General features: G+C 74.8%; 111 protein-coding genes (1 of these 111 cut by a window edge). 59 read left to right on the forward strand and 52 right to left on the reverse strand.

All coding sequences use genetic code 11. The features are described from left to right. From DQ238_RS12965 to DQ238_RS12990, 4 genes are all read left to right on the forward strand, one after another. A partial coding sequence (locus tag DQ238_RS12965) for an IS630 family transposase (protein WP_233495930.1) occupies positions 1-547 on the forward strand: 547 nt, incomplete at its 5' end. A 334-nt stretch (positions 548-881) separates the two neighbouring features. After that, a complete protein-coding gene (locus tag DQ238_RS12970) occupies positions 882-1,394 on the forward strand; it encodes a DUF4396 domain-containing protein (RefSeq protein ID WP_113781694.1) in 513 nt (170 codons plus the stop codon). Between the two features lie 134 nt (positions 1,395-1,528). After that, complete coding sequence (locus DQ238_RS23290) at positions 1,529-1,855, forward strand: hypothetical protein (RefSeq protein ID WP_199506330.1); 327 nt, start codon at positions 1,529-1,531, stop codon at positions 1,853-1,855. 109 nt (positions 1,856-1,964) lie between these two features. Continuing rightward, positions 1,965-3,746 carry a DUF5635 domain-containing protein gene (locus DQ238_RS12990; RefSeq protein ID WP_199506331.1) on the forward strand — a complete coding sequence of 594 codons (1,782 nt, stop codon included), beginning with the start codon at positions 1,965-1,967 and terminating at the stop codon, positions 3,744-3,746. Between the two features lie 399 nt (positions 3,747-4,145). On the opposite strand, the gene DQ238_RS13000 is transcribed toward DQ238_RS12990, so the two are convergent. The 9 genes from DQ238_RS13000 to DQ238_RS13035 form a co-directional block, all read right to left on the reverse strand. Next, complete coding sequence (locus DQ238_RS13000; RefSeq protein WP_113781696.1) at positions 4,146-4,472, reverse strand: hypothetical protein; 327 nt, start codon at positions 4,470-4,472, stop codon at positions 4,146-4,148. Next, complete coding sequence (locus DQ238_RS13005) at positions 4,469-4,708, reverse strand: hypothetical protein (RefSeq protein ID WP_113781697.1); 240 nt, start codon at positions 4,706-4,708, stop codon at positions 4,469-4,471. Before DQ238_RS13005 ends, DQ238_RS13000 begins: the two co-directional genes overlap by 4 nt. A 362-nt stretch (positions 4,709-5,070) precedes the next feature. Then, entirely contained in the window at positions 5,071-5,559 is a 489-nt protein-coding gene (locus DQ238_RS13010; protein ID WP_158550777.1) for a DUF1707 domain-containing protein, read from the reverse strand. 115 nt (positions 5,560-5,674) lie between these two features. After that, a complete protein-coding gene (locus tag DQ238_RS13015; protein ID WP_199506332.1) occupies positions 5,675-6,469 on the reverse strand; it encodes an FAD:protein FMN transferase in 795 nt (264 codons plus the stop codon). A 5-nt stretch (positions 6,470-6,474) separates the two neighbouring features. Then, a complete protein-coding gene (locus DQ238_RS13020; protein ID WP_113781699.1) occupies positions 6,475-6,990 on the reverse strand; it encodes an FMN-binding protein in 516 nt (171 codons plus the stop codon). 4 nt (positions 6,991-6,994) lie between these two features. Then, a complete protein-coding gene (locus DQ238_RS22825) occupies positions 6,995-7,150 on the reverse strand; it encodes a hypothetical protein (protein WP_158550778.1) in 156 nt (51 codons plus the stop codon). 293 nt (positions 7,151-7,443) lie between these two features. Further along, positions 7,444-8,130: a response regulator transcription factor gene (locus DQ238_RS13025; RefSeq protein ID WP_113781700.1), complete on the reverse strand. Its 687-nt coding sequence runs from the start codon at positions 8,128-8,130 to the stop codon at positions 7,444-7,446. Beyond that, positions 8,127-9,320 (reverse strand): sensor histidine kinase, encoded by a 1,194-nt coding sequence (locus tag DQ238_RS13030; RefSeq protein WP_147263067.1) that lies wholly within the window; start codon positions 9,318-9,320, stop codon positions 8,127-8,129. The genes DQ238_RS13025 and DQ238_RS13030 overlap by 4 nt, the downstream gene beginning before the upstream one ends. A 38-nt stretch (positions 9,321-9,358) precedes the next feature. Next, positions 9,359-9,982 (reverse strand): DedA family protein, encoded by a 624-nt coding sequence (locus DQ238_RS13035; RefSeq protein ID WP_113781702.1) that lies wholly within the window; start codon positions 9,980-9,982, stop codon positions 9,359-9,361. A gap of 337 nt (positions 9,983-10,319) precedes the next feature. Between DQ238_RS13035 and asnB the strand changes: the two genes are divergently transcribed. Continuing rightward, the gene (gene asnB / locus DQ238_RS13040) at positions 10,320-12,995 is read left to right on the forward strand and encodes an asparagine synthase (glutamine-hydrolyzing) (RefSeq protein WP_113781703.1); all 2,676 of its coding nucleotides are present in this window, start codon (positions 10,320-10,322) and stop codon (positions 12,993-12,995) included. Here the strand turns inward: asnB and DQ238_RS22830 are convergent. Both DQ238_RS22830 and DQ238_RS13045 read right to left on the reverse strand, forming a co-directional pair. After that, positions 12,990-13,133, reverse strand: a complete 144-nt coding sequence (locus tag DQ238_RS22830) for a hypothetical protein (RefSeq protein WP_158550779.1) — start codon at positions 13,131-13,133, stop codon at positions 12,990-12,992. The two genes, asnB and DQ238_RS22830, sit on opposite strands and share 6 nt — an antisense overlap. Before the next feature lie 125 nt (positions 13,134-13,258). Beyond that, on the reverse strand, positions 13,259-14,797 hold the full coding sequence (locus DQ238_RS13045; RefSeq protein ID WP_113781704.1) for a PP2C family protein-serine/threonine phosphatase: 1,539 nt from the start codon (positions 14,795-14,797) through the stop codon (positions 13,259-13,261). Between the two features lie 197 nt (positions 14,798-14,994). Here DQ238_RS13045 and DQ238_RS13050 point away from each other — a divergent pair, with 197 nt between their 5' ends. From DQ238_RS13050 to DQ238_RS13085, 8 genes are all read left to right on the forward strand, one after another. Then, positions 14,995-16,434: a glycosyltransferase family 2 protein gene (locus tag DQ238_RS13050; protein ID WP_233495931.1), complete on the forward strand. Its 1,440-nt coding sequence runs from the start codon at positions 14,995-14,997 to the stop codon at positions 16,432-16,434. Beyond that, positions 16,434-17,615 carry an exosortase/archaeosortase family protein gene (locus DQ238_RS13055; protein WP_113781705.1) on the forward strand — a complete coding sequence of 394 codons (1,182 nt, stop codon included), beginning with the start codon at positions 16,434-16,436 and terminating at the stop codon, positions 17,613-17,615. Before DQ238_RS13050 ends, DQ238_RS13055 begins: the two co-directional genes overlap by 1 nt. Further along, on the forward strand, positions 17,612-18,682 hold the full coding sequence (locus DQ238_RS13060; RefSeq protein ID WP_113781706.1) for an ATP-grasp domain-containing protein: 1,071 nt from the start codon (positions 17,612-17,614) through the stop codon (positions 18,680-18,682). Before DQ238_RS13055 ends, DQ238_RS13060 begins: the two co-directional genes overlap by 4 nt. Further along, positions 18,679-19,860 carry a non-hydrolyzing UDP-N-acetylglucosamine 2-epimerase gene (wecB, locus tag DQ238_RS13065; protein WP_113781707.1) on the forward strand — a complete coding sequence of 394 codons (1,182 nt, stop codon included), beginning with the start codon at positions 18,679-18,681 and terminating at the stop codon, positions 19,858-19,860. Before DQ238_RS13060 ends, wecB begins: the two co-directional genes overlap by 4 nt. Next, a complete protein-coding gene (locus DQ238_RS13070) occupies positions 19,857-20,582 on the forward strand; it encodes an HAD family hydrolase (RefSeq protein ID WP_113781708.1) in 726 nt (241 codons plus the stop codon). Before wecB ends, DQ238_RS13070 begins: the two co-directional genes overlap by 4 nt. A gap of 114 nt (positions 20,583-20,696) precedes the next feature. Then, a complete protein-coding gene (locus DQ238_RS13075) occupies positions 20,697-21,281 on the forward strand; it encodes a hypothetical protein (RefSeq protein WP_113781709.1) in 585 nt (194 codons plus the stop codon). Next, complete coding sequence (locus DQ238_RS13080; protein ID WP_113781806.1) at positions 21,274-21,975, forward strand: PIG-L deacetylase family protein; 702 nt, start codon at positions 21,274-21,276, stop codon at positions 21,973-21,975. Before DQ238_RS13075 ends, DQ238_RS13080 begins: the two co-directional genes overlap by 8 nt. A 140-nt stretch (positions 21,976-22,115) precedes the next feature. Then, positions 22,116-22,385: a hypothetical protein gene (locus DQ238_RS13085; protein ID WP_113781710.1), complete on the forward strand. Its 270-nt coding sequence runs from the start codon at positions 22,116-22,118 to the stop codon at positions 22,383-22,385. Between the two features lie 63 nt (positions 22,386-22,448). Here the strand turns inward: DQ238_RS13085 and DQ238_RS13090 are convergent, their stop codons facing one another. Continuing rightward, positions 22,449-23,264: a DUF2382 domain-containing protein gene (locus DQ238_RS13090; protein ID WP_113781711.1), complete on the reverse strand. Its 816-nt coding sequence runs from the start codon at positions 23,262-23,264 to the stop codon at positions 22,449-22,451. A gap of 225 nt (positions 23,265-23,489) precedes the next feature. Between DQ238_RS13090 and DQ238_RS13095 the strand changes: the two genes are divergently transcribed. Further along, positions 23,490-24,275: a TetR/AcrR family transcriptional regulator C-terminal domain-containing protein gene (locus DQ238_RS13095; RefSeq protein ID WP_113781712.1), complete on the forward strand. Its 786-nt coding sequence runs from the start codon at positions 23,490-23,492 to the stop codon at positions 24,273-24,275. Positions 24,276-24,308: 33 nt separating this feature from the next. Here the strand turns inward: DQ238_RS13095 and DQ238_RS13100 are convergent, their stop codons facing one another. After that, positions 24,309-24,980 carry an HAD family hydrolase gene (locus DQ238_RS13100; protein WP_113781713.1) on the reverse strand — a complete coding sequence of 224 codons (672 nt, stop codon included), beginning with the start codon at positions 24,978-24,980 and terminating at the stop codon, positions 24,309-24,311. A gap of 342 nt (positions 24,981-25,322) precedes the next feature. On the opposite strand from DQ238_RS13100, the gene DQ238_RS13105 reads away from it, so the two are divergent. Next, a complete protein-coding gene (locus DQ238_RS13105) occupies positions 25,323-25,844 on the forward strand; it encodes an Hsp20/alpha crystallin family protein (protein ID WP_113781807.1) in 522 nt (173 codons plus the stop codon). A gap of 206 nt (positions 25,845-26,050) precedes the next feature. Continuing rightward, a complete protein-coding gene (locus tag DQ238_RS13110) occupies positions 26,051-27,196 on the forward strand; it encodes a hypothetical protein (protein WP_147263068.1) in 1,146 nt (381 codons plus the stop codon). Positions 27,197-27,328: 132 nt separating this feature from the next. Here the strand turns inward: DQ238_RS13110 and DQ238_RS13115 are convergent, their stop codons facing one another. The 6 genes from DQ238_RS13115 to DQ238_RS13140 form a co-directional block, all read right to left on the reverse strand. Beyond that, positions 27,329-28,348 (reverse strand): UDP-glucuronic acid decarboxylase family protein, encoded by a 1,020-nt coding sequence (locus tag DQ238_RS13115; protein WP_113781715.1) that lies wholly within the window; start codon positions 28,346-28,348, stop codon positions 27,329-27,331. Positions 28,349-28,734: 386 nt separating this feature from the next. Then, positions 28,735-29,601 (reverse strand): poly(3-hydroxyalkanoate) depolymerase, encoded by an 867-nt coding sequence (gene phaZ, locus DQ238_RS13120; protein ID WP_113781716.1) that lies wholly within the window; start codon positions 29,599-29,601, stop codon positions 28,735-28,737. Beyond that, positions 29,585-31,318 (reverse strand): alpha/beta hydrolase, encoded by a 1,734-nt coding sequence (locus tag DQ238_RS13125; protein WP_113781717.1) that lies wholly within the window; start codon positions 31,316-31,318, stop codon positions 29,585-29,587. The genes phaZ and DQ238_RS13125 overlap by 17 nt, the downstream gene beginning before the upstream one ends. Before the next feature lie 157 nt (positions 31,319-31,475). Next, positions 31,476-32,570: a YbhN family protein gene (locus DQ238_RS13130; protein ID WP_113781718.1), complete on the reverse strand. Its 1,095-nt coding sequence runs from the start codon at positions 32,568-32,570 to the stop codon at positions 31,476-31,478. Then, the gene (locus DQ238_RS13135) at positions 32,567-33,175 is read right to left on the reverse strand and encodes a hypothetical protein (RefSeq protein WP_233495932.1); all 609 of its coding nucleotides are present in this window, start codon (positions 33,173-33,175) and stop codon (positions 32,567-32,569) included. The genes DQ238_RS13130 and DQ238_RS13135 overlap by 4 nt, the downstream gene beginning before the upstream one ends. Beyond that, entirely contained in the window at positions 33,172-34,899 is a 1,728-nt protein-coding gene (locus tag DQ238_RS13140; protein ID WP_113781719.1) for a phosphatase PAP2 family protein, read from the reverse strand. The genes DQ238_RS13135 and DQ238_RS13140 overlap by 4 nt, the downstream gene beginning before the upstream one ends. Positions 34,900-35,006: 107 nt before the next feature. On the opposite strand from DQ238_RS13140, the gene DQ238_RS13145 reads away from it, so the two are divergent. Then, positions 35,007-35,909, forward strand: coding sequence for an ABC transporter substrate-binding protein (locus tag DQ238_RS13145; RefSeq protein ID WP_113781720.1), 903 nt, complete (start codon positions 35,007-35,009; stop codon positions 35,907-35,909). Positions 35,910-35,996: 87 nt separating this feature from the next. Here the strand turns inward: DQ238_RS13145 and DQ238_RS13150 are convergent, their stop codons facing one another. Continuing rightward, a complete protein-coding gene (locus DQ238_RS13150; protein WP_113781721.1) occupies positions 35,997-37,040 on the reverse strand; it encodes a YihY/virulence factor BrkB family protein in 1,044 nt (347 codons plus the stop codon). Between the two features lie 281 nt (positions 37,041-37,321). Here DQ238_RS13150 and DQ238_RS13155 point away from each other — a divergent pair, with 281 nt between their 5' ends. After that, positions 37,322-37,504, forward strand: a complete 183-nt coding sequence (locus DQ238_RS13155) for a hypothetical protein (RefSeq protein WP_113781722.1) — start codon at positions 37,322-37,324, stop codon at positions 37,502-37,504. 87 nt (positions 37,505-37,591) lie between these two features. On the opposite strand, the gene DQ238_RS13160 is transcribed toward DQ238_RS13155, so the two are convergent. Next, complete coding sequence (locus tag DQ238_RS13160) at positions 37,592-39,385, reverse strand: acyl-CoA dehydrogenase (protein WP_113781723.1); 1,794 nt, start codon at positions 39,383-39,385, stop codon at positions 37,592-37,594. 260 nt (positions 39,386-39,645) lie between these two features. Here DQ238_RS13160 and DQ238_RS13165 point away from each other — a divergent pair, with 260 nt between their 5' ends. Continuing rightward, positions 39,646-40,116, forward strand: coding sequence for a hypothetical protein (locus DQ238_RS13165; protein ID WP_233495933.1), 471 nt, complete (start codon positions 39,646-39,648; stop codon positions 40,114-40,116). After that, the gene (locus tag DQ238_RS13170; RefSeq protein WP_113781725.1) at positions 40,113-41,288 is read left to right on the forward strand and encodes a zinc-dependent alcohol dehydrogenase; all 1,176 of its coding nucleotides are present in this window, start codon (positions 40,113-40,115) and stop codon (positions 41,286-41,288) included. The genes DQ238_RS13165 and DQ238_RS13170 overlap by 4 nt, the downstream gene beginning before the upstream one ends. Here DQ238_RS13170 and DQ238_RS13175 read toward each other — a convergent pair. After that, positions 41,272-42,174: an alpha/beta fold hydrolase gene (locus tag DQ238_RS13175; RefSeq protein ID WP_113781726.1), complete on the reverse strand. Its 903-nt coding sequence runs from the start codon at positions 42,172-42,174 to the stop codon at positions 41,272-41,274. The genes DQ238_RS13170 and DQ238_RS13175 overlap by 17 nt on opposite strands. A 106-nt stretch (positions 42,175-42,280) precedes the next feature. Between DQ238_RS13175 and DQ238_RS13180 the strand changes: the two genes are divergently transcribed. From DQ238_RS13180 to DQ238_RS24115, 6 genes are all read left to right on the forward strand, one after another. Next, positions 42,281-45,040 (forward strand): DEAD/DEAH box helicase family protein, encoded by a 2,760-nt coding sequence (locus DQ238_RS13180; RefSeq protein ID WP_199506333.1) that lies wholly within the window; start codon positions 42,281-42,283, stop codon positions 45,038-45,040. Then, positions 45,037-46,317 (forward strand): restriction endonuclease subunit S, encoded by a 1,281-nt coding sequence (locus DQ238_RS13185; protein WP_113781727.1) that lies wholly within the window; start codon positions 45,037-45,039, stop codon positions 46,315-46,317. Before DQ238_RS13180 ends, DQ238_RS13185 begins: the two co-directional genes overlap by 4 nt. Next, positions 46,314-47,222 (forward strand): restriction endonuclease, encoded by a 909-nt coding sequence (locus DQ238_RS13190; RefSeq protein WP_113781728.1) that lies wholly within the window; start codon positions 46,314-46,316, stop codon positions 47,220-47,222. The genes DQ238_RS13185 and DQ238_RS13190 overlap by 4 nt, the downstream gene beginning before the upstream one ends. Positions 47,223-47,291: 69 nt before the next feature. After that, complete coding sequence (locus tag DQ238_RS22565; RefSeq protein WP_147263070.1) at positions 47,292-48,200, forward strand: hypothetical protein; 909 nt, start codon at positions 47,292-47,294, stop codon at positions 48,198-48,200. Then, entirely contained in the window at positions 48,197-48,643 is a 447-nt protein-coding gene (locus DQ238_RS13205; protein WP_158550781.1) for a PIN domain-containing protein, read from the forward strand. Before DQ238_RS22565 ends, DQ238_RS13205 begins: the two co-directional genes overlap by 4 nt. A 109-nt stretch (positions 48,644-48,752) precedes the next feature. Further along, positions 48,753-48,878: a hypothetical protein gene (locus DQ238_RS24115; RefSeq protein ID WP_255418052.1), complete on the forward strand. Its 126-nt coding sequence runs from the start codon at positions 48,753-48,755 to the stop codon at positions 48,876-48,878. 46 nt (positions 48,879-48,924) lie between these two features. On the opposite strand, the gene DQ238_RS13210 is transcribed toward DQ238_RS24115, so the two are convergent. After that, positions 48,925-49,848 carry an AEC family transporter gene (locus DQ238_RS13210; RefSeq protein WP_113781732.1) on the reverse strand — a complete coding sequence of 308 codons (924 nt, stop codon included), beginning with the start codon at positions 49,846-49,848 and terminating at the stop codon, positions 48,925-48,927. Positions 49,849-50,023: 175 nt separating this feature from the next. Between DQ238_RS13210 and DQ238_RS13215 the strand changes: the two genes are divergently transcribed. Then, positions 50,024-51,535, forward strand: a complete 1,512-nt coding sequence (locus tag DQ238_RS13215) for a class I SAM-dependent DNA methyltransferase (protein ID WP_113781733.1) — start codon at positions 50,024-50,026, stop codon at positions 51,533-51,535. Between the two features lie 64 nt (positions 51,536-51,599). On the opposite strand, the gene DQ238_RS13220 is transcribed toward DQ238_RS13215, so the two are convergent. Next, positions 51,600-53,582, reverse strand: coding sequence for an MDR family MFS transporter (locus DQ238_RS13220; RefSeq protein ID WP_113781734.1), 1,983 nt, complete (start codon positions 53,580-53,582; stop codon positions 51,600-51,602). Next, a complete protein-coding gene (locus tag DQ238_RS13225; protein ID WP_233495934.1) occupies positions 53,579-54,091 on the reverse strand; it encodes a MarR family winged helix-turn-helix transcriptional regulator in 513 nt (170 codons plus the stop codon). The genes DQ238_RS13220 and DQ238_RS13225 overlap by 4 nt, the downstream gene beginning before the upstream one ends. A 239-nt stretch (positions 54,092-54,330) precedes the next feature. On the opposite strand from DQ238_RS13225, the gene hrpA reads away from it, so the two are divergent. Then, entirely contained in the window at positions 54,331-58,305 is a 3,975-nt protein-coding gene (gene hrpA / locus DQ238_RS13230; protein WP_113781736.1) for an ATP-dependent RNA helicase HrpA, read from the forward strand. A 253-nt stretch (positions 58,306-58,558) separates the two neighbouring features. Here the strand turns inward: hrpA and DQ238_RS13235 are convergent, their stop codons facing one another. Further along, the gene (locus tag DQ238_RS13235; protein ID WP_113781737.1) at positions 58,559-58,939 is read right to left on the reverse strand and encodes a hypothetical protein; all 381 of its coding nucleotides are present in this window, start codon (positions 58,937-58,939) and stop codon (positions 58,559-58,561) included. A 210-nt stretch (positions 58,940-59,149) separates the two neighbouring features. On the opposite strand from DQ238_RS13235, the gene DQ238_RS23295 reads away from it, so the two are divergent. Next, the gene (locus tag DQ238_RS23295; protein WP_199506334.1) at positions 59,150-59,314 is read left to right on the forward strand and encodes a hypothetical protein; all 165 of its coding nucleotides are present in this window, start codon (positions 59,150-59,152) and stop codon (positions 59,312-59,314) included. A gap of 75 nt (positions 59,315-59,389) precedes the next feature. Continuing rightward, complete coding sequence (locus DQ238_RS13240; protein ID WP_233495935.1) at positions 59,390-60,766, forward strand: cytochrome P450; 1,377 nt, start codon at positions 59,390-59,392, stop codon at positions 60,764-60,766. 114 nt (positions 60,767-60,880) lie between these two features. Here DQ238_RS13240 and DQ238_RS13245 read toward each other — a convergent pair whose 3' ends face one another. The 8 genes from DQ238_RS13245 to DQ238_RS13280 all read right to left on the reverse strand — a co-directional run bounded on the left by DQ238_RS13245 (position 60,881) and on the right by DQ238_RS13280 (position 69,467). After that, a complete protein-coding gene (locus tag DQ238_RS13245; protein ID WP_147263071.1) occupies positions 60,881-62,107 on the reverse strand; it encodes an MFS transporter in 1,227 nt (408 codons plus the stop codon). A gap of 160 nt (positions 62,108-62,267) precedes the next feature. Then, entirely contained in the window at positions 62,268-63,557 is a 1,290-nt protein-coding gene (locus tag DQ238_RS13250) for a sulfate adenylyltransferase subunit 1 (RefSeq protein ID WP_113781810.1), read from the reverse strand. Between the two features lie 110 nt (positions 63,558-63,667). Next, positions 63,668-64,576, reverse strand: a complete 909-nt coding sequence (cysD, locus tag DQ238_RS13255; protein WP_113781739.1) for a sulfate adenylyltransferase subunit CysD — start codon at positions 64,574-64,576, stop codon at positions 63,668-63,670. Between the two features lie 93 nt (positions 64,577-64,669). Then, positions 64,670-65,419, reverse strand: a complete 750-nt coding sequence (locus tag DQ238_RS13260; RefSeq protein WP_113781740.1) for an inositol monophosphatase family protein — start codon at positions 65,417-65,419, stop codon at positions 64,670-64,672. After that, complete coding sequence (locus tag DQ238_RS13265) at positions 65,416-66,129, reverse strand: PaaI family thioesterase (RefSeq protein ID WP_113781741.1); 714 nt, start codon at positions 66,127-66,129, stop codon at positions 65,416-65,418. The genes DQ238_RS13260 and DQ238_RS13265 overlap by 4 nt, the downstream gene beginning before the upstream one ends. A 28-nt stretch (positions 66,130-66,157) precedes the next feature. Then, entirely contained in the window at positions 66,158-67,657 is a 1,500-nt protein-coding gene (locus tag DQ238_RS13270; protein WP_113781742.1) for a cell wall metabolism sensor histidine kinase WalK, read from the reverse strand. Positions 67,658-67,689: 32 nt separating this feature from the next. Then, on the reverse strand, positions 67,690-68,445 hold the full coding sequence (locus DQ238_RS13275) for a response regulator transcription factor (RefSeq protein WP_113781743.1): 756 nt from the start codon (positions 68,443-68,445) through the stop codon (positions 67,690-67,692). A 188-nt stretch (positions 68,446-68,633) separates the two neighbouring features. After that, positions 68,634-69,467 carry a siderophore-interacting protein gene (locus DQ238_RS13280; RefSeq protein WP_113781744.1) on the reverse strand — a complete coding sequence of 278 codons (834 nt, stop codon included), beginning with the start codon at positions 69,465-69,467 and terminating at the stop codon, positions 68,634-68,636. Between the two features lie 277 nt (positions 69,468-69,744). Between DQ238_RS13280 and DQ238_RS13285 the strand changes: the two genes are divergently transcribed. Both DQ238_RS13285 and DQ238_RS13290 read left to right on the forward strand, forming a co-directional pair. After that, a complete protein-coding gene (locus DQ238_RS13285) occupies positions 69,745-69,954 on the forward strand; it encodes a DUF2945 domain-containing protein (RefSeq protein ID WP_113781745.1) in 210 nt (69 codons plus the stop codon). Positions 69,955-69,976: 22 nt separating this feature from the next. Further along, complete coding sequence (locus DQ238_RS13290; RefSeq protein WP_113781746.1) at positions 69,977-70,408, forward strand: DUF2795 domain-containing protein; 432 nt, start codon at positions 69,977-69,979, stop codon at positions 70,406-70,408. 40 nt (positions 70,409-70,448) lie between these two features. On the opposite strand, the gene DQ238_RS13295 is transcribed toward DQ238_RS13290, so the two are convergent. Continuing rightward, on the reverse strand, positions 70,449-71,621 hold the full coding sequence (locus DQ238_RS13295; protein ID WP_233495938.1) for a hypothetical protein: 1,173 nt from the start codon (positions 71,619-71,621) through the stop codon (positions 70,449-70,451). Between the two features lie 518 nt (positions 71,622-72,139). Between DQ238_RS13295 and DQ238_RS13300 the strand changes: the two genes are divergently transcribed. Further along, a complete protein-coding gene (locus DQ238_RS13300) occupies positions 72,140-73,789 on the forward strand; it encodes an LCP family protein (protein ID WP_233495939.1) in 1,650 nt (549 codons plus the stop codon). Between the two features lie 130 nt (positions 73,790-73,919). On the opposite strand, the gene pstB is transcribed toward DQ238_RS13300, so the two are convergent. From pstB to DQ238_RS13330, 6 genes are all read right to left on the reverse strand, one after another. Then, a complete protein-coding gene (pstB, locus tag DQ238_RS13305; protein ID WP_113781748.1) occupies positions 73,920-74,699 on the reverse strand; it encodes a phosphate ABC transporter ATP-binding protein PstB in 780 nt (259 codons plus the stop codon). A 25-nt stretch (positions 74,700-74,724) separates the two neighbouring features. Next, positions 74,725-75,813 carry a phosphate ABC transporter permease PstA gene (gene pstA / locus DQ238_RS13310; RefSeq protein WP_113781749.1) on the reverse strand — a complete coding sequence of 363 codons (1,089 nt, stop codon included), beginning with the start codon at positions 75,811-75,813 and terminating at the stop codon, positions 74,725-74,727. Between the two features lie 4 nt (positions 75,814-75,817). Continuing rightward, complete coding sequence (gene pstC / locus DQ238_RS13315; RefSeq protein ID WP_113781750.1) at positions 75,818-76,765, reverse strand: phosphate ABC transporter permease subunit PstC; 948 nt, start codon at positions 76,763-76,765, stop codon at positions 75,818-75,820. A gap of 237 nt (positions 76,766-77,002) precedes the next feature. Continuing rightward, the gene (gene pstS / locus DQ238_RS13320; protein ID WP_113781751.1) at positions 77,003-78,106 is read right to left on the reverse strand and encodes a phosphate ABC transporter substrate-binding protein PstS; all 1,104 of its coding nucleotides are present in this window, start codon (positions 78,104-78,106) and stop codon (positions 77,003-77,005) included. 228 nt (positions 78,107-78,334) lie between these two features. Further along, on the reverse strand, positions 78,335-79,405 hold the full coding sequence (mshD, locus tag DQ238_RS13325; protein WP_370447518.1) for a mycothiol synthase: 1,071 nt from the start codon (positions 79,403-79,405) through the stop codon (positions 78,335-78,337). After that, positions 79,338-80,102, reverse strand: coding sequence for a response regulator transcription factor (locus tag DQ238_RS13330; protein ID WP_113781753.1), 765 nt, complete (start codon positions 80,100-80,102; stop codon positions 79,338-79,340). The genes mshD and DQ238_RS13330 overlap by 68 nt, the downstream gene beginning before the upstream one ends. Before the next feature lie 264 nt (positions 80,103-80,366). On the opposite strand from DQ238_RS13330, the gene DQ238_RS13335 reads away from it, so the two are divergent. The 5 genes from DQ238_RS13335 (at position 80,367) to DQ238_RS13355 (ending at position 83,746) form a co-directional block, all read left to right on the forward strand. Continuing rightward, complete coding sequence (locus DQ238_RS13335; RefSeq protein ID WP_113781754.1) at positions 80,367-81,200, forward strand: hypothetical protein; 834 nt, start codon at positions 80,367-80,369, stop codon at positions 81,198-81,200. Then, on the forward strand, positions 81,197-81,901 hold the full coding sequence (locus DQ238_RS13340) for a DUF2993 domain-containing protein (RefSeq protein ID WP_233495940.1): 705 nt from the start codon (positions 81,197-81,199) through the stop codon (positions 81,899-81,901). The genes DQ238_RS13335 and DQ238_RS13340 overlap by 4 nt, the downstream gene beginning before the upstream one ends. Positions 81,902-82,005: 104 nt before the next feature. After that, positions 82,006-82,359 (forward strand): thioredoxin family protein, encoded by a 354-nt coding sequence (locus tag DQ238_RS13345; RefSeq protein WP_113781756.1) that lies wholly within the window; start codon positions 82,006-82,008, stop codon positions 82,357-82,359. Positions 82,360-82,616: 257 nt separating this feature from the next. After that, positions 82,617-83,450, forward strand: a complete 834-nt coding sequence (locus tag DQ238_RS13350) for a sulfurtransferase (RefSeq protein WP_113781757.1) — start codon at positions 82,617-82,619, stop codon at positions 83,448-83,450. 2 nt (positions 83,451-83,452) lie between these two features. After that, positions 83,453-83,746 carry a DUF1416 domain-containing protein gene (locus DQ238_RS13355; protein ID WP_113781758.1) on the forward strand — a complete coding sequence of 98 codons (294 nt, stop codon included), beginning with the start codon at positions 83,453-83,455 and terminating at the stop codon, positions 83,744-83,746. A 123-nt stretch (positions 83,747-83,869) separates the two neighbouring features. Here DQ238_RS13355 and DQ238_RS13360 read toward each other — a convergent pair whose 3' ends face one another. Then, a complete protein-coding gene (locus DQ238_RS13360; RefSeq protein ID WP_113781812.1) occupies positions 83,870-84,562 on the reverse strand; it encodes a TetR/AcrR family transcriptional regulator in 693 nt (230 codons plus the stop codon). A 126-nt stretch (positions 84,563-84,688) separates the two neighbouring features. On the opposite strand from DQ238_RS13360, the gene DQ238_RS13365 reads away from it, so the two are divergent. The 3 genes from DQ238_RS13365 to DQ238_RS13375 all read left to right on the forward strand — a co-directional run bounded on the left by DQ238_RS13365 (position 84,689) and on the right by DQ238_RS13375 (position 88,097). Further along, entirely contained in the window at positions 84,689-85,633 is a 945-nt protein-coding gene (locus tag DQ238_RS13365; RefSeq protein WP_113781759.1) for an NAD-dependent epimerase/dehydratase family protein, read from the forward strand. A 182-nt stretch (positions 85,634-85,815) separates the two neighbouring features. After that, positions 85,816-86,349: an FABP family protein gene (locus DQ238_RS13370; protein ID WP_113781760.1), complete on the forward strand. Its 534-nt coding sequence runs from the start codon at positions 85,816-85,818 to the stop codon at positions 86,347-86,349. Further along, complete coding sequence (locus tag DQ238_RS13375; protein ID WP_113781761.1) at positions 86,346-88,097, forward strand: DUF885 domain-containing protein; 1,752 nt, start codon at positions 86,346-86,348, stop codon at positions 88,095-88,097. Before DQ238_RS13370 ends, DQ238_RS13375 begins: the two co-directional genes overlap by 4 nt. Positions 88,098-88,339: 242 nt before the next feature. Here DQ238_RS13375 and DQ238_RS13380 read toward each other — a convergent pair whose 3' ends face one another. Then, complete coding sequence (locus DQ238_RS13380; RefSeq protein ID WP_199506335.1) at positions 88,340-89,086, reverse strand: hypothetical protein; 747 nt, start codon at positions 89,084-89,086, stop codon at positions 88,340-88,342. A gap of 322 nt (positions 89,087-89,408) precedes the next feature. Continuing rightward, positions 89,409-90,797: a Na+/H+ antiporter NhaA gene (gene nhaA / locus DQ238_RS13385; RefSeq protein ID WP_113781762.1), complete on the reverse strand. Its 1,389-nt coding sequence runs from the start codon at positions 90,795-90,797 to the stop codon at positions 89,409-89,411. A 211-nt stretch (positions 90,798-91,008) separates the two neighbouring features. Here nhaA and murD point away from each other — a divergent pair, with 211 nt between their 5' ends. The 11 genes from murD to DQ238_RS13435 all read left to right on the forward strand — a co-directional run bounded on the left by murD (position 91,009) and on the right by DQ238_RS13435 (position 100,558). Further along, on the forward strand, positions 91,009-92,403 hold the full coding sequence (gene murD / locus DQ238_RS13390) for a UDP-N-acetylmuramoyl-L-alanine--D-glutamate ligase (protein ID WP_158550782.1): 1,395 nt from the start codon (positions 91,009-91,011) through the stop codon (positions 92,401-92,403). Continuing rightward, on the forward strand, positions 92,303-93,757 hold the full coding sequence (locus DQ238_RS22835) for a hypothetical protein (RefSeq protein ID WP_158550783.1): 1,455 nt from the start codon (positions 92,303-92,305) through the stop codon (positions 93,755-93,757). Before murD ends, DQ238_RS22835 begins: the two co-directional genes overlap by 101 nt. Then, positions 93,754-94,641 carry a glutamate cyclase domain-containing protein gene (locus DQ238_RS13395; RefSeq protein WP_158550784.1) on the forward strand — a complete coding sequence of 296 codons (888 nt, stop codon included), beginning with the start codon at positions 93,754-93,756 and terminating at the stop codon, positions 94,639-94,641. Before DQ238_RS22835 ends, DQ238_RS13395 begins: the two co-directional genes overlap by 4 nt. A 10-nt stretch (positions 94,642-94,651) precedes the next feature. Next, on the forward strand, positions 94,652-95,134 hold the full coding sequence (locus DQ238_RS13400) for a Fur family transcriptional regulator (RefSeq protein ID WP_233495941.1): 483 nt from the start codon (positions 94,652-94,654) through the stop codon (positions 95,132-95,134). Further along, positions 95,131-96,255 carry a folate-binding protein YgfZ gene (locus tag DQ238_RS13405; RefSeq protein WP_113781764.1) on the forward strand — a complete coding sequence of 375 codons (1,125 nt, stop codon included), beginning with the start codon at positions 95,131-95,133 and terminating at the stop codon, positions 96,253-96,255. Before DQ238_RS13400 ends, DQ238_RS13405 begins: the two co-directional genes overlap by 4 nt. Beyond that, positions 96,252-97,094: a 3-keto-5-aminohexanoate cleavage protein gene (locus tag DQ238_RS13410; protein WP_113781765.1), complete on the forward strand. Its 843-nt coding sequence runs from the start codon at positions 96,252-96,254 to the stop codon at positions 97,092-97,094. Before DQ238_RS13405 ends, DQ238_RS13410 begins: the two co-directional genes overlap by 4 nt. Further along, on the forward strand, positions 97,091-97,648 hold the full coding sequence (locus DQ238_RS13415; protein WP_113781766.1) for an aerial mycelium formation protein: 558 nt from the start codon (positions 97,091-97,093) through the stop codon (positions 97,646-97,648). The genes DQ238_RS13410 and DQ238_RS13415 overlap by 4 nt, the downstream gene beginning before the upstream one ends. Positions 97,649-97,817: 169 nt before the next feature. Continuing rightward, the gene (locus DQ238_RS13420; protein WP_113781767.1) at positions 97,818-98,762 is read left to right on the forward strand and encodes an asparaginase; all 945 of its coding nucleotides are present in this window, start codon (positions 97,818-97,820) and stop codon (positions 98,760-98,762) included. 87 nt (positions 98,763-98,849) lie between these two features. Next, complete coding sequence (locus DQ238_RS13425; RefSeq protein WP_113781768.1) at positions 98,850-99,347, forward strand: helix-turn-helix domain-containing protein; 498 nt, start codon at positions 98,850-98,852, stop codon at positions 99,345-99,347. Next, positions 99,344-100,027, forward strand: a complete 684-nt coding sequence (locus tag DQ238_RS13430) for a hypothetical protein (protein WP_113781769.1) — start codon at positions 99,344-99,346, stop codon at positions 100,025-100,027. The genes DQ238_RS13425 and DQ238_RS13430 overlap by 4 nt, the downstream gene beginning before the upstream one ends. A 243-nt stretch (positions 100,028-100,270) precedes the next feature. After that, complete coding sequence (locus DQ238_RS13435; protein ID WP_113781770.1) at positions 100,271-100,558, forward strand: DUF2516 family protein; 288 nt, start codon at positions 100,271-100,273, stop codon at positions 100,556-100,558. Positions 100,559-100,700: 142 nt separating this feature from the next. On the opposite strand, the gene DQ238_RS13440 is transcribed toward DQ238_RS13435, so the two are convergent. The 5 genes from DQ238_RS13440 to DQ238_RS13460 form a co-directional block, all read right to left on the reverse strand. Beyond that, a complete protein-coding gene (locus tag DQ238_RS13440; protein WP_113781771.1) occupies positions 100,701-100,904 on the reverse strand; it encodes a PspC domain-containing protein in 204 nt (67 codons plus the stop codon). 40 nt (positions 100,905-100,944) lie between these two features. Continuing rightward, a complete protein-coding gene (locus DQ238_RS13445) occupies positions 100,945-101,808 on the reverse strand; it encodes a spermidine synthase (protein ID WP_113781772.1) in 864 nt (287 codons plus the stop codon). A 99-nt stretch (positions 101,809-101,907) separates the two neighbouring features. Next, the gene (locus tag DQ238_RS13450; protein WP_113781816.1) at positions 101,908-102,084 is read right to left on the reverse strand and encodes a DUF1059 domain-containing protein; all 177 of its coding nucleotides are present in this window, start codon (positions 102,082-102,084) and stop codon (positions 101,908-101,910) included. Between the two features lie 179 nt (positions 102,085-102,263). Next, on the reverse strand, positions 102,264-103,430 hold the full coding sequence (locus tag DQ238_RS13455; protein WP_233495942.1) for an EAL domain-containing protein: 1,167 nt from the start codon (positions 103,428-103,430) through the stop codon (positions 102,264-102,266). Between the two features lie 474 nt (positions 103,431-103,904). Further along, the gene (locus DQ238_RS13460) at positions 103,905-104,870 is read right to left on the reverse strand and encodes a class I SAM-dependent methyltransferase (RefSeq protein ID WP_233495943.1); all 966 of its coding nucleotides are present in this window, start codon (positions 104,868-104,870) and stop codon (positions 103,905-103,907) included. 33 nt (positions 104,871-104,903) lie between these two features. On the opposite strand from DQ238_RS13460, the gene DQ238_RS13465 reads away from it, so the two are divergent. Next, on the forward strand, positions 104,904-105,914 hold the full coding sequence (locus DQ238_RS13465) for a UDP-N-acetylmuramate dehydrogenase (RefSeq protein WP_113781773.1): 1,011 nt from the start codon (positions 104,904-104,906) through the stop codon (positions 105,912-105,914). 90 nt (positions 105,915-106,004) lie between these two features. On the opposite strand, the gene DQ238_RS24120 is transcribed toward DQ238_RS13465, so the two are convergent. Continuing rightward, the gene (locus DQ238_RS24120) at positions 106,005-106,595 is read right to left on the reverse strand and encodes an SDR family NAD(P)-dependent oxidoreductase (RefSeq protein WP_255418054.1); all 591 of its coding nucleotides are present in this window, start codon (positions 106,593-106,595) and stop codon (positions 106,005-106,007) included. Between DQ238_RS24120 and mshA the strand changes: the two genes are divergently transcribed. The 4 genes from mshA (at position 106,533) to DQ238_RS13490 (ending at position 109,683) form a co-directional block, all read left to right on the forward strand. After that, positions 106,533-107,882 carry a D-inositol-3-phosphate glycosyltransferase gene (gene mshA, locus DQ238_RS13475; RefSeq protein ID WP_113781774.1) on the forward strand — a complete coding sequence of 450 codons (1,350 nt, stop codon included), beginning with the start codon at positions 106,533-106,535 and terminating at the stop codon, positions 107,880-107,882. The genes DQ238_RS24120 and mshA overlap by 63 nt on opposite strands. A 73-nt stretch (positions 107,883-107,955) precedes the next feature. Continuing rightward, positions 107,956-108,498, forward strand: a complete 543-nt coding sequence (locus DQ238_RS13480; protein WP_113781775.1) for a YbjN domain-containing protein — start codon at positions 107,956-107,958, stop codon at positions 108,496-108,498. 95 nt (positions 108,499-108,593) lie between these two features. Continuing rightward, positions 108,594-108,893, forward strand: coding sequence for a hypothetical protein (locus DQ238_RS13485; RefSeq protein WP_147263073.1), 300 nt, complete (start codon positions 108,594-108,596; stop codon positions 108,891-108,893). A gap of 25 nt (positions 108,894-108,918) precedes the next feature. After that, positions 108,919-109,683: a phosphoglyceromutase gene (locus DQ238_RS13490; protein ID WP_113781777.1), complete on the forward strand. Its 765-nt coding sequence runs from the start codon at positions 108,919-108,921 to the stop codon at positions 109,681-109,683. A 258-nt stretch (positions 109,684-109,941) separates the two neighbouring features. On the opposite strand, the gene phoU is transcribed toward DQ238_RS13490, so the two are convergent. Then, positions 109,942-110,601, reverse strand: coding sequence for a phosphate signaling complex protein PhoU (phoU, locus tag DQ238_RS13495; RefSeq protein ID WP_113781778.1), 660 nt, complete (start codon positions 110,599-110,601; stop codon positions 109,942-109,944). A gap of 292 nt (positions 110,602-110,893) precedes the next feature. Here phoU and DQ238_RS13500 point away from each other — a divergent pair, with 292 nt between their 5' ends. Together DQ238_RS13500 and DQ238_RS13505 are read left to right on the forward strand one after the other, a co-directional pair. Further along, complete coding sequence (locus tag DQ238_RS13500; protein ID WP_113781779.1) at positions 110,894-112,165, forward strand: cell wall metabolism sensor histidine kinase WalK; 1,272 nt, start codon at positions 110,894-110,896, stop codon at positions 112,163-112,165. Beyond that, complete coding sequence (locus DQ238_RS13505; RefSeq protein WP_113781780.1) at positions 112,162-112,842, forward strand: response regulator transcription factor; 681 nt, start codon at positions 112,162-112,164, stop codon at positions 112,840-112,842. Before DQ238_RS13500 ends, DQ238_RS13505 begins: the two co-directional genes overlap by 4 nt. Before the next feature lie 64 nt (positions 112,843-112,906). On the opposite strand, the gene DQ238_RS13510 is transcribed toward DQ238_RS13505, so the two are convergent. Continuing rightward, positions 112,907-113,623, reverse strand: the final stretch of a protein-coding gene (locus DQ238_RS13510; protein WP_199506336.1) for a dihydroxy-acid dehydratase. It continues 954 nt past the right edge of the window; only the last 717 of its 1,671 coding nucleotides appear in the window; its start codon lies beyond the right edge, outside the window; it ends in the stop codon at positions 112,907-112,909.

The raw sequence follows: 113,623 nt of genomic DNA on the forward strand, positions 1-113,623 counted from the left end.
CCGGCCTTCAGCACAGCGCCGCCCTCACCCGCCTGGTAACCGGAGCCCTCACGCCCTCGATCGGCGTGTCATCCCATCTGCCAGCACGTTCCCGTCACCAGGCCGACAGCTTGCTGCGGAAGTCAGGACCGAGGCGTGCACCGAACAGCACCGCCATCAGGAGTTCCTCGCCTTCCTCAAGCAGGTGGCCGCCGCCTATCCCCGCCGCGAGCTACACGTGGTCGTCGACAACCTGTCCACCCACAAGCACCCGACCGTGCGCGCCTGGCTCGAGCGCCATCCCCGGATGACCCTGCACTTCACGCCGACCTCCGGGTCCTGGCTGAACCTGGTCGAGGCGTTCTTCTCGATCATCACCCGCCAGGCGCTGCGCCGCGGCAACTTTCCGACCGTGGCCGACCTCATCGCCGCCATCGAACGGTTCATCACCGCCTGGAACGACCGCTGCCGGCCCTTCACCTGGACCAAAGACCCCGACACGGTCATCGCCAAGGCCACCGACCCGCGGCGCCACAAGACATCAACGACGTCGGATACGGAGCACTAGCAGCCTCAAAGTCTTCCCAGGTGGGAACCGGGCCAGTGTTGGCCAGCATGCCGAAGAGGTCGCGACGCCGCTCTTGGGGTGGGGTCGCCGCGTCGGGGAGGACCCTCAGGTGCGTACCTGGCTGTAGTCCCAGGCGAGCCAGCTGGGATGCATCGACGACGCCGGAGCCGTCAGCGTTGACGACGAGGTCCAAGGCCTCGGGATGCTGCTCGGCGCTGCTCATGATCAAAGTCTACTGGTCTGGGAAGCAACACCTGGGGGTGAAGCAGAACGTACGGTGTCCGCACGATACCCCCGGGGGGTATAGTGGTACTCGTTAGGGGAGGGAGTCGCGATGGACGCGCATCAGCACAACCAGTCGCTACACGCAGGGCACACCGGCCATGGCGGCCATGGGGGACACGCTGCCCGAGTCACCTGGGCGATGGCGGCTCAAGCGACGCTGCACTGTCTGACGGGCTGTGCGATCGGCGAAGTGTTGGGCATGGTCATCGGCACGTCGATCGGGCTGCACAACGCCGGAACCGTTGTGCTCTCGGTCGCCTTAGCCTTCGTGTTCGGCTACGCGCTGACGATGCGCGGCGTGCTCAAGGCCGGGCTGCCGTTCAGTCAGGCGCTCAAGGTGGCACTTGCGGCTGACACCGTCTCGATCCTCGTCATGGAGATCATCGACAACGCCATCATGGTCGCCGTGCCCGGGGCCATGGACGCCGGCATCTCGACGGTCCTGTTCTGGGCCTCGCTGGCCTTCTCCCTGGCGCTGGCCTTCATCCTCACCACTCCGGTCAACCGGTGGCTGATGGCCAAGGGCAAGGGCCACGCCGTCGTCCACGCCTACCACCACTGACACCCGCCGCGTCGGCGAGCCGCTCGACCTCGTCATGGGTGAGGAACCTCGGCTCCTGCCGCGTCACTCGGGGCAGGGGTACGCGCTCGGCCGGGTTGCGGGGGATGCGCCCGTCGCGGACGGCGAGGCCCAGGGTGACCGAGTGGAGCGAGCCACCGATCCATGACGAGAACACCCTCTACGACATCGTCGACGTACTGACCGACATCTCCGATGCACGCGGCGTCTCGGCCGCCCAGGTCACGCTCGCCTGGACGATCGGCCGCTGGCCACCCTCCGGTACCGGCGGCACCTGGGCAACGACCCGCGCAGCTTCCGCCTCGGCCGCCGCGTCCTCTATCGCCGCGACGACCTCCCAGCCCGGATCGACGCTCAGCGCGACGGCAGTGAATCGAACCGACGGTGATCCACGGGCTGCTCCTCGGCGGCTGCGGAGCAGGAGAGGCACTCCTTACGGGTGACGCTCCTCCGGTCCGACGGCCGCTGAATTCCCAACTGACCTCGCCGGTAGCGTTGAAGTTGCAGATTAGCAGCCTCGTAATCTTCAACAGCGACGGGGGAGCCCCTGCCATGTTGCCCTTCCAGCCCGAGGCAGACCTCCTGGAGGCGCGAGCGGGTCTGCGCAAGGCGGTGGACGGTGTGCTGGGACGACTGGCCGCTGGCGTACTGCCGGACGAGGCCGAGCGCGAGCGGGTGGACTTCAAGGAGGCCGGCCGTCGGGGGGCCGGAGGAGTGCTCCTGGCTGGCCAGCCGCAGAACCTGGCCGCCGCCCAGCAGCTGGCCGACAAGGTGGCCTGCTTCGCCAACACTCCTAGCGGTGGCGCACTGATCGTGGGCGTCGACAACGCGACCGGCGACCTGCTGGGCACGGCGCTGGAGCCCGAGTGGCTCCGGCACAGCATCTACCAGCGGGTCGACGTCGCGCCGAGCATCGAGGAGCGGCTCGTCGGCGGCGTGCGCCTGCTGGTCCTCTACGTCTCCGCCACCCGTGAACCCGTCGAGGACACGGGGAACCGGGTCCGCTGGCGCGTCGGCCCTGCGTGCGTGCCCGTCGACCGCACCGAGTGGTGGCGCCATCGACAGGATCAGGCCGGCTACGACAGCATGGCGACCTCCACCGGCCGCACCCTCGCCGACGTCTCACCCTCAGCGATCCTGGTGGCCAGGAGATACCTACGGGACGCCGACCCGTCCGGTGCCCAGGCGGCCGAGAGCGCGGCAGACCTGCTGCGCCGCCTGGGCGTACTCCTGCAGACCGACCGGTTGACCCAGGCCGGCGCTCTGGTCTTCTGCCCCTCCGATCACGCCCATCTCACCCTGACCGCGCTGGACGTGGAGAGCGGTGACGTCATCCTGCCGCCCGAGGACCTCTCCGGCTTGAGCCTCATCGAGCAGCTCGCCGCGGTGGAGGGGAGGCTCACCGCGCTCAACACGTCGCTCACCCTGAGGGCGTCATTCGCCGAGCAGACGGTGCGGCGGCTGCCCGCCGGCGCAGTCCGCGAGGCGATCCTCAACGGGCTGGTCCACCGGGACTGGTTGACGCCAGAACCGGTGACCGTCACCTGGGTCCAGGCCGACTCTGCGTTGCAGGTGCTCAACCCGGGGGGCTTCGCCGGAGGGGTGACCGCCCTCAACGTCCTGACCGGTCGGTATGCCCGCCACCCGGCCCTGGCCGACCTGTTCCGAGCGCTCGGCCTGGTGGAGAAGCAGGGCCTCGGGGTGGACCGGATGTACCGGGAGATGGTCACCCTCGGCCACCGGCCTCCGCTCATCGTCGAGGATGGCGGACCCCGGGTCCGCGTGCGCCTGGTCGGCGGCCACCCCGTTGTGCCGGTGATGGCCTTGGCCGGTCGCATCGAGCCGGCGATCCGCCGGCGGGACGTTCGTGTGGCGCTAGTGGTCGATGCGCTGCTGCGCGAGCCGTTCATCACCGCCGAACGGATCGCCGGTCTCCTCCAACGCACCGTGTCCGAGGCCGGTGAAGCGATCGACGCCACCGCCGAGTGCCGAGTCGACTCCCAGCCCCTGCTGTCCCGGTACAAGGACGTCTGGCTGCTGTCACCGGGAGCCGTCTCCGTCGTGGAGAACGCCGCACCTCCCCACGAGCGCAGAGCTCGAGGGATCCTTCCGTACCGACGTCCGGAGGAGCCGCTCACCGTCGTCCGCACCTGGCTGGAGGTGCACGAGCGGATCACCTCCGGGGACCAGGCCCGACTTGCCGGGATCACCCAGACCGGCGCGCTGACCCAGCTGGAGCGGCTGGTCACGGACGGCTACCTGGTGCGGGGAGAAGGGAAAGGCAGGAACGCCCACTTCCTCGCCGGCCCCCGCCTACCGGGACAGCGCCCGTAGCGCCCGCGCCGCGGCGACCGGCGGGGGCGGCGGCACACCGGCATGGGTGGAACTCCGAGAAGCGGATGGAACGGCCGGGACGGGTCGGCGCCCACACCGCGCCCACACGGCGCCCACAGAAGGGCCGTCTGCGGCTATCGCCAGCCGATCACAGCAAACGGCATCTGTGCTGGTAGAAGGTCAAGCCGGCGTAGAAGACGCTGGTCCAGCCGCACGTACTTGCCGAGCTCGACGTAGGCGATGCGACGCTGAGCGACCAAGCGGCGGACGAAGCGTTCTTCTGTGCCCAGGTACTCGCGGGCTCTTCTGCAGTGCCTCTGCAGTAGGGGACGGAGGCGAGCGGATCCCTCCTCGCCAGGGTCTGCAGATCGGTTCTTCCGCGGCGCCGTGCGGCCTGGGTCAGCCGGTCGCCTTGCGGAGGTCGTCGAGGTCGCGGGAGAGGTTGTCGACCAGTCGGGACAGCTGCCCTCGGTCCAGGGGAGGCCGTTCGTCGGCCAACGCGCAGCGGCGGATGTAGGTGGTCGGCTTGAGGCCGGCGGCTTCGGCTCGGGCGCGGATGGCGGCGATCTCGGCGGCGGTGAAGCGCACCGAGATGGTCACGTCCAGGCGGGCGGAGGTCCGGTCGGCGGGCAGCGGTGTCGGCTCGCCCCACTGCTCGTCGGCGTGGTGGGCCTCGTAGTACTCGGCGAGCTCGGCATCGGTGGCGTCGGTGCCTGGTTCGGTCATGGCTCCTCCCATGCGGTGATCGGCCGGATGCGACGGCGGCCGGCGTCGTACCGGGCCACGACGGTGGCGCGCTTCCCGCCGTGGGCGGAGTCGGTGAACAGGACGCGGTCCGGATACCGGCGGTGTCGGCGGTAGCTGGCGGCGTTGGAGATCACCTGCTCGATCTCGACCGCGGTGAGGCGTCGGCAGGCGTGGTCGAGGTTGTTCTCGTCCCACTCGATCACGTCGGAGATCACCGATCCACCTCCGACGCCTCGTGTTGCATCCTAGGCCAGCTGCAACACGATGACCAGGCTGGTGGCCGCTGCGACTCCGTGTCCCGGCTCGGCGAGCCGGCCGAAGGGCTAGCGGCCCGGGCGGTCGGCGTGCTGAGTCGCACAGCTGGCGCGCTGGCGCCGGGGACCCGCGGGAGGTCGGCTGTCGGCAGCCGGGTGGGTGGCGCAGCGACCGAGCACGTGCTCGGCCGCTTTCCGGCAGGCCTCGGGGTGACAGCCGGAGGAGGGCGGGTCGTGGGAAGCAGCCACCGGTGTGGTCGCAGCCGCCTGTGCGACCACGCCCGTGTGAGGAGCGGTTCGAGCCGGTGGTGTCGAGCCGGGGCTCAGCGGGGACCGAAGCCGCCGGGGCCGCCGTCGAACAGCTCGTGGACGGCCATGCCCCCGAGGAGCCCCACCAGCAGCAGGGCGACGACGACGGCCGCCAGCAACGCCACCGAACGGGGTGAGCGCAGGCCGGCGGCGCGCACGTCGCCGACCGTGGTGCGGGCGCGGGCCACGGCCATCGCGGCGAGCGGGCGCCACCCCGGCGCAGTGGTGGCTCCGCCCGCCGCCACGGCGGGCGGCAGGTCCGCGGTGAGTGGAGGGAGCTGGTGCACGTGCCGGGCCGCCCAAGCGGCTGCCATGCGCTCGCTGCCCTCCTCCGGGGTGAGCAGGCCGCGGGCGACCGCGTCCTGCAGGACCCGCACGGTCTCGGAGCGGTCGGCGTCGGAGGCGCGCAGCGAGGGCGGCTCGGAGGGGATGGGCCCCTCCTCGGGAGGGGGCACGTCCTCAGCGCGGCGGGCGTCGTCGTGCTCGGGGAGCTCCGGGGTCATCGTCGGCCTCCTGGTCGGCAGGGAGGGACGGCCGCCGGGGAAGCCGGCGACCACGGTCGGGATCCGGGGAAGGCGGAAGGGGCCCGTCCTCAGGTCGGTGGTGGTCGTCATCCCGTCACCGGGACACCGGGTGGACCGTCGTGGTCGTCCCGTCGGCCCACACGACGAGACCGCAGCGGCCGGGCCGGGTCTCCAGCCAGCGGGCCGCCTCGGGTCCGAGCGCGAAGGCGGCGGTGGCGTCGATGTCGGCCCAGGTGAGCGAGCCGGCGATGACGGTCACCGAGGCCACCGCGGCCGGCGGGCGCCCGGTGCGGGCGTCGACGACGTGCTCGCCGCGGTGCGCCCTGCCCGACGTGGCGACGGCGCCGCTGGACACGGGCACCACCGCGACCAGCCGCCGCGGGTCGGCGGGGTCCTCGATGCCGACCCGCCAGGGCTCGGCGTCCGGGTCGGCGGTGGAGCAGACCATGTCACCGCCGGCGGACAGGCAGAAGTCGGTGCCGTCCAGCGAGCGCAGCAGCGCCGCGGCCCGCTCGACCGCCCAGCCCTTGACCACGCCGGAGGGGTCCAGGACGACGTCGCCGTCCGGACCGGGCCGCCAGACGCTGAACGCGCCGGACGAGTCGCGCTCGGCCATGGCGCCGAGTGCCAGGACCTCGGCGACCTCGGGTGCGCAGTCCTCCAGGCCGCTCTCGCCGCGGGACAGCCGCGAGACGTCGGAGTCGGCGCGGTAGGTGCTGAACACCCGGTCGGCCTCGCGCAGCACGGCCAGGGCACCGGCCCAGGCCGTCCGCGCGGCGGTGTCGTCGGCGTGCCGCCCGCGCAGCGCCAGGCTGACCGGCATCCCCATCACGTGCTCGACGTACCGCGTCGGGGCCGGACGGGGACGTCGGGTGGGCGGGGTTCGCACGGCGGTCACAGTCCGGCCTGGTCGAGGGCGCTCTGCAGCGAGCTGGTGTAGCCCTCGCTGGTGTAGGTGGCGCCGCTGACCACGTCGATGTCCGCGCTCTGCGCGTCGAGGGTCTCCGAGACCAGGATCGGCAGGGCGCGGGCGTTGATCTGCCGGTCCCTGCCGTCGTCGTCCGGGTACTCGAGGACCTCGACGTCGGTGACCTGGCCGCCGGAGACGGTGATCTGCACCTGCACCGGCCCGTAGCGGGTCGAGGCGGCGGTGCCGGTGACCGTCGTCGACGTCGCGGAGGACGACGAGCCGGAGGACGACGAGCCGGAGGACGACGAGCCGGACGACGTCCCCGAGCCCGAGGACGACGGGCCCGACGTGCCGGAGGTCGACGAGCTGGCGCCGCCGGTCGGTGCGGCCACGGAGGAGTCACCGCCCTGCGCCGACACCGACGAGGTGGAGGTGTGGTAGCCGAAGAGGAGCACGAGCGCGGTCAGCGTGCTCATGAGCCAGAGGACGATGCGTCGCACCGGGTCACCACCCGAAGCTCTCGACGTGGAAACGGTCAGCGGGGAGGCCGGCGGCCTCGGTCGTGCGGCGGACGTCCTCGGCCCACGGCTCGGGGCCGCAGGCGTAGACGGGGTGCACGGTCGTCGGCACGGGCAGCGACGGGAGCAACGTGGTGCTCACCGGTCACCGCCGGGGCGGGGAGCTCGGCCACGGGGACCGGCGGGGCGGGGCGTGGTCACGGTGCACCTCGGAGGGGTCGGCACGGCCGGGACGCGCGGGTCTCGACGGCGCGTCCCGGGTACGGCGGTCAGGTGGGCGGGCTCGGCACCTCGCTGTGCTCTCCCGGTGGACCCCCGCGGCGGGGGCCCGTCGCCGTCGCAGGACAACGGTCCCGCGGGAGGTGCCGCGTCGTCGTCCTCCGGGCGCAGGTCCCGCGGACTACTGCAGGTGCGGTAGGCGGCGCAGCGGGGCGGTCAGCCGCGCGGGTCGGCGTCCCCGGCCCGGACCAGGCCGGTCTGGTAGGCGATGACCACCAGCTGGGCCCGGTCCCGCACGCCGAGCTTGGCCATGGCGCGGTTGACGTGCGTCTTGACCGTCAGCGGGGACAGGTAGAGGCGGCCGGCGACGTCCTGGTTGGACAGGCCGAGCGCGACCAGGGCGACGATCTCGCGCTCGCGGTCGGTCAGCTCGGCCAGCTGCTCGGGGACGACGTCGAGGCCGCCCTCCTGCGGCTGGCTGAGGAACCGCGCGATGAGGCTGCGGGTGGCACGGGGTGAGAGCAGCGCCTCGCCCCGCGCGACGACGCGGATCGCCTCGAGCAGGTCGTCGGGCTCGACGCTCTTGCCGAGGAACCCGCTGGCCCCCGAGCGCAGCGCGGCGAGCACGTACTCGTCGGCCTCGAAGGTGGTCAGCACGACGACCCGGACGTCGGCGAGCTCCGGCGCCTCGGTGATGGCGCGGGCGGCGGCCAGGCCGTCGGTGCCGGGCATGCGGATGTCCATGAGGACGACGTCCGGGCGCAGCGCGTGCGCCTGCCGGACCGCCTCGTCGCCGTCACCGGCCTCGCCCACGACCTCGAGCTCCGGGTCGCTGCCGATCAGCGCCGCGAACCCCGACCGGATGAGCACCTGGTCGTCGGCCAGGAGCACTCGCAGCGTCACGACCCGCTCCTCGGGATCTCGGCGTGCACGACGAAGACCCCGTCCGTCGCCGCGGCGCAGAAGGTACCGCCCAGCGACGTCACCCGCTCGCGCATGCCCAGCAGGCCGTGGCCGCTGCCGGCGGCGCCCGCCGGCTCCGGCGCGACGGGGTTGCGCACCTCGACGGCGACCGCGTCCGGCAGGTGCTCCACGGAGAGCTCGGCGCTGCCGGTGCCGTACTTCAGCGCGTTGGTCAGCGACTCCTGGACGACGCGGTAGGCGGCCAGGTCGGCGAGCTCGGGCAGCGGCCGCGGCTCGCCGGTGACCCGCAGGGCGGTCTGCAGGCCGGCGGCGCGCGTGGTCTGCACCAGCGCCGGCAGCTGGTCCAGGCCCGGCGCGGGCGGCGCGGTGGGGTTCTCGTCCTCGCCGGTGCGCAGCAGACCGAGCACGGTGGACATCTCGGCCAGCACCGTGCGGCTGGCCTCACGGACCAGGCCCAGCGCGGTGCCGGCCTGCTCGGGCGAGCGGGTGAGCAGGTGCCGGGCGACGCCCGCCTGCACGTTGATCACCGAGATGTGGTGCGCGACGACGTCGTGCAGCTCGCGGGCGATGCGCAGCCGCTCGTCGGTGACCCGCCGGACGGCCTCCTCCTCGCGGGTCACCTCCGCCTGCCGGGCGCGGGCCTCCGCGGCCTCGACCGCGGCGCGCTGGCTGCGCACGGCCACGCCGACCGCGGCCGCCGCGACGCAGAAGCCGGGCAGCGAGAGCGCGTGATCACGGATCTCACCCTGCGCCAGGGCCAGCGCGACCAGGTCGACGGCGGCGGTGACCACGGCGATCAGCGCAGTCGTCGCCACCGAGCAGCGCTCCCCCACGGTGTAGAGGGCGACGACGGAGACGACGAGGGCGGCGGTGGGCTGGCCACTGTGCAGCACCACCAGCACCGTGGCCGCCAGCCCGACCCCCCACACGAGCAGCGGGTTGCTGCGGCGGACCACCAGCGCGGCGGCGGCCACGGCCACCAGGGTGACGGTGACCGGCTCGAGCACGTCGCGGTCGGCGAACCGCCCACCGCCGCCGAAGCCGCCGCGCGGGCCGTCGTCGCCGAACAGTCCGGTCAGGGACGCCCCGAAGACGAGGACGGCGAGGCCGGCGTCGACCAGGCGCGGGTGCTGCGCCTGCCAGCGCGACAGCGCCCCGAGCCCCTGCACGACGGGCACCCTAGGCGCTCGCGCCCGGGCCGCCGCGGTCACCGCGCGGCTGCCAGCCGGCCGCGGCGGCGCACCCACAGCCGGGCTGCGGGCAGCACGACGGCGGCCGTGACCAGCAGCCCCGATGACGCCTCCGACACGACGGTGGAGACCTCGGTCCAGCGCCCGGCCAGTGTCTCGCCGAGCCACACCAGCCCGGCGTTCCAGCCCAGCGAGCCGAGCGCGGTCAGCGCGGTGAACCGGGCCAGCGGCATCCGGGCCAGGCCGGCCGGCACCGACACCAGGACGCGCAGCCCCGGCACCAACCGGCCGAACAGGACGACGGCGTCCCCGCGCCGGGCCGCCCAGGCCTCGACCCGGGCCAGGTGCTGCTCGTCCACGCGCAGCGGGCGGGGCAGGCGGGTCAGCAGCACCCGGCCACCGACCCGGCCGAGGGTGTGGAGCAGCCACGCGCCGACCACGGAGCCCGCGGTGGCGCCCAGCACGGCGGCCACGAAGGACAGCGACCCGGCGGCCACCTGCGTGCCGGCCAGCGGCAGCACCACCTCGGACGGCACGAAGGGGACGACGCCCTCGACGGCCATGACCGCGGCGAGGCCCGGCCAGCCGGCGCCGCCGACGAGCGCGGACACCGCCGTCGGCAGGCCGGCGAGCAGGCTCACCGGGCACCCGCGGCGGCGCGGCGCGGACAGCGGTCGGAGGTGGTCGGGGGCACGCCACCACGGTGCCGGCCGGGCGGGCGTCCGTCGTCGTCCCGCTGCAGGCTCGGCGGGGTACCGCGGTCGCAGTACGCCCGTCGACCCGGCGCGGCGCCGGCGCCCGAGGGCTCGCGGCGTCCGCGGCCGCGTTCGACCTCGGTCGTCGGAGGCCCGACCGTCCGACGGGACGTCCTGGCGAACCACCGCCGCGGTCGGTACCCCGCTCGGCGATCGAGGACCCTCCTGCACCCGCAGCGCTGCAGGACGACACGAGACCGTCCGGTTCACCTAGCCTCCCGCCATGGGCGGTGTTGCCGGTTGTTTCGGGCTGGTCGACGACCCGGGCCTGGTGCGGCGGATGAGGGCGGCTCAACGACACCGCGGGCCGGACGGCGAGGGCTGTTTCACCCACGGTCCGGTCGGCCTCGCCCACTCGCGGCTGGCCGTCCTCGACCGGGAGCACGGGGCCCAGCCGCTGACCGACGCGAGTGGCCGTTACGTCATCTGCTGCGACGGCGCGGTCCACAACCACGGCGAGCTGCGGGACGAGCTGCGCGGCCTGGGCCACACCTTCCGCAGCGGCTGCGACACCGAGGTGCTGGTCGAGGCGTTCGCGGAGTGGCGTGAGGCTGCCTTCGACCGGTTCGACGGGATGTTCGGCCTGGCGGTCTACGACACGGTCGAACAGCGGCTGTTCCTCGCTCGTGACCACTTCGGCATCAAGCCGTTGTACGTGGCCTGTCTCCCGGACGGGACCGGCTGCCCACGGGTGCTGTTCGCCAGCGAGATCAAGGCCCTGCTGGGATCGGGGGAGGTCGAGCCGGTCGTGGACGAGCGGGTCCTCTACCGCTACCTGCGTTTCGGTGTGCACGACGACGGGGCCGACACGTTCTTCGCCGGCGTGCAGCGGGTGCTCCCCGGCGAGGTGCTGACGATCGACGACCGCGGCGTCCGGCGGCGCACCTCCGATCTACCGGCGCGGCTCGGTAGCCTGCCACGGCGGCGCTACACGTCCCGGGACGGCGACGAGTACGCCGAGCAGCTGCGCCGTTCGGTGCGCGAGCGCCTGATCAGCGACGTCCCGGTGGGCACCCGCCTGTCCGGGAGCCTGGGCTCGTCGACCGTCGTCCTGCTCGTCGACGAGTTGCTGCGGCAGGATCCGGCGGCCCGGGCGGTGGGCGCCCGACAGCACACCGTCAGCGCCGTCCTCCCCGGTTCACGCTCCGACGAGGAGCGCTGCGTCGAGGCGGTCCTCACCCGCACGGAGGGGCGCGCCGTCGGGCACACGGTGCGGCCCAGCGCCGACGCCTTCGCCGAGGACCTGCGCGACTTCGTGCTCACGCAGGAGGAGCCGACGCTCAGCACCGGTCCCTACGTGCAGTACACGGTCGCGCAGGCGGCGGCCGAGCACGTGACCGTCCTGCTCGACGGCTCGGGTGCGGACGAGCTGCTGGCCGGCTCCCCGTCGTACCGCCTCGTCCACCTGCGCCAGCTGCTCCGTCAGCGGCGCCTGCTCAGGCTCGGCGTCGAGGCGGCGCGGTCCCGCCGACAGCTCTGGCAGCTGCTGCGTCCGCGGCTGTCCGCCCGGCTGCGCGGGCGGCACCGCGTCGACCCGGTGACGCTCCTGGACGACGGCTTCCTGGCCGCGCACGCGTCCGAGCGCTTCTCCCCGGTGTCGGACGACCTGCGCGCGCGGCTGCTGCAGGACCTGTTCGAGGCCAGCCTGCCGGCGCTGCTGCGCTGCTCCGACAAGAACACGGCGCGGTTCGGCCTCGAGGGGCGGACGCCCTTCCTCGACGTCGCCGCGGTCAGCCACCTCTTCTCCCTCGACGACGAGGCGGTCCTCGCCGACTCGGCGGGCAGCCGGGTGCTGCGCGACGCCACCGACGACCTGCTGCCGGACGTCGTCCGCACCCGCCCCGACCGGACCGGCTCCACGACGCGTGAGGAGCAGTGGTTCGAGCGGCTCAAGACCCGGTTCTACGAGGTGTTCTGCTCGGCGAGCTTCGGCCGCCGGCCGTACTTCGACCAGGCCGCCGTGCTCGCCGAGTTCGAGCGCTTCGTCCGAGGTCGAGGCGCCGCGGACACGGCGCTGTTCTGGCGACTGCTCAACACCGAGCTGTGGCTGCGCGCGTTCATCGACGAGGAGCCGGCCGATGTCGGCGCGGCCGTCGCGGAGGCCGAGGACAAGCCCGACCTGACGCCGAACGAGGGCAAGTCGCTCGACATCGAGGTCGGCGGCCACCGCCGTCGGCGCTATCCGGTGCAGACGCGGGCGATCACGGCCGACGACGACCTGGCCGCCCTCGCCCGGGAGCGGGTGGCCGAGTTCTTCGCGCGCCTGCGGGAGTCCCCCGAACACCGGGAGTGGCTCGGCTGCGAGTGGTCGCTGGTCGTGTGCGAGAAGGTCGTCGCGATCACGCAGGGGCGCTCGTTCTTCGTCTGGGACATCGCACCCGGCAGGTGGGCGCGGTTCCTGAGCCGCCGCGTGGCGCACACGCCGCACGGGATCGGGCTGGGCAGTCCGGAGACGATGCAGCTGGCCATCCAGGAGGCCGGGCTGCCCCGCATCCTGTTCGCCGCGCTCGTCGGCGCCGCGGCCAAGGCGCTCGGACGCCACGGCGACTTCTACCGCCTGGCCGGCTCCCACGTCGCGGCGATCGACGGCCCCACCGAGTACTCGGTGTATCCCAGCAACGTGTCGGCCAAGCTCCCGCCCGCCCGGCCGGACGAGGTGGCGGCGCGGCTCGCCGAGGCCGTGCGGACCGTTCTGCCTGCCGACGTCGCCAGCCGGTTCCGAGGAGTCGTGGTGATCGACGCCAACGACCTGGGCTGCCAGGTCCTGGGCAGCGACCGGCCCGACCAGGCGGCGAGGATGCCCGCGGTGTTCGCCGACAACCCGCTCGGTCAGGACCGGGAGCGCACACCCCTGTGCGTCGTCTTCGACGTGCCGGCCGGCGGACACTCCCGCTCATGACACCGGCGCCCCGACGAGTCGACCGAGCAGCGCCTGCCTGATCGCCGGGCGGGAACCGAAGACCAGCAGGAACAGCGCCTCCCGCGCCGTCCGCTCGGCGTCGCTGCCGGTCAGGACGGCGCGGCTGCCGGTGGCCACGTCGCGTCGACCGCGGCCGCCGCCGGCGCGAGCAGGTCGGCGGCCAGCTCGCGGGCCCGGGCGACGACGTCGGTCACCCCGCCATCCTCGCGTCCGGGCGGACGGGTCCGCGCCCGGCGGCGGGCTCAGGCCGCCGGAACGGCGGCCCGCGCGGTGCGGGTCGCGGCCAGCACGCAGACGTCGTCGTCCCGTTCGACGGCGGTGTGGCTGCCCTCGATGACGGTGTGGACGAGCGCACGTGCCCCTCCGCGGCGCCGGAGACCCCGGCGGGCGGCGGCGGTCAGCCGGGCCAGGCCCTCGTCGAGGCTCTCGCCCCGGCGCTCCACCAGCCCGTCGGTGTACAGCAGCACGGCGGCGCCGCCCGGGAGGGTCGTCCTCCCGGTGGGGTAGTCGAGGTCGGCCTCCACCCCGAGGATGAGCCCCTGTGCCCGGTCGAGCAGCGTCACCCCGCCGTCCGGTGCGCACAGCAGCCCGTAGGGGTGACCGGCGCTGGCGTACTCGAGGGCGCCGGTGGCCAGGTCGAGGTTGAGCACCGCGGCGCTGGCCATCGCCGGGCCCAGGGCGCCGACGAGGAGCCGGTTGAGGCAGGTGAGCACCTGCCCGGGGCCGTGGCCGTCGGTGACGTAGGCCCGCATGGCGCCGCTGAGCCGGGCCATCAGCCCGACGGCGGCCGGCCCGTGGCCCACGACGTCGCCGATGGCCAGGACCAGCCGTCCGTCCGGAGCGGGGAAGACGTCGAACCAGTCGCCGCCGAGACGGATCTCCTCGGACGCGCCGAGGTAGCGGGCGGCGAGATCCAGCCCGGGTACCTCGGGCAGCGCGGGCAGCAGGCTGGTCTGCAGCTCCTGCAGCACCTGCCGCTGGCGGCCCAGGGTGGCCTTCAGCTCCTGTTCCAGGCGGCGGACCTCGGTGACGTCGCGGGCGACCGCGGCCACCCCGACGGTGGGCCCGTGCGGTACGCGGACGGGGAAGAACGACTCCAGCCAGGTGTGGCTCCGCCCGGGGTCGGCCGGGGTGGTGCCGACGATCTCCACGTCCCGCAGGGGCCGCCCGGTCTCCAGCACCCCCCGCAGCAGCGGCTCGGCCTCGTCCCGCAGGTCGGGCAGCAGGTCGAACACGGGTGTGCCCTCGTGGTCGGCGACGCTGAAGCCGTTCATGGCGGCCAGCTCCTGGTTGATGCGGACGAAGCGCAGCTCCGGGTCGATCAGCGCGAACCCGATCGGCGCGTCCTGCAGCAGGGTGGACACGATCGCCGCCTCCGACTGGACGAGGCGGCGCAGGCGCTCCTCCCGGCTGAGGTCGATGACGACGGCGACCCACTCGTAGGGCTCCCAGCTGACCGCCGACACGGCCGCGAGCACCGGCACCCGGCTGCCGTCGGGCCGCAGGAAGTCCTTCTGCAGCACGGCCGACCCGGTGCGGCGGACGTCGTCCACCGCCGCCGCGTCGCGCTCGGCGTGGTCGGCCGGGGTGATCGCCGGCCAGGCGATGCCCTCCTCCAGCTCGCCGCGGCTGCGGCCGAGGATGCGCAGCAGTTCGTCGTTGGCCTCCGTGACGACCTCGTCGGTGCCCGACGCCATCCCCACCGCGTCGCCGGCGAACAGCGCCCGCAGCCGTTCGGCCTGCCGGACGACCTCGACCGGCCCAGGGCCCCCGTCTCCCACGGCGGGGGAGTCTGCCAGAGGGCCACGACGCTCCCGGCGCGCGCGGAGCGCTGCAGCGCGGACCGCCCGGCGACCGGGAGGGACGCCGTCCCGGGAGGCCGCTTCGGCTCAAGCCGGGACCGGTCGGTGCCGATGACCCCCGACGACGGAGGAGCGCGCCCGCCGGGGTCGGGTGGGCGTCGGCGGGAGGGGAGGCCGTGGTCAGCGCAGCGGCCGTGGTCACCGCAGCGGCCGGGACGCGCCCGGCGGACCCGCACGCCGCCCGGCCCGAGCAGCGGCGACTGGTGCTCCTGTCCTACGTCTGCGGCTTCGCCGTGGTGGCCGCGCTGTACGGGCTCGACCGCACGCTCGGCGTCGTCGCCGGCCTGCTGAACGTCGTCTTCGGCGTCTACTTCTGCCGGCACCTGGCGTTCGCGGTGGCCGCCGCCCGCTGGGCGGAGAAGGACCTCCTGGCCGCCGACGTCGGCCTGGGGACCTACACCCCGTCGGTCGCCGTCCTCGTCGGCTGCAAGAACGAGGAGCTCGTCGTCGACGGGATGGTCACCGCGCTCCTCTCGCTGGACTACCCGGCCGACCGGCTCACCCTCGTCGTCGTCGACGACGGGTCGGACGACGGCACCGGCGCCCGGCTGGACGGGTGGGCCGCCCGCGACCCCCGGCTGCGGGTGCTGCACCGCCCGCCGGGCTCCGGCGGCGGGAAGTCCGGCGCCCTCAACGACGCCCTCGACCTGCTGGACGCCGAGATCGCCGTGGTGTTCGACGCCGACCACGAGCCGGAGCCGACGGCGCTGCGCCGTCTCGTCCGCCACTTCCGCGACCCGGTGGTCGGCGCGGTGATGGGCCGCTGCGTCATCCGCAACGGCCGCGACTCGTCGATGGCCGGCACCGTCTTCGTCGACTTCCTCTCCGGCTACCTGGTCAACGAGTACGGCCGGCAGGCCCTGTTCGAGCTGCCCGCCTACGGCGGGGCCAACTGCGCGGTGCGGATGTCGACCCTGCGGGCCCTGGGCGGCTGGAACCCGCACACGGTCACCGAGGACACCGACCTGACCCTGCGCGTGCTGCTGGCCGGCCAGCGGGTCCGCTACGACCTCTCCGCCGTCGACTTCGAGGAGGCGGTGGTCAGCGCCCCGCGCTTCTGGACGCAGCGGTACCGGTGGGCCCGGGGCCACCAGAAGTGCTTCCGGGACCACTGGCGTCCGCTGATGCGCTCGCCGCACCTGTCGCCGGTGGAGAAGGTCGAGACGACGCTGTTCCTGCTCGTCTACCACGTGCCCCTGCTCAGCGGCATCGGGCTGCTGCTCACCGGGCTGCGGGCCGTCGGGATCGGCGACCTGCCGGTCGTCGGGCTGCTGCCCCTGTCGATGCTGCTGTTCGTCGGCCCGCTGGCCGAGCTGTCCGTGGGGCTGCTCATCGGGCGGGTGGAGCGGCGCGCCGCCTGGCGGCTGCTCGGCTTCCTCCCGGCCTTCGCCCTGTCCATCTGGATCACCACGCGCGCCTACGTCGACGGCATGCTCGGCCGCCCCTACACCTGGGTGAAGACGTCCCGGTCGGGGGCCACGTCCACCGTCCGGGTCGACCCTCCGCCGCCCGCGGTCGGGGCCGCCGCGCCGCCGTCGTCGAGGACCGGCGCCTGATGGCCCGGGCCGCCGGTGATCCCGGGGCGGGGGGCCGGCGCCGCTACCGACGCCCCGGCAGCCGCCGACGTCTCCTGGTGGTGCTGGGCGACCTGGCGCTGGCGGCGCTGATCTGCTGGGTCGGCTTCCGCCACGGCGCCGCCGTCCTGCAGGTGCACGAGGCCCGCTGGGTGGTCGCCTCGTTGCGGCTGCTCGGGGTGGACTCGGCGTCGGACGCCCTGCCGCGCCACATCATGGTGTTCCGGGACGACGGGGGGATGATCCTCGCCGGGGTCACCGAGTCCTGCTCGTCGATCCTGTCGGTCCTCGGGCTGACCGCGCTCACCGTCGTCGTCCTGCGGGGCCGGCGCCAGCACGCGGTGGCCGGGCTGGTGGTCGCGGTCGCCGCGCTGCTGGTGCTCAACCACCTCCGGCTGGCCGCCTCCACCGTCGCCGGTCTCCTCTGGGGGGACGCGGCGCTGGTCCTCTTCCACGACTGGGTGGGCACCGTCTGGAACCTCGCCGCCACCCTCGGCGGCTTCCTGCTCATGGTCTGCACCACCCTGCCCACCGCCCAGCGCGCCGAGCAGGACGTCGCCGGCCGGCACACGGCGCGCCGTCCCGACAGCTGGGCGCGCCCGGGTCTGGGCTACCGGCTGCCGGTGGACGACGCCCGCCCGGCCTCCCGTCGGTGGACCCCGACCGGCCTGGTGCACCGCCACCTGCTGCCGCGGCGGGCCTCGCGGTGGCTGGGTGCGCGCCGGGAGGCCGGGCGCATCGACTACCGGATCGGGTACCTGCCCGCGGCCGAGCGGGCCGAGCGGGTCCGCGCGCTGGCGGCCGACGGGCTCGGGGCGCACGCGGCGTCGCTGGTGGCGGTGGCGACCTACGACGACGACCCGGCCGTCCTCGACGTGCTGGCCGAGGCGGTCGCCGCCCGGCAGTGGGAGCCGGTCACCGGATCCCGCGTGGCGGCCCTGCGGCTGTGGGCGCGCGGCTGGCTGCTGCCGCACCCCGGACGGGACGGGGCCCCGCCCGCCGACGACACGCTCCCCGTGCTGGCGGCCCGCCCGGCCCCCCCGGTGCCCGCCGTCCCGCGGGCCCGGGCCGGCGACGGCCTCCCATCCCCGGCCGCCGCCACCCGACCGCGCAGCTTCGCCCGTTCCCCGCTCCCGCTCCCCGCGACCCAGGACGACCGATGACCTCCTCCCTGCCCCAGCCCCGTTCGGCGCCGGCCGCCCCGGCGCTCCCCCCGGCGGCGGACCCGGACGGCCGCGCCCCGGCCGTGCTGGTCACCGGAGCCGGCGGCCCGGCCGGCGTCGCGGTGGTCCGCCGCCTGGTCGCCCTCGGCCACCGGGTGGTCGCCGCCGACGCCGACGCGGCGGCCGCCGGGGGAGCGTTCGCCTCCGTCGCGGTGACCGTGCCGCGCGGTGACTCCCCCCGCTTCGTCGACGCGCTGGTCGGGATCGCTCCCGCCTGCGGCGTCGACGCCCTGGTCAGCACGGTCGCCGAGGAGCTGCCGCGGCTGACCGCCGGCGCCGACCGGCTGGCCGCGGCCGGCGTCGCCACCTGGCTGCCCACCCCGACCGCCGTGGACCTGTGCTGCGACAAGGCGGCCTTCGCCCGGCGGATGGGAGCCGCCGGTGTGCCGCACCCGGCGACCGCGACCGGCGCCGACGACGTCGCCGGCGTCCCCGGCCCGTGGGTGGTCAAGCCGCGGACCGGGCGGGGCAGCCGCGGCGTGCGGCTGCTCGACGACCCGGCCGAGGTCGCCGCCGCGCTCCGCGCAGACGCCGGGCTCGTCGCCCAGACCCGGCTCGAGGGCCGGGAGTTCACCGCCGACGCGCTGGTCGACCGGGACGGCGAGCTGCGCACCGCCGTCCCCCGGTGGCGGGAGGAGACCCGGGCCGGGATCTCGGTGAAGGGCCGGACGTTCGCCTCCGAGGCGGTGACCGACGTCGTCGCGCGGGCCCTGGCCGCGGTCGGGCTCACCGGGTCGGCCAACGTGCAGGGCTTCGTCGCCGACGACGGCGAGGCGACCGTCGTGGAGATCAACCCGCGGTTCTCCGGCGGGCTGCCGCTGACCCTCGCGGCCGGCGCCGACGTGGTCGGCGCCTACCTCGCCGGCGTCCGGGAGCCGGGCGTGCCGCTGCCGTACCTGTGGTTCCGGCCCGGCGTCTCGATGAGCCGCTACTTCGCCGAGACCTACGCCAGCGACGACGGCAGCCCGGTCGTCGACCCCTGCGCGCCGGTGGCGGTGACCGCGTGACCGCGCGGGCGAGGTCACGGCACGGGCGGAGCACCCGCAGCCGGCACGTCCTCGTGCCGTTCGGCACCCGCCCCGAGGTCGTCAAGCTCGCCCCGGTCGTCGCCGCCCTGCAGGCCGCGGGCCACCGGGTGAGCGTCGTCGACACCGGCCAGCACACCGACCCCGCGCTGAGCTCGCAGCTGCAGACCGCGCTCGGGCTGACCCCCGACTCCCGCTTCTGCCTGCCGGCCGCCCCGGCCGAGCGGACCGGCGCTCTGCACGCCGACGCGGCCCGCGCGGTCGCCGGCTGCGCGCCCGACCTGGTGCTGGCGCTCGGCGACACCACCACCGTGCCCGCCTACGCCCTGGCCGCCCGCGCCGCCGGCGTGCCCTTCGCCCACCTCGAGGCCGGGTTGCGCAGCCTCAACCCGCGCAGCGTGGAGGAGGTCAACCGGCGGGTCGCCGCGGCCGCCGCGCAGCTGCACCTCGCGCCCACGGAGCGGGCCGCGGCCTTCCTCGCCGCCGAGGGCGTCGACGCGGAGCGGGTGTTCGTCGTCGGCAACCCGGTCGTCGACACCCTCGTCGCCCGCGGGGTCCGGCGGGTGCCGCTCGCCGAGCGCCGCGGCGTCCTGGTCACCGCGCACCGGCCCACCAACGTCGACGACCCCGTCCGCCTGGCCCGGCTGGTCGGCGTGGTGCGGGCGCTCGCCGAGCAGGTCGGCCCGGTGACCTTCCCGGTGCACCCGCGCACCGCGGCCCGCCTCGCCGCGGCCGGGCTCACCGGCGCCCTCGAGCACCCGGGCGTCACGCTCACCGGCCCGGTGGGGTACGACGCGCTGCTCGCGGCGCTGGCCTCGGCCCGCCTGGCGGTCACCGACTCGGGCGGCATCCAGGAGGAGGCCGCCTACCTGGGGGTGCCGGTCGTGGTGCTGCGCGGCTCGACGCCGCGCTGGGAGGGCGTCGAGGCCGGGACGACGACCCTGGCCGGGCTGGCCGACGACCGCGCGGCCGCCGCCGTCCTGGCCGCCGCTGCCGGGCACACCAGCGCCGAGGGCCAGGAGCGGGCCGCGGCGGCGCCGTGCCCGTACGGGGACGGGACGACGGGTCCGCAGGTGGCCGCCGTCCTGGCCGATCCGCGGACCGATGCCCTGCTCGCGCTCGACGAGCCCGACTTCACCGACGGGCGGCTGCCCTGGTGACCGGCTGGCGAGGGTCGCCGCCGCTGGGCGTGGTGGTCGACCTCGACGACACGCTCTACCCGCAAGCCGACTACCTGGCCTCCGCCGCCGCGGCGGTGGGGGTCGCCGCGCACACCGCCGGGCTGGACGGCGCCGCGGTGCACGCCGCCCTGCGGCGCGAGCTGGCCGCCGGGTCCGACGCCGGCGGCACCGTCGACCGGGCCCTGCTCGCCGCGGGCGTGCCGGCCGCGGCCCTGCCCCGGTACGTCCCGGCGCTGGTGGCGGCGTTCACCGCGCACACCCCGTCCCGGTTGACCCCCCATCCCGGGGTGGCCGAGGCGCTGCGCGCGCTGGCCGCCGCCGCGCCGCTGGCCTGCCTGACCGACGGCAACCCGGTCATCCAGGCGGCCAAGCTGGCCGCCACCGGCCTGCAGCCGCTGCTGCCGGTCGTCGTCGTCACCGACGCGCTCGGTGGGCGGGCCGTCCGCAAGCCGCACCCGCTGGGGCTGCTCGCCGCCGCCGCGCGGCTGGGCGTGCCGCCCGACCGGCTGCTGGTCGTCGGCGACCGGCCCGGCAAGGACGTCGCCGTGGCCGCGGCCGTCGGAGCGCGCGCGGTCCGCGTCCGGCAGGGGGAGTACGCCACCGCCCCCGACGACCCGCGCACCTGGGCGGTCGTGCACTCCTTCCCCGCCGCGGCGCAGCTGGCCCTCGAGGTCCTGGGCCTGGCCGCCGCCCCGGCCTGAGGGGTCCTCACCCCTCCGGGTGGTCTCCGGTCCCCGGGGCTCCAGCCGGCGGCCCGGCGCGCCGATGGGGCCTCGACGGGCGGGCCGGCCGCCCCGGACCCGAGGACGCACGCCATGGACGGTCCCAGCAGGTCATCGAGGGCACGGCGCGTCCGCGCGCGTGTCGCCTCCGTCGCACTGGCCGCGGTCGTCGCCGTCGTGGGGTTGGTCGCCGCACCGGGCACGGCCTCGGCCGCGAGCAAGACGGTCACGCCGACCCTGGACTGCCTCCGCGAGAACGGCGACGGGACCTACACCGCGATCCTGGGCTACACCAACACCTCGAAGAACCCGGTCACCATCCCGGTGGGCTCGTGGAACCAGGTGCAGCCGGCCCGGTTCGACGGCCCCCAGCCGACCGTCTTCCAGCCGGGGACCAAGCGCGGTGCCTACACCGTGACGCTCACGCAGGACGAGTACATGGGCGGGCCCTCGTGGTACCTCGGCGGCACCTTCGTCTTCTTCGGCTGGTCCTGGACGCACGACGGGAAGGCGCCGACCTGCCCGCCCTCGACGGAGCTGCCCGAGGAGGGCAACGGGACCGGGCCGCTCATCGCCCTGGCCGTCGCCGGGGTGGTCGGTGCTCTCGTCGTCCACCGCACCCGCCGCGGCGCGCAGGCCGCCGGCCGGGACACCGGGGCGGGCCGCGGCGATGCGTAGGGTCCTCGCGGTCGGGGCGCACCCCGACGACATCGAGCTGGGCTGCGGTGCCACCCTCCTGGCCCACTCCGCCGCCGGCGACGCCGTCACCGTGCTGGTCGTGACCGGCGGCGAGAACGGCCCCGGTGACGACGCCGCGGTCGTCGGCCGCCGCGCCGAGCAGGAGCAGGCCGCCCGGACGCTGGGCGCGCGGCTGCTGTGGGGAGGGCTGCGCGACTGTGCGGTCGTCCCCGACGCCGCCACCGTCGCCGTGGTCGAGCGGGCCCTGCGGGAGACGGGCGCGGAGGTCGTGTACGTGCACGCCCCGGACGACAGCCACCAGGACCACCGGGCCGTCGCCGCCGCGACCCTGTCGGCCGCGCGCCGGCTCTCGCGGGTCCTGCACTACCAGAGCCCGTCCACGCTGACCTTCAGCCCGACGGTGTACGTCGACGTCACCGCCTACCTCTCCGGCAAGCTCGCCGCGCTCGGCGCGCACGCCTCCCAGGTGGAGCTGTCGGCCATGGTGGAGCCGGACGCCGTCGTCGCCTCCGCCCGGCACTGGGGCGCGCAGGCCCGGATCGGCTACGCCGAGGCGTTCGCGCCGACCCGCATGGTGCTCGACCTGGTGCCCACCCCCCGCCAGCCCGCGGTCGACGTCCCCGAGGCCCACCGGCTGACCCCGTCGGTGCTCCTGGCGGCACCGCCGCGCTGAGCGCGGCGCCCTCCGGCCCCCGAGCCGCGGGTGGGACGAGCCGCCGGGTGCCGGTGCGGTCAGGGAGTTTCGTCGACGGGTGGTGGGTAGGGGCGGACGGACCGCGCGGTCCGGCGCGGTCCCGACACAGAGGAGGCAGTGTGCCCGAGGTCCCGCAGCCGGTCACCGACAACAGCATCAAGGTGCGTCAGCTCAGCCACTACCAGTTCAGCTGGATCGCCGGGGAGCCCGGGAAGCCGGGCACGTACACGCTCCAGCTGGTCCTCGACCAGGGGGCGTGGGAGGAGGTCCTCACCCTCGACCCCGACGACGCGGACAACCTGCAGGACCTGCTGGCCAACACCGGCACCGTGCACTACGACGTCGAGCGCCGGGTCCTCATGTTCGGGGTGACGCCCGCCGGCAGCTGATCCCGGGGGACGCCAGGAGGAGGTGGGAGGCCGGTTCGCCGGCCCCCACCCCCTCGCGGCGGCTCAGGGCCGGCGGGTCGTCGTCCCGTCGGTGTCGACCTCGATCTGCTCCTTGCGGACCTCTTCGGTGACCCGCTGCTGCTCGGTGACGGTCTCGGTGTCCAGGCGCACCCGCTCGACCGGCACGACCTCCTTCTCCACCACCGCGCGCTCGGCGTGCAGGACGACCTCGTGCTCCTCCTCGGAGATGGCCGGCCCGTCCACGGCCCGGCCCACGTTGGCGTCGGTGATCGGCTCGCGCACGACCCGGACCTCCTCGTGCGACACGGGGACGGTCTGGGTCACGTTCTCGGTGACCACGTACTTGCGCAGCCGGGCCCGCCCGGTCTCCACCCGCTGCACGCCCACGCGCAGCCGCTCCTCGGAGCGGGTCATGGCGTCGTCGGTGGTCGGGCCGGAGGTGTCGTGCCCGACCGTCCGGCCGGCGTCGTCGCGCACGCCGGCCCGGTCGCGGTCGACGTCGCCGACGACCCCGGTCCGGGAGGTCTCTGCGGTGCCGGTGCCGGTGCCGATGCCGTAGTAGCGGTAGAGCTCGGCCTCCTCGTCGGGGGAGATGTGACCCTCCGAGTCCTCGACGCGGGGCGCGCCCTTGACCGTGTCCTTGTCGTACGGGAAGCGCAGCTCGTCGCCGGCCAGCTCCGCCTGCGCCAGCGGGATGAAGGTCTCCTTGGTGCCGAACAGGCCGGTGTTGACCGTGGCCCACTCCGGACGGCCGGTCTCGTCGTCGAGGTAGATCTCGCCGACCTTGCCCAGCTTGCCGCCGTCGGCCGCGACGGCGGTCGCGCCGATCGCCTGCTGGATCTGCTGCTCGTTGATCATGGTTCTCCCGGGGTTCGAGGGGATGGCCGCGCGGCGCGGCCGCCGCGTCCGAGGACCTGGACCACCCGGACGCCGGCCCAACCGTGCCCACTCCGCTTACGGGGTAAACACGCGGGTGCCGGCACGCCCGGAACCCGCGCCGCTCCGGGCTGCTGCGCTGCGCCGGCTGGCGTAGAACAGACGGCAGTCGTGGGTGGACGACGCGACGACGGGAGGTAGCCGAGCGTGTTCGACCGAGCCGACCGCCCTGACCCCGACAGCCCGCAGGCCCGCGGGAGCAAGGCGGCCGTGATCCCCGCCGCTCCACCGGGAGCCGGCCGCACCCCCCTCGACCGGAGGCGGGTCCTCGGTGCGGCCGTCGCCTTCATCGACGAGCACGGGCTGGAGGCCCTGACGATGCGCCGGATGGGCGCGTACCTGGGTGTCGAGGGCATGGCCCTGTACCGGCACGTGACCAGCCGGGAGGACCTGCTCGACGGGGTCGTGGAGACCGTGGTCGACGAGCTCTACGGCGACCCCGACGTCTACCTGGCGCCCAAGCACGGCTGGCAGGACTTCCTGCAGCGACTGGCCCACGGGGTCCGCCGCATCGCCCTGGCCCACCCGGCGGTGTTCCCCCTCATCGCCACGCGACCGCCGGCCGCGCCCTGGGTGCGGCCCCCGCTGCGCAGCCTGCGCTGGCTGGAGTCCTTCCTCGACGCGCTCACCAGCCACGGGTTCTCCGACGAGGCCGCCGTCGCCGCGTACCGGGCGTACACCAGCTTCCTGCTCGGCCACCTCCTCCTCGAGGTGTCGCAGCGCGGCGTGCCGATCAGCCCCCTCGACGACCCGGACGCGGTCCCGTCGGCCGGCGCCGGGGCGCTCGAGCAGTACCCCCACGTGCGCCGGCTCGAGCCGATGCTGTCCCAGGACGAGTCGGCGGCGGAGTTCGAGGAGTCGCTGGAGAACCTCCTCGACCGCCTGCACCGGGTCCTGCGGGAGTCCCGGCGGCCCGGCTCGACCCTCCTCTGACCGGCCGTCCCCGGGGTGTCGCGGGGCGGCCCGTCAGGCGGCGGCGCGGTCGGGACGGGCCAGCAGGGTGCCGTCCAGCCCCTCGCGCAGCTCGCGCAGGGACTCGAACACCTGGGCGGCACCGGCCTGGGTGAGCTCCTCGGGGGAGAAGCCGCCGGTCCGGACGGCGATGGTGGGGACGTCGAGCTTGCCCGCGGCGATGCAGTCCCAGGTGGAGTCGCCGATCATCACCCCGGACGCGCCCTCCACCTGGGCCATCGCGACCTGGACGATGTCGGGTTCGGGCTTGCTGTGCTCGGCGTCGTCGGAGGTGGTCCAGGCATCGGCGATCGACCTGCCGTCGATCAGGTCGAGGAAGGCGTCGACGTGCTTGCTCATGCCGGAGCTGGCCAGCACCAAGCGGAACCCGCGCTCCTTGACCTCCTCGAGCAGGGCCCGGGCGTCCTCGAAGGGCGCCACCTCGGGGAGGAACCGGTCGAACTCCTCGACCCAGGCGTTGCGCAGCTCGTCGCCGTGCTCCTCCTCGACCTGCTGGCCGGCGACGTGGGCGACGAGCAGGTCCCCGCCCATGCCGATGGCACGGTGGATGCGCCACAGCGGGCGGGTGATGCCGTAGCGGCGGAAGGCGCGGAACCACGCCATGGCGTGCTGGTAGTTGGTGTCGACCAGGGTGCCGTCGACGTCGAAGACAGCGGTGTCGGGCATGGGGCTCCTCATCGGTGGGGTCGGGCGGGCTGGAACAGCCGGACGGCGGCCGGCGCCCGCGGGCGGAGTGGTCCCGGGCGGCGCCTGGGCGGGTGGGCTCCCCGGGCGACGCCGCCGGACGAGCGGCGGCGCGGGACGACCTGGTCGCTGGCCTCGACCGGAGCGCAGTATGGGCACCTCCGGGTCACCCGTGCACCTCGGGAGCCGGCCACAGGTCCCTCCTCGCACTGGCGGCGGACGACTCCCGGAGCCGGGTGGCCGGGTCGGGGAGCTGGGTAGAGCAGTGCCGTGTCGGCTTCCGCCACCGTCGGCGGAGACAGGGAGGAGAGCACCGTGAGCGTGATGCGATTCGACCCCTTCGGGGACCCGTTCCGGAGCCTGGACCGGCTGACCAGCCAGTTGATGTCGGGGACGCGCACACCGATGGCGATGCCGATGGACGTCTGGCAGGCCGAGGACGGCTACCACGTGGCCCTGGACCTGCCGGGGGTGGATCCCGGCAGCGTGGAGATCACCACCGAGCGCAACATGCTGACCATCCGCGCCGAGCGGCGCTCGGAGTACGAGCAGGGGCACAACGTGCTGCTCGCCGAGCGCCCCCAGGGCCGGTTCACCCGCCAGCTGCAGGTCGGCGAGGCGCTGGACACCGGCCGGGTGCAGGCCAGCTACGACGACGGCGTGCTGCTGCTGACCATCCCGCTGTCCGAGCAGGCGCAGCCTCGGCGGATCGAGGTGCAGCACGGTGGCGGCCAGCAGCAGCTGCCGGTCACCAGGGGCCAGCAGGACCAGGGCGGCGCGGGCGGTTCCTCCGGCGGCGGTCCGTCCGAGGGCGGCGCGTCCGAGGGCGGTCAGCAGGGCAGCTGACCCGGGAGCCGGGGTGGTGCGCGTCCGCGCCGGCCGCACCACCCCGGCTGTCCCCGCGCCCGGATCCGGGGGCCCGGCGACCGATCGGCACGGACGGCGAGGACTGGCGGACGGCGGGGCACGGCGGACGGCGGGGCACGGCGGACGGCGGGGCACGGCGGACGGCGGGGCACCGGAGCGGACCGGCCGGCCGATCGGAGGGGTCCATGGCAACGGTGCACCGGCAGCGGCGTGCGCCCCCCTGGTGGCACCGCGCGGTGGCGAGGAGCGACGCGGTCGCCCACCTGCGCCTGACCCTGGTGACCTTCGCGGTGTCGGTGCTCGGCATCCGCATCTACCTGGCGGCCACCGGCTATCCGCAGATCGGCGGGCAGACCCTGCACATCGCCCACGCCCTGTGGGGAGGGCTGCTGCTGTTCGTCGCCTCGCTGCTGCCGCTGCTGATCGCCGACCGCCGGGTGCTGACCACCGTCGCGCTGCTGTCCGGCGTCGGCGCGGGCCTGTTCGTCGACGAGGTCGGCAAGTTCATCACCGCCGACAACGACTACTTCTTCCCCGCGGCCGCGCCCATCGCCTACGCGGTGTTCCTGCTCACCGTCCTGGTCGGGCTGCGCTTCGTCGGCCGGTCCCGGGAGTGTTCGCCACGGGCCGACCTGCGCGCCGCGCTCGACCTGATCGCCGCGGCCCTCGACTCCGACCTGACGCCGGTGCAGCGGGCCGAGCTGGACCGGCGCCTGCGCGCCGCGGCCACCCCCGGCGCCGATCCCTCCGACGCCCCGTCCGAGGAGGAGCTGCGGCACCTGGCCGCCGGCCTGCTGGAGGTGGTCCCCTCCTCGGGGCTGCAGCTCGCCCCGGTCCGGCCGGGGCGGCTGCGCCGGCTCGTCTCCCGCCTGGACCGGTGGGTCGACCGCCGGCTCACCGAGCGGCTCCTGCGCACCGGGCTGCTCGTCGGGTTGACCGTCCTCGGCCTGGTGGCGGTCAGCGACCTGGCCGTGATCACCGCGATCGCCGTCGACCTCTCCGACGGGTCGACCAGCGAGCTCACCGACGTGGCCAACGGGTTCGCCCGGATCGAGATCGAGGACGCCCGCGGTGTCGGGTTCCTGTTCGCCCGCGCCGTGCTCGACGTCCTCGCCGGCAGCATGCTGGTGGTGGCCGCGGTCCTGCTGGTCCGGGGACGCCGGCGCAGCGCGATGGAGCTCGCGCGCCACGGTCTCCTGCTGTTCCTGACCGTGGTGAACCTGCTGCTGTTCTACCTCGAGCAGTTCGCCGCGGCCGCCGCCGCCCTCGTCCAGCTCGCCCTGCTCTACGGGGTGCGGCGCTACCAGGACCACTTCGTCGAGCGGTCGTGAGCGCGGGCTCCGTCGGGTGGGCCCTCGCCCGCCGGGGGAGGAGGGGTCAGGGACGGCGGCGTCGACGGACGTCACGGACCCCGAGCCGGCGCCGCCCGGCCGGTGCGCGGACCGGGGAGGAGGCCAGGGGAGTCATCGGCCCGCCAGCGAGGTGGCGGCGCCGTGGGCGCGTCCCTGGTACTGGGTGCCGGCCACCGCGGCGGCCGCGGCGGCGACCTCGGCGGGCTGGGAGCGGAACCACTCCACGGTCCGGCGCAGGCCCTCGCTGTCGGAGACCTCTGGTCGCCAGCCGAGCAGCCGCTCGGCGCGGCTGATGTCCGGACGGCGGCGCGTGGGGTCGTCCTCCGGCAGCGGGTGGAACTCGATCGGAGAGCGTGACCCGGTGACGTCGCAGACGATCCTGGCGAGCTCGAGGACGGTGCGCTCGACGGGGTTGCCGAGGTTGACCGGACCGGTGACGGAGGTCTCGAGCATCGCGACTAGGCCGCGGACGAGGTCGTCGACGTAGCAGAAACTGCGTGTCTGCGACCCGTCGCCGTAGATGGTCAGGGGGTCGCCGTTGAGGGCCTGGGTGATGAAGCTGGTGACGACGCGGCCGTCCTCGGCCCGCATGCCCGGGCCGTAGGTGTTGAAGATGCGGACGATGCCCACGTCCACGCCGACCTGGCGGGCGTAGGCCATGGTCACCGCCTCGGCGTACCGCTTCGCCTCGTCGTAGACGCTGCGTGGGCCGACGGGGTTGACGTTGCCCCAGTAGTCCTCGACCTGTGGGTGGACCTCCGGGTCGCCGTAGACCTCGCTGGTCGAGGCGAGCAGGAAGCGGGCGTCGTTCTGGGCCGACAGCTGCAAGGCGTGCTCGGTGCCGCGACTCCCGACGGCGAGCGTCTCGAGCGGCAGGCGGTGGTAGTCGGGCGGCGATGCGGGGCTGGCCAGGTGGGCGACGGCGTCCACCCGGCCGCGGACCGGCAGCGGCCCCGCGGCGACGTCGGCCTGGTGGAACTCGAAGCGGGGGTCGTCGAGCAGCGACGCGAGGTTGTCTCGTCGCCCGGTCGACAAGTCGTCGACGCAGAGGACCTGGTGGCCGCCGGAGAGGAGCCACCGGCTCAGGTGGGAGCCGAGGAACCCGGCGCCACCGGTCACGACGATGCGCATGGAGGACCTCTCAGGACTGGGCGTCGTGGGTGCGCATCAGTGCGCGGAGGTGGATGCGCGGAGATGGACGGGAAAGGGCAGAGATGTGCTGTGACGCTGTGTTCGCCGAAGCGAATGGCACGCGCTCCCCGTTGTGCGCTGCAGCGCGTCGACCCCGGCACAGAAGGTGGCCCATGTCGGCCCACCAGATCAAGTGTGATTCAGCTCACAACACTGCGGAGCGTCTCCGCTGATGGTGGAACGGGGATGCCGACCTGTGGCGCGCGGTGCGAGCCCGTCGTCACGAGCGACGAGCCGCGATCCTGTCCGTTCCGATGGGCAGAGGTCGCCACCTGCGGACGCTCGACACGCGACGACCGACGGACCTCACGAACCGACCGACTCGGTCAGTCCTGGTCGTCCAGGAAGCGCTCGATGAGCGGCGCCAGGACGTCGGCCTCGGTGATCAGCGCCAGGTGCCCGCCGCCGTAGACGTGCAGCCGGGCGTCGGGGATCAGCCGGGCCATGATCCGGGCGTTCACCACCGGCACGATCGGGTCGTCGTCCCCGGCGACCACCAGCGTCGGCTGCCGGATCAGCCGCAGGAACGGCAGGCTGCTCCAGCCCGCGCTGGCCGCCAGTTGGTAGTAGTAGCCGCGCCCCGGGCCCAGCCGGGTGGCCGCGCGCAGCACCCGCGCCGCGAGCGCCGGGTCGGTGCGGACCGTGCCGCCGTAGACCAACCCGGCGATCTCCCGGGTGTAGGCCGGGTCGTGGTGGCGGCGGGGGGTGAGCATCCGCGCCAGCACCTGCGGGTGCGCGGGCACCATCAGCGACCCGGTGCCGGTGGCCGCCAGCACCAGCCGCCGGCAGCGCCGGCGGTGCTGGACGGCGAAGTGCTGGGCCAGCGCGCCACCCCAGGACAGCCCGAGGACGTCGACCGGGCCACCGCAGTCCAGCCGGTCGAGCACCCCGGCGACGACCGGGGTGAAGGTGGCCAACAGGTACGGCACCACCGGCCGCGGCGACCCCCCCACGCCGGGGACGTCGAACCGGACCACCGTCCGCCGCGGGTCGAGCGCGTCGACGAAGGGCTGCAGCACCTCCAGGCTCGCGCCGATGCCGTTCATCAGCAGCAGCGGCGGGGTCGACCGGTCCCCGGGCCGGACCGCGACCCGCAGGGCGCGCCCGGCGACGGTCAGCGTGCGGACGTCCTCCCCGGAGTGCGTGGCGGCCGACGGCGCTGTCGGCCGCGTCGGCTCACCTGTCGAAGACATACGTCCCCGGGGCGTCGGCCAGCGGCGGCAGCTCCTCGCTGCCCAGGGACGACGGGGCCGGCACCTCGTCGCCGGTGCGCTCGGCGAGCCAGGCGGTGAAGTCCGGCCACCACGAGCCCCTGACCTTCTCCGCCGAGGCCAGCCACGCCTCCGGGTCGGCCGGGGTCTGCGGGGCCACCTGGAACGACGCCTTGGGGTTCGACGGCGGGTTGACCAGCGAGGCGATGTGGCCGGCGGTGGACAGGACGAACCGGCTGCGCCCGCCCAGCAGCTGCGTCGTCCGGTAGCAGGACTGCCAGGGGCAGAGGTGGTCGTTGATGCCGGCGGTGACGTAGGCGTCGACGTCGACCTTGGACAGGTCGACCGGCGAGCCCAGCATCGTCGCCGCCCCCGGCCGGGTCAGCTTGTTGCCGACGGCGACGTCGATGAAGTCGCGGTGCAGGGCCGCGCTCATCCGGGTGGTGTCGGCGTTCCAGAAGAGGATGTCGAAGGCCGGCGGCGGCCTGCCCTGCAGGTAGTTGTTCACCCAGTAGTTCCACACCAGGTCGTTGGGCCGCAGCCAGGCGAACACCTCGGCCAGCGTGGCGCCGTCCAGGTAGCCCCTGCGCCGCGACTTCTCGGTCGCCTCCCGGATCGCCTCGGCGTCCATGAGCGCGCCGATCGTGCCGGCGTGCGCCCAGTCGAGCACGGCGACGGCGTAGCTCGAGGCGGCCACCCGCTCCAGCCCACCGGTGGCGGCCAGGTGGGCGAGCACCATCGCGAGGATGATCCCGCCCGAGCAGAAGCCCTGCAGGGCCACCCGGTCGCTGCCGGTGATCCGCTCGGCGGCGTCCATCGCGTCGAGGACGGCCTGCCCGTAGGCGTCCAGGCCCCAGTCGGCGTGCCGCTCGTCGGGGTTGCGCCACGACATCACGAAGACCTGCTGGCCGGAGGCGACGTAGTGCTCCACGATGCTGCGCCCGGGCGCCAGGTCGGTGACGTAGTACTTGTTGATCGTCGGCGGCACCACCACCAGGGGGACCTGGCGGACGCGCTCGGTGGTGGGCCGGTACTGGATCAGCTCGAACACCGGCGTCCGCAGCACGACCGCGCCCGGCGTGACGGCGAGGTCCTCCCCCACGGTGAATGCGTCGGACTCCACCATCGTGGGCACGCGGGGTGCGGAGGCGAGGTCGGAGACCAGCCGGCGGACGCCGGTGACGACGTTGCGCCCACCGGTGTCGATGAACGCCTTCCACGCCAGCGGGTTGACCAGCGGGGCGTTGCTGGGCGCCAGCGCGTCGACGAGGTTGGTCACGGAGAACCGGATCCGCTCGTCGTCCTGCCAGTCCAGGTCGGCGTCGTCGACCAGGGCGACCGCTGTCTGGGCTGCGGCGATGTGCGCCTGCATCGCCCGGCGCATCAGCGGGTTGCCTGCCCAGGCCGGGTCGGTGTAACGCTTGTCCTTCGGCGAGGGGGCGAGGTCGGAGCGGCCGGCGACGATCTGCCCGAGGTCCTTGGCGAGGGTGCCCGCGCGCCGGGCGACGGCGTCGGGGTGGCGGGCCAGGCCCCGGCCGAGGTGGAGCACGGTCCGGGCGGGCGGGACCATCCGGCGCAGCGGCCCGCGGGCGCCGTCCACCAGGATCATGTCCAGACCCACGACGGCCTCGCCGGGCTCCTGGGTGTCCCCGTCGGTGGTCTGCCCCGTGCGCGGACGTGCGCTGGCTGCCTCGGTCATGCCGTCTCCTCGGTGCGCTGACTCGCGGTCTGACCGCAGACACTCAACCACGGCCCGGGAGCGGACGCCCGCTCAGGTCCCTCCCCGGGTGTCGGCCGGCCCCCGCGCCGTGGCCCCTCCAGGGCCTCCCCTCGAGCGTGCGAGGCGCAGTCCTTCTTCACACCGTCTCGGGGACCAGCGTCGTGCGGGGTGCGGCGTTCGGCGGCCGCCGCCACGACCGGTTGGCCCGCCAGAACAGGTAGGCGGCCAGACCGAGCGGGATGGGCAGCACGTAGGTGAGCGCGCGGTAGACCAGGACGGCGGCGGCGACCAGGGGCCGGTCCCCGCCGGCCGCGGCCAGCCCGGTGATCAGCGCGACCTCGACCACGCCCAGCCCCCCCGGGGTGAACGGGACCGCGGTGAGCAGCCGGGCGAAGGCGAACACCGCCAGCGCCTCGACGACCCCGACCTGGCGGCCGTCCACGCCGACGACGCGCAGGGCGACGAGCAGGACGAGGAACAGCGACAGGTGGCTGACCAGCGTGGCCAGGGAGATCCAGTGCCAGCGGGCCCTGAGCAGCAACGCCGTCCGGTCGCGGAACCGCGTGGTCGCCCGCTCCCAGCCGTGCACCGGGCCGCGCCCGAACGGCCGGCGCAGCGCGGAGGCGACGCGGCCGGCGACGGTGCCGATCCGGGCCGCCCCCTCCCGGCTGCGCAGCAGCAGCCCGAGCAGGGCGACGGCGACGGCGAGACCGGCCAGGCCGGCCACTCCGGCCGCCACCCGTCCCGGGCTGGGCGTCGACCCCAACGCCAGCAGGCTCAGCGCCAGGACCGGCAGCGCCAGCTTGGCGAAGTTGTTCCACAGGCCGGCCACCAGCAGGCAGACCGACGTCCGGGAGCGGGAGAACCCCCACGAGGAGTTCATCGCGTAGGTCAGGCCGAGGGCGAGGGCGGCGCCGGCGACCACGGTGTTGGACACGGCCGTCGTCGCCAGCGTGGCCACGGTGGCCTGCCGCAGGGTCAGCCCGGGCATCGCGGCCACGACCAGGAACTGGTAGGTGGCCAGGTTCCACACCGTGACCAGCGCCAGCAGCGCCACCTCCGCAGCGGTCATCGCGCGCACCGAGTCCCACACCGCCGACAGGCTGGTGAACTGGGGGAGGAACCAGCCGAGGACGGCCGCCGCCAGCGCCAGCGACAGCACGGGAGCGACCAGCCTCCGCCACCGGCGCCCGGTGGCCGGCGGCCGGGGCGGCGGGGGACCGGCGGTCACCGCGGGCTCCCCGCGGCCGCGGGCGGGTCGAGCCCGAGCCGGCCGCCGGTCTCCGCGCGGACCTGCTCGGCCAGCTCCTGCCGGCGCAGCGTGCCGATGTTCTGCGTGGCCAGGGCCAGCGGCTCGCCCCGGGCGTCCCCGGACAGCGTGAAGACGACGGTCAGGCAGCCGCCGTCGAACAGGTAGTAGCGCCGGCCCAGGTACTGCGGGGTGACCTGGGTGACCCGCTCCAGCCGGTGCATGCCCTCGCGGTCGCTGGGGATCTCCGTGGCGCCCGCGGTGTCGCAGGTGCCGGTCAGCCACACCTCGATGGCGTGCACCCCGTCGCGGTCGGAGTCCAGCCAGAAGCGGGCCGAGCCGCGCCGGGCGTCGAGGCCGGAGAAGTGCCACCCGACGGGCAGGCCCTGCAGGCACGGCACCCAGGACGCCGTCGGCACCGCCTGGGCCATGAGCACGACCCCGGAGGCCGCGACCGCGTCGTCCCCGATCGAGCAGGCCGGGACGTCGCCGATGAGGCCGTCGGCCGGCGCCCCGCACCCGGTGAGCAGCAGGGCCAGCACCGCTCCGGGGACGGCGGCCGGCCGGGCGGCCCGGGCCGCGGTCACAGCGGCGACCCCAGCAGGTCGGCGGCGACCAGCGCGCCGAGCAGCAGGGTCAGCAGCACGACCAGCGACAGCCCGATCCGGCGCCAGCTCCACCGCTGGATGCGCACCGGCGGGAGCCGGTAGGGCAGCAGCCGCAGGAACCGGGCGTGCAGGTCGCGGCCGTCGGCGCGCAGCGACCGGCGCAGCTGCGTGGGCATCGTCAGGCCGCGGGTGGCGGCGAAGGCCTCGGCGATCTCCTCGTCGGAGAAGCGCAACCGGGCCCGGGCGTACACCCGCGCCGGGTCGGTGCGCAGCGCCAGGACCAGCATCGTGTTGGCCAGGTCGACCGCCTGCCGCCACGGGCTGGGCCGCACCTCGGCGAAGGCGGAGTCGATGAGGTAGAGGGTGCCGTCACGCACCAGGACGTTGGCCGGCTTGATGTCGCGGTGGGCCACCCCGATGTCCCACATCCGCCGCACCACGGCCAGGCCCTGGTCGATGACGGCGTCGTCGATCTCGGCGTCCCCGATCTCCTGCGCGCCGCCCAGGAACTCGGTGACCAGCAGGTACTCCCGCTCGGGGGTGATCTCCACGATGCCCATCGGGTGCGGCACGGGCAGCCCGGCGTCGGAGAACAGCCGCAGCACGTAGTCCTCGTGCTGCACCAGCCGGCGCACGCTGTGGAACGGCTTCTCGTCCTCCAGCCGGCCGTAGAGCAGCGTGCGGCCGAGCTTGAACCAGCGGTCCGAGCGCACGTGGGTGGCGGCGTAGAGCTTGCCGAAGACCCAGCCGTGGGCGTCGCCGCCGCCGTCGTCCCCGTCCTCCTCCCCACCCTCGGCCTCGACCTCGATCCGCAGCGGCGTCGAACCGCCCGATCCGGCGAGGTTGAACGGCGTGCACGACGTGGCGAGCAGCCCCAGCTGGTCCCGCAGCGCCCGCACGATCGCCTCGCCGCGCACGCCGGAGACGTCGAGGTGGGCGGGGCTGCCGCGGCGGTAGCGCACCGGGTGGACGTCGTTGGGCGTCATCAACCGGAACGCGGCCAGCGGCACCGCCACGCCGAGGACCACGGCCGCGACGACGTCGGTGGGGTGGTCCTGCGCCAGGTACAGCCGGGAGGCGCCGGTGAGCGCCAGCAGCCCGACCACGACCCACTTGCCGACCGTCCGCGCCCGCCCGGCCGGCACCAGCGCGTACACCGTGCTGACCAGGAACGCGGTCAGCACGGTCACCGGCAGGGAGGGCATCGCGTAGCCCGACCAGTCGCCGAGCAGCTCGACCTCGAACGGGCGGGGTCGCTGCAGGACCTGCGTGGCCAGCGCGCCGACGTTGACCACCAGCAGGCCCACGCCGATCCACACGAACAAGTGCCGCCACCGCCGGAACACCACCAGGACCAGCAGGTTGGCCAGCCACAGCACGTGCAGCGCACGCCGCCCGGCCAGCACCCCGGCCGCCTCGGCGACGTCGGCCAGCCCCGGGGAGCGCACCGCGGCCAGGGCCTGCAGGAGCCGGGTGTCGACCAGGTCGACGGCCGGGACGCCGCCGGTGACCAGCGCCACGGTCCACGCCACCACCACGCCGGCGGACAGCCCCAGCCACCACTTGCCCGAGGCGTTCAGGTGGCGCGGCAGCGGCGGGGGCTCCCCGGAGGGACGGCGGCGCCGGCGGACGCGCTGGATCGCCGGCGCCGGGGGACGTCGGACGGGACCCGCCTGCGGGACGGCGCGCGGCAGCGACGCCATGCCCCCCGATGCTGCACCCGATCCGGCCGCGGGTCCATGGGGATCCCCCGGACCGGTCGGCGGGATAGCGTGACCCGAGCGCCGTCCCCGCGGGGAGGAGAGCGCCGATGCGGCGTCCCCGGGTCGTTCCCGCCCTGCTGCTCCTGCTGGGCGTCCTGCTGCTGCCCGGCTGCGGGTCGGCGCCGGCCCCGCAGGCCGACGACGGGGCGATCCGGTTCGCCTCCTACGACTTCGTCGAGAACCAGGTGCTCGCCGAGGTGTACGCCGAGGGGGTCCGGCGGGCCGGGCTGCCCGTGTCGGTGCAGCACGGCATCGGCACCCGGGAGGTGGTCCTGCCCGCGTTGGAGCAGGGGGTCGTGGACGTCGTCGTCGACTACCTCGGCACCGCCCTCGACTTCGTCGACCCGGGCCGGCCGACGGCGCCGGGCCAGCCGCAGGACCTGCACGCGGCCCTCGCCGGCGTCCTCGGGCCGCGGGAGGTGAGCGTGCTCGACGCCGCACCGGCCGAGGACCAGAACGGGTTCGTCGTCCGCGCCGCGTTCGCCGAGCAGCACGGCGTCCACCGGTTGTCCGACCTGGCCCCGATCGCGGCGGGCCTGGCGTTCGGTGGCCCGCCGGAGTGCCCGGAGCGGCGCTACTGCCTGCCGGGCCTGCGCGACGTCTACGGCCTGCGGTTCGCCGCGGTGCGGCCCATGCCGTCCCGGGCGGCCACGGTGGAGGCGCTGCTGTCGGGGGAGGTCGACGTCGGCCTGCTGGAGACGACCGACGCGCGGCTGGCCGACGCCCCGCTGGTCCTGCTGGACGACGACCGGTCGCTGCAGCCGCACGAGAACGTGGTGCCGTTCGTGCGCACCGCGGTGCTCGACCGGGCGGGGCAGCAGCTGCGGACGGCGCTGGACGCGGTGAGCGCTCGGCTCACCGACGCCGACCTGGTGCGGCTCAACCGGCTCGTGGTCCTCGACGGGCGGACCCCGGCCCAGGCCGCGGCGCTGTGGTGGGACGGCCGCTGAGCGGCCCCTCCCCGGCCTCCTGTAGGGGCGGCCCCCTCCCGGGTCCCGCCCCGAGCGTGCGAGGGGTGGGGAGGAGGGGGTCCTTTCTCAGTGCGTCTCCCGGTCCTTGGGCTCCGCGCGGGCGTCGAGCTGGATCTCCTTCTCCGCCAGCGGCACGCCCTCCTTGAGCTCCTTCGCGCGTTCGATCTCGGCGTCGAGCTCGATGCCGAACAGCAGGGCCAGGTTGGTCAGCCAGAACCAGACGAGGAACACGATGACGCCGGCCATCGTGCCGTAGGTCTTGTTGTAGCTGCCGAAGTTGGCCGCGTAGAACGCGAACGCCGCCGAGGCCACGGCCCAGACCAGCAGCGCGACCGCGGCGCCCGGGCTGACGAAGCGGAAGCCGCGGAGCTTGACGTTCGGCGTCGAGTAGTACAGGACGGCGATCATCAGCGCGACCAGGACGACGATCACCGGCCACTTGACCCAGTTCCAGATGGTCAGCACGGTGCTGCCCAGGCCGATCGCCCGCCCGATGGCGTCCACGACCGGGCCGCTGAGCACGAGCATCGCCACGATCACCGCGGCGAACAGGATGCCGATGAGGGTGAGCAGCAGCTGCAGCGGCTTGAGCTTCCAGACCTTGCGGCCCTCGGGGGTCTCGTAGACCACGTTGGCCGCCTTGGTGAAGGCGCCGACGTAGCCCGACGCCGACCAGATGGCGCCCGCGACACCGAGGACCAGGCCCCAGCCCGCGGTGCTGTTGCTCCCGGCGATCTGGGTGACCACCGGCTGCAGCGTGCTGGCCGCCTGCTGGGGGAGGACGGCGGTGAGCGCGTCGGTGAGCTGCTGCGGGTCGGTGAGCAGGCCGATGATGGAGGTCAGCGCGATGAGCGCGGGGAACAGCGCCAGGGTGCCGTAGTAGGTGAGCGCGGCGGCCCACTGGGTGAGGTTGTCCTCGCTGAACTCCTTGAGCGTCCGCTTCAGCGTGCCACCGGTGGTGGGCGCCGTGTCGGTGCCTTTCGGGGCGCTGTCGAGGCGGGTGGCGTTGACCTTGTCGTCCTGGGGCGCCGGGTCCCCGGCGGTGTCGCCGGTGGACCGGGGGTCCTTGGCCGCGGCGCTGCTGCCACGGGGGCCGGTGGGGCGGGCCATCGTCAGTCCTCCGGTCGGGATGGAACCATTCCGGTCTCTGATGCCCCGGACGGTCCGGTTCCATGCTCCGGACCGGGCGCGCCGAGGCCGTTCCGTGATCTCGAGCGGTGGCCGGCGCTCGTCGGCTCCCCCTTCGGAGTGGGGTTCGTCACCGTCTGTCAGGTGAACAGTTGGTGACGACGGTTGAGACCGCGACGCTGTGGGGAACAACCTGTCCAGACGACACGCTGCGGGACGTGGACCCGGCAGCGAGAGCCCGAGAGCGACGGGGGGACGTACTGATGGTGCTGTGGCCGGCCGTGAGCCTGATCGGGTTCTTGGCCCTGACCGCACTGGTGATCGTGATGGGGGCCTCGACGACGGCGCGGTACGAGCGTGAGCAGCGCGACGCCGACACCGCCCCGGCCGGCCCGACCGGCCGGCACGCGGCCCCCGAGCCGGTGGGGGTCGCCTCCGCCGCCTGACCCGGCGACTCCGCGCCGGACCGCGACCCGCGCGCCCCGCACTCTGCCCCGGAGTCGCGGGGCGCGGGCGCACCCGGGGCCCTTCGACTACAGCCAGGCCTCGTCGGTGTCGAGGACCGTGCGGTCCAGCGACTCGAGCAGGTCGAGCCGGGTGTGCACCGTGGGCAGCTCGTACCGGTGGAAGTAGCGCGCGGCGGCCCGCTTGCCCCGGTGGAAGTCGGTGTCCCGGGCCCCGGTCGCGAGAGCCTGCTCCAGCCACAGCCACGCGACGACGACGTGGCCGGCGGCCTCCAGGTAGGCGGTGGAGTTGGCCAGCGTGACCGCCGGGTCGCCGGTGCTCCACAGCGTGGCGGTGACCGCGCCGACCCGGGCGACGGCGGCGTCGAGGTCGGCGGCGAACCCGGCCCACTCGGTGCCCGCCGCCCGCGCCGTCGTCGCGCCGATGGTCTCGGCCAGCAGCGCCAGCCCCGCCCCGCCCTGCATGACCACCTTGCGGCCGAGCAGGTCGATCCCCTGGATGCCGTTGGTGCCCTCGTGGATGGGGTTGAGCCGGTTGTCCCGGTAGAACTGCTCGACGGGGTAGTCGCGGGTGTAGCCGTAACCGCCGTGCACCTGGATGGCCAGGTCGTCGGCGACCGGCCCCCACTGCGACGGCCACGCCTTGGCGATCGGGGTGAGCACCTCCAGCAGCAGGTGCGCCCGCGCCCGGTCGGCCTCGGGCTCCGCCGTCTGCTCCTCGTCGACCAGCCGCGCGCAGTACAGCCCCAGCGCCAGCCCGCCCTCGACGTAGGACTTGGCGGCCAGCAGCATCCGCCGGACGTCGGTGTGCTCGACGATCCGCACCGGCGGCGAGGAGGTGCCCTTCGCGCCGACCGGGCGGCCCTGGGTGCGGGTGCGGGCGTACTCCAGGGCGTGCAGGTAGCCGGTGTAGCCGAGCACGGTCGCGCCCACGCCGACGCCGATCCGCGCCTCGTTCATCATGTGGAACATGTAGGTCAGGCCGCGGTGCTCCTCGCCGACGAGGAAGCCTACCGCGCCGGCCCGCCCGCCCGGGGTGTGCACGCCCTCGCCGAAGTTGAGCAGCGTGTTCGTCGTCCCCCGGTAGCCCATCTTGTGGTTGAGCCCGGCGAGGACGACGTCGTTGCGCTCGCCGAGCGAGCCGTCCTCGCGCACCAGCAACTTCGGGACGACGAACAGCGAGATGCCCTTCACGCCGGGCGGGCCGCCGGGCACCTTGGCCAGCACCAGGTGGACGATGTTCTCGGAGAGCTCGTGGTCGCCGGCGGAGATCCACATCTTGTTGCCGGTCAGCCGGTAGGTGCCGTCGTCCTGCCGCTCGGCCCGCGTGGTGATGTCGGCGAGCGACGAGCCGGCCTGCGGCTCCGACAGCGCCATCGTGCCGAACCAGCGCCCCTCCACCATCGGGCCGACGTAGGTGGCCTTCTGCTCCTCCGACCCGTGCGCGAGCAGCAGCCGCGCGTTGGCCATGGTGAGGAACGGGTAGGCCGAGGTGCCGACGTTGGCCGCCTTGAACCAGGCGAACACCGCCTGCCCGACGGTGTGCGGCAGCTGCAGACCGCCGTACTCCTCGTCGAACTCCCCGGCCATGAGCCCGGCCCCGGTGAAGACGTCCAGGGCCTGCTTCACCTCGGGGATCATCTGCACGCGGCCGTCCACCATCCGCGGCTCGCTCTCGTCGGCCGTCCGGTTGTGCGGCGCGAAGTGCTCGGTGGCGATCTGCTCGGCCAGGTCCAGCACCGCGTCGAAGGTCTCCCGCGAGTGCTCGGCGTAGCGGGGGCGCTTGACCAGGTTCTCGACGTCCAGCCACTCGTGCAGGAGGAAGTCCAGGTCGCGGCGGGACAGGATCAGCGACGAGCGCACGGGTGCCTCCAGACGACGGCAGGGGATGCCGCCTCACGGTACGACGGCTGCCGTCCCACCTCGCCCCCTCGCCGTCCCGTCGCCGCGATCATGGAATCTGGGAAGCGACACGCCAGTCACCGGCAGCGTGTCGCTTCCCGAACTCCATGATCGTCGGCATGGGGGGTTGGGCGCCGCCGGTTGATCCGCGCGCCGCCGTGGGTAGGGCTCGGGTTCGGCCGGGGCGCCGGGTTCCCGGCACGTCCATGGGAGGACCGACCGTGCCGAAGATCCTGGACTCCCTCCGGGGAGCCGCGACGGAGGCCGGAGGCGCCCTGCTCGGTCGCCTCCAGCACGCGCGGCTGCCCGGGGTCGGCCAGTCGTCGGTCACCGACGACCCCGACACCGCCGCTCGCCGCTGGCGGGCGGTCACGGTGCTGTGCTCGCCGGAGCGGATCGGCACCGGGGCCGACCTCCCGGCTCCGCTGGCCGCGCTGGGCGACCGGCTCGAGGTGCGCATCACCCCCGCCCCCGGCGACAAGGGCACCGAGCTGGCCGCCCGTTTCCGGGACCGGCCGAGCGACGACGACCTGGGTCGGTTGCGCGCCGCGCTCCGCGAGGCCAAGCAGCTGATCGAGGTGGGCGAGGTGCTGCGGGTCGACCCGGTGCCGCACGGCGTCCGCGAGCCCACGCCCCAGGGGGCGGCGCTGGAGGGGATGACCGCGGCGGCGGGCAAGGAGGGCGTGCTGTGAGGGCCGCGACCTGGACCGGGGTGAACGAGGTCTCGGTCGAGACCGTCCCGGACCCGCAGATCCTCAACGAACACGACGTGATCCTGCGCGTGCGGCGGACCACCACCTGCGGCTCCGACCTGCACCTGCTGGGCGGCTACATCCCGTTCATGCGGGCCGGCGACGTGCTCGGCCACGAGTTCCTGGGCGAGGTCGTCGAGGTCGGCAGGGGCGTGCGGGAGCGCAAGGTGGGCGACCGGGTGGTCGTCAACTCCTTTGTCGCCTGCGGCACCTGCTGGTACTGCCGGCAGGAGCTCTACAGCCTCTGCGACAACGGCAACCCCGACCCCGGCATCACCGAGGCGCTGTGGGGGCAGAGCCCCGGCGGCTGCTTCGGCTACTCGCACGCCATGGGCGGCTGGGCCGGCAGCCACGCGGAGTACATCCGCGTCCCGTACGCCGACGTCGGCGCGTTCGTCGTCCCGGACGGCGTGAGCGACGAGCGGGCGCTGTTCGCCTCCGACGCGGTCTCCACCGGCTGGATGGGCGCCGACATGGGCGGCACGAGGCCGGGGGACACCGTCGCGGTGTGGGGCGCCGGCGGGGTCGGCCAGATGGCCGCGCGGGCCGCGATGCTGCTGGGCGCGGAGAAGGTGTTCGTCGTCGACCGCCTCCCCGAGCGGCTGGCGCAGGTCCGCACCCACGTCGGCGCCGAGACGATCGACTACTCGCAGACCGACGTCCTGGCCGAGCTGCGCGAGCAGACCGGCGGCCGCGGCCCCGACGTGTGCATCGAGGCGGTCGGCATGGAGGCGCACAGTCCCGGCGTCCACGGCGTGTACGACCAGGTCAAGCAGCAGCTGCGGCTGCAGACCGACCGGCCCTCCGCCGTCCGGGAGGCGATCCTGGCCTGCCGGAAGGGCGGCACCGTGTTCGTGCTCGGCGTCTTCGGCGGGATGGTGGACAAGTACCCGCTCGGTGCGGCGATGAACAAGGGGCTCACCGTGCGGGGCGCCCAGGTGCACGGCCAGCGCTACACGCCGCGGATCCTCGAGCGCATGGCCCGCGGTGAGCTGACCACCGAGCACCTGGCGACGCACACCATGTCGCTCGAGGAGGCCCCGCGCGGCTACCGGATGTTCAAGGACAAGACCGACGGCTGCGTGCGGGCGGTCTTCACGCCGAACGGCTGAGGAAGTCGCGCAGCACGGCCAGCGTCTCGTCCGGCCGTTCCTCGGCGAGGAAGTGCCCGGCGTCGAGTGCGCACCCCGAGACGTCGCGGGCGCGACTGCGCCACACCTCGACCGGGTCGTCGGGGCCCGTGCCGACGACGCCGCGCCCTCCCCAGACGACCAGGACCGGCGCCTCGACCCGGCGCCCCTCCGCGGCGTCGGCGCTGTCCTGCTCGTAGTCGACCGAGGCCCCGGCGCGGTAGTCCTCGAGCATGGCGTGCCGGGCGTCGGCGTCGGCGAAGACCCGCTCGTACTCGGCCACGGCCGCGGGGTCGTAGAAGGACACGCCGCTGCCTCCCCAGCCGCCGAGCAGGGTGTGCAGGTAGCCGATCGGGTCACCGCCGATGAGTCGTTCGGGCACGGGGGCCGGCTGGACGAAGAAGAACCAGTGGTAGTAGGCGGTGGCCAGCCGCCGGTCGACCGAGTCGTACACGTGCGCGGTGGGCAGGACGTCGAGGAGAGCCACCCTGGTCACCGCGTCCGGGGCGTCCAGCGCCAGCCGGTGGGCCACCCGCGCGCCCCGGTCGTGCCCGACGACGGCGAACCGGTCGTGGCCGAGTTCGGCCATCAGCGCGCGCTGGTCGGCGGCCATCGCACGGAACGAGTAGCCGGCGTGGTCGTCGCCGGCGGGGGGACGCGAGGTGTCGCCGTAGCCGCGCAGGTCGGCGGCGACGACGGTGTGGGTCTCGGCCAGCGCCGGCGCGATGCGGTGCCACATGACGTGCGTCTGCGGGAAGCCGTGCAGCAGCAGGACCGGCGGTCCCTCGCCGCCCACCGCGGCGTGCACGGTGACCTCCCCGGCATCGGTGCGGACCAGTACGTCCACGGTCTGGAAGCCGTCGAACACGCGCCGACCGTGCCAGGCGCCCAGCCGTCCCGCCAGCGGGCCGAGCGGCGCGACACGGGCTCACGTCCAGTGACCGAGCCAGCACGGTCCTACGCTTGCTGCCGCCATGGACGACGAACGGCTGGGCAGACTGGCAGCGGAGCAGCGGGCGCGGGGGCTCATCGACACCCAGCTCGAGGCGGCCGGCTGGGTGGTGCAGGATCGGGCCGAGTCGAACCTCTACGCCGGCCAGGGCGTCGCCGTCCGGGAGTCGGTCATGGCGCCGGGCCACGGGCGGGCCGACTACCTGCTCTACGTGGACCGGCGTGCGGTCGGGGTCATCGAGGCCAAGCCGCAGGGGACGACGCTGTCCGGCGTCGAGTGGCAGTCAGCCAAGTACGCCGAGGGATTGCCGGCCGAGGTACGTCTCAAGGCCCTGACCGTGGACGGTCGCCTGCCGTTCGTCTTCGAGGCCAGTGGCACCGAGACGCACATGACCAACGGCTTCGACCCCGCCCCTCGGGCGCGGCGCGTCTTCGCCGTCCCCACGCCGGCCACGCTGGCCCGCACCCTGCGCGACGCCGAGGCCGACTCGGAACGCCCGACCTGGCGGGCCAAGGTGTCGCACCTGCCGCCGCTGGACACCGTCGGCCTGCGCCCGGCGCAGATCCGGGCGATCACCGGCATCGAGCGCTCGCTGGCCGAGCAGCGCTTCGACCGCTCCCTGGTGCAGATGGCCACCGGCGCCGGCAAGACCTTCACCGCCGTGACGAGCGCCTACCGGCTGCTCAGGCACGGCGGCTTCTCCCGCGTCCTGTTCCTCGTCGACCGCAACAACCTGGCCGACCAGACGCTGGCCGAGTTCGGCAACTACCGGACACCGGACGACGGCCGCCGCTTCACCGAGATCTACAACGTCGACAAGCTCACCGGCGCCGGCATGCTGGCCAGCACGCACGTCGCCATCTCCACCATCCAGCGGGTCCACCGGGTGCTGCAGGGCGAGCCGGTGCCAGAAGGAGACGACCCGACGCTCGACGACGCCGTCCCCACCGCGCCGGTGACTGTGCAGTACAGCCGGTCCCTGCCGCCGGAGGCGTTCGACCTGGTGATCGTCGACGAGGCGCACCGCTCGATCTACGGGCTGTGGCGCGGGGTGCTCGAGTACTTCGACGCGCACGTCGTCGGGCTGACGGCGACGCCCGGCAAGCAGACCTTCGGCTTCTTCCGGCAGAACCTGGTCAGCGAGTACACGTATCCGCAGTCGGTGGCCGACGGCGTCAACGTCGACTTCGACCTGTACCGGATCGCCACCCGGATCTCGCAGGAGGGCTCGCGCATCGAGGCCGGCACGGTGGTGCCGAAGGTCGACCGGCGCACCCGGGTGGAGCGCCTGGAACAGCTCGACGAGGAGCTGGAGTACACGAACAGGCAGCTGAACCGGGCGGTGACGTCGACCGCGCAGATCCGCCTGGTGCTGGAGACCTTCCGCGACCGGCTGTTCACCGAGATCTTCCCCGGCCGCTCGGTGGTGCCCAAGACGCTGATCTTCTGCAAGGACGACGCGCACGCCGAGGAGGTGGTCACCACTGTCCGGCAGGTGTTCGGCAAGGGCAACGACTTCGCCGCGAAGATCACCTACAGCGCGCAGGACCCGAAGGGCCACCTCCAGCGTTTCCGGACCTCGGCGTCGCTGCGCATCGCCGTCACCGTCGACATGATCGCCACCGGCACGGACGTGAAGCCGCTGGAGTGCGTCTTCTTCATGCGCGACGTGCGCAGCGCCCAGTACTTCGAGCAGATGAAGGGCCGCGGTGCACGCACCATCGCGCCGGCCGATTTCGCCGCGGTGACGCCGGACGCCACGCAGAAGACCCGGTTCGTGATCGTGGACGCCGTCGGCGTGACCGAGCACGACTTCGTCGACCCGCCGCTGAACCGGGAGAAGGGCGTCTCGCTGCGTCGGCTGCTCGGCAAGGCGGCGGCCCTGACGCTGACCGAGGCCGAGACGGTGACCCTCGCCTCCCGGCTGGCCGCGCTGGAGCTGCAGTTGACCCCCGCCGAGCGGGCCGAGCTGGACGGCGTGGCCGGGCGGCCGGTGCGCGAGATCGTCCGCGGCCTGGTCGACGCGGTGGACGCCGACACGCAGGCGCGCGTCTCCGCGGGAACGTCCGATCCCGCTGCTGCGGTGGCCGAGTTGCTGGAGCGGGCCGTCGAGCCGCTGGCGGCGAACCCCTCGCTGCGGGACCGGATCCTGGAGCTCCGGACGGCGAAGGACCGGGTCATCGACGAGGTGAGCAAGGACGCCTTGATCGACGCGCACGGCGTCGTGGACACGTCACGGGCCCGGTCGATCGTCGAGTCGTGGGCTGCGTACCTGGTCGAGCACCGCGACGAGATCACCGCGATCCAGCTGGTGCAGGAGGCGCGCGACCGGCGGGTGGCCTACGCCGACATCGCCGAGCTGGCCGACCGGATCGCCCGCCCGCCGCGCAGCTGGACGCCGGACCTCATCTGGCAGGCGTACGAGGTGGTCGTGTCCGACCGGGTGCGGCACAGCGACCGGCATACGGTGACCGACCTGGTGTCGCTGCTGCGCTTCACCCTCGGTGCGGACGACGAGCTGGTGCCCTACGCCGAGCGGGTGCGCGAGCGCTACGCGGGCTGGCTGGCGCAGCAGGAGCAGGCAGGCGTGAGTTTCACGGAGTCGGAGAGGTGGTGGCTCGACCGGATGGTCGAGGTGATCGCGGCATCGGCCGGCATCAGCGCGGAGGACCTGGACGCCGCGCCGTTCACCGAGCGGGGCGGGGTGGACGGCGCCGTCCGCGACCTCGGCCCGCGGGCGGGAACCTTGATCGAGTTGCTCAACACCGAGCTGACCGCGTGACTCAACTACCGCCGGACTGGCGCATCACTAGGTTTGACGAGGTGGCCGATTCCGCGCTCGGCAAGATGCTCGACAAGGGCGTCGTGCGCGGCCATGCGCACGTGCCCTATCTCCGTAACGTCAACGTGCAGTGGGGGCGGGTCGACCTCGGCAGCGTGCTCACCATGGAGCTCGCCGACGACGAGCGGCAGCGCTTTGCGGTCGAGGACGGTGACCTTCTTGTCTGCGAGGGTGGTGAGATCGGCCGCGCGGCGATCTGGCGCGGCAACGGCCAGTACATGGCCTACCAGAAGGCGCTGCACCGGATCCGCAGTCGAGGCCTGGTAGATCCGCTGTTTCTGCGCTACATGTTCGAGCACTACGCAACTAATGGGATGCTAAAGCGTCACTCGACGGGATCGACCATCGCGCACCTCCCACAGCAGAAGCTCAAGGTGTTGCCTGTTCCCCTGCCGCCGATGCCGGAACAGCGGCGGATCGTTGACATTCTCGAGGACCACCTGTCCCGCCTCGACGCCGCCAACGCCTACGTCGATGCGGGCAAGCGCCGCCTCCAGGCGTCGCATCGAGCCATCCTGTCGAGCCTCATCCCTGATTCCACGGCCTATCCGGCCTGGTGGAAACTCGCGACCGTAGGCGAGGCCGGCCTGGTCGAACTCGGTCGTCAGCGGCACCCGGATTGGCACTCAGGGCCAAACATGCGCCCGTATATGCGCGTCGCTAACGTCTTCGAGGATGAGATCAGAGTTGACGACCTCAAGGAGATGCATTGGCCGGATGACACCTTCGCGCGTTTCAGGTTGCGACCGGGTGACGTGCTCCTCAATGAAGGGCAGTCGCCCGAACTCCTCGGGCGGCCAGCGTTGTATGCAGGCGCTCCTGCGGAGGTGGCGTTCACCAACAGTCTGATTCGCTTTCAAGCGCGAGAGGGCGTCCTCCCAGAGTTCGCCTTGCTGGTCTTCCGGCGTCACATGCACGCCCGGCGCTTTATGCGCGAATCACGCATCACGACGAACATCGCTCACCTGTCCGCAAAGCGGCTGAAGGAAGTGGAGTTCCCGATTCCTCCGTTGGAGGATCAGCGGTCTCTCATCGTTCGTGCAAAGGAAATGCTGGAAAACAACGACCGGTTGCGCGATTCGATCAAGCGCGTGGAGGTGCAGAACACAGCCCTGCGTCGTGCGCTCCTGACAGCAGCCTTCTCGGGGCGGCTGACCGGGCGGGTGAGCGACCTGGACCGGGTCGAGGAGCTGGCGGCGGCCGAGGCTGCCTCGTGATCCCCGACTTCCAGACGCTCATGCGCCCCCTGCTCGAGGAGGTGAGTGACGGTTCCACGCGCCGGGTGCGCGACCTCGTCGGCCTCCTGAGCGACCGCTTCCAGCTCAGCGTCGAGGACCGGAAAGCGATGCTCCCCAGCGGGCGGCAGCGCAAGATGGACAACCGGGTCACCTGGTCCATCACTCATCTCTTCCAGGCCGGCCTCTTGTCGCGCCCAGCCCGCGGGCAGGTCGCCATCACGCCGGCCGGCCGCCAGGTGCTGGCTGCCCATCCCGAGCGCGTCGACATGCGGGTCCTGCAGGGCTTCGAGCCCTACCGCGCCTTCCGCTCGCGGAGCACCCAGCGCGACGCCGCCGGCGACGGGCCGCTCGACGCCGAGCCGGACGCGGACGCGGCTTCCCCGCAAGACCTGCTGGCCCAGGCGGTCACCGAGAACCAGGCGGCCGTCGAGGGTGAGCTGCTGACCCGTGCGCTAGCGCTCACGCCTACAGAGTTCGAGCGGCTCGTCGTCCGGCTGCTGGAGCGCATGGGCTACGGGCGGTTCGGCGGCGTCGAGCACTCCGGTCGCAGCGGCGACGCCGGCATCATCAGCCAGGACCCGCTCGGCCTCGACCGCATCTACCTCCAGGCCAAGCGCTACGACCCCGGCCAGTCGGTGCAGCGCCCCGCCATCCAGGGCTTCGTCGGCGCGTTGATGGGTGCCCAGGGCGATCGCGGCGTCTTCATCACCACGAGCTCGTTCTCCGACGGCGCACGACGGAAAGCAGACCGCGTCAACGCCCGCATCGAGCTCATCGACGGCGCTCGCCTGGCTCAATTGATGCTCCGCCACGGCGTCGGCGTCCAGGCCGAGACCACCGTGACGCTGCACCAGCTCGACGAGGACTTCTTCGAGACGTTGTGATCGGACGGTGACCAGCTCGACCGTGCAACCAGTGCTCACCTGTCACAGCCATGTGCAACAGTCACACGCATGGCCGGGGAAGAGCTGCGGGCGACGCTCGAGGGTGGGGAGGCCCAGCTCGGGCGGATCCAGGCTCGTGACGTGGCGCGCCTCATCCAGGGGCTCGAGACTGCTATAGCAGCAGCCGCGTACGCCGCCCTGGGTCGCCGCCGTCGAGCAGCGACGGGGCGTCACCGCGCCTCGGTAGAAGCCGCTTCTCGACTCGTCTTCCGAGATGTCGAGCCCGGCAGCATCGTGGCCGTTCTGGCGCTTCCCGTCCTCGCGCCAGACGAAGAAGGCGTGTTTGACCTTGATCTCGATGATCTCGCAGGTGCGGCTTTTGACCGGCTCGTCGGCGCGGGTGACCAGCCACCCGACCAAGTTGACGTCGGCATCGCCCGAGCCCTTGCCGACCTGGGGGACGCTCTGGGCATCGGCGAGAGGTATGACGACCTCCTCCTTCAGAGCTCTCGTATCGACCGATCCCTGCGGCTGGACTCCGCCGCACGCCTTCGCTTCCGGGAGCTGGCCGACAACCCGCTGGTGCAGCAGGCCGACGTCCTCGTCGGATCGCTCCGTGAAGCCGATTTCGACAGGCATACCGCCCGTCTTCGGACCGCCTCGAATGAAGCGGTGATCGTCAGCTTTCCGCCGGAGCTGGCGGACGACGTCCACGAGGCCTTGCGCGGACAGGCGCAGTTCGAAGGGGAGGTGACGTACGACCCGGCGACCGCGACGGCCAAGCGGGTTCGTCTGCGCGGAGTGAGCCCGCCCGTGCCACTCCCGTTCGACGCGGAGGCATTCTGGACGCCCGTGTCGACTCAGGACCTTGCAGCAGCCCAGGGGGTGAGTCCGGCTGCCCTGGACGGTCCGATGGTGCACCTCAGCGACGAGGAATGGGACGACGTCGCCGACGCGCTGGCACAACTCGACGGATGAGGCCGGAGGATGTCCCCGACGGACCCATCCTGGTCGACACCGACGTCGCGACGTGGGTGATGCGCAACGACGAGCAGGCGCTCCCGTGGAGACCTCTTCTCCGAGGGCACCTGCTGGTCCTGTCGTTCGTCAACGTCGGCGAGCTGTTGGCAGTGCCGGTCCTCAAGGGATGGCAGGCCAAGAGGGCCGCCGCATGGGCCGACGAGATCCGGCGACACTTCGTCACGCTGCCCTTCGCCTTCGCCGTGACCGAGATGTGGGCTCCGCTCCACGTCAAGTACCGAGGGCATCTACAGAAGGGCGGGGCCAACGATCTGTGGATCGCCGCCTCCGCGTTGTCAGCCGACCCGGCGCTGCCGCTAGCGACCAACAACCTGTCCGACTTCGGCAAAGTGGCCGCCAACTTTCCGCTCCGGCTGGTTCATCCCGACCTGCCGACGTGAGTCCTCTGCCGGCGCCGCGTCTGGCCGAGCTGATGCTGCACCGGCTCGACGAGATCACCGACGCACGTAGGTCGGTGGCATGCTGCGCCGGTCGCCTCCTCCTGGTCGTGTGCTGGTCGTGGCCGTGATCGGCGCGATCCTCGAGGGGCTGTTCTGGCTGGCCGTCGTGGGACTGACCTTCTTCGTCCCGACCGCGGTGCTCGGTGCGTCGAAGCGCAACCGGATCGGGCACTAGCGGCGTACGAGCTCGTCGGTGGCGCGGACGAGCTCGGCGCCCTGGTTCAGCCGCCGGATTCGGCGACGCTCAGCCAGAGCGGAAGGGTGAGCAGTGCGGCGGCCGTGGTGAGCGACGTCTGGGCCGCGACGAACGGCCCGTCGCCGCCCATCCCCGCCGTCAGCACGTATGACGTCGTCGCCGGCGGCACGGCGGCGAAGGCGAGCAGGACGGCACGCTGTTCCCCCGCCACGCCCAGCAGCAGCCCGAGGCCGAGCGCCACGGCCGGGACGGCGACCAGCTTGACCAGCCCGAGATGGGCGGCCATGAGCCGGCGACCCCGCGCCACCCCACCCGGCCGCAGGGCCGCCCCGACCGCCAGCAGGCCCAGCGGGACGGCGGCCCCGCCGAGCCGGGCCAGCGCCGAGTCGACCGGCGTCGGCAGGGTCAGCCCGGCCACGTTGCCGAGCAGGCCGGCGGCCGTGGACAGGATGAGGGGGTTGCCGGCGACGGCGCGCAGCACACCGGCGCCCCGTCGTCCCGCCCTCTCCGTCGTGGATCGGGCGAGCGCGGTGACCGCGAGGACGTTGACCAGCGGCACGTTGATGCCGAGCAGCACGCCCATGAGCGCCACCGCTGCGGTGCCCTGCCCGTCGACCAGGGCCAGCGCCAGGAACGAGTTGAACCGGAAAGCGGTCTGCCAGCCGGACGCCGCGGTGGGGCCGTCCGCGCCGGGTAGCCAGCGCACCACCGCGGCGAGCAGCGCACCGGCGAGCGTGCCGCCCACGGCGGCGGCCAGCACGCCTCCGGCCCCCGACGCGCCGAGGTCGGCGGCGAGCGTGGTGCGGAACAGCAGCACCGGGAAGAGCACGTAGTACACGAGGCGCTCGAGCTGGGTCCAGAAATCCGACGACCGCCAGGCCCACCGGCGCAGCACGACGCCGAGGACGATGAGCGCGAACTCCGGCAGGACCAGGGCAGCCGCGCTCACCCATAGACCCTAATCGCTTCTCCGGGGGACACCTGCTGGTCTCCGGGGGACACCTGCTGGCTCGCGCCAGCGTGACAGCATTCACCTGGTGAGGGTCGTCGCGCGTCACAACCCCACACGGGTCCCGGTCGGCGTTGCTCACGGTGCCGCCCGCTACAGGACCTACCGTGCAGGCGTGAGCGACACCCGGCGGCTGGTCGACAAGCTGTGGTCGTACTGCAACGTGCTCCGCGACGACGGCGTCGGCACCATCGAGTACACCGAGCAGCTGACCTACCTGCTCTTCCTCAAGATGGCGCACGAGCGGGAGACGCGACCCCTCAACCCGGAGCGGGGCATCGTGCCTGCCCACCTGTCGTGGCAGCGGCTCCTCGACGCCGATGGCGACGACCTGGAGACGACGTACCGGCACATCCTCGAGGAGCTCGGCCGGCGGCCCGGCGTCCTCGGGACGATCTTCCGCAAGGCGCAGAACCGCATCCAGGACCCGGCGAAGCTCAAGCGGCTGGTCGTCGACCTGATCGACCGGGAGAACTGGTCGGCCATGGGCACCGACCTCAAGGGCGACGCCTACGAGGAGCTGCTGTCCAAGGGTGCTGAGGACATCAAGTCCGGCGCCGGGCAGTACTTCACGCCACGAGCACTGATCCAGGCGATGGTCGACTGCCTGCTGCCCAGTGTCGACGACACGGTCACCGATCCGGCCGCCGGTACTGGCGGCTTCCTGCTCGCCGCCCACGAGCACGCCGCGCGGCATGCCGAGCAGCTCACGCCGACCCAGCGCGAGCACCTGCGCGACCGGTTCGCGCACGGCGTCGAGATCCACGACGGCACCGCCCGGCTGGCCGCGATGAACCTGATCTTGCACGGGATGGGTCGCCCCACAGGCGAGAGCCCGATCGAGGTCAGGGACGCGCTGACCTCGCTGCCGGCCCGGAAGTGGTCGGTCGTGCTCTCCAACCCGCCCTTCGGGCGGAAGTCCTCGTTGACGATGGTCGGGGCTGATGGACGGGAGGCCCGCGAGGACCGGGAGATCGAACGTCAGGACTTCGTCGTCACGACGTCGAACAAGCAGCTGAACTTCCTGCAGCACATCGCCTCGATCCTCGACATCAACGGGCGTGCGGCCGTCGTCCTGCCCGACAACGTGCTGTTCGAGGGCGGGGCGGGGGAGAAGCTGCGCCGTCGGCTGCTCACCGACTTCGACCTGCACACGATGCTCCGCCTGCCGACCGGCATCTTCTACGCCCAGGGCGTCAAGGCCAACGTGCTCTTCTTCGACAAGAAGCCGGCCGGCGAGCGTCCGTGGACCGAACGGTTGTGGGTCTACGACCTGCGCACCAACTCGCACTTCACACTGAAGCAGAACCCGCTCAGGCGGTCGCACCTCGACGGCTTCGTGGACTCGTACAAGCCGGGTCGGCCGCGCGTCGAACGCGAGGAAGGCGAACGCTTTCGTTCCTTCGGCTACGAAGAACTCATCGCCAGGGACAAGGCCAACCTCGACATCACGTGGTTGCGCGACGCCTCCCTCGAGGACCTCGACAACCTGCCGGCTCCGGAGGTCATCGCCCGCGAGATCGTCGAGGACCTCACCGCCGCCCTGGCCGAGTTCGAGGCAGTGGCCGCCGCGCTGGAGGCCGGGACAGCCAGCCAGGACTCGGATACCGAGACCGCTGTCTCCTGACCGCCCCCCACACGCGGAGGCCCCCTCCCGCAGCTTGCGGGAAGGGGCCTCGATGCGGACGGGGTCAGTCGTGCTGTCGGACGACCGCGTCCCGCAGGTGGTCGGCGGGGATGGAGGCCAGCCCGGTCGGGACGTGGCCGGTCGCCTCGTGCCGGCCCGCGTGCCGGCGTCCGGTCTGGCCGTTCCCGTCGGCGGAAGGGGCCCGGCCGTCCTCGTCGGCGGCGGGAGCTCGACCGTCGCCGTCCGCGGTGGACGCCGCCTCGTCGCCCCGCCATCCGTCCTCGGTGGACGTGTCGCCGGGGCGGCCCTGCGGGGGAGCGGTGGACGTCGGGGCCGCGGCGCCCACCGCCTGGGTGGCCTGGGCGGCGGCGTCGCCGTCCTCCGCCGTCCCGCCCGCGGTCTGCGCGGCCGCGGCCTGCCGGGCCTGGATGCCCGAGACGTTCCTCAGCGCCAGCTGCGGCAGGAAGAGGACGACGAAGAACCCGAGCGCCACCACGCAGGCGGCGATGAGGAACACCAGGTCGATCGAGTTCGAGAAGCCGATCTTGAACGGCAGCGCCAGCGCGTCGGGCAGCCGCTGGATGAACGAGGTGTCCGACAGGTCGCCGCCACCGACGCCGAGCTGCTGGAACTGCGGCGCCAGCGCCGGGTCGGCGCGCACGGCGTCCCCGACCGCCTGCTCGATGTCGGTGGGCAGCCGGGTGAACAGCAGCGACAGGAAGGCCGCGGTGCCGAGCGTGCCGCCCATCTGCCGGAAGAAGGTCACCGAGGAGGTGGCCACACCCATCTGGTCCGCCGGGACGGCGTTCTGCACGGCGAGGACCATCGGCTGGAAGTTGAAGCCCAGCCCCATGCCCAGCAGCACCATCAACGGGGCCAGCGCCCAGAACGAGGTGTCGGCCCCCACGACCAGCGACAGGCTCACCAGGGCGACGGCCATGAGCACCGAGCCGACCAGCGGGAAGACCTTGTACTTGCCGGTCTTGGAGATCGCGATGCCGGAGCTCATCGCCCCGACCATGATCCCGGCGACCAGCGGGAACATCTCCAGCCCGGAGACCGTGGCGCTCGCTCCACGCACGATCTGCAGGTACTGCGGCAGCAGCAGCAGGCCGCCGAACATGCCCGCGCCGATGATGATGCTGCCGATGCCGGCGATGGTGAAGCTGCGGTTGCGGAACAGCCGCAGCGGCAGCAGCGCGTCCTCCCCGTAGGCCCGCTCGGCCAGCACGAACAGGACGAACCCGACCGCACCGATCGCGTAGCAGACCAGCGCCCGCGTCGACGTCCAGCCCCAGATGCGGCCCTGCTCGGCGACGATCAGCAGCGGTACCAGGCAGGTGATCAGCGCCAGCGCGCCGGGCCAGTCGATGCGGTGCTCCCGCCGCTCGTGCGGCAGGTGCAGCACCCGGAACACGGTGGCGAACGCAATGGCCCCGAGCGGGACGTTGAGGTAGAAGATCCAGCGCCAGCCGTCCAGGCCCAGCAGGGAGGACTGGCCGGCGAAGAACCCGCCGATGACCGGGCCGAGCACGCTGGAGGTGCCCCAGACGGCCATGAAGTAGCCCTGGTACCGCGAGCGCTGCAGCGGCGGCACCACGTCGCCGATGATCGCCAGGGCCAGCGACATCAGCCCGCCGGCGCCGATGCCCTGGACCGCGCGGAACGCGGCCAGCTCGTACATCGAGCTGGCCAGGCCGCACAGGATCGAGCCGGCGACGAAGATCGCGATGGCGAACAGGTAGAACGGCCGCCGCCCGTAGATGTCGGAGAGCTTGCCGTACAGCGGGGTGGAGATCGTCGAGGTGATCAGGAACGCCGTGGTGGCCCAGGCCTGCAGGTCGTAGCCGTTCAGGTCGTCGGCGATGGTGCGGATGGCGGTGGAGACCACCGTCTGGTCCAGGGCGGCGAGGAACATCGCCACCATCAGCCCGACCAGGATCGTCATGATCTGGCGGTGGGTGAAGACGCCGTCCGAACCGGGCGCGGGAGTCGCCGCGTGGGCGCCCCTCCGCTCGGTCACGGCGGTGTGGGTGGTGTGGCTCATGAGGTCTCTCTGGGAGAAGGGGCGACAGGGTCTGCCGGCAGGGACCCGGCGAGGTCGTCGAGGAGTCGGCCGAACAGGCGGGTGAAGGTGGCCAGGTCGGTCGGCGACCAGTCCGCGGTCACCCGGGCCAGGTGGGCCTCGCGCTCGGCGCGGACCTGTTCCACGGCCGTCCGGCCGGCGTCGGTCACGACCAGGCGGCTGGCTCGGCCGTCGGTCTCGTCGGCGACCCGGCGCACCAGGCCCTGGTCGATCAGCGCCGCGACGTGCCGGCTGACGGTGGAGGGGTCGGCGTGCACGAGTTCGGCGAGCGCTCCCTGACGCAGCGGACCCAGGCGGACGAGCGGGAACAGCAGGACCACGGCCGCGCGGTCACGCCCCTCGGCGGCCTGCGACTTGAGCGCGTGGACCAGCCGCAGGAAGCGGGGCAGCTGCTCACCGAGCGTGCGCAGTGCGGCGGCCCGGTCGTCGGTGCGGGTGGTCGGGTCGACCACGGTTGAGGGTGGGGACACGGGGCGCTCCGGAGGACGTCGGAGTGGAACACGTGCACAGTACAACCGGTTGTACTGATCAAGCAAACACTTGCACGGACCATGCAAGTGGCCCGGGTTCCGGCCGGGCGGCGGACGCGGTGGAATCCTGGACGGGGTACCCGTTGGCGGGCGGCCCACCCCTGCCGTCGCCCCTCTCTGGACGCCCGGGTCCGACCCTGCCGACGATGCCGACCCTGCCGACGATGAGGAGAACCTGCGTGAGCACCCCGCCCGACGACCTGCGCACGCGCCTGGCCGGGCTCACCGTCGAGGACGAGCACCGACTGCGCCGCCGGCTCGACGGCACGCGGCGCACGAGGGACGCCGCCGCGCGGGCCCACCAGCGAGAGCGCATCGCCGCCGACGTCGCGGCCGCCGAGGAGCGCATCGCCCGCCGGCGGGGCGCCGTCCCCGCGGTGCGCTACCCCGCCGAGCTGCCGGTCAGCGCGCGGCGCGACGACATCGCCGCCGCGCTGCGCGAGCACCAGGTGGTCGTCGTCGCCGGGGAGACCGGGTCGGGCAAGACCACCCAGCTGCCCAAGATCGCCCTCGAGCTGGGCCGCGGCGTGCGCGGCCGGATCGGCCACACCCAGCCGCGGCGGATCGCCGCGCGCACCGTCGCCGAGCGGATCGCCGAGGAGCTGGACACCCCGCTGGGGGAGGTCGTGGGCTGGAAGGTGCGTTTCACCGACCAGGTGAGCGACTCGACGCTGGTCAAGGTCATGACCGACGGCGTGCTGCTCGCCGAGATCGGCCGCGACCGGCTGTTGCGCCAGTACGACACCCTGATCATCGACGAGGCGCACGAGCGCAGCCTCAACATCGACTTCCTGCTCGGCTACCTGGCCCAGCTGCTGCCGAGGCGGCCCGACCTCAAGCTGGTCATCACCTCGGCGACCATCGACGTCGACCGGATCGCCAAGCACTTCGGGGGCGCCCCGGTCGTCGAGGTGAGCGGCCGCACCTACCCGGTCGAGATCCGCTACCGCCCGGTCGTGGACCCCGACGGCCGGGCGGGGGATCCGGCAGCCGACCCCGACCGCGACCAGGTCAGCGCGATCGCCGACGCCGTCGACGAGCTGGTCGCCGAGGGGCCGGGCGACGTGCTGGTCTTCCTCGCCGGCGAGCGGGAGATCCGCGACACCGCCGACGTCCTCACCGAGCGCTTCCCCGCCGCCGAGGTGCTGCCGCTCTACTCCCGGCTGTCGGCCGCCGAGCAGCACCGGGTCTTCGCCCCGCACTCGGGGCGGCGGATCGTGCTGGCCACCAACGTCGCCGAGACCTCGCTGACCGTGCCCGGCATCCGCTACGTCGTCGACCCGGGCACCGCGCGCATCTCCCGGTACAGCACCCGGCTCAAGGTGCAGCGGCTGCCGATCGAGCCGATCAGCCAGGCCTCGGCGCGGCAGCGCTCGGGCCGCTGCGGGCGCACCTCCGAGGGCATCGCGGTCCGCCTCTACACGGAGGAGGACTTCGCCGGCCGGCCGGAGTACACCGACCCGGAGATCCTGCGCACCAACCTCGCCTCGGTGCTGCTGCAGATGTCCGCGCTGGAGCTCGGCGACGTCGCCGACTTCCCGTTCATCGACCCGCCGGACCGCCGCGCGGTCGCCGACGGCGTGGCGCTGCTCGAGGAGCTCGGCGCGCTGGACGACGACCAGCGGCTGACCCCCATCGGCCGGGCGCTGGCCGCGCTACCGCTGGATCCCCGCATGGCGCGGATGGTGGTCGAGGCCGACCGGCGCGGCGTGCTGGAGGAGGTCCTGGTCATCGCCGCCGGGCTGACCATCCAGGATCCCCGCGAGCGGCCCATCGAGCACCAGCAGGCCGCCGACCAGGCGCACGCCCGCTTCGCCGACGAGAACTCCGACTTCCTCGCGCTGCTCAACCTGTGGCGCTACCTCGGCGAGCAGCAGGAGGCCCTCTCCGGCAGCCAGTTCCGCCGCACCCTGAAGCGCGAGTTCCTGCACTACCTGCGCATCCGCGAGTGGCAGGACCTCCACGGCCAGCTGCGCAGCACCGCCCGACGGCTGGGCATGGCCACGGGCTCGCTCGCCGCCGAGCCCGACGAGCGCGGCATCTCCGCCGCCCTGCTGGCCGGGCTGCTCTCCCACGTCGGCCTCCAGCTCGAGAGCGGCCAAAGTGGCCACAATGGCCGTTCTGCGGACCGGCGGCGCGTCGGCCGGGAGTACCTCGGCGCCCGGGGCGCCCGCTTCGTCATCGCGCCCGGCACCCCGCTGGCGAGGAAGCCACCGCGCTGGGTCGTCGCCGCCGAGCTGGTGGAGACCAGCCGGCTGTTCGCCCGCACCGTTGCCCGCGTCGACCCCGAGGTCGTCGAGCGGCTGGCCGACCACCTGGTCGAGCGGCAGTACTCCGAGCCGCGCTGGGACGTCAAGCGCGGCTCCGTCGTCGCCACCGAGCGGGTCACCCTCTACGGCATCCCGCTGGTCGTCGGCCGGCGGGTGCAGTACGGCTCGATCGACCCGGTCGTCTCCCGGGAGCTGTTCATCCAGCACGCCCTGGTGCAGGGCGAGTGGGAGACGCACCACCGGTTCTGGCACGACAACCAGCGGGCCATGGAGCGGGTCGCCGAGCTCGAGGAGCGGGCCCGCCGCCGCGACATCCGGGTGGACGACGAGACGCTGTTCGAGCTCTACGACGCCCGCATCCCCGCCGACGTCGTCTCCACCCGGCACTTCGACCGGTGGTGGAAGCAGGCGCGGCGGGAGACCCCGGACCTGCTCACCTTTCCGCCCGAGGTGCTCACCAACGCCGCGGCCGCCGGGCAGGTGGACCCCGCGGACTTCCCGGACGAGGTGCCGCTGGGTGGCGGGTCGGGCGGTGGCCTCACCCTGCCGCTGTCCTACGCGTTCGCGCCGGGCGCCCCGCAGGACGGCGTGACCGTCGACGTCCCGCTCGCCGTGCTCGACACCGTCGCGGAGCGGACGTCGGGGGAGTCGCTGGCGTTCACCGTCCCCGGGCTGCGGGAGGAGCTGGTGACGGCGCTGCTGCGCACCCTGCCCAAGCAGCTGCGCCGCACGCTGGTGCCGATCCCCGACCGGGTGCGCGAGGTGCTGCCGCACATCGACCCGGCCGAGCCGCTGCTGCCGGCGCTGGCGCGCGAGCTGCGGCGGGCGGCGGGCGTCGTCGTCCCGCCCGACGCCTGGGCGCCGGAGCAGGTGCCCGACCACCTGCGCGCGACCTTCCGGGTCGTCGACGACCGGCAGCGGGCGCTGGCGACCGGCAAGGACCTCGCCCGGCTCAGGGCACAGGTCGCGCCGCAGGCCCGGGCGAGCCTGGCCGCGGCGGCGTCCGACGTCGAGCGCACCGGACTGACGTCGTGGTCGTTCGGCACCCTGCCGCGCACCGTCGAGGTGCGCCGCGGCGGGCACGTGGTCACGGCGTACCCGGCGCTGGTCGACGAGGGGACGACGGTCGGGATCCGGGTGCTGGCCACCGAGGTCGAGGCCACCCGGCTGACCTGGCGCGGTGCACGCCGGCTGCTGGTCCTGGTCGCCGGCTCGCCGACCCGGCAGGTGGTCAAGGGCCTGTCGCCGCGCACCCGGCTGGCGCTGCAGTTCAACCCGGACGGCGACATCCCCGCGCTGGTCGACGACTGCGTCGACGCCGCCGCCGACGACCTCGTGGCCGCCGCGGGCGGGCCGCCGCGGGACGAGGCCGCGTTCGCCGCACTCGTGCAGACCGCCCGCGCCCAGCTGCTGCCGCTGACACGGGACACGGTGGGGAAGGTCGAGGCGGTGCTCACCCAGGCCCGCGAGGTCGCCGTCGCGATCGGTGCGGCACCCGGGCGGCGGGTGCCCGAAGCGGCGATCGCCGACCTGCGCCGGCAGATGGGCGGGTTGCTGCACCGCGGGTTCGTCGCCGCGGCCGGGCGGCGCCGGCTGCCCGACCTGGTGCGCTACCTCAGGGCGATGGCGCACCGGCTGGAGAAGCTGCCGGCCAACGCCGTCCGCGACGAGCTGTGGACGGCGCAGGTGGCCGCGGTCACCGCCGAGTACGAGCAGCTGCGCCGGCAGGTGCCGTCGACCGGGACGCCGGACGACCCGGTGGCCCGGGTCCGCTGGATGGTCGAGGAGCTGCGGGTCGGCCTGTTCGCGCAGAGCCTGGGCACGCCGCGGCCGATCTCGGAGCAGCGGGTGTACAAGGCGATCGACGCGCTGCTCGCGGCCTGAGGAGGCTCCTCCCCGGCGTCCCCGAGCGAGGCCCCCTCTGGGGCCCCGCCGGCCCCCTCCCGTGGCCCCCTCCTGGAGTCGGCCTCCTCCAGGACACCGCCCCGAGCTCGCGAAGGGTGGAACAAGGACCCCCTCGCCCCCCACGGCCCCGTCCCGAGGCTCACCCCGAGCGGAGCGAGGGGGGAGGAGGACGGGGTCCTTCTACCTGCGAGGGGGCCGGGGTCCTTCTACGAGGGTGGGGAGGGGTCCTTCTTCAGCCCCGGTCGCGGGCGCGGTCGCGCAGCAGCGCCGAGATGCGCTGCCGGGTCACCCCGAACATCGCGGCGATCCGGTTGATGCTCACCTGCTCGGAGGCCAGTGCATACGCCTGCTCCCGCCGCCAGGCGCCCCCCGCGGTGGCCAGGGCCGCCATCACCGAGCTGATCTGCTCGACCACCAGGGGACGGGACTCCGCGGTCACGATGTCCAGCCACGCCCGCCCGGTGTGGCGCTCGGCGAGCAGCTTCCCGGCCCGCTCGCGGGCGCTGCCCAGTTCGCTGATGCACGTGTCGAGGACGGTCAGCAGCTCGCCCAGAGCCCGGACGGCCGGGTCGCACGGGACAGCCGGCTCGCGCTCGCCGAGGTCGGTCGCCACGGCACCTCCTGCGTCGTTCGGATGGGTGCACCGGTGGATCGGGAGTGTGCGATCTGGTCGCCCACTATCCGTGCGACCGGTCGACCGTGCAAGGGCGGTGGCACGCAAGGAGGCCGGCTGCGGGTGACCCCCGAGGCCGCTGCCCGGGGTTTGCGGCTGGCGGCTCCCGGGGAGGGGGCGGGGGCACCGATGGACCGAGGAGGAGATGACATGAGCGAGCCGACCGGCCACACCGAGAGCGCGGGCGAGGGGCTCTCCGACGAGGAGATGATCCGCGTCGTCGCCGAGCAGACCGACAGCGCCTCCGAGCACGCCGACGTGGCGGGCAAGGACTGGGACGGCGATCCGGGCGCGGCGCCCGACCCCAACAGCTGATCCCCCGGGGCGGCGCCGGGCGCGGCCGGCGCCGCCCTGCCAGAATCCGGCCAGGGCAGCGGCGGAGGGAGCGGCGTGGACGCGACGGCACCGGTAGCACCCTCGACCGGGAGCCACCCGACCGGGTCGCGGCCGGGCCCGGCCCACCCCCTGCGGCCGGCCCGCACGCTCGCCCGGTGGGCGGTGCGCCACGGGATGCCGGCCGCCTACCTCTCGCGCGCCGCGCGCCGCGGCGACCTGGTCGCGCGCCTGCTGCGCGACCCGGCCCTGCGCGACGAGCCGTACGCGGTGTACGAGGCGCTGCGCGCCCGCGGTCCGCTGGTGCCCACTGCCCTCGGCCCGGTCACCACGTCGCACGCGGTGGCCTCAGAGGTGCTGCGCTCCGACCGCTTCGGCGTCGGGTTCGACTGGTCGGCCGCGCCCCGGGCGGCGCGGTGGGCGCTGTCCTTCGGTGACGACCCGGCCGTCACCGGCGTCGCCGAACCCCCGTCGATGCTCGTGGTCGACCCGCCCGACCACACCCGCTACCGCCGGCTGGTGAGCCGGGCCTTCACCCCGCGGTCGACGGCGGCCGCGGAGCCGATGGTGCAGCGGACCGCCGACACCCTCCTCGACGGACTGGAGCGCGCGGCCGGGCGCGGGAACCCCGTGGACCTGGTCGCCGAGTACGCCGCCCCGCTGCCCGTGCTGGTCATCGCCGACCTGCTCGGCGTGCCGACCGAGCGCCGCGACGACTTCCTCCGCTGGGGCGCCGGCGCGGCGGCGACCCTGGACGTCGGGCTGCCGCTGCGCCGCTTCGCCGCCGCCGACCGCGCGCTGCGGGCGCTGCACGACTTCCTGCGCGAGCACTTCGTCCGGCTGCGCCGCGACCCGGGGAACGACCTGGTCAGCCGGCTGGTCACGGCGTCGGGGGAGGAGGCGCTCACCGACCGGGAGCTGCACGCGACCGTGATGCTGCTGCTCGGCGCCGGCTTCGAGACGACGGTCAACCTGCTCGGCAACGCCGTCGTCCTGCTGGACGCCCACCGCGGCCAGCGGGACGCGCTGCTCGCCGACCCGTCGGGCTGGCCGGACGCGGTCGAGGAGGTGCTCCGGTTCGACAGCCCGGTGCAGATCACCGGTCGCACGGTCCGCACCGCGACCACGCTGGCCGGCGTCCGGCTGCCCTCGGGTTCGCGCGTGACGCTGCTGCTGGGCGCCGCCAACCGGGACCCGGACGTCTTTCCCGACCCCGCTCGCTTCGACGTCACTCGGGCGGGCGCCCGCGACCACCTGGCCTTCTCCGCCGGGATCCACTACTGCCTGGGCGCCGGCCTGGCCCGGCTCGAGGCCCGTGTGGCGCTGCAGGCGCTCACCGAGCGCTTCCCCGACCTGCGCGTCTCCGGTCGGCCGGTGCGCCGGGACCTGCAGACGCTGCGCGGCTTCGAGCACCTGCCGGTCACGCTGCGCTGAAGGGCGGCCCCGTCCAGGGCCCCGCGAGCCTGCGAGGGGTGGGGGGGGGACGGTGGCCCCCTCCCAGGGGCCCGCCGCGAGCATGCGAGCGGTGGGTGGGGAGGGGGTCCTCTTTCAGACCTGCGCCGTCGTCGTCGGCCGCTCCTCCGCCGTCAGGACGGCGGGACGCGCGGCACCCCAGCCGGCCCACGTCATCGGCACCAGCACGCCCAGCAGCAGACCCACCGGCCACCCCCAGGCGCCGGTGCGGTCGTGCAGCCAGCCGAGCACGAGCGGGCCGACGGCGGCGAGCAGGTAGCCCAGGCACTGGGCCACGCCGCCCATCCGCGCGGCGACCGACGGAGTGGGGCTGCGCAGCACGATGAGGGTCAGCGCGAGGGCGAAACCGCTGCCCTGGGCCAGGCCGAAGGCGGCCACCCACGCCAGGGTGCCGTCGCCGGGGGAGAGCAGCAGCCCGGCCAGCCCGACCAGGTAGGCGCCCAGGACGGCGAGGACCAGCGGCCGCTGAGAGCGCATCCGGCCGGCCTGCGCGGGCGCCAGCAGCGCACCGGCGGCCCCCACGATGTTGCTCAACCCCAGCAGCAACCCGCCCTCGGACACCGGTACGCCGGCGTCGGCCAGCAGCGTCGGCAGCCACGCGGACAACGAGTAGAACTGCACGCTCTGCAGGCCGATGTACGCGGTCACCCGGCGGGCCAGGGGCTGGCGCAGCAGCCCCCAGGAGCTGCCGCCGGGCACCGGGCTGCGTGCGGCGCGCTGCCTCCGGCCGGTACCGGCCACCGCCAGCCACAGGGCCAGCGCCGCCAGCGCCAGCACCAGCCACGAGGCGAGCGCGGCGCGCCACCCCCACCCGAACGCGACGGCCAGCGGGACGGTCACCGCCGCTCCGATGCCGGCCCCGAGGTTCAGCGAGGCGGAGTACAGGCCCATCACCACGCCCGGGCGGGTGGCCTCGCGCTTGACGTAGGCCGGCATCAGCACGTTCGCCACGGCGATCGCCGCCCCCGCCAGCAGGCTGCCCGCGTAGAGCAGGGCCACCGGGGGCAGCAGCCGCAGGGCGATGCCGGTGGCGAGCAGCAGCAGGGACGCCGCGACCGCCAGCTCCAGGCCCACCCGCCGGGCCAACCCCGGGGCGAGCGGCGCGAAGGCCCCGAAGCACAGCACCGGCAGGGTGGTCAGCAGGCCGGCCAGGGCGGAGGACAGCCCGGTCTCGGCGCGCAGCTCCCGGAGCACCGGCGCCACGGCGATGACCGCGGGGCGCTGGTTGAGCGCCACTCCCACGACGGCGACCACGAACAGCAGCGCCGTCCCGCGGGAGCGCGTCGTCCCCCGTGTCTGCATGCCGGTCACCTCACCACAGAAGGACCCCGTCCTCCCCACCCCTCGCAGGCTCGGGGCGGGACCCGGGACGGGGCCGCCGTCCTCCCCACCCCTCGCAGGCTCGGGGCGGGGTCCTTCCCGGGGCCGCGGCGGGACCCTGCACGGGGGCAGGGGTCCTCCCTCAGCCGGCGGGGGTGAGCATCCCCGCGCCGACGGTGGCGTTCGTGGCCTCGTCGACCAGGATGAACCGGCCGGTCACCCGGTTGCGCAGGTACTCGTCGACGAACAGCGGCTGGGTCGCGCGCAGCCGCACCCGGCCGATGTCGTTGAGGCCCAGCTCGGTCGCCTCGCGGTCGCGGTGCAGCGTGTTGACGTCGAGCCGGTAGGCCAGCTCCACGACCTTGGCACGCACCGTGCGGGTGGTGTGCTTGACCGCGATGCGCTGGCGCGGGCGCAGCGGCTCCTCGGCCATCCAGCAGACCAGCGCGTCGAGGTCCTGGGTGGTGCTCGGCGCGTTCTCCGGCCGGCAGACCAGGTCGCCGCGGGAGACGTCGAGGTCGTCGGCGAGCCGCAGCGTCACCGACATGGGCGGGAACGCCTCCTCCACCGGTCCGCGCGGGCCGTCGATGCCGGCGATCGTCGTCGTCAGGCCGCTGGGCAGCACCTGCACCTCGTCGCCGGGGCGGAACACGCCGCTGGCCACGGTGCCCGCGTAGCCGCGGTAGTCGTGGTGGGCGTCGGACTGCGGCCGGATCACGTACTGCACCGCGAACCGGGCGTCGGTGAGGTTGCGGTCGCTGGCCACGTGCACGTGCTCGAGGTGGTGGATCAGCGTGGGGCCCTCGTACCACGGGGTGTTGAGGGAGTGCGTCACCACGTTGTCCCCGTGCAGGGCGGAGATCGGGACGACGGTCAGGTCGGGCACGGACAGCTTGGCGGCGAAGGCGCTGAACTCGTCGGCGATGGCGTCGAAGGTCTGCTCCGACCAACCGACCAGGTCCATCTTGTTGACGCAGACCACCAGGTGCGGCACCCGCAGCAGCGAGGCGAGGAAGGCGTGCCGGCGGCTCTGCTCCACCATGCCCTTGCGGGCGTCGACCAGCACGATCGCCAGGTCGGCGGTCGAGGCGCCGGTGACCATGTTGCGCGTGTACTGCACGTGCCCGGGGGTGTCGGCCAGGATGAACGTCCGCCGCGGGGTGGCGAAGTAGCGGTAGGCGACGTCGATGGTGATGCCCTGCTCCCGCTCGGCGCGCAGGCCGTCGGTGAGCAGCGCCAGGTCGACGTGGTCGCCCTTGCTGGCGCGGGCGACCGCCTCGTACTGGTCCTCGAAGATCGCCTTGCTGTCGAAGAGCAGCCGGCCGATCAGCGTGCTCTTGCCGTCGTCGACCGAGCCGGCGGTGGCGATGCGCAGGATGTCCTTGCGCGCGGTCGCCAGCTCCGCGGCGTGCTCCGCGACGGCGGAGTGCACGTCGACGGGCTGGTCGTCCGCGTCGGCGACGGTGGGGTAGGTGGTGTCGGTGTCGGAGGCCGTGGGGAGGGCCGGGTTGGGTGTCGTGGGGTGCGCGGGCACGGGAGCCATCAGAAGTAGCCCTCCTTCTTCCGGTCCTCCATGGCGGCGTCGCTGACCTTGTCGTCGCCGCGGGTGGCGCCCCGCTCGGTCATCCGGGTCACCGCGATCTCGGCGATGACCTCCTCGACCGTGGTCGCCTCCGACCGGACGGCGGCGGTCAGGTTGGCGTCGCCCACCGTGCGGTAGCGGACCGTCGCGCGGAACGGCTGCTCGCCGTCCTTGGGGCGGATGAACTCGTTGACCGCGTAGAGCATGCCCTGCCGCTCGACGACCTCCCGCTCCTGCGCGAGGTACAGCGGCGGGATGGCGATCTGCTCGCGGGCGATGTACTGCCAGACGTCGAGCTCGGTCCAGTTCGACAGCGGGAACACCCGGATCGACTCACCGAGGTGGATCCGGCCGTTGTAGAGGTCCCACAGCTCGGGGCGCTGGTTCTTCGGGTCCCACTGGCCGAACTCGTCGCGGAAGGAGAACACCCGCTCCTTGGCCCGGGCCTTGTCCTCGTCGCGGCGGGCGCCGCCGAACAGCGCGGTGAAGCCGTGCTCCTCGACGGCGTCGAGCAGCACCGGCGTCTGGATGCGGTTGCGGGAGCCGTTGGGCTCCTCCCGGACCAGGCCCTGGGCGATCGCGTCGGGCACCGAGGCGACGACCAGCGCGACGCCGAGCTCGGCGACCCGCTTGTCGCGGAACTCCAGCACGTCGGGGAAGTTCAGCCCGGTGTCGACGTGCATGACCGGGAACGGGATGCGGGCGGGGGAAAAGGCCTTCCTGGCCAGCTCCAGCATGACGATGGAGTCCTTGCCGCCGGAGAAGAGCAGCACCGGCCGCTCGAGCTCGGCGGCGACCTCGCGGATCACGTGGATGGACTCGGCCTCCAGCGTCTCCAGCTGGGAGAGCCGGTAGTCAGGGGTCGTCACGCGCGGGACTCCGGGACATCGGGGACAGTGCTCGAACCAGCACCAACCGCACCGGTCCGGGGAGGATTCCCCCTCCCAGTGTCCGCCATGGCCTCACGGGCCCGGCGGTGACCCCTCCCGCACCGCGGCCAGGAGCCGGTCGGTCAGCTCCGGCCGGCAGACCAGCAGGTCCGGCAGCTCCGGGTCGGGTCCGTTGTACGCCAGCGGCGAGCCGTCGAGCCGGACGGCGGTCAGCCCCGCGGCGCGGGCGACGGCGACCGGCGCGGCGGAGTCCCACTGGTACATGCCGCCGGCGTGCACGTAGGCGTCGACCTCGCCCCGCAGCACCGCGGTGACCTTGTAGCCGGCCGAGCCCATCGGCACCACCGCCGCGTCGAGCGCGGCCGCGGCGGTCGCGGCGACCGCCGGCGGTCGGGTGCGGCTCACCGCGATCCGCGGCCGGCCGCCCCCCGGCACGGGCACCGCCGGGGCCGGGTCGGTGAGGAGGACCTCGCCCAGCGCCGGCAGCGCCACCGCGGCGGACACCAGCTCCCCGCCCGCCCAGAGCGCCACGTGCACCGCCCAGTCCGGCCGCGGGGCCTCCCCGTACTCCCGGGTGCCGTCGAGGGGGTCGACGATCCACACGCGGTCGGCGTCCAACCGGCGCCGGTCGTCGGCCGCCTCCTCGCTGAACACGACGTCCCGGGGTCGGGAGGCGGCGAGCACCCCGGAGATGGCGGCCTGCGCGGCGGCGTCCCCGGCGTCGCCGAGCGCGCGGCCGGACAGCCGGCCCTCCTCGCGCAGCCGCACCAGGGCGGTCGCCGCCGCGCGCGCCGCCGCGGCGGCGACCTCGACGTCGGTCACGGCTGGTCGGCCGGCGCGGCCGCGTCGGCCGGCCGCCCGGGCGGCGCGTACTGGCCCGAGGCGTTGGTGATGGCCCCGAAGTAGTCGGCCACGAGGTCCTCGCGGGGCGTGACCCACAGGCCGTGGGCCTCGACCAGCGGGCGGTCGGGGTCGTCGGCCAGCGCGATGCTGCCGGTGGCGGTGGTCCGCCGCCCCCTGCTCCCGACGACCCGGGCCCGCAGCACCAGCGGCGTCTCCAGCGGGACCGGTCGGTGGTAGGCCAGCTCCAGCCGGGCGGTCATGCCCCACAGCCCGGCGGCCAGCACGGCCGTGCCGAGCAGCTGGTCCATCAGCAGGCTGCTCACGCCGCCGTGCACGTACCCGGGCGGCCCCTCGTACGCCGGGCCGAGCGCGGCCTCGGCGGCGACGCCGTCCCCGGTCCACCGGACGGCCAGCGGCGGCGCCAGGGCGCTGCCCGCGCCGTCCACCGGGTTGAACACCCGGCGCAGGACCGCCGGGTCGTCCAGGGCGGGCAGCTGGTCCACCGGACGCCGCGCCGCGGCCAGCCGCGCGGTCACCGCCCGGGCCTCGGCGGCCGCCGTCCGCAGCTCGTCGGCCGGGACGGCGGTGCGCACCGAGGCGTCCACCAGCTCCCGCAGGGCCGCACCGAGCTCGGTCACCGCGGCCATCAGGTCGGCGTCGTCGGGCTGTCCGCCCGCGTCGGAGTCCACGAGCGGACGGTAACGAGCGCGCCGTCCGCTAGCCCCCCGGCCCGTCGGCGGCGACCCCACCCGGTCCCGAGCGGGGCAGCCGCACCGTGAACGTCGTCCCGCGGCCGGGCGCGGTGTCCAGGTGGACGGTGCCCCCGTGGGCGGCGACCAGCGCGGAGACGATGGCCAGCCCCAGCCCGCTGCCGCCGGCGGCGCGGGCCCGCGACGGGTCGGCGCGGTAGAAGCGCTCGAAGACCCGCTCGGCGTCCTCGGGGACCATGCCCGGCCCCTCGTCGGCCACCCGCAGGACGACCACGCCGCCGTCCTCGGCTGCGCTGTCGTCCTCGCCCGACGGATCGGCCGCCGGCTCGTCGGACAGGCGCACGGTGACCCGCGCGGTCTGCGGGGTGTGCACCAGGGCGTTGGCGACCAGGTTGCCCACCACCTGGCGCAGCCGCGCCTCGTCGCCGAGGACCACGGGCAGGTCGGCCAGGCCCTCGTCGAGGTGCAGGTCGATCGGCCGGTCCGGCTGCAGCACGCGGGCGTCGTGGACGGCGTCCCCCGCGACCTCGGCGAGGTCGACCGGCGTGATGGTGAGCGGCCGCTGCTGGTCCAGCCGGGCCAGCTGCAACAGGTCCTCGACCAGCAGGCCCATGCGGGCCCCCTCGGACTCGATGCGCTGCATGAGCCGGGCGGTCTCCTCGGGGCTGGTGACGGCGCCCTGCCGGTAGAGCTCGGCGAACCCGCGGATCGACGTCAGCGGCGTGCGCAGCTCGTGGCTGGCGTCGGCGACGAAGCGGCGCATCCGGCCCTCCGAGGCGCGGGCCTGCCCCTCGGAGGCCTGCTGCGCGCGGAAGGCCTGCTCGATGCGGGCGAGCATCCCGTTGAGCGCCGTCGCCAGCCGGCCCACCTCGGTGCGCTCGTCGCCCGCCGGCACGCGCTGGGACAGGTCGCCGGCGGCGATCGCCCGGGCGGTGCGCTCGACCTCGGTCAGCGGCCGCAGGCTGTTGCGCACCAGCACGTACCCGGCGGTGCCGACCAGCAGCAGCACGATCAGCCCGACGACGAGCTCGATGGCCACCAGCCGGCCGATGACCCGTTCGTCCCGCGCGAGGTCGGTGCCGACGACGACGGTGTAGCCGTCGGGGATGACCTCGCTGACCACCCGCCACTCCGTGCCGTCGGCGGACCGGAGGTCGGTCGACCGGGCGTCGCCGTCGGGGAGCTCCTCGGTCTCCTCCGCGGACAGCTCCGGCAGGCCGCCGACCTGCGGCGGGGAGGACACCACCGTGACGGCGTCCGAGCCCGGTGCCAGGCAGGCCACGAAGTAGTTGCCGGGCAGAGCGCGGTCCACGCCCTGGGTGCAGGCGGCGCGGAACCACGGCTGGCGGTTGTACACCTGGACGGCCGCCCGGAGCTGCTGGTCCTGCTGACCGCGGAGGTAGCCGTGCAGCAGCGAGCTGGCGGTGGAGCCGGTGATGGCCAGGGCCACGGCGACCAGCCCCACGACCAGCGCGACGAGGGTGATCCGCAGCGGGAGGCGGGGCATGCCCTCCCGGGTGCCCCGTGCGGCGGGGGCTCTCACACCCCCCGCGGCAGCCGCAGCGTGTAGCCGACCCCCCGGATGGTGTGCAGCAGCCGCGGTTCGGTCGTGTCGATCTTGCGCCGCAGGTAGGAGATGTAGGACTCCACCACGTTCGCCTCGCCGTTGAAGTCGTAGTTCCACACGTGGTCGAGGATCTGCGCCTTGGACAGCACCCGGCCCGCGTTGGCCATGAGGTAGCGCAGCAGCTTGAACTCGGTCGGCGACAGGCTGACCACCTGGCCGGCCTTGACCACCTCGTGCGACTCCTCGTCGAGCTCGATGTCGGCGAAGGACAGCCGCGGCGCCTCGGCGGTGCGCTGCGGGCCCTGGCTGCGGCGCAGCACCGCCCGGATGCGGGCCAGCACCTCGTCCAGGCTGAACGGCTTGGTGACGTAGTCGTCACCGCCCAGGGTCAGCCCGGAGACCTTGTCCTCCGCGGCGTCGCGGGCGGTGAGGAAGAGCACCGGCGTGTACCGGCCGCTCTCCCGCAGCCGGCGGACGACGCCGAAGCCGTCCAGGCCCGGCATCATCACGTCGAGGACGAGCAGGTCGGGGCGGAAGGACGCGGCCATCGCCAGCGCCTGCTGCCCGTCGGCGGCGGTGGCCACCTCGAAGCCGGCGTAGCGGAGGCTGGCCGACAGCAGCTCGCGGATGTTCGGCTCGTCGTCCACCACGAGCAGGCGCGCCTCCGGTGCGGAGCTCCTGCCGGTGCCGTTCACAGCACCTCCCGTCGAACGCGTCACCGTCGTCATGCCCCGAGCCTGCGGCCGACGGCTGGAGCGGCCCTGGACGGAACCTGTGAGGAGTCTGGACGACGAGGACTCCGGGACCCCCTGCCCCCCGCCCAGCCCCGTCCAGAGGCTCACCGCGAGCCTGCGAGTGGTGAGGAGGACGGGGTCCTTCCACCTGCAGGGGGCCTGCGGGAGGGCGGGGTCCTCCTTCAGCCGGCGGGCGCCATGGCGCGCCCGCGCCGCCAGTAGCCGATCGCGTGGTGCTGGGCGCGGCCGAGCCCCCACCGACCGCGCAGGTCGGCGCGGACGGCGCGGACGGCCGCCGACTCGGCGGCCACCCAGGCGAAGACGTCCTCGCCGGCGGGCCGGTCGAGGGCGGCGACGGCGTCGGCCAGCAGCGTGCCCTCCCCGGGCGGGGTGCCGTCGCGGTGCAGCCAGCGGACCCCCACCCCGGCCGGGGCGGGCAGCGGCTGCTCCTCCGCGACGTCGGCGACCTCGACCAGGGCCAGCCCGCGGGTGCCGGGCGCGGCCTCGGCCAGGATGCGGGTGATCGCCGGCAGCGCGGTCTCGTCGCCGGCCAGCAGCAGCCATCCCGCGGGCCGCTCGCCCAGCGGCCCGCCGCCGGCCACGGCCACCGTCGCCCCGGGCCCGGCGGCCGCGGCCCATGCAGCCGCCGGGCCGTCGCCGTGCAGCACGAAGTCGATCTCCACCTCGCCGCGGTCGGGGTCCTGCCGGCGGGCGGTGTAGCTGCGCAGGCTCACCCCGTGCGCACCGGCGGGCCACACGATCCGCCCGTCCCGCGCCACCGCCGGCCAGCGCGGCGCCGGGTCGCCGACACGCGGCACCAGCAGGGAGATCGTCGGGCCGGCGGCCGCGGCCGCGGCCGGGGTGCCCGCCAGCAGGACCCGGCGCACCGACGGGGTGGCGTCGGCGCCCGAGACCACGGTGAGGACGTCGACCGGGCGGGTGGCGTCGGGAGGGGCCGGGAGGCCGGGGCGGCCGGCGGGCGCCGCACCCGGGAGAGCTGCGTCGCTGGGGGGCATGGCGGGAGACAGCCTAGCGGGCCGACCCGGCCGACCCCGGGGGAATGAGGTCGACCAGGCCGGCGATCGCGGACGGACCACGTCACCGTACGTAGTCACTCCATACCGCCTCACCAGCGGCGATGGCGCAACGTCGTCCGTCGGAGGGGACGCTACGTGACGGAGGCGCGTTCGTCAGCGCCCGGCCGCGCGGCGTTCGGTCCGGACCGGCGATGTGTGTGCCGGGCGCTGGGCGGGCAGGGGCGGGGGACGGCGCCGAGCACTCCGGGAGGTCCACGTGTCGGACGAGTTCGAGAAGGGTGACCACGTCACCTGGAACAGCCACGGGCAGCAGGTCGAGGGGACGGTCAAGCGCACGATCACCTCGGAGACCGAGGCGTCCGGCCGGAAGGTGGAGGCCAGCGAGGACGAGCCGCAGTACGAGGTGCAGAGCGACGAGACCGGCAAGACGGCGGTGCACGAGCCCGGCGCCCTGCCCCAGAAGTGACCCACGTACGAGGAGGGCGATCATGAGCGAGACCGGAGACCAGTTCGCCGGGGTGTCGGCGCGCAACACCAAGCACAGTCCCCGGATCGACGACGAGCTCGAGCACGAGACCCAGGGGATGTTCAAGGCCGAGCGCGCGACCCGCGCCGAGGAGTGGCGCCAGGTCGAGCCGGAGGCCGAGGGCGACCCCGACATCGACGCCGACCCCGACGGCACGCTGGTCGGCGGCACACCGGTGGGCATGGACGCCGACGCGGTGGTGCGCCGCGCCGAGCTGGCCCGCTGGCTGGACCGGGCCGACTACCCGAACGACGGCCCGGGTCTGGTCGAGGCCGCCCTGGACCACCGGGCACCGGACGCCGTCGTCGACGAGCTGCGCCGACTGCCGGAGGGGCAGACCTTCGAGCGGATCGGGGACGTCGTCCGCGCCCTGGGCTACCCGACCGAGACCTGAGCGGAGGACGTCGGGAGTCGGGCGCCCCGGCTCCCGACCCTCACCGGCCCTCCGCGGTCTCGCGCTCCTCGTCCTCCTCCGCACCCCGCCGGCGCAGCAGCCGTGACCCGGGCACGCCCTTCACCACCTGCCGCAGGTCGTGCACGCTGTCGAGCAGCTCGTGCACGTCGGTGCCCACGCTGCCCAGCGAGGACGCCACCGGCAGGACGTCCTCGTCCAGGCGGGTCATGAGCTGCGGCAGCCGGTCGATCAGTGCGACCACCGCCTCCACCTGGTCCGGCTCGATGCTCTCCGCGAGGCGGCGCACCGCCGGCCCCAGGGCCTGCAGCGGCTCCTCGAAGGCGCCGACCAGCGGCTCGGTCCGGCCGATCAGCCGCTCGGCCTGGGTCACCGCGCCGTCCGCGCGGGAGATCGTGCCCTCGACGGCCCCGACCGCCTCGTCGGCCCGCTGCCGGGTGCCCTCCACGGCGCTGACCGCCTCGTCGGCGCGGTGCCGGGTGCCGTTCACCTCGCTGATGGCGTCGTCGGCTCGCTGCCGGGTGCCGTTCACCGCGCCGATCGCATCGTCGGCCCGTTGCCGGGTGCCGTTCACCTCGCTGATGGCGTCGTCGGCGCGGTGCCGGGTGCCGTTCACCGCGGTGATCGCGTCGTCGACGCGCTGTCGGGTGCCGTCCACGGCGCTGACCGCGTCCTCCGCACGGTGCCGGGTGCCGTCGACGGCGTTGATGGCGTCGTCGGCCCGGTGTCGAGTCTGATCGACAGCGGCGATGGCCTGGTCGGCTCGCTGCCGAGAGCCGTCGATGGCGCTGACCGCGTCATCGGCGCGGTGCCGGGTGCCGTCCACGGCGGCGATGGCCTGGTCGGCTCGCTGACGGGTTGCGTCCACCGCACCCAACGTGATGTCGGCCCGGTGCCGGGTCAGGTCGATGGCGGTGAAGGCGTCGTGGGCTCGCTGTCGGGTTCCCTCCACGGCGATGATGCCCACCTCGGCCGTGTGGCGGGTTGCGTCCACGGCGATGATCATGGCGTCCGCCCGGTCCACGACCCCCTCGATCCGATCCACGGCGGTGGTGGCCCGGGCGAGCAGGAACTCCAGCTGACCGAGGACGGTGGCCACCCGCGGCAGGAGGGCCAGCGCGTCGGTGATGCCCTCGCGGACGCCCTCCACCGCGGAGATCACGTCGGACGGTCCGGGTACGAACGGCAGCCTCACCGGGGGGACGCTACGACCAGCAGCGGCGTCCTGCCCGCTGACCTCCGCGCGTCGGCCGGGAGTCGGGCTGCTCATCCGTATCGTGGACAGCTGCCGTCACCGTGCGCCGGCCTGCCGCCTGCGCCCGTGCGGAGCCGACAGCGCGCGCCATGTGGACACGGACGTGGCGGCACGGGTACGACGATGGGAAGACGACACGGGTGGGGGATGAGCGGACGCCGGACGGCGCGGGGGACGGTCGCACGTCCGGGGGTCTCCTCGGCCGTCGACGGCCGACCGCACCCCCCTCGGCCGGCCGGACCCCACCCCGGGAACCGATCACCGTCGAGCAGCTGATCGCCCGCCAGGGCGGTGAGGTCGGTCGTCGCCGCGCCGCCCGCACCGGCGAGATCCCGCTGCCCCTGACCGCCGACGGGCCGCCCGCCACCGAGGTCTCACGCGTCCCCTACGGGCGGCGCGCCGCCGACAGACCGGGTGCTGGGGACGGCGGCCCGGCACCGCAACGCGGCCTGCCGCCCGTGCCCGGCGCCCCCATCGCCCGGCCTCCGGACGCGGCCGCCGACCCCGCTCCTCGGCCGGCGCCCGCCGCCGGCCCACAGCCGTCCCGACCGATCAGCCCGCTGCCCCCGATCCCCGGCCGCGACGTCCCGCAGCCGGGCGCCACCCGGCCGGCGCCGCCCTCGCCGCGGGAGCGCCGGGCGGCGAAGCGGGCCGCCCGCAGCCCCCGGCGCCGGCGGCTGGTCCGCGCAGCGGTGGCCCTGGCCGCCCTCGTCGGCGTGGTCCTCGCCTACCACGTGGGCCTGTACCTCTACGTCGACCGGGACATCCAGCGGGTCGACGCGCTGGCCCCCGACGGCGCCGAGGTGCTGGCCCCCCGGCTGCAGGAGGGAGCGGCCACCTACCTCGTCGTCGGCACGGGGCTGCCCGGCGCGGCGGGCGCGGGCACGGTCGCGCCACTGCTGGTGCACGTGACACCCGACCAGCAGCGCGCGGTCCTGGTCAGCATCCCGCCGACCGCGCTGGTCGACACCCCGGCCTGTGCCCGTGCCGACGGCGAGATCCGGGAGCCGGCGACCGAGGCGATCGCCACCGCGCTGCTCGACGGCGGGCCGTCGTGCCTGGTCCGCGCCGTGCAGCAGCTGTCCGGCCTGCGGGTCGACCACTACCTCGGCGTGGACCTCACCCGGCTGTCCGCCGTGGTCGACGCCCTCGGCGGGGTCGGCGTCTGCCTGCCCGCGGTGACGCCGGCGGTCGACGCGTCCGCCGACCCGCTGCCGGCCGGCCGGAGCGCGCTGTCGGGCGAGCGGGCTGTGGGCTACCTGACCCCCGGGGGCGCCGACTCCGACGTCACCGGCAGGGCCGTCGCCGAGCGCGTCGAGCTGCTGCTCACCGCGACCCTGCGGACGGCGACGTCGGGAGCCACCATCGGCGACCCGGTCACCCTCACCCGGTTCCTCACCCGCGCCTCCGACGCGCTCACCGTCGACGAGGGGACCAACCTCGGTGACCTGCGCACCCTCGCCGGCACGCTCGGCGACCTCGCCGGCGACGCGGTGCAGCGCGCCGGCCTGCCGGTCGCGCAGGTCGGCTACGTGCCGGCCGGCACCGACCAGGCGTACGTGCTGCTCGACGCCGCGACCACCCGGACCCTGTTCGACGCGCTGATCGAGGAGGGCCGGCTGCCCGCGGAGCTCGTCGCGCAGGAGCCGGCCGACGGCGCCGCGTCCCCGACGCCCACCGCGCCACCTGCGACGCCGACTGGGCACCAGCCCGCTCCGTCCCCGGCGTCGCAGCCGCTGACCGCCGCGCCGTCGGGCATCACCGTCGACGTCCTCAACGGCACCGCGACCAGCGGGCTGGCCGCCACGGTCGCCGACCAGCTGCGCGGCCAGGGCTTCGGGGTCGGCCAGGTCGGCAACGAGCCGGGCGCGGTCGACCGGACCGTCGTCCGGTTCGAGCCGGGAGCCGAGCAGCAGGCCCGCACCGTGGCCGCCGCCGTCCCGGGGTCGCAGCTGCAGCCCAGCGACTCGGTCGGTGGGGCGGTCCAGCTCGTGCTCGGCCCCGGCTACTCGAGCGTCGTCCCGGTCCTCATCCCGGAGGTGACCCCCGCCGCCGACGCCGCCGCGCCGTCCGCCGAACCGGTCGCCGCGGCACCTGCCAGCTGCTGAGCTGCGGCCCGGTCACCGCTCGCCGACGGGCCGGTGGCCTCGCCAGCGTTGATGATCGGCGGGTGGCTGCTCGACACACCGATGGGGGCAGCCACCCGCCGATGATCACGGCGAGCTCCTCGGGCACAGCTCACCCGAAGCGGCCGGAGATGTAGTCCTCGGTCGCCTTCTCGTCGGGGTTGCTGAAGATCTTCTCGGTCGGGTTGAACTCGATCAGCCGGCCGGGCTGACCCACTCCGCTGAGGTTGAAGAACCCGGTGTGCTCGCTCACCCGTGCGGCCTGCTGCATGTTGTGGGTGACGATGACGATGGTGAAGCGTTCCTTGAGCTCGGTCATCAGGTCCTCGATCGCCAGCGTGGAGATCGGGTCCAGCGCCGAGCAGGGCTCGTCCATCAGCAGGACGTCGGGCTCCACGGCGATCGCCCGCGCGATGCACAGCCGCTGCTGCTGGCCGCCGGAGAGCCCGGCGCCGGGACGGTCGAGGCGGTCCTTGACCTCGTCCCACAGGTTGGCGCCGCGCAGCGAGCGCTCCGCGAGCGCGTCGAGGTCGGCCTTCTTCACCCGCTTGCCGTTCAGCCGGACGCCGGCCACGACGTTGTCGTAGATCGACATCGTCGGGAACGGGTTGGGCCGCTGGAAGACCATGCCGATCTGCCGGCGGACGGCGACCGGGTCGGTGTCGACGCCGTAGAGGTCGACGCCGTCCATGACCACCTTGCCCTCGACCCGGGCGCCGGGGATGACCTCGTGCATCCGGTTGAGCGAGCGCAGGAAGGTGGACTTGCCGCAGCCCGAGGGGCCGATCAGCGCGGTGATGCTGCGCGGCTCGATGGAGACGGTGACGTCCTGCACCGCCAGGAAGTCGCCGTAGTAGATGTCCAGGTCAGAGACGTCGATGCGCTTGGCCATGGGGGGTCCCTCCGAGGGGCGCCGGTCAGCGACCGGTCTTGGGCGCGAAGACGCGGCCGATCAGGCGCGCGACGAGGTTGAGGACGAGGACGATCGCGATGAGCACCAGCGCCGCCGTCCAGGCCCGGTTGATCCCGTCCTCCGGCGGCACGCCGGGCTGGGTGAGCTGGTAGTAGGCGAACACCGGCAGGGTGGCCATGCGGCCGTCGAACGGGTCGAGGTTGGTGGCGGTCGTGGTGCCGGCGATGACCAGCAGCGGCGCGGTCTCGCCGATGACGCGGGCGATGGCCAGCGTGATGCCGGTGCCCAGGCCGGCGACCGCGGTCGGCAGCACGACCTTGACGATCGTGCGCCACTTGGGCACCCCGAGGGCGTAGGAGGCCTCGCGCAGCTCGTTGGGCACCAGCTTGAGCACCTCCTCGGCCGAGCGGACGACCACCGGGACCATGAGCACCGACAGCGCGACCGCGCCGCCGAAGCCCATCCGCACGCCCTCGCCGAAGAAGATCACGAACAGGGCGTAGGCGAACAGGCCGGCGACGATCGACGGGATGCCGGTCATGACGTCGACGAGGAAGGTGATCGCCCGCTTCAGCCGGCCGTGGCCGTACTCCACCAGGTAGACGGCGGTCAGCAGGCCGATCGGGACCGACATCAGCGTCGTGATCCCGGTGATGACCAGCGTGCCCATGATGGCGTGGTACACGCCGCCGCCGGGGCCGAGGATGCCGAGCATCGAGGAGTGGAAGAACTCCGCGTCCAGCCGGGGCAGGCCCGAGCTGACGACCGTCCAGACCAGGCTGACCAGCGGGACCATGGCCAGCGCGAAGGCGCCGACGACGAGGCAGGTGACGAACCGGTCGGTGGCCTTGCGTGCACCCTCGACGGCGCGGGAGAGCAGCACGACCACCAGGGTCCCGACGACCGCCACGAGCAGGACCAGGGGGACGACGCCGAGCCCGGTGGTCAGGCCGAGCAGCACGGCGAGCACGGTGAGGACGGCGAACACGCCGGTCGCCGTCCGGCGGGGGAGCCGCCGCGCCCGGGGCTGTCCCGCGGCGAGGCTGGCGCCGGCCGGCTGCCCCAGGTCCGGGGTGCGGGTCGGTCTGCTCATCGGTTCACTCCGAGAACTCCGCGCGGCGGTTGACGACCGCTCGGGCGAGCAGGTTGACCGCGAAGGTGATGACGAACAGGGCGAGGCCGCTGGCGATCAGCGCGTTGACCCCGATGCCGGTGGCCTCGGGGAAGTTCAGCGCGATGTTGGCGGCGATGGTGGCCGGGTTGCTGCTGCTGATCAGGTTGACGGTGACCAGACCGGAGGTCACCGAGAGCACGAGGGCGACGGCCAGGGTCTCGCCGAGCGCCCGGCCGAGGCCGAGCATGGCGCCGCCGATGACGCCGGAACGGCCGTAGGGCAGCACCGCCATGCGGATCATCTCCCACCGGGTGGCGCCGAGGGCCAGCGCCGCCTCCCGGTGCAGGGACGGGACCTGGCTGAAGACCTCGCGCGAGATCGCGCTGATGATCGGCAGGATCATGATCGCCAGCACCAGGCCGGCGGTCAACATGGTCCGGCCGGTGGCGGACGCCGGCCCCGCGAAGAACGGCAGCCAGCCCGCGTGCTCGTCCAGCCACCGGTAGGAGGGCACCAGGTGCGGAGCCAGCCAGGCGATGCCCCAGAAGCCGTAGACGACGCTCGGTATGGCCGCGAGCAGGTCGACCAGGTAGCCGAGCGGCTGGGCCACGCGGCGGGGCGCGTAGTACGTGGTGAACAGGGCGATGCCGATGGCCAGCGGGGTCGCCACGAGCAGGGCGATGACGGCAGCGAGCAGCGTGCCGAAGACCAGCGGCCAGACGTAGGCGACGATGCCCTCGCCGCCGGGGATCGAGTCGGCGGGCGCGGTGACCGCCGGGACGGACTGGACGACCAGGAACGCCGCGACGCCGGCGAGGAGGAGCAGGATCAGGATGCCGGCGCCGGTGGCGCTGCCGGCGAACAGCCGGTCGCCGAGGCTGCGGACGGGACGCCGGGTCGGGGGCTGGGCAGGTGCGCTGGTCGCGGTCACGCGTTCTCCTCGCTGGCGCTCGTCGGCCGCGTGCCCGACGGTGCTGTGTCCTCGCGCGGTGCTGTGTCCTCGCGCGGTGCTGTGTCCTCGCGCGGTGCTGTGTCCTCGCGTGCCCTCGCGAGCTCGGTCACGGGCTGCTTCGGGTCGGGGTGGGCGGGGGCGTGCGGGAGGGCCCCAGACAGGGGGCCGTCCCGGGACGTCCGGAGACGCCGCGGGCCGCCGTGCGGGGGAGGACGCTCACCCGCCGGTGATGGCGTCCACGGCGGGCTGCGCCTGCTGGCGCAGCGTGTCGGAGATCGGCGCGGAACCGGCCTGCTGGGCCGCGACCTCCTGGCCTTCGGCGCTGATGACGTAGCCCATGAACGACCCGACCAGCTCCGCCGTGGCCGCGTCGGGGTAGCGGACGCAGCCGATGTGGTAGCTGACCAGGACGATCGGGTACTGGTCGGCGGGGTCCGGGGTCCGGTTGATCGTGAGCGCGAGGTCGTACGGGCCGCGGCCGGGCTGGACCTGGCTGCTCTCCACCACGGCCACCGCGGCCTCGGGGGACGGCGCCACGAAGTCTGAACCGACTCTGACCTCGGCGACGCCGAGGTCGCCGGCCTGGCTCTCGTCGGCGTAGCCGATCGCGCCCTCACCGGCCCCGACGGCCTGGATCATGCCGGACGTCCCGTTGGCGGCCTCGCCGCCCTGCAGCGGCCAGGTGCCTGCCGCCGGGTTGGTCCACACCGACGGCGCGGCCTTGTTCAGGTAGTCGGTGAAGTTGGTCGTCGTGCCCGAGTCGTCGCCACGGTGCACCGGGGTGATGGCGGTGCCCGGCAGCTGGGCGCCCGGGTTGTCCGCGGCGATCGCCGGGTCGTTCCAGGTGGTGATCGCCCCGCTGAAGATCTCGGCGATGGTGTCGGGCGAGAGCTGCAGGTCCTCGACGCCGGGCAGGTTGTAGACGACGGCGATCGCGGAGATGTAGTTCGGCAGCTCGAAGACCCCGTCGTTGCCGCAGCGCTGCAGGGCCCCCTGCAGCTGCTCGTCCGCCAGCGCGGCGTCGGAGCCGGCGAAGTCGACGCCGCCCGCGACGAACTGGTCGCGTCCGCCGCCGGAGCCGACCGGGTCGTAGTCGACCGTGACGGCCGGCTGCTGGACGTTGTAGCCGGCGGCCCAGCCCGTCATGGCCGCCTGCTGGGCGCTCGAGCCGGCGCCGTCGAGCGTGCCGCTCAGCTGCTCGGAGCCGCCGCTCGCGCTCTTCCCCGTGCTGCCGATGCCCCTCTCGTTGGAGGCACCGCACGCGGCGAGGGCGAGGGAGCCGGCGAGTGCCAACGTCAGCGGGATGGCACGCGGCTTCATGCTGGACTTCACCTGGACGCCTCTCGACACGGGAGCCCGGACGTCTCCCGGGCAACAGGGGGCCGACGGACGCCGACGGTAGGCAGCCGAGGTGGACGCATCCGGGTCGCTCGGTGAACGCTCGGTGAACGACGGCGGAGGCCTGCTCGACCGGGTGAGCCCCAGCTCATGTCCGGCGGGTGGGCGAGCCGCGCGCCGCCGGGCACGCCCGCGGACGCGCCGGGCCGGTCAGGCCGGGTCGCGGTCCGGACGCGGGCGGCGCCAGGAGACGTCGACGGCGGAACGGGTGAAGCCGCTGCGTTCGTAGAGGGACACCGCGACGGTGTTGTCCTCCTCGACGTAGAGGAGCACCTGCGCGAGCCCCCGGCTGCGCAGGTGGGCCAGGCCGGTGTCGGTCAGCGCGCGGCCCAGGCCCATGCCCTGCGCGTCGGGGTCGATGCCCAGGACGTACACCTCGCCGACCGCCTCCGGACCCGCGTCGCCGGGGGGGTGCACCTTCGTCCAGTGGAAGCCCAGCAGGGCGCCGCCGTGGTCGGGGTCGCCCCGCCACGCGAGGAAGAAGCCGGCCGGGTCGAACCACGGCTCGGCCTCGCGCAGCTCCAGGTCGGTGGTGGTCCAGCTGCCCTGCTCGGGGTGCGTGGCGAAGGCTCGGGCGTTGACCCGCAGCCACGTCTGCTCGTCGCGGCCGGGCCGGAACGGGCGCACCGTGACGCCCTCGGGCAGCACCGGTCGCGGCACGGGGTCGACCCCGGCCGCGCCGGGGCCCGGCCGGTCGGGAGCGGCCTCGCCGAGGTCGCGGCGCATCTGCAGCAGCACCCGGGCCCGCGTGTACCCGTGCCGCGCGGCCAGCTCGGCGGAGCCCGGCAGGTCGCCGTGCGCCCACACCCGCAGCGGGCGGAGGTCGGCGAGCTGTTCGAGCCGGGTCAGCAGGGCGCGGCCGACCCCGCGGCGCCGGTGCTCGGGGGCGACGACGAGCTCGCCCTCGGCGTCCTCGCTACCCGTGCCGCCCTCGAACCGTGCGTAGCCGGCCAGCGCGCCGTCCGCGGTGGTGGCCAGGACGTCGCGCCCGCCGGGGGGGCCGCCGTGCTGCAGCCGCAGCTCGGCCTCCTCCGACAGCGGGCGGACGCCGTCGGCCGCCGCCGCGGCGCGCAGCAGCGCGAGGACGGCGGCGACGTCGGCCGGGTCGAGCCGGGCGACGTCGCGGACCGCAGCGGCAGCGGACAGGACGGCCTCAGACCAGCTCGGTGTCGTTCTCCGCGGCCGCCCCCGCGGCCCCGGCCTCCGCCTCGGCGCGCGCAGCCGCCGCCGTCGCGTCGGCCACCTGCTGGTCGAGCTTGTAGCCGACGTTGCGCACGGTGCCGATCAGCGCCTCGTGCTCGGTGCCGAGCTTGGCCCGCAGCCGGCGCACGTGGACGTCGACGGTGCGGGTGCCGCCGAAGTAGTCGTAGCCCCAGATCTCCTGCAGCAGCTGCGCCCGGGAGAAGACCCGACCCGGGTGCTGGGCCAGGTACTTGAGCAGCTCGAACTCCTTGTAGGTGAGGTCCAGCGGGCGGCCGCGGAGCTTGGCCGAGTAGCTGTGCTCGTCGATGACCAGCTCCCCGGCCTGGGTGACGCCGCCGTCGACACGGTCGGCCGGCACGGTGGCCGCCGTGCGGCGCGCGGTGGCCCACTTCAGCCGCGCGTCGACCTCCGCCGGGCCGGCGGTGTCGAGCAGGACGTCGTCGACCCCCCAGTCGGCCGACAGCGCGACCAGGCCGCCCTCGGCGAGGACCGCGACGAGCGCCGAGGCGAGGCCGGTGGAGGACAGCAGCCCGCACAGCGTGCGGGCCTGGATGAGGTCGTGGCGGGCGTCGACGAGGACGACGTCCCCGGAGTCGCCGTCGAGCAGGCTGGACAGCTCGGGCGCCACCACACGGACGTGGTGGCCCAGGAGGCCGAGAGCGGGCAGCACCTCGGTCGTGGCCTGGCGGGCAGCGGTCATGAGCACGAGTCGCATGTCGTCTCCTCATGGAGCCGGGGACGACCGGGGTCGTCCGGGGGCCCACGACGGCGCTGTCGGAGTGCCGTGAGGATAGCCGACGCGTCGCCGCGACCCTCCGTCGTCCCGGACCTGCAACACGTGACCGCGCACACCCGACGGCGGAGCGCGGGGCCGGCGGCGACGGCGTGTCCGGCCCCGCGGGTCCGGACACGCCGATGGCGTCGGTCCCACCCCGCTCGTGAACGGATCCGGTCGGGAGGCGTCTGCCACCATCGACGCGTGACTGCGGCCGCGCTGGGGACCGGGATCTCCGCCCGGGGCCACCACCTCCCCGCGGCCGCCGCCGTCGCGGTGGCCACCGCCCTGCTGGTGCTGCTGCCCGGGTACGCGCAGCAGCCGGGCCGGGTGGTCGCGGTCGCCGTCCTGCAGCTGGTGCTGGTGGCGGCCTGGGTGCCGGCCACCGGCATCCCGGCCCGGGTCGGCGGGCCCGCGCTGGGGGCGGCCGCGGCCGTCGGCGCGGACCTGCTCGTGGTGTTCCCGGAGCGGCCCGAGCTCGGCTCGCTGCTGGCCGTGCCGGGACTGGGCTTCCTCGCCGCGGTGCTGCACCAGATGCTGCGCCGGGCGCCGCGACGCGACGTCGTCGGCTCGCTGGCCGGCGTGGTCCTGCTGATCTGCGCGGTCTGCGCCCTGGCCGTGCTGCTCGTCGAGCCGCGCGGCCCGGACGGCGGGGCGGCGACGACCGCGCTGCTGATGGTCGGGACGACGCTCGTCGTCGGGCACCTGGTCGACCTGGTGCTGCCGCGGCCGCCCATCGCACCCGGCCTGCCCCGCGGGGTGCCGGGGCTGGTGCTGTCGGTCCTGGCCGGGACGGCGGTGGCGCTGGTCCGGCACGGATCGCCCGGCCTGGCCGACCTGGTCTCGGTGCTCCTCGCCGGCCTGGTGCTGGGCTCGGTCGCCGCGCTGGTCGGCCTGGCCGCCGGCTTCGTCACGGTGGGAGAGCCCGGCGCTGGCGGCCCGCGCCGGACCTGGGCCGCCCCGTTGCTGCAGGCGGTGCTGCCGTTCGCCGCGTGCGCCCCGGTGACCTTCTCCCTCCTGCTGCAGGACGTGCTGTGAGACGCCGGCCGGTGCTGGTGCTGCTGGTCGTGCTGCTGGTCCTGGCCGGCCTGGCCGTCGTCGCCGACCGGGTGGTCGTGGGCATCGCCGAGGACCGCGTGGCGCGGTTGATCGCCGAGCGGGGACGGCTGGCCGGGCGGCCGGACGTGCAGATCGAGGGCTTCCCGTTCCTCACCCAGGCGGTCCGCGGCCGCTACGACGACGTGCGGATCGCGCTGACCGCCGCCGACCTCGACCAGCCCGCGGGCACCCGTGCCGACGTCTCGCTGCGCGGCGTCCACGTGCCGCTGTCCGACGTGCTCTCCGGCTCGGTGCAGGAGGTGCCGGTCGAGCACGTCGACGGGACGGTGACCCTGTCCTACGACCTGCTGGCGCAGCGGCTGGGCCCCGGCACGACGCTGGCCCGGGAGGGCGACGGCCTGCGCGTCCAGCGGACCGTGGAGGTCGCCGGGGTCACGGTGCCCCTCACCGCGACCGGCACCATCGCCCTCGACGGCGACGAGATCCTGTTCGACGTGCAGGACGTCTCGAGCGAGGACGAGCACGTGCCCGACTTCATCGTCGACCAGGCCAGCGACCTGCTCGACCTGCGCTACGGGGTGCCGGACCTGCCCTTCGGCCTGCGGGTGACCGGGGTCAGCGTCGCCGACGACGGCGTGGACGTCGCCTTCTCGGCCACCGACACGGTGCTGCGGGGCTGAGGAAGGGCCCTCCTGCCTCCCACCGCTCACGAGCTCGCGGAGAACCCGGCAGGAGGGCCGTCCTCGACCGGAACAGCCGCCGCCCGAGCCGGGTTGGGCGGGTCGTGGAGCGGATCGCGACCGCGGTGCTCGAGGCCCTGGGCGTGCGCCCGGAGGACGCCGACCTGACCGTCGTGCAGTTCTCGACGGCGTTCTGCGGGCCGTGCCGGGCGACCCGGGCGCGGCTGCGGCAGCTGCACGTGACCCGGCCCGGGCTGGCCTGCGTCGAGGTCGACGCGGAGAGCCACCTGGACGCCGTCCGCGCGCTCGACGTCCGGCGGACGCCGACCCTGTTCTGGCTCGACCGCACCGGCCGGCTGCTCGGCCGCAGCGACGGGGCGCCGCGGCCCGCCGAGCTGACCGCCCTGGTCGCGGCCCACCTCCCGGCTCCCGGTGCGCGGGGCGGGCGGGAGGTGTGATCCGTTACCCTTTCCAGCCGTGGGCATCCTGCTGACCTCCCGCCGCACAGTGGACCTGTGCCGCGTCGGCAGCTGTCTCTGTCCGGCCTCCTGAGGGCGGCCCACCTCGCCCCGGCGTGCCCCGGCCGCCGTCCGGGAGCGCTCGCCGTTCCCGCGTCCCCACCGACCGAGCAGCCCGTCGGCGTCCGGGGGCCGCGTCCCGCCCTCGTCCCCACCCGACCGAACGCGCACACCCGACCAAGGGAGGAACACCCCGCATGAGCCGCAACGACGTGCTCGTCTCCGCCGACTGGGCCCAGGAGCACATCGGCGCTCCCGGCATCGTCTTCGTCGAGGTCGACGAGGACACCAGCGCCTACGACAAGGGCCACATCGAGGGCGCGGTCAAGCTGGACTGGAAGGAAGACCTGCAGGACCCGCTGCGCCGCGACTTCGTGAGCAAGGAGCAGTTCGAGCAGCTGCTGTCCGAGCGCGGCATCAGCAACGACGACACCGTCGTCCTCTACGGCGGCAACAACAACTGGTTCGCCGCGTACGCGTACTGGTACTTCAAGCTCTACGGCCACTCCGACGTCAAGCTGATCGACGGCGGCCGCAAGAAGTGGGAGCTCGACAGCCGCCCGCTGTCGGAGGACCCGGTCGAGCGCCCGGCCACCCAGTACGTGGCCAAGGACCCCGACACCTCCATCCGCGCCTTCCGCGACGAGGTCGTCGCCGCCATCGGGCAGCAGAACCTGGTCGACGTCCGCTCGCCCGACGAGTTCGCCGGCAAGCTGGTCGCCCCCGCCCACCTGCCGCAGGAGGGCGCGCAGCGCCCGGGCCACATCCCGACCGCGGTCAACGTGCCGTGGAGCAAGGCGGCCAACGAGGACGGCACCTTCAAGAGCGACGAGGAGCTGGCCGGGCTCTACGCCGACGCCGGCCTGGACGCGTCGAAGGACACCATCGCCTACTGCCGCATCGGCGAGCGCTCGAGCCACACCTGGTTCGTGCTGCGCGAGCTGCTGGGACACCAGAACGTGAAGAACTACGACGGCTCGTGGACCGAGTACGGCTCGCTGGTCGGCGTCCCGATCGAGAAGGGAGCCTGAGCATGTGCGGCGCCCCCAAGCAGGGCGGCAGCCTGGCCGGCATCGACCTGGACACCCAGACGGTGATCCAGGGGTCGGTGTGGCACGACGGCGCTCCGGTCGCCGGCGCCTACGTGCGGCTGCTGGACGCGACCGACGAGTTCACCGCCGAGGTGGTCTCCAGCCCGGAGGGCGAGTTCCGCTTCTTCGCCGCGCCCGGTGAGTGGAAGATCCGCTCGCTCGCGCCGGTGGGCAAGGGCGAGCGGGTGCTCACCGCCGACGTCGGCCTCAACGAGACCACGGTCGCGATCGGCTGAAGGACCCTGGAGGGGTCGTGCAGCGCCCGTCACCGGTTGCCCGGGGACGGGCGCTGTCGCATGTTGCGGCACGTACCGAGTCCGCACGGCTCGCTCGCCTCCGGCCGGGCTCGACCGAGACCGTCATCCACGGCCCAGGCCGACGAGGGCGGCCAGCTCGTCCGTCACCCGGTCGAAGTAGCGGTCGCCGTCCTCCACCGAGCCGACGAAGTGCCCGAACAGCTCGAAGCTGATCGTCCCGAACAGCGAGCTCCAGGCCAGCAGCGCGCGCAGCCGGACGGCGTCGTCGAGGGCGGGGTGCTCCCCGCCCAGGACCGCGACGGCGTCGTCGCTGACCAGCTCCGGGTCCCGCGCGCGCCCGGCCGCCGCGGGCAGCGCGCCGCTGCGGGCCGCGTCGCCCAGGATCCGACCCAGGACGACGCCGACGCGCGCGGCCGCGGGCACCGTGTCGCGGGGAGCCGTGTAGCCCGGCACGGGCGAGCCGTAGAGCAGCGCGTACTCGTGCGGGTGCGCCCGCGTCCAGTTCCGGACGGCGCGGCACACGGCCAGCCAGCGCTCCCGTGGCGGCGCGGACGGGTCGTCGGCGGCCTCCGCGGCGGCGCCGAGCGCGTCGTAGCCGTCGAGGATCAGCCGGGTCAGCAGGTCGTCCCGGCTCGGGAAGTAGCGGTAGAGCGCGGAGGAGGCCATGCCCAGCTCCCGCGCGACGGCCCGCAGCGACAGCGCGGCCGCGCCGACCTCGGCCAGCTGCCGGCGTGCGGCGGCGGTGATCTCACCGATCACCTCGGCGCGGACGCGTTCCCGCACGCTCGTCGTCACGGCCGCCATCCTGCCTGTCATGAGCGGTGCGCGCAAATATGAGCACCGCTCTTGACGACCAGGACGGGCTGTGCGAGCGTCGTCCGCAACCGAGAGCAGTGCTCTCGGACAAATCGAGGAGGAGCCGTGGGACTGCACGTCATCGTGGGCAAGGGGCCGGTCGGGACGACGACGGCGGAGGTGCTCGCCGGGCGCGGGCACCGCGTCCGGGTGCTCTCGCGCAGCGGCGGGGTGTCGACCGAGGCCGTCGAGCACCGCCGGGTGGACGCCGCCGACGCCGGGGCCGTGGCGGCCGCGGCCGACGGCGCGGACGCCCTCTACAACGCGGTCAACCCCGCCTACCACCGCTGGGCCACCGACTGGCCGCCGGTCGCCACGGCGCTGCTGACCGCGGCCGAGCGGACCGGTGCGGTGCTGGTCACCATGGCCAACCTCTACGTGTACGGCCGGCCGGCCGGCCCGATGACCCCGGACAGCCCGCTGGCCGCGACCGACGTCAAGGGCCGGGTGCGCATCGCCATGTGGCGGGAGGCGCTGGCCGCGCACGAGGCCGGTCGGGTGCGGGTGACCGAGGCCCGGGCGGCGGACTTCGTCGGTCCGCAGGTGCCGGCCGAGCACTCGCACCTGGTCCGGCAGCTGCCCGCGCTGCGCCGCGGCCGGCGGGCCTGGGTGGTCGGCGACCCCGACGCCCTCCGCAGCTGGGCCTACCTGCCCGACGTCGCGGCCACGCTGGCGACCCTGGGCACCGACGAGCGGGCGCTCGGGCGGGCCTGGCACGTGCCCAGCCCGCCGCCGCGCTCGCAGCGGCAGGCCCTCACCGACCTCGCGGCGGCGATGTCCTCGCCGGCCCACCCGGTGCCCCCGGCGCGGGTCGGCAGCATCCCGTGGCCGGTGCTGCGCGCGCTGGGGCTGGTCTCGCCGATGCTGCGCGAGGTCGTGGCCGTCCGGCACCAGTTCGACCAGGAGTACGTGACCGACGCCTCGGCCACGACCGCCACCTTCGGCCTGACCGCGACGCCCTGGGCGGAGGTCGTGGCGGCGACGGCGGCGTCGTCCCCGGCGACTGCCTGATGAAGGACCCCCTCCCCACCCCTCGCGAGCTCGGGGTGGTACCCGGGAGGGGGCCGGCCGGGCGGTCCTACGGTGGGACGCATGGTCTCTGCCTGGGTCCTCGTCACCCTGGCGTCGCTCGCCGCCCTGGGCAGCGGGTACGGCGCCCTTCGGCTCGCCCGCCGGCCGCAGGAGCCGGGTCGGTGAGCGACGCCACCGAGCTGCCGGTGCCCGACACCGTCGACGTCCGCTCCGGGCCCGAGGTCTCCGAGGAGCTGCTGGCCGTCCTGCCGCTGCTCGGCGAGTGGCACGGCGAGGGACAGGCCGCGGGAGCCGAGGGGGACCACCGCTTCGGTCAGTGGATCCGGTTCAGCCACGACGGCCGCGGGTTCCTGGCCTACGAGTCGCGCACCTGGCGGCTCACCGACGACGGGCGGATCGTGGGGCCGCAGTCGCGCGAGTCCGGCTTCTGGCGGCCCCGCGGGCGGGACGACGTCGAGCTGCTGGTGGTCAGCTCCGACGGGCTGCTGGAGCTCTACGTCGGGCGGGCCCGGACGACGACCAGCTGGGAGCTGTCCAGCGACGTCCTCGCCCGAACACCGGACGCCCCGGACGTGGCTCGCGTCGTCCGGCTCTACGGCATCGTCGAGGGGGCGCTGATGTACGCCATCGACCGCGCCGGCGCCGACGAGCCGCTGCGGCCCACGATGTCGGCCCGGCTGGAGCGGATCCGGTGAGCGAGCCGGTCACCGCGGGTCGTCCGGCCCGCCCCGCCACCCCGCGGTCACCCACCCGCCCCACCACCCCGAGACGAGTCGCCGACCGCTACGTCGACGCCGTCTGCGACCTCGACCCGGTCGTCGCCACCGTGCTGGGTACCCGCCCCGGCGACGACCGGCTGCCCGACCCGAGCCCGGCCGGGCTCGAGGCCGAGGCGCAGCTCGCCCGCGACACCCTCGCCGGACTCGACCGGGCGACGGCCGCGGACCCCGCGCTCGCCGACGACCCGGTCGAGCGGCGCTGCGCCCGGCTGCTGCGCGAGCGGCTCGGCGCGGAGCTGGCGGCACACGAGGCGGGCGAGGGGCTGCGCGCGCTGTCCAACCTGTCCAGCCCGGTGCACTCGATCCGCCAGGTGTTCCTGCTCATGCCGTCGTCCTCGGAGGAGGACTGGGCGGTCGTCGCCCGCCGCTTGGCCCGGGTCCCGGAGGCCTACCGCGGCTTCTGTGCTGCGCTGGAGGAGGGCGCGCGCCGGGGCCTGTTCGCCGCGCCGCGGCAGGTCGCCACCGTCGTCGGCCAGCTCGACGAGTGGCTGTCCGGCCCGTTCTTCGCCGGCTTCGCCGCGAACGGCCCGGACGCGCTGCGCGGCGAGCTGGACGCCGCGGCGCGGGCCGCGGACGAGGCGGTGGCCGAGGTCCGCGACTTCCTCCGCGACGGCTACGGCCCGCGGGCCGAGGGGACGCCGGACGCCGTCGGCCGGGACCGCTACGCCCTGGCCGCCCGCCGCTGGACCGGGTCCGACCTCGGCGCCGGGGACGGGCTCGAGGAGGCGTACGCCTGGGGCTGGGCCGAGCACCGGCGGATCCTCGGCGAGCAGCGGGCCGAGGCCGAGCGGGTGGTGGCCGGTGCAGGGCCGATGGAGGCGATGCGCTGGCTGGACGAGCACGGCCCCGCGGTCGAGGGCGTCGAGGCGGTCCGCGAGCGGCTGCAGGCGATGATGGACGCGGCGATCGACGCCCTCGACGGCGTCCACTTCGACCTCGCCGAGCCGGTGCGCCGGGTCGAGGCGGTGATCGCGCCACCCGGCAGCGCCGCCGCCCCGTACTACACCCGGCCGTCCTCGGACTTCTCCCGACCGGGGCGGACCTGGCTGCCCACGCTGGGCCGGGAGCGCTTCCCGCTGTGGGACCTGACCTCGATCTGGTACCACGAGGGCGTCCCGGGCCACCACCTGCAGCTGGCGCAGTGGGTCCTCGTCGCCGGCCGGCTGTCGACGTACCAGACCTCGCTCGGGCAGGTCGGCGCCGACGTCGAGGGCTGGGCGCTCTACGCCGAGCGGCTCATGGACGAGCTCGGCTTCTTCCCGGACGCGGGCACCCGGCTCGGCTTCCTCGACGCCCAGCAGCTGCGGGCCGTGCGGGTCGTCGTCGACATCGGCGTGCACCTGCGGCTACCGGTCCCGGACGACGCCGAGGGCGCGCTCGCCGAGCACCGTGGGCGGCCGTGGACGCCGGAGCTGGCCCGCGCGTTCCTCGGCGAGCACTCCGGCGCCGACCCGGCCTTCCTCGACAGCGAGCTGGTGCGCTACCTGGGCCTGCCCGGCCAGGCGATCACCTACAAGCTCGGGGAGCGGGCGTGGCTGGCCGGCCGGGACGCGGCGTGGCGGGCGCGCGGCGAGGGCTTCGACCTCAAGGCCTGGCACATGGCGGCGCTGTCGCAGGGCTCGCTCGGCCTCGACGACCTGGCCGCGGAGCTGGCCCGGCTGTGAACGAGGACCACCCTGCCCCGACTGCCCCCCCTCTCCCCGAGTCGATCATGGGGTTGTCGTCGTGCGACACGCAGACGCCGGCGTGTCGCACGACGACAACCCCATGATCACCAGCGAGACGGGCGGGGCGGGAGCCTGCAGGGTGGCCGACACAGGGCCTGCGAGGTCACGGCACCCGATCGTGGCCGCCCCCGCCGGGTCGACGGCGGTCGCCGGTGCAGCAGCCGGCCGGTCCGGGCTGGTCAGACGGGGCCGTCGGGCGGCAGTGGGTTGAGAGTGTCGGCGTCCCAGGTCGTGCGCTGCCCGGCGTCGACCTCGGCGGTCTCCAGGCCGTCGGTGGCCAGGAGCTCGTCGACGCAGGCCCGGCTGCCGCCGACGTAGGTGGTCACCAGGTCGATGTCGGTGGCCACGCACCAGGTCCGGTCGGCCGGCCACCACAGGTTCGCGCTCTGCTCGGCAGGCTCCGGGGCGAGGTTCGCGGCCGCGAGGCCGACCGGCCCGCGGACGAGCCAGTGCTGGCGGCCGGGCAGCGTGAGGGTGGGCCGGTCGGCGGACACGGAGCCGAAGCCGTGCCAGACGCCGAACCAGCAGTCGTCCGGCGTGGTGGTGTGGCGGGCCAGGACCGCGGCGAGCCGTTCGGCCACCGACACCGGCAGGTGCCCGCGGGCCGGCGCGCCGTTCCACAGCGGGGACTGGTCCGCCTCCTCGAAGAACTCCATCGAGCCGGTGATCGACCCCCACTCCATGGCGGGGTGGGCGGCGGTGCCGTTGTGCGCGGCGACCTCGGCCCAGGTCACGTCGACGTCGTCGAGGCCGTGGTAGCGGACCGCGGGGTGGAAGACCCGGGCGTGGGCGGGGAAGACGGGCGGCACCAGGGAGCCGACGACATGACGGCCGAACGGGCGCAGCGCCTCGACGATCCAGGCTCCGGCGGAGACGTGGATCTCGATGTCGGCCTCCCCGCCCCAGGCCTGGCCGGCGGACGGCACGGAACCTCCCCGGGGAACGGACAACCCCCGGGCTGCTCCGCGGCGCCCGGCCCTCCGAGGAGGGGGGCAGCACGCGGGCCGGCTGGACAAGTGCCGGCGGCCCGGGGGTCGGGTGACTGTCCGGTTCTCGCTCGCCGCCGTACCACGCGACGGGCGATTCGTGCCGTCGTCCGGCTTCCACACCGGACGGGCGGCCCATCACAGACGGCGGCTAGCGGACAGCCACCTCACGAGTCCGATCAGAAGACAATTGTTCGGACCACCTCCTCTCCCGTGTACCTCGACGGTACGTCGTCCGCGGAGGGGTCGGCAATGCGGATTTTCAGCCGTCGGCGGAACCCCGTTGGTAGACGTCGGGGATGCCGTCGGCGTCCCGGTCGACGTGTTCGGCCTCGTACACCCGCCGGTAGCGGCGGTTGCGCAGCCGGAGCACGACCGTGGCCAGCAGCGCAGCCGTGACCGTGCCGGTGAGGATGCCCACCTTCGCGTGGTCGTAGGTCGGCGACCCGATCCCGTAGGCGAGCTCGGTGATGAGCAGGGCGACGGTGAACCCGATGCCGCCGAGCAGGGACAGGCCCAGGACGTCGGGCCAGCCCAGGTCCTCGTCCAGCTCCGCCCGGGTGAACCGGGCGACCAGCCAGGTGGCCGCGGTGATGCCGAGCGTCTTGCCCACCACCAGGCCCAGGACGACCCCGAGCGCGACGGGGTCGGTGACCGAGGCGGCGAAGCCGGAGAGCCCGCCGACGGCCACCCCGGCCGAGAACAAGGCGAACACCGGGACGGCGACCCCGGCCGACAGCGGCCGGAGCAGGTGCTCGAGGTGTGCGGCCGGTCCCCGTCCGGCGCCGGGACCGCCGGCCATCGCCTGCGCCGGCGGACCCGCGGCCTCGGTCCTCCGCGCGTCCCGGTCTGGCGCGTGGCTCGGCTCCGCCGGGCGCACGGGCACGGTGGCCGCCAGGAGCACCCCCGCCACGGTGGCGTGCACCCCGGACTCGTGCACCAGCACCCAGGTGAGCACCGCCGGCGGCAGCAGCAGCCACCACGGTGCCCTCCGCCCGCCCCGCCGCCCCCACCTCTGCACGAGCAGCCCGAAGGCGGCCAGGGGCACCAGGGCCATGAGCAGCGGCAGCACCGACAGGGACGCCGTGTAGAAGACCGCGATCACCACGATCGCCAGCAGGTCGTCGACCACCGCGAGGGTGAGCAGGAAGGTGCGCAGCGCGCTGGGCAGGTGGCTGCTGACCACGGCCAGGACGGCGAGGGCGAAGGCGATGTCGGTGGCCGAGGGGATGGCCCACCCGCGCAGGGCGCCGTCCGGACCACCCAGGTTGACCAGCACGAACAGCAGCGCGGGCACGGCCATGCCACCGACGGCCGCCGCCACGGGCAGCACCGCCCGCCGCGGGTCGCGCAGGTCCCCGGCGACGAACTCGCGCTTGAGCTCCAGGCCGGCGACGAAGAAGAACAGCGCCAGCAGGCCGTCGGCCGCCCAGGTGCCGAGGGAGAGGTCCAGGTGCAGCGACGCCGGGCCCACCCGGGTGTCGCGCAGCGTCTCGTAGGCGCCGGCCCACGGCGAGTTGGCCCACACGAGAGCGACCGCGGCGGCGGCCAGCAGCAGCGCCCCGCCCACGGTCTCCTCGCGCAGGACGGCGGCGATCCGGCTGGTCTCGGCCCAGGAACCGCGGCGGAAGAGGCGGGCGGGGCTGCTCACGAGGCGGCTCCAGGGGACGGGTCGGGTCGGGCGGCGCACGTCGAGGACACCGCCGACCAGACTTCCCGGCACACCTGCTGATGACCCTACCGGCGGGTCCCCTCACGCGGGTCCCCTCACGCGGGTCCCGTTGCGCGCCGTCCGGAACCGGCCGCGCTCCGTAGAGTGGGTGCATGGCCTCCCCCTCGGCGTTCCCCGACCGGAGCGGCCGGTGAGGCTCGCCGATCTGGCCGGGCGCCGGGTCGGCGTCTGGGGCCACGGCCGGGAGGGCCGGGCGGCGGTCCGCGCCGCCGTGGCCGCCGGCGCCGCCGGCATCGTGGTCGTCGACGCCGTGCCCCCCGCCCCCGAGGAGCTCCCGCCGGACGCGCAGGTCGGTACGGACGCCGTCGCCCTGGCCGGTTGCGACGTCGTCCTCCGGTCGCCGGGGATCAGCCCGTACCGCGAGGACGCGCAGGCCCTGGCCGCCGGTACCCGCGTGACCTCGGGCACCGCCGTGGCGCTGGCCGAGTTCACCGCCCGGTCGGTGCCGACCCTCTGCGTCACCGGCACCAAGGGCAAGAGCACCACCAGCGCGCTGGCCGCCGCGGTGCTCCCCGCCGCCGGCCGGCCCGCGGTGCACGCCGGCAACATCGGCACGCCGCTGCTCGACGTCCTCCTGGACGGCGCCGTGGGGGACGCGACGTCGCTGGTCGTCGAGGTCTCCAGCTACCAGGCGGCCGCGGTCGACGACTTCACCGGCTGGGGAGCGGTGACCTCCCTGTCGCCCGAGCACCTCGACTGGCACCGCTCGGTCGAGGCCTACTACCGCGACAAGCTGCACGTCTTCGCCGGCTGCGGGCCGGGATCGGTGGTGGTCGGCGCGCAGGCCCGCCCGATCGCCGAGCGCCACCTCGACCCCGCGGTGCTGGTCGACCCGGCCGACGTCGTCCCGCCGGCGGTGCTCGACGGCTTCCACCCGGCGCACCTGCCGGGCGCGCACAACCTGGCCAACGTGCACGTGGCGCTGGCCGCCTGCGTCCGGATGGGCGTGGACCTCGACCGGTCCGCCGACGCCGTCCGCGCCGCCGTCGCCGGGTTCCGTGCCCTCCCGCACCGGCTCTCCCCGGTGGCCACCAGGGACGGCGTCACGTTCGTCGACGACACGTTGAGCACCACCCCCGTCTCGGTGCTCGCCGCCCTGGACGCCCACGCCGGGCGGGCGGTGACCCTGCTGGCCGGCGGGCAGGACCGCGGGCTGGACCACACCGACCTGGCCCGCGCGGTGGTGGCCCGCGGCGGGGCGGTGCGGGTGGTCACGGTCCCCGACACCGGCGCCCGGTTGGCCGCCGGCATCCGCGCCGAGGCCGCCCGCGCCGGCGTCGACGCCCCGGTCACCGAGACCGCGTCGCTGGAGGAGGCGGTCGCCGAGGCGCTCCGGACGACGCCGCCCGGCGCGGTCGTGCTGCTCTCGCCGGGCGCACCCAGCTACAACCGCTTCCGCAACTACGAGGAGTTGGCACGGACCTATGAGCAGATCCTCGCCGCCGCCGGGGCCGAGCGCCTCGGAGCAGGGCGTCTCGGAGCAGGGCCTCTCGGAGCGGGGCGTCTCGGAGCAGGGCGTACCTGAGCCGTTCGTCGTCGCCGACCGCTCGCTCGACCCCGCCACCGGCGAAGCCGCGTTCACCTACCGGCTGGCCGGCGACGAGTTCACCGAGCGGCTCACCCTCGACCCCGCCCTGCTCCCCGGCGCCGACCCGGCCCGGCTCGACGCCGCGCTCGACCTGGTCCACCTCGTGATGGGCACCAGCTACTACAAGCTGCGCGCGCCCGGCCGGGTCGTGGTGCGGCGGCCGGTCACCAAGGCGCAGGCCGCCGTCGCCGAGGCCGCCTACACGCACGGGCTGGGCGAGTTCGCCGCGGTCAACCGGCTGCCGGTGCCGCACGAGGTCGCCTTCGACGTCGAGGTCCGCGACGACGTCCCCGCGCCGGCCGGCGGCGGCGGCCGGGGCGCGCTGCTGCCGGTCGGCGGCGGCAAGGACTCCGCGCTGGCGCTGGTCGTCGTCTCACCGGCCACCGCCCTGGCGGTCAACCCGACCGGCGCCCAACGCGACGTGGCCCGCGCGGCCGGGGTGCCGCTGCTCGGCGTCCGGCGCCGGCTGGACCCGCTGCTGGCCGAGCGGACGGCGGCCGGCGGGCTCAACGGGCACGTGCCGGTCACCGCGATCAACTCAGGCCTGGCCACGCTGGTCGCCGTCCTCGGCGGCTTCGACCCGGTGGTCTTCGCCAACGAGCGCTCCGCCGACGAGGAGACGCTGACGGTGAACGGCGCGCGGGTGAACCACCAGTACTCCAAGTCCCACGAGTTCGAGCGCCTCTTCGCCGCCGCGGCGGCCGAGGTCGGCGTCGGCTACTTCAGCCTCACCCGGCAGCTGTCGGAGCTGGCCACGGTCGCCGCGGTGGCCGCCCTGCCCGACCTGCGCGGGCAGATCCTGTCCTGCAACCGCTCCTACACGCAGGCGCACCTGGGTTTCAGGGACGGCGGCTTCGGGGACGGCGGCTTCGGGGACGGCGGGCAGGCTCCCCAGCGGTGGTGCCTGCACTGCGACAAGTGCCTGTTCACCTTCCTGTGCTTCGCGGTCTTCCTGACCCCGGACGAGGCGGTCGGGGTGTTCGGCGGTGACCCGCTGCGCGACCTGGCCCTGGTCGACGGCTTCCGGAGGCTGTGGGCCACGGAGAAGCCGTTCGACTGCGTGGGGGAGCGCGCGGAGAGCGCCGCCGCGATGGCCCACCTGGCCGGGAGCGCGGCCTGGGGCGAGCACGCCGTCGTCCGGGCGCTGGGCGAGGAGGCGACGTCGTTCGCCCGTGTCAGCGGGGCCACCGTCGAGGGCCTCCTCGAGCCGCGCGGCGAGCACTCGGTGCCTCCGGCGTACCTGGCCGCGCTGCAGCGGGTGCTCGCGGAGGCCCGCCCGCCGGTGCGGTGACGCCGGCCCTCGCGGCGGTCGAGCGGGCACTGCTGCGCCCCGGGGCCCGCGACGTCACCGGGCTGGGCGCCGCCGTGCCCGGCCAGCTCGCCCGGCTGGCCGGGGAGCTCGCCGCCGCCGGGCAGGCCCGGTCCCGGGTCGGCCTGGTCACCGGGGTGCACATCGCCTGGGCGCCCACCCCCGCGGCCGAGACCGACGGCCCGGTCGGCGTCGCCGTCCTCGCCGCCGCGCTGGCCACCCTGGGCGCCGAGCCGGTGGTGCTCACCGACGATCCCTGCGCCGGGGTGACCGGCGCCTGCCTGGCGGTCCTCGGCGCCGGGCGGCTCGAGGTCGTGCCGGTGGCCGCGGACGAGGCCGCCGTGGCCGGGACCGTGGCGGACCTGGGCCCGTCGCACCTGGTCGCGGTCGAGCGCCTCGGCCCCAACACCGAGGGCCGGGTGATGACGATGCGTGCGGTGGACGTCACGGCGTCCACCGCGCCGCTGCACGCAGCGTTCGCCCTGCCCGGCCTGGTCACCGGGGCGGTCGGCGACGGCGGCAACGAGATCGGCATGGGCAACGTGCCGGCCGACGTCGTCGCGGCCTGCGTCGCGCACGGCGCGCGGATCGCCTGCCGTGTGCCGGTGGACGCCCTCGTGGTGGCCGGCACGTCGAACTGGGGCTGCTGCGGGCTCATCGCCGCCCTGGCGCTGCTCGTGCCCCAGCACGGCCCCGCGCTGCGCGCGCTGCTCGACCCGGCCGTGGACGCCGCGGTGCTCGACGCGGCCACCGCCGCCGGCGGGATCGACGGCGTGACCGGGCGGCCCGGCGCCTCGGTGGACGGCGTCCGGGTGGCCGACCACGCCGACCTGCTCGCCGGCCTGCGGGCACTGGCCCGGGCCTAGGCTGGACCGCGTGCCGCACCCGCACCACACCGAGGACACCGCGCTGGAGGGTATGGCGCCGCTGGCCGAGCGCCTGCGCGCCCGCGGCCTGCGGTTGACCACCCAGCGCCAGCAGGTGCTCGCCGCCGTCGGCGCGCTCGAGCACGCCACCCCCGAGGACATCGGCGTGCGGCTGCGCGCGGAGGCCGGCCCGGACGGCGCCGCTCCCGACACCTCGACCGTCTACCGCACCCTGGAACTGCTCGAGCGGCTGGGCCTGGTCTGGCACACCCACCTGGGCAGGGGCGCGCCGGTCTACCACGCGGCCGAGCACCCGCACCTGCACGTCGTCTGCTCCGGCTGCGGCGAGATCTCCTCGGCCGACCCGGCGCTGCTCGACGGCGCCGCGGAGCGGCTGGCCGCCGACCTCGGTTTCCAGCTCGACGTGGGGCACGTCGCGCTGTCCGGGACGTGCCGCGCCTGCCGTGAACGAGCCGGACAGGAGAGGTCGTGACCACCCCCAGCCCCCTGCTCTCCCGCCCCGGCGCCGTCGCCGGGGAGGACGGGTCCGTCTCCGCGTACCACTCCGTCGCAGCTCACTACGGCGACCCGCTGCGGGAGCAGCGCGCGCTCGCCGAGGGCGCCGGCCTGGTCGACCGCGGCGACCGCGACGTCCTCGTCGTCCCCGGCGCCGACCGGCTGACCTGGCTGCACAGCCTCACCACGCAGCACCTCGAGCGGCTGGCCGACGGCACCGGCGCCGAGGCGCTGGAGCTCACCCCGAACGGGCACGTCGAGCACCACCTCGTCCTGGCCGAGCTGGGCGGCACCACGTGGGTGGACGTCGAGCCGGGCACGGGAGCGGCGCTGCAGGCGTTCCTGGAGCGGATGCGGTTCCTGCTGCGCGTCGAGCCGGCCCTGGTCACCGACGAGTGGGCGCTGCTCTCGCTGGTCGGCCCGCGGTCGGGAGCGGTGCTCGCCGCCGCGGGGCTGCCGGTTCCCGCCGAGCCGTACGCGGTGGCCGCCGCCGAGGGCGGCGGGTGGGTGCGCCGGATGCCGCCGGTCGGGGACGGCGCCGACGTCGTCGACCTGCTGGTGCCCCGCGCCGAGCTGGCCGCCCGCGCCGACGCGCTGCTCGCCGCCGGGGCCACCCTCGCCGGGCTGGACGCGTACGAGGCGCTGCGCGTGGAGGCCCGCCGGCCGCGGCTCGGCGTCGACACCGACCACCGCACCATCCCCAACGAGACCGGGTGGCTGACCACCGCCGTCCACCTGGCCAAGGGCTGCTACCGCGGGCAGGAGACCGTCGCCCGGGTGCACAACCTCGGCCGCCCGCCGCGCCGGCTGGTCCTGCTGCACCTGGACGGGCTCTCCGAGGAGCTCCCCGCCCCGGGCACGCCGGTGCTCGCCGGCGCCCGCGAGGTGGGCCGGGTCGGCACCGTCGTCCGCCACCACGAGCTCGGGGTGGTCGCCCTGGCGCTGGTCAAGCAGTCGGTCGCCATGGACGCGCAACTCACCGTGGGCGGGGCGGGCGCCGCGATCGACCCGGACGACGCCCCGGCGGCGCTCGACGACACCCGGGCCGCGGCGCGGGAACGGGTCCAGGCCGTCCGGTCTGCCACCATCCAACGGTGACCGGCACGCTGATCACGCTCGCCCCGACGGGGGCGGAGTCGGCGAAGGCGGACGTCCCGGCGCTGCCGGTGACCGTCGACGAGGTCGTGGCCACCGCGCGCGACTGCCAGGCGCTGGGCGCCGCTGTCGTCCACCTGCACGTGCGCGACGCCGAGACCCGGCCGACCCTCGACCTGGGCCGGGTGCGGGAGGTCGTCACCGCCGTCCGCGAGGCCACCGACCTGGTCGTCCAGCTGTCCACCGGCTGCGCGGTCACCGACCCGGCGGACGCGCGGCTCGCCGTCCTCGACGCCGAGCCCGACGCCGCCTCGCTGACCCTGGGCACGGTCAACTTCGGCCGTGACGTCTTCTGCAACCCGTGGGACCTGATCGTCGAGCTGCACACGCAGATGCAGCAGCGCGGCATCGTCCCCGAGTACGAGGTGTTCGACCTCGGCCACCTGGCCACCCTGGCCCGGTTGCTGGACCGGCACGGTCCGCCGTCCGGCGGGCACGTGCACGCCGACCTGGTCATGGGCGTGCCCGGCGGGATGCCCGGGACGACGCAGGCGCTGGCGGCCTGCCTGCCGCACCTGCCGCCGGGGGCGACGTTCGCCGCGACCGGGGTGGGCCGCACCTCGCTGCCGGTGGTGCTGGCGGCCCTGTCGGCCGGCGGCCACCTGCGGGTCGGCATGGAGGACACGCTCACGTACGCACCCGGGCAGCCGGTGCGCGACAACGCCCAGCTGGTCGCCCGGGCGGCGGGGCTGGCCCGCATCGCCCAGCGCCCGCCGATGAGTACCGAGGACGCCCGAGCGATGCTCGGCATCACCCGAACCACCGTGGAGGCTCGCGAGTGACCCCCGAACCGACCCCCGCCGGCGGCGCCGCCGTCGACGCGCTGCTCGACCCCGGCTTCCTCGAGGCCGCCGTGGCGCGCCCGATGGCCGACGTCCGCCGGCTGCGCCGCCAGGCCGAGCAGGAGGAGGTCAACCTCTCCTACACCCGCCGGCTGCTGCAGGGCCGGCTGGACATCGTGCGCCGGGAGCTGCAGCGGCGCGCCGAGGACGACGGCCGGTCGCTGGTCGACCTGCTGCCGGAGATCCTGGCCGAGAAGGGCCGCGGCCCCGCGCACGGGCTGGGCCGCCACCAGACGGTGCAGCCGGCCGCGCCCGAGGCGCACGAGTCCTGGGTCACCGGGCTCACCCCGGGCGCCGACCTCTCGGCGGTCCCCGACCTGTCCGACGCCGAGCTGGAGCAGGCCGCGCGCGCCCTCGCCGCGGCCGAGGCGTCGCTGTCCGAGCGCCGCCGGGGCGTGCAGCAGGTCATGGACGGGCTCGCCGCCGAGCTCGGCCGCCGGTACCAGGCCGGCGAGGCCGACGTCGCCGCGCTGCTGGCCGACGAGGCCCGCTGAAAGGACCCCCGTGCCCCCCACCACTCGCAAGCTCGCGGCGGGACCCTGCACGGGGGCCGCCGCCGACCCCCCACCGGAGAAGGACCCCGTCCTCCCCACCCTTCGCGAGCTCAGGGCGGCGCCCGGGACGGGGCCGGGGACGGGGTCCTCCCACTGGCCGGACAACCCGGTGCTGGTCGAGGTGGAGCGCTCGGGGTTCCTCGAGTCGGTGCACCGCGGGTCGCTGGTCGTGGTGGGCCCCGACGGGCAGGTGCTGTTCTCCGCGGGGGACGTCGACCGGCCGGTGCTGCCCCGCTCGTCGAACAAGCCGGTGCAGGTGACCGCGATGCTGGCGGCGGGCTGGTCGCCCCGCTCGGGGGAGGAGCTGGCGATCGCCGCCGGCTCGCACTCCGGTGAGGACGGCCACCGGGAGCTCGCCGCCGGCATGCTGGCCGCCGCCGGGCTGACCCCCGACGACCTCGGTTGCCCGCCCGCGCTGCCCTCCCACGAGCCCACCCGGGCCACCTGGCTGACAGCCGGCCGGCAGCCGCAGCGGCTGGCGATGAACTGCTCGGGCAAGCACGCGGCGATGCTGGCCACCTGCGTCGCCGCGGGCTGGCCCACCGACGGCTACCTCGACCGCGAGCACCCGCTGCAGCAGGCGGTCGAGGCCCGGCTCGGCGCGGTCGCCGGGACGCCGGTGACCGCGGTCGTCGTCGACGGCTGCGGCGCACCCCAGCACGCCCTACCGCTCACCGGCCTGGCCCGGGGCGTGTCCTCGCTGGTGGAGGCCGCGGCCGGGTCGCGGAACCGGTCGGTCGCCGACGCGATGCGCGCCCACCCCTGGTTCGTCGCCGGCACCGGCCGGGAGGACACCGACCTCATGCGCGCGGTCGACGGCCTGCTGGTCAAGGGCGGGGCCGACGGCGTGCACGTCGCCGCGCTGCCGGGCCGCGGCGCGGTGGCGCTCAAGCTGGACGACGGCGGGGACCGCGGCCGCACCCCCGCGCTGTGCGCCGGCCTGCTGCGGCTCGGGGTGCCCGCCGAGCAGCTGGCCCCCTGGTCGCTGACGCCCGTGCCGGGTGGGGACGGCGTGGTCGGGGAGGTGCGTCCCGCCGCGTCGGTGACCAGGTGAAGCCGACACACCGCAGGTGAGGCAGCTCACGCCTCGGGGCGGGCCGGACCGCTTGCAGGAGCTAGCACCGCTGGGTAACGTCGGAACGTGCAGACACCCGGCGAGTTCGTCCGCGAACAGGTGACCACCGTCCGGGAGAAGGTGGACCAGCTCGCGGGTAGCGTCGCGGAGACGGTGGCCGCAGAGCGGTCCAAGGTCACCACGACGAGTTCGCAGGTCGGCGAGTTCATCCGGGAGCAGCGCAACCTGGCCCGGGTGTCCCTCCGGGAGCTGGCCCGCTCGGCAGGCGTGAGCAACCCGTACCTGTCCCAGGTGGAACGGGGGCTGCGCAAGCCCTCGGCGGAGATCCTGGCCGCCATCGCCAAGGGGCTGAAGATCTCGGCCGAGACGCTCTACGAGCAGGCCGGGATCCTCGACCGCCGGTCCGGCAACCCGGACACCGTGGCGGCCATCCGCTGCGACCCGTCGCTGTCCGAGCGGCACAAGGCGGTGCTGCTCGAGCTCTACGAGACCTACGTCCGGGAGCACGCCGCGAGCCGGCCCGCCACACCGAGCCCCCCCACCACCACGAAGGAGTCGGCATGACCGCCACCCAGACCCTCAAGAAGGCCGGCGAGACCGTCGCCGTGCGCCAGAAGACCGTCCTGCTCGCCGCCGTCGGCGCCGGTGACCTGGCCGTCGAGCGGGCCCGCGCCCGCGCCGAGCAGGCCGCCGACCGCACCCTCGGCGCCGTGCGCTCCGCCCGCACCTCCGCCCAGCAGGTCGCCTCCGCCGTCCGGCCCGTCACCGTCGCCAGCACGGTGGCCGGCCTGGTGAGCACCGCCCGCACCCAGACGGTCGCGACCATCGAGACCCTCGCGGTCCGCGGTGCCGAGGTGGTCGAGGAGCTGCGCCGCCAGCCCGGCGTGCGCAGCGTCGTCGGCCGCGCCGAGCGCGCGGTGGACGCCGTCGAGGACGCCGTGGAGGAGGTGCTCGAGGAGACCGCCGAGACCGTCGCCGAGGTCTCCAACGAGGTCACCTCGATCACGCAGAAGACCGCGGCGAAGGCCGAGCAGGTCCTCGACTCGGCCGAGGCGGCCACCCACGAGGCCGCGGAGTCGGCCCGGGCCACGCTCGCCGAGACCGAGCCGACTCCGGCGAAGCGACCTGCCCGCAGGAGCCCGGCGGTCCGGAAGACCGTGGCTGCGACCACGGCCCGGGCGACCCGCGCCCGCACCGCCCAGCGCACCGACCCGACGGCCGTCCCCGCCAAGCGCAACGACTGAGAAAGGACCCCTCTGCCCCCCGCCGCTCGCAGGCTCGCGGCGGGCCCCTGCAGAGGGGCCGCCCGTCCTCCCCACCCCTCGCAAACTCGGGGCGGGGCCCTGGAGGGGGCCGCGGGCGACCGGCCGACGCACCGACCCAGGGCCCCGGAGCTGCGATCCGCGCTCCGGGGCCCTGTGCCGTCCCGGGCCTGCCGCGGTCGCGCGTCCTGGGATCGGGACCGCTGCGGCGGGTACCCTCCGGGCATGCCGTCCTTCGACCTGCTCGTCTCCTCCGTCCTCACCTACGGGGCGCTGGCGCTGGCGGGCTGGGCCCTCGTCGACGCGCTCGTCCGGCCGGCCGCCGGGTACGTGGCGGCGGGGAAGCTGACCAAGCCCGGCTGGACGGCGATCCTCGGGCTGGCCCTCCTCGTCGTCTTCTTCGCGGGGCCGATGAGCTTCCTCGGGCTGCCCGCGGTCATCGCCTCGATCGTCTACCTGGTCGACGTGCGGCCCGCCGTCCGCGGGCTGAGCCGGGGCGGCAGCAGCTGGTGAGCCGGAGCGGGGCCGCGGCCCCGCCCCGACCGTCCCCGCAGGGCGGTGCACGCCCCGACCGGGGACGACGACCCGCCCCCGGCGGCCGGGATGACGACCGCCGCCCCGCCGGACCCTCCGGACGAGCCCGCCGGGGGATCGCTCAGTACCGGGTGTCCGCGGGGATGAGCACCCACAGCAGCAGGTAGGCGATGAACTGCGGCCCGGGCAGGATGCACGAGAGGACGAACGCCAGGCGCAGTCCGTTGACCGACAGGCCGTAGCGCCGGGCGATCCCGGAGCAGACGCCCGCGATCACCCTGTTCCGGGTGTCGCGGCGCAGCGGCGGGCGTGCGGGGGAGGTCATGGGCCAGAACCCTACGGCCGCGGGTGCCCTCCGGCGGCGCTCAGCGGCTGAAGACGCCCTCCGGGGGCTCGGGGGAGGCGACCGCGTCGGCGTCGTGCACCGGGAGGGCCCTCCCGACGAACCGGTCCAGGTCGGTGCCCTCGACCACCCGGCTCGGCACGGGGTCGGCGGCGCAGCGGCGGACGAGGGCGGCGACCGGCAGCTCGGCGTCCGAGGCGACCGCCACCAGGTTGCCGAACCGCCGGCCGCGCAGGGTGCCGGGCTCGGCGACCAGGCAGACGTGCGCGAAGACCGCCCGCAGGGTGGCGACCTGCGCGCGGGCGAAGCGCAGCGGCGGGCCGTCGGCGACGTTGGCCAGGAGGACGCCGCCGGGCCGCAGCACCCTCCTGGCCTCCCGGGCGTACTCGACGCTGGTCAGGTGGGCAGGGGTGCGGGCGCCGGCGAACACGTCGCTGACCACGACGTCGGCGCTGGCCGGGGGCAGCGCCGCCAGACCGGCGCGGGCGTCGGCGGCGCGCACCCGGATGCGGGCCCCCCGCGGCAGCGGCAGGTGGGCACGGACGAGGTCGGTCAGCGGCTGGTCGATCTCCACGACCCGCTGCCGCGAGCCGGGGCGGGTCACCGCGACGTAGCGGGGCAGGGTGAGCGCCCCGCCGCCGAGGTGGACGGCGTCGACGGGACGGCCCTCCTCGGCGGCGAGGTCGAGTGCGTGACCCATCCGGCGGACGTACTCGAACTCCAGGTGCGACGGGTCGGCCAGGTCGACGTGCGACTGCGGCGTCCCGTCGACCAGGAGCACCCAGGAGCCGTCCCGGTCGGCGTCGCCGAGCAGCTCGGCGACGCCGCCGTCCACCGGCGTGGGACCGGGCGGGACGATCGGCTCGCTCTGCGGACGCCGGCTCACCGCCGGCGCCGCGGGACGGCGGCCAGGCGGGACACGCCCGTCATGGTGCCCCGCCCGGCGCAGCGGAGAGGCCGGACGCCGTCCCGGGAGGAGCCGAGCTCACCCCGCGCCGCGGATGCGCTGGCGCACCCGGTCGACGAGCTCCGGCGGGATGTCGGTGAGGCCGTGGTCGGTGCGGGCGTGCACGGCGACGGCGGCCAGGATCTCCTCGTCGGTGGGCTCGAGGAAGGTGCGGGTGCAGTTGGGGACGACGTCACCACAGGCGAACTGCTTCACGGGTGCCTCCAGCGGGATCGGGTGTCGGATCGGCGGGTGCAGGTCGGGCGCCGCCGGGTGGTGGCGCCCGACCGGAGTGGCGGCGCTGCGGCCGCCCCGTCCTCCGCGCCGGCGGCTCACCCACCGGCGTCCTCCGCACCGGCGTTCTCCGCGACGGCGGTGTCCGCACCGGCGGCGTCCTACGCATCGGCGGCGAGCCGGAGCAGCAGGCGTTCCACGCGGACCACCCCGACCGCGATGCCCACGTCGTCGACGCAGACCACTGGGTCGAAGCGGCAGGAGTCGGGGCGCGCGGCGACCCGCCGGGCCACCTCCCGGACCCCGGCGAGCGTGGGGACGCGCAGGCTCACCGGGGCGACGCGGTGACCGGGCTGGTCGTCGTCGCGGCGTCGCGGCAACAGCAGGGACACGGGGCGGCCGACGGCGTCGACCCGCAGCCCGGCCTGCCCGGGGGGCACCACCCCCCCGTACGGTCCGCCCTCGACCGGCACCTGCTCGACCAGGCTGGCCACGTGGTCGACCAGGTGGGCCCGCGCCGACCGGAAGCGCAGCCCTGCCGCGACCACGGGGTCGAGCCGGGGCCACGCCGGGCCGGGCCGCCCGAGGAGCCAGCCCTGGCCGAGCGGGACGCGCAGGCGCAGCAGCGCCTCGAGCTCGCCCCAGGCCTCGATGCCCTCGGCCAGCAGCCACGCGTCGATGCGTCCGGCGAACTCGCCGAGCACCTCGGTGAGGGCCAGCTTCACCTCGTCGCCGTCCACGCCGGTCACGAGCGTGCGGTCGAGCTTGACCATCTGCGGCTTGATGGAGGCGATCTGCCGGAGGCCGGAGTAGCCGGCCCCGGCGTCGTCCACGGCCAGGAGCGCCCCGCGGCTGCGCAGCTTCTCGCGCAGGTCGAGGAGGGTGCGCAGGTCGGCCACGTCCTGGTGCTCGGTCAGCTCGAGGACGAGCGGAGCCAGTTCCGGAACGGCCAGGAGGACGTCGGTCAGCTCGGAGTCCGTGAGCAGGTGCGGGCTGACGTTGACGGTGAGGAAGCAGTTGGGGGGCAGCTGGCCCAGCAGGTCGAGGCTGCGCCGGACGACGAGCGCCTCCAGGCGGGCGCCGCGGCCCTGCGCCTCTGCGGCAGCGAACCACCGGTCGGGGGACAGCCGACTGGGCCGTCCGTCGGGCTCGGAGAAGCGGGCGAGGGTCTCGTAGCCGGCGACGACGCCGCGTTGCAGGTCGACGATCGGCTGGAAGACCAGCTGGAGCAGTGCCGGATCGGCCAGGACGGACTCCACCCGTCGCTGCCACTGCTCCACCGTGCCGGCGGGTGTCGTGGTGGAGGAGTTGCGCATCAGCAGGTACACGGGGACGTCTCCGGTGCCGACCCGGAACCGGGGGGAGCCGGCAGCGCCGGTCCTCGGCCGCTGCCCTCCTGTCGGGGGGCCGTGCCGGGTCGTACGAGCCGTCCCGAGGCACCGCGGTCGGGGCGCCGCTCGGAGGACGGGTGCCGCAGGTCAGGGCCGAGCCAGGTCGCCGCACAGCCCGCCACGCCGGTTCCTCTCAGCCGTCCCCCTGGCCCGCCGGAGGACGGGGTCCTCGGTAGGCGTGTCCTGCCGCTGAGTGACCACCGTACCCGGGCGGGGGTGACGGCTCGGCCGCACCTCGGCCGCACCTCGGCCGCTCACGACCGCCTCCCGTCGCCCGGCCGAGGACTCGCCGCCCGTCCGACCCCATCCCTTGGCGTGGACGGACGGTAGCGTGCTGCCTCCTCCCTGTCGTGCCCGGGTGAGGGTCGGCCGACCCGCCCCGAGGGACGTGCAGGTCGGCGGTCGCGCTCCTCAGGTCGGGGCGACGGCCGACCAGCGCACGGTCACCTCGCCGTGCTTCCACCGGCGGCTCGAGCCGACGAACGGCCAGCCCTGTTCGGCGAGGGCCTGGACGGCGGCGCTCCAGCGCTGCCGCGGACCGAAGGTGGACAGCCCGGCGGCCGCGGCCCACGCCGCGTCGAACGCCCGCAGGAACCCGTGCACCGGCCGCCCCGGCACGTTGGAGTGGATGAGCGCCTTGGGCAGCCGCTCGGCGAGGTCCGAGGGCCGGTCGAGGTCGGACACCCGGGCGGAGAGCGTGAGGATCAGCGGCCCGTCGGCGTCCAGGGCGACCCAGGCCGCGCGGCGTCCCCACTCGTCGCAGGTGCCCTCCACCAGCAGCCCGCCGGGGCCGAGGGCGGCGCACATCGTCTGCCAGGCGCGGGCCGCGGACTCCTCGTCGTACTGGCGCAGCACGTTGAACGCGCGGACCAGCACCGGGCGCAGTCCGGCCAGCTCGAAGCCGCCCAGCCGGAAGTCGATCCGCGGCGGGTCCCGGTCGGCGGCGGCGGCGGCCACCCGGGCCGGGTCGATCTCCAGGCCGACCACCTCGAGGCCGCGCACCTCCGGGCCCAGCCGGTCGGCGAGCTCGAGCGTGGTGACCGCCGACGAGCCGTAGCCGAGATCCACGACCAGGGGGCGGGCGGCGTCGCGCAGCCGCGGCACCTGGGTGGCCAGCAGCCAGCGGTCGACCCGGCGCAGCCGGTTGGCGGTGGTGGTGCCGCGGGTCGGCAGGCCGAGCGCCCGCGCGCGGCCGGCGGCCAGCCGCGGGTCGGCCTTCCTGGGGAGGCTGGCCCGGCGCTTGTGCTCACCGCCTCCCGCGGCCCCGTCCCGGGTCCCGCCCCGAGCCTCGATCGGCCTCCCTGCAGGGGCCCGCCGCGAGCTTGCGAGCGGTGGGGAGCAGGGAGGTCCTTCTCGGGGAGGACGGGGTCCTTCCACGGTCCGCAGCGTAGTCGCGGTTAGCGTGGGGACGTGCAGGTCCGACGCGACGCCCGCCTCGCCGAGCTGACGACCCTCGGGGTGGGTGGCCCCGTCGACCGGCTGGTCGAGGTCACCACCGCCGAGGAACTCGTCGCCGCCGTCCGCGAGGCCGACGAGGCGGGGCGGCCGCTGCTGCTGCTCGGCGGCGGCTCCAACGTCGTCGCGCCGGACGCGGGCTGGCCCGGGGACGTCGTCGCCGTCCGCAGCCGCGGCGTCGAGCGGGACGGCGCCCGGCTCGTCGTCCAGGCCGGGGAGCCGTGGGACGACCTGGTGGCGTACACGGTCGAGCGGCAGCTGGCCGGGATGGAGGCGATGTCGGGCATCCCCGGCTCGACCGGCGCGACACCCGTGCAGAACGTCGGCGCCTACGGCCAGGAGGTCGCCCAGGTCGTCACCGCGGTGCGCGTGTACGACCGCGCGGGCAGGACCGAGCGGGTGCTGACCCCCGCCGAGTGCGGGTTCGCCTACCGCGACAGCCGGCTCAAGCGCGAGCCCGGCCGGTTCGTCGTCCTCACGGTCGGCTTCGCGCTCGAGCCGGGGGAGCTGTCCCGGCCGGTCGGCTACGCCGAGCTCGCCCGCCGGCTGGGCGTCGAGCTGGGGCAGCGGGCACCGCTGGCCGACGTCCGGGCGGCCGTGCTGGAGCTGCGCCGGGGCAAGGGCATGGTGTGGGACCCGGCCGACCCGGACAGCCGCAGTGCGGGCTCGTTCTTCACCAACCCGGTCCTCCCGGCGCGGCAGGCGGTCGAGGGCTGCCCGAGCTGGCCGGCCGGCGACGGGCGGGTCAAGCTGTCCGCCGCCTGGCTGGTGCAGCACGCCGGGTTCGGCCGGGGGACGCGCGACGGCCTGGTCGGGACGTCGTCCCGGCACAGCCTGGCCCTGACCACCGAGCCCGGGGCGAGCGCCGACGAGCTGCTCGCCTTCGCCGACGAGGTCGTGGCCCGGGTGCGGGAGCGCTTCGGCGTGACGTTGGAGCGGGAGCCGACCGCCGTCCGGCCGGTTTGAGCACCCATTGCCGGTTCTCCTCGCCCATTGCGGGCGCGGCGGCACCGGCAAGGCGCGAGGAAAGCCGGCAATGGGCCGCCGCCGGCGAGCTCAGCCCTCGCGGAAGACCTTGTGCTGGGCGGCCTGGGCGCGGGGGCGGACGACGAGCAGGTCGACGTCGACGTGGTGCGGGCGGGTGAGCGCCCAGGCGATGCAGTCGGCGACGTCCTCGGCGACCAGCGGCTCGCGCACCCCCCGGTAGACCGCCTCCGCCCTCTGCGGGTCGCCGACCCGGTTGAGGCCGAACTCCTCGGTCCGCACCATCCCCGGCGCGATCTCGATGACCCGCACCGGCTCGCCGCACGGTTCCAGCCGCAGCGTCTCGGCCAGGGTGTGCACCCCGTGCTTGGCCGCGGTGTACGAGGCGCCGCCCTCGTAGCTGACCAACCCGGCCGTCGAGCCGACGAACAGCACGTCACCCGCGCCGGAGGCGACCAGCCCGGCCCGCGCCGGGCGGCTCCGCGGAGCCGGGGGCAGGATGGGCCGAGGGGCCGGGCATGAGCCCCATCCTGGCGCTGTTGCAGGATGCAGGATCGAGCGGGTGCCGTCCGGCGCCCCGGGCAGGGCGGGAGGTCGGACGTGTCCGCTCGCCGCCGTCCCCGGTCGGCCGCGCCCCGGCGGGTGGCGACGCTCTCGGTGCACACCAGCCCGCTCGACCAGCCCGGCGCCGGTGACGCCGGCGGCATGAACGTCTACGTCGTCGAGGTCTCCCGCCGGCTGGCCGCCCGCGGCATCGCCGTCGACGTGTTCACCCGCGCCACCTCCAGCGACCTGCCGCCGGTGGTGGAGATGAGCCCCGGGGTGACGGTGCGGCACGTCAGCGCGGGGCCGTTCGAGGGGCTGGGCAAGGAGGAGCTGCCGGCCCAGTTGTGCGCCTTCACCGCCGCCGTCCTGCGCGAGGAGGCGCAGCACGAGCCGGGCCACTACGACGTCGTCCACTCCCACTACTGGCTCTCCGGGCAGGTGGGCTGGCTGGCCCGCGACCGGTGGAGCGTGCCGCTTATCCACACCGCGCACACCCTCGCCAAGGTGAAGAACGCCGCGCTGGCCGCCGGTGACCGGCCCGAGCCGCGGGCCCGGGTGATCGGCGAGGAACAGGTCGTCGCCGAGGCCGACCGGCTGGTCGCCAACACCGCCGATGAGGCCCGCGATCTGGTCGACCACTACGGCGCCGACCCGCGCCGCACCCTCGTCGTCCCGCCCGGGGTCGACCTCGACCGGTTCACCCCCGGCGACCGGACGGCGGCCCGCCGCCGGCTGGGCGTCCCCGAGGACGCCGTGGTGCTCCTGTTCGTCGGCCGCATCCAGCCGCTCAAGGCCCCCGACCTGCTGCTCGAGGCCGCCGCGCGGATGCTCGCCGACGACCCCGGGCTGCGCGCCCGGCTGCGGGTGCACGTCATCGGGGCGCCCAGCGGCTCCGGCCTGCAGGCCCCGCGCCAGCTCGAGCAGCTGGCCGGCGACCTGGGCATCGCCGACCTGGTCCGGTTCCTGCCGCCCGTGCACGCCGAGCTGCTCGCCGAGCACTACCGGGCCGCCGACGTCGCCGTCGTCCCCAGCCACAACGAGTCCTTCGGGCTGGTGGCGCTGGAGGCGCAGGCCTGCGGCACCCCGGTCGTGGCGGCCGCGGTCGGCGGCCTGCGCACCGCCGTCCGGGACGGCGTCGCAGGCAGCCTGGTCGAGGGCCGCGACCCGGCCGACTACGCGGCCGCGATCCGGGCCGTGCTGGCCCGCCGGGAGCTGCTGTCGGCCGGTGCCCGCCGGCACGCCGGTTCCTTCTCCTGGGAGCGCACGGTCGACTCGCTGGTCGCGGCCTACACCGCCGCGGCCGAGGAGCTGGCCGCCGCACGAGGCGCCGTCGCCGGCACGCTGCTGCGCCCCGCCCGGGCCCTGGGGACGCTGCGGCCGCTGGGCGCGCAGGTGGCGCGGTGAGCGGCTCGGCTGTCCTGCCGGCTCCGCCGGGCGGGAGCGATCAGTGAGCACGGGGGGCGAGGACGGGGGCGCCGTGGGCCGACGACGCAGCGTCGAGGAGCTCGACGCGGTCGTCGAGCAGACGCTGCGGGACGCCGAGCTGGTGCACGAGCACCCCGCCCCGGGCCGCTGGCTGGTCGACCTGCCCGGCACCAGGAAGCTCAAGACCGTCTGCGGGCTGATCGTCGGCGAGCACGCGCTGCGGGTGGAGGCGTTCGTCTGCCGCCAGCCCGACGAGAACCGCGAGCAGCTGTGGACCTTCCTGCTGCAGCACAACGCCCGCACGTACGGGGTCGCGTACTCCATCGACCGCGTCGGCGACGTCTACCTCACCGGCCGGCTCCCGCACGCCGCGGTCACGCCCGAGGAGCTCGACCGCGTCCTGGGCGCCGTCCTGAGCTACGCCGACGACCACTTCAACACGATGCTGGAGATCGGCTTCGGCACCTCGATCCGCCGGGAGTGGGAGTGGCGGGTCAAGCGGGGCGAGTCGCTGGCCAACCTCGAGGCGTTCGCCGACTTCGCCGACCCGGGGCGCCGGTCCCGCTCCGGCGGCTCCCCGGACGGCGGGGTGTGACCGTTCCCCCGACCTGCAGGAGCGCCCCCGACGATGCCCCGACGGGGCACGCCGCCGGCCCGTCGGCCGCGCCGGCAGCCGATAGCGTGGCGGCGGTGCAGGAGGGTCGCGGACAGCAGCGCTTCGTCCGGGCGCTCGTGGGCGTGGTCGCGGCCTCGGCACTGGCGTACCCGCTGCTGCTCTGCGCGGTGCGGTTGCTCTTCGCCCAGCTCGTCGTCCCGGACGTCGCCGAGGTCGTGCTGTGGCTGGTCGTCGCGGTGACCTGCAGCGTCGCCGCCGTCGCCGTCCTGCGGTGGGGCGCCGAGCGGCCGGTGCGCAGCCGGTGGCTGCTCGTCGGCCTGCTGCCGCCGGCGGCGTTCGAGACCTGGCTGCTGTGGCCGCTGCTCACCAGATGAGGCCCGCATCGGGCAGGATGACGGCGTGACCGCGCCGACCCCCACCCACACCCTGGTGCTCCTCCGCCACGGCGAGAGCGAGTGGAACAAGGCCAACCTGTTCACCGGCTGGGTGGACGTGGCGCTGTCCGAGAAGGGCCGGGCCGAGGCGGCGCGGAGCGGCGAGCTGCTCGTCGAGCACGGGCTGCTGCCGGAGGTCGTGCACACCTCGGTGCTCAAGCGGGCCATCTCCACCGCCGAGCTGGCGCTGGCCGCCGCCGACCGGCAGTGGATCCCGGTGAAGCGCTCCTGGCGGCTCAACGAGCGGCACTACGGCGCGCTGCAGGGCAAGGACAAGGCGGCCACCCTCGCCGAGTACGGCGAGGAGCAGTTCATGGTGTGGCGCCGCTCCTACAGCATCCCGCCGCCGCCGATCGAGCCCGGCAGCGAGTTCTCGCAGGACGGCGACCCGCGGTACGCGGTGCTGCCGCCGGAGGTGCGCCCGGCGACCGAGTGCCTGGCCGACGTCGTCGTCCGGATGCTGCCGTACTGGTACGACACGATCGTGCCGGACCTGCGCACCGGGGCCACCGTGCTCGTCGCCGCGCACGGCAACAGCCTGCGGGCGCTGGTCAAGCACCTGGACGGCATGGGGGAGGACGAGGTCGTCGGGCTGAACATCCCCACCGGCGTCCCGCTGCGCTACGACCTGGACGGCGACCTGCGCCCGGTCAAGCCCGGCGGCGAGTACCTCGACCCCGAGGCCGCGGCCGCCGCCATCGAGGCCGTCAAGAACCAGGGCAAGCGCTGACGAGCCGGCCCCGGAGGGGTTGGCGAGGAAGCGCTGGAGCCGCCCTGCGAGGCGCGCCGACGAGTGGGGGCCCGGAGGGTCCCCCGAGGAAGCGCCTGGAGTCGCCCTGCGAGGCGGCCCGAGGAGTGGGCGGGCGGAGCCCTCCCCGACAAGGGTCGGGAAGGGCTCAACGCAGGTCGGGGACGGCACCTGGCCGCGGTGTCGGCCGGTAGGCCGACGATGTCACGGTGTCGCCCGGAGGCCGACGGTGTCACGGTGTCATCGGTGCACTGCGTGCATCTCCCGCTCGCCGGTGACGAGGAAGACCACCCGACGGGCGACGCTGACCGCGTGGTCGGCGAAGCGCTCGTAGTAGCGGCCCAGCAGGGTGATGTCGATCGCCGCCTCCATGCCGTGCGGCCAGTCCTTGGAGAGCAGCTCGCTGAACAGCTGCCGGTGCAGCTGGTCCATGAGGTCGTCGTCGGCCTCGAGGTGGGCGGCGGCCTCGACGTCGAGCTTGGCGATCACGGTCGCGGTCTGGCTGACCAGGCTCTCGGCCACGTGGCCGGCCTCCAGGAAGATCGGCCGCAGCTCCTGGGGGACGGCGTGGTCGGGGAAGCGCATGCGCGCCAGCTTGGCGACGTGCACGGCGAGGTCACCCATCCGCTCGAGGTCGCTGATGATCCGCATCGCCGCGGTGATCGTCCGCAGGTCCGTGGCCACCGGCGCCTGGCGGGCCAGCAGGGTGAAGCAGCGCTGCTCGATGCTCTCCCGGGTCGCGTCGATGCGCTCGTCGCCCTCGATGACCAGGTTGGCCAGCTCGATGTCGGCGTCGAGCAGCGCGGTGGTCGCCTTGCTCATCGCCGAGCCGACCCAGTTGGCCATCTCGACCAGGGTGTCGTTGATGTCGTCGAGTTCCTCGTGGTAGTGCTGGCGCACGTCGTCCTCCTCGTCGGCCGGCCGGTCCCGGCCGGAGCAGCGGGTCTCCGCGACGCCGGTACCTCACGACGCCCGGCGCACTCCCTGTCGAGGGTATGGCGGCAACGCTGCTGCTCGTGGCCGCACCGGTGAACGCAGGGGCACCGGAACGTGAACAGTACTGGTACGGACGCGTTCCGCCACCCGGACGGACGAGGTCCCCCGCCGCGGCGGCCTAGCATCGGGCGGGGAGCGGGCTCGTGAGCTTCCCGGACGGTTGAGGGGCCTCCGCGAGCGCCGACGAGGAGGATGCGTGAGCGCGACGGTCGCCCTCGTGGTCGGCCTGGTCGTCGGCGGCGTCCTGGCTGCCACGGTCCTGCTGCGCCTCCGCCGTCCCGACCGCGACGTCGCGGCCCCCGCCGCACCCGCACCGGTGCCCGAGGCGGTGCTGGCCCGGCAGCTGATCGACCTGGTGGACCCCGCCGTCGTCCTGCTCGACCCCGACGACGTCGTCCTCCTGGCCAACCCCGCGGCGCGCGCGCTGGGCATCGTCCGCGACACCCGGCTGCTGGTCCCCGAGCTGCTCGAGCTGGCCCGCACGGTGCGCACCGGCGGACGGCGGCGCGCGGACGTCGCCCTGCCCGGCGCGCTGGTCGGCGGCGGCCCCCGGCTGGTCGGCGTCCAGGGGGTGCGCCTGGAGAGCGGGCCGGTGCCCGGCCCGGTGGGGCTGGTGCTGACCGACGTCACGGAGGCCCGCCGGGTGGAGGAGGTCCGCCGCGACTTCGTCGCCAACGTCGGCCACGAGCTGAAGACGCCGGTCGGCGCGCTGTCCCTGCTCGCCGAGGCGGTCGAGGACGCCGCCGACGACCCGGAGACCGTGCACCGGTTCGCCGCCCGCATGTCGCACGAGGCCGACCGGCTCGCCCGGCTGGTCCGCGAGCTGATCGACCTGTCCCGGCTGCAGGGCGGTGAGCCGCTGCCCGAGCTGGTGCCGGTCGAGGTCGACACGGTCATCGCCGAGGCCGTCGACCGGACCAGGCTGGCCGCGGCCGCCCGGCACACCGCGATCGCCACCGGCGGCCAACGCGGCCTGCTCGTGCGCGGGGTGGAGGCCCAGCTGACCACCGCGGTGACCAACCTGCTGGCCAACGCCGTCGCCTACAGCCCGGAGGCAGCCCGGATCGCGGTCGGCGCCCGCGCCCGCTCCGGGTTCGCCGAGATCACCGTGACCGACAGCGGCATCGGCATCCCGCGCCAGGACCGGTCGCGGGTGTTCGAGCGCTTCTACCGGGTCGATCAGTCCCGGGCCAGCGGCACCGGCGGCACCGGCCTGGGGCTGGCCATCGTCAAGCACGTGGCCACCAACCACGGCGGCTCGGTGAGCGTGTGGAGCGAGGAGGGCCTCGGCTCCACGTTCACCCTGCGGATCCCGCTGGCTCCCGGCGCCGCGCCCCCCGCCGAGCCCCCCGCCGAGCCCCCCGCCGAGCCCGAGGTCACCCCGGCTGCACCCGCCGGGGACGCGCCGGCCAAGCACCACCTCGCCGGCGGTGCGCCCGCCGGGAACGCCCCGGAGGGACGGTCGTGAACCGAGTGCTGGTCGTGGAGGACGAGGAGTCCTTCTCCGACGCGCTGTCCTACATGCTGCGCAGGGAGGGCTTCGACCCCGTCGTCGCGGCCAGCGGCCCGGAGGCGCTGGACGAGTTCGACCGCGGTGGCGCCGACATCGTCCTGCTCGACCTCATGCTGCCCGGGCTGCCCGGGACCGAGGTGTGCCGCGCCCTGCGCGCCCGCAGCGCGGTGCCGATCATCATGCTCACGGCCAAGGACGCCGAGATCGACAAGGTCGTCGGGCTCGAGCTGGGCGCCGACGACTACGTCACCAAGCCGTACTCGGCCCGCGAGCTGGTCGCCCGGATCCGGGCCGTGCTGCGCCGCCGCGGGCACACCGAGGCGCCGGCCGGGTCGGTGCTGGCGGCCGGCCGGGTCCGCATGGACGTCGACCGGCACGTGGTCTCCGTCGACGGCGAGCCCGTCGCCCTGCCGCTCAAGGAGTTCGACCTGCTCGAACTGCTGCTGCGCAATGCCGGCCGGGTGCTCACCCGCGGGCAGCTCATCGACCGGGTGTGGGGCGCGGACTACGTGGGTGACACCAAGACCCTCGACGTCCACGTCAAGCGGCTGCGGGCCAAGATCGAGCCCGACCCGGCCAACCCCGAGCACCTGGTGACGGTGCGCGGCCTCGGCTACAAGTTCGAGGCCTGAAGGAGCGAGGCTCCTCCGTGGGCAGCGCGCCGACCGCCGCGGTGCTGGCGGCGGTGACACCGGCTCAGCCGCCGAGCGTCGCGCCCCGCCCCAGCGGCGACACCGTCCGCGCGTAGACGTCCAGCCACCCGCACCCGCGGGGAGCCGGCAGCGGGGGCAGCTCGGCGCGGCGCCGCTCGAGCTCCTCGGCCGGCACCTGCAGCTCCAGGGTGCGCGCGTCGACGTCCACCGAGACCAGGTCGCCGTCGCGGACCAGCCCGATCGGGCCGCCGACCGCGCCCTCGGGGCTGACCTCCGCGACGACCAGGCCCTTGTTGACCAGGCCGGACATCTGCCCGTCGGTGACGACGACGACCTCGTCCCCCAGCCCGGCGCCGTCGAGGGCGAAGACGACCGCCGAGGTCAGCGCCATGCCGGGCGAGCCGCGCAGGCCGAGGCCGCTGAGGACGACGACGTCGCCGGCGCTCACCTCGCCCGCCCGGATGCCGGCCAGACCCTCCTCGCGGGAGGAGTAGACCCTCGCCGGGCCGGTGAACCGGTGCAGCCCGTCGTCGGCCACGGTGCGCTTGACGACCCCACCCTCGGGCGCCAGCGAGCCGCGGACGACGGTGATGCCGGGGTGGCGGGCCAGCGGGTCCTCCACCGGCCGGATCACCCGGGCGTCACCGACCGACGCGCCGCCCAGGACCTCCCCCAGGGTGCGGCCGTCCACGGTGGGCTGGTCGAGGTCGAGCAGCGACCGCAGCTGGTGGAGCAGCGCCCGGGCCCCGCCGGCGGCCTC

Origin of the sequence: Geodermatophilus sp. TF02-6, from assembly GCF_003319115.1 — a bacterium.
GTDB lineage: Bacteria > Actinomycetota > Actinomycetes > Mycobacteriales > Geodermatophilaceae > Geodermatophilus.

What these genes read in the sequence shown, in the direction of transcription:
- DQ238_RS12970 (WP_113781694.1), top strand. Translation starts at nt 882, where the DNA reads ATGGACGCGCATCAGCACAACCAGTCGCTACACGCAGGGCACACCGGC.
- DQ238_RS12990 (WP_199506331.1), top strand. Translation starts at nt 1,965, where the DNA reads ATGTTGCCCTTCCAGCCCGAGGCAGACCTCCTGGAGGCGCGAGCGGGT.
- DQ238_RS13000 (WP_113781696.1), bottom strand. Translation starts at nt 4,472, where the DNA reads ATGACCGAACCAGGCACCGACGCCACCGATGCCGAGCTCGCCGAGTAC.
- DQ238_RS13010 (WP_158550777.1), bottom strand. Translation starts at nt 5,559, where the DNA reads ATGACCCCGGAGCTCCCCGAGCACGACGACGCCCGCCGCGCTGAGGAC.
- asnB (WP_113781703.1), top strand. Translation starts at nt 10,320, where the DNA reads ATGGGCGGTGTTGCCGGTTGTTTCGGGCTGGTCGACGACCCGGGCCTG.
- DQ238_RS13055 (WP_113781705.1), top strand. Translation starts at nt 16,434, where the DNA reads ATGGCCCGGGCCGCCGGTGATCCCGGGGCGGGGGGCCGGCGCCGCTAC.
- DQ238_RS13060 (WP_113781706.1), top strand. Translation starts at nt 17,612, where the DNA reads ATGACCTCCTCCCTGCCCCAGCCCCGTTCGGCGCCGGCCGCCCCGGCG.
- DQ238_RS13075 (WP_113781709.1), top strand. Translation starts at nt 20,697, where the DNA reads ATGGACGGTCCCAGCAGGTCATCGAGGGCACGGCGCGTCCGCGCGCGT.
- DQ238_RS13080 (WP_113781806.1), top strand. Translation starts at nt 21,274, where the DNA reads ATGCGTAGGGTCCTCGCGGTCGGGGCGCACCCCGACGACATCGAGCTG.
- DQ238_RS13090 (WP_113781711.1), bottom strand. Translation starts at nt 23,264, where the DNA reads ATGATCAACGAGCAGCAGATCCAGCAGGCGATCGGCGCGACCGCCGTC.
- DQ238_RS13100 (WP_113781713.1), bottom strand. Translation starts at nt 24,980, where the DNA reads ATGCCCGACACCGCTGTCTTCGACGTCGACGGCACCCTGGTCGACACC.
- DQ238_RS13105 (WP_113781807.1), top strand. Translation starts at nt 25,323, where the DNA reads ATGCGATTCGACCCCTTCGGGGACCCGTTCCGGAGCCTGGACCGGCTG.
- DQ238_RS13110 (WP_147263068.1), top strand. Translation starts at nt 26,051, where the DNA reads ATGGCAACGGTGCACCGGCAGCGGCGTGCGCCCCCCTGGTGGCACCGC.
- DQ238_RS13115 (WP_113781715.1), bottom strand. Translation starts at nt 28,348, where the DNA reads ATGCGCATCGTCGTGACCGGTGGCGCCGGGTTCCTCGGCTCCCACCTG.
- phaZ (WP_113781716.1), bottom strand. Translation starts at nt 29,601, where the DNA reads ATGTCTTCGACAGGTGAGCCGACGCGGCCGACAGCGCCGTCGGCCGCC.
- DQ238_RS13125 (WP_113781717.1), bottom strand. Translation starts at nt 31,318, where the DNA reads ATGACCGAGGCAGCCAGCGCACGTCCGCGCACGGGGCAGACCACCGAC.
- DQ238_RS13140 (WP_113781719.1), bottom strand. Translation starts at nt 34,899, where the DNA reads ATGGCGTCGCTGCCGCGCGCCGTCCCGCAGGCGGGTCCCGTCCGACGT.
- DQ238_RS13145 (WP_113781720.1), top strand. Translation starts at nt 35,007, where the DNA reads ATGCGGCGTCCCCGGGTCGTTCCCGCCCTGCTGCTCCTGCTGGGCGTC.
- DQ238_RS13150 (WP_113781721.1), bottom strand. Translation starts at nt 37,040, where the DNA reads ATGGCCCGCCCCACCGGCCCCCGTGGCAGCAGCGCCGCGGCCAAGGAC.
- DQ238_RS13155 (WP_113781722.1), top strand. Translation starts at nt 37,322, where the DNA reads ATGGTGCTGTGGCCGGCCGTGAGCCTGATCGGGTTCTTGGCCCTGACC.
- DQ238_RS13180 (WP_199506333.1), top strand. Translation starts at nt 42,281, where the DNA reads ATGGACGACGAACGGCTGGGCAGACTGGCAGCGGAGCAGCGGGCGCGG.
- DQ238_RS22565 (WP_147263070.1), top strand. Translation starts at nt 47,292, where the DNA reads ATGGCCGGGGAAGAGCTGCGGGCGACGCTCGAGGGTGGGGAGGCCCAG.
- DQ238_RS13205 (WP_158550781.1), top strand. Translation starts at nt 48,197, where the DNA reads ATGAGGCCGGAGGATGTCCCCGACGGACCCATCCTGGTCGACACCGAC.
- DQ238_RS13220 (WP_113781734.1), bottom strand. Translation starts at nt 53,582, where the DNA reads ATGAGCCACACCACCCACACCGCCGTGACCGAGCGGAGGGGCGCCCAC.
- DQ238_RS23295 (WP_199506334.1), top strand. Translation starts at nt 59,150, where the DNA reads ATGAGCGAGCCGACCGGCCACACCGAGAGCGCGGGCGAGGGGCTCTCC.
- DQ238_RS13245 (WP_147263071.1), bottom strand. Translation starts at nt 62,107, where the DNA reads ATGCAGACACGGGGGACGACGCGCTCCCGCGGGACGGCGCTGCTGTTC.
- DQ238_RS13270 (WP_113781742.1), bottom strand. Translation starts at nt 67,657, where the DNA reads ATGCCCCGCCTCCCGCTGCGGATCACCCTCGTCGCGCTGGTCGTGGGG.
- DQ238_RS13275 (WP_113781743.1), bottom strand. Translation starts at nt 68,445, where the DNA reads ATGACGACGGTGACGCGTTCGACGGGAGGTGCTGTGAACGGCACCGGC.
- DQ238_RS13280 (WP_113781744.1), bottom strand. Translation starts at nt 69,467, where the DNA reads ATGCCCCCCAGCGACGCAGCTCTCCCGGGTGCGGCGCCCGCCGGCCGC.
- DQ238_RS13290 (WP_113781746.1), top strand. Translation starts at nt 69,977, where the DNA reads ATGAGCGAGACCGGAGACCAGTTCGCCGGGGTGTCGGCGCGCAACACC.
- pstB (WP_113781748.1), bottom strand. Translation starts at nt 74,699, where the DNA reads ATGGCCAAGCGCATCGACGTCTCTGACCTGGACATCTACTACGGCGAC.
- pstA (WP_113781749.1), bottom strand. Translation starts at nt 75,813, where the DNA reads ATGAGCAGACCGACCCGCACCCCGGACCTGGGGCAGCCGGCCGGCGCC.
- pstS (WP_113781751.1), bottom strand. Translation starts at nt 78,106, where the DNA reads ATGAAGCCGCGTGCCATCCCGCTGACGTTGGCACTCGCCGGCTCCCTC.
- DQ238_RS13330 (WP_113781753.1), bottom strand. Translation starts at nt 80,102, where the DNA reads ATGCGACTCGTGCTCATGACCGCTGCCCGCCAGGCCACGACCGAGGTG.
- DQ238_RS13350 (WP_113781757.1), top strand. Translation starts at nt 82,617, where the DNA reads ATGAGCCGCAACGACGTGCTCGTCTCCGCCGACTGGGCCCAGGAGCAC.
- DQ238_RS13355 (WP_113781758.1), top strand. Translation starts at nt 83,453, where the DNA reads ATGTGCGGCGCCCCCAAGCAGGGCGGCAGCCTGGCCGGCATCGACCTG.
- DQ238_RS22835 (WP_158550783.1), top strand. Translation starts at nt 92,303, where the DNA reads ATGAGCAGATCCTCGCCGCCGCCGGGGCCGAGCGCCTCGGAGCAGGGC.
- DQ238_RS13430 (WP_113781769.1), top strand. Translation starts at nt 99,344, where the DNA reads ATGACCGCCACCCAGACCCTCAAGAAGGCCGGCGAGACCGTCGCCGTG.
- DQ238_RS13435 (WP_113781770.1), top strand. Translation starts at nt 100,271, where the DNA reads ATGCCGTCCTTCGACCTGCTCGTCTCCTCCGTCCTCACCTACGGGGCG.
- DQ238_RS13440 (WP_113781771.1), bottom strand. Translation starts at nt 100,904, where the DNA reads ATGACCTCCCCCGCACGCCCGCCGCTGCGCCGCGACACCCGGAACAGG.